This is a genomic window from Amycolatopsis sp. NPDC004747, from assembly GCF_053601335.1.
The window spans coordinates 1-114039 of the sequence record NZ_JBSGBQ010000025.1 but is presented as its reverse complement, the minus strand read 5'-3'; the positions used below and the strand labels follow the sequence as shown (position 1 = coordinate 114039).

Sequence of the window (114039 nt, the reverse complement as noted above, 5' to 3'; positions counted from 1 at the left end):
GCTGGCGGCCGGCCTGGTGATGGGCGCGGCGGTCACCGGCATGCACTACACGGGCATGGCGGCGGTGCGCCTGCACCTGGACCCCGGAGCACCCGACCCGTCCGGCACGGAGGTGTTCTCGTTCCTGTTCCCGGTGTTCGTCCTCGCCGCGCTGGCGATGGCGGTCCCGATCTGCGCGGTCCTGATGGCGACGTCGAGCTCGGAGGCGCCCCGGCACACGACGGTCGCGTCCTAGTCCGGCGCGGACGTCGTGGCCACCGGGAACCGGTCGGCGCTGAAGTGGACCAGGATCGCGGTCGCCGTGGCGCAGACGAGGTCGCCCGCCTTGAGCTCGCCGGTGGCGTGGAGCTTGCGGCCCTCGCGGCGGACGAGCCGCCCCTCGGCGGTGAGCGGCACCGCGTAGGGCGTCCCGTGGTGGTAGTCGACCGTCAGGGACGCTGTCATGCCGGGGTAGCCGGCCGCGGCGGTGGCGCGGCCGACCACGTGGTCCAGCAGCGCGGCCACCCAGCCGCCGTGCACGCGCCCGGGCGGGCCTTCGTGCGCGGCACCGAGGAGGACGTCGGCGCGCACCGACTCCGGTCCCACGCGCACCCACGACATGGGTGGCGCAAGCGGGTTCCCCGGCCCTTCCAGGGGGTTGTTGATGCTCAGGTGACCGCCCTCTTCGAGGGCGGCGAGCAGCAACGGCTTCGCGCCGCCGGCGGCGCGAAGCGCCTCGGTGATGGCTTCCACCCGGCGGGCCGCGGCGGTGAGGCCGGCTTCGTCGTCGCGGACGCAGACGGAGGCTTCGATCAGGTCGCGGATGCGGGAGCCGAGGAGTGCCCGGGCGGGGGGTACGCCGTCGACGATCGGAAACGGGTTTTCGGTCATCGTGCTCCCCGTGGGGCTGGAACTAGAACGTGTTTCAGTCTAGCAGGGGAGGCGGGTGGGGCGGTGGGATCGATTGGGGGTGTGGGGTGCCTCTCGGAGTGCGGTGGGCAGCCGTCCTCAGAGCTTGCCGCCTGCTACCGGGGGCATGTCCGGGGCGGTTCCCTCTTCCGTGTCCGCCTCGCGGAACAGGTGGTTCTCCACCTCGAACAGGTTGGCGCCCGCTCGCTCGACGACCGTCAGCAGCGTGGACATCCGGGCCACCTCCTCCACCTGCTCCTTGAGGAACCAGTGCACGAACTGCTCGCCGAGGTAGTCCTCTTCCAGGCGGGCGGCCTTCGCCATCGCCTCGATGTCGGCGGTTACCGCGCGTTCCTGGGCCAGGGCCAGCTCGATCGCCTCGTGCACGCTCGAAAAGTCGTTCCGGACGTCGCCCGTTCCGGGGATCGCCACCGGCTCGTCGCGGTCCAGCAGGTAGCGGACCATCGCCAGTGCGTGGTTGCGCTCCTCGATCGACTGCCGGTAGAAGCGCTTGGCCAGGCGTGGCAGGTCGCGGGCGTCGAACCAGACGGCCAGGGCGATGTACTGCTGGGCGGCGGTGAACTCGTGGCGGATCTGCGTCCGCAGCAGCTCGGCGAACTTCCGGGTCTTGGCCATGCCCACAACCTACGACGGTTCCGGGCCGCGCAGCTACGCTCGGTGCGGTGACCATCGACCTCTCCGGCACGACCGCCTGCGTCACCGGCGCCTCCGGCGGCATCGGCCGGGGGATCGCGCTGCGGTTCGCCGAAGCGGGCGCGGCCGTGGCGGTGCACCACCGCCGTCCCGGGGCCGCCGACGACGTCGTCGCGGCGATCGGAGCCGCGGGCGGGCGGGCCCGCGCGTTCGCCGCCGAACTCACCGACGACCGGGCCTGCCACGCCCTGCTCGACGCCGTCGCGGACTGGGGCGGGCGGCTCGATGCGCTGGTCAACAACGCCGGTGCGCAGCCGGTCGAAGCCCTCGGCGAGCTGACCGCCGACCGCTGGCGGGCCATGCTGGACAGCACCCTGACCAGCGCGTTCTCCTGCACCCAGGCCGCGGCCCGGCTGATGGGCGACGGCGGGAGCGTCACGCACATCGCCTCGATCGAGGCCCGGCAGCCCGCGGCCGGGCACGTCCACTACAGCGCGGCCAAGGCGGCGCTGGTGATGCACGCCCGCGGCGCGGCACTGGAATACGGGCCGCGCGGGATCCGCGTCAACACGGTGTCGCCGGGGCTGATCGCCCGCGAGGGCCTGGAGCGGGACTGGCCGGAGGGTGTCGAGCGGTGGCGCCGCGCGGCGCCGCTGGGCCGGCTGGGCACGCCCGCCGACGTCGGCAACGCGTGCGTGTTCCTCGCCTCCCCGCTGGCGTCCTGGATCACCGGCCACGACCTGGTCGTCGACGGCGGTGTCACGGCTCACCCGACTTGGTGATGCCGGGCCGCGTATTGCGCTGCGTATCCAACCGTTGTCAATGAGCGGCGTGCGGGTTTAAGCTGTCCGCAACAATCGAATGTTATCGCTAACAGGATAGCGAAAGTTTCGAGAATTCGTCGAATTTCGAAACCGATGGCGAAAGTTTCGGCCGCCGTCGGTGCACTTCTCCCTGTCCCCAGGAGGTTGCGTGAAATCCCGGATCCGGTCCGTGCTCGCCGTCGCCGTCGTGCTGCTGACCGCCCTGCTCCACGCCCCGGCCGCGGAGGCCGCCCTGCCGGGCAGCTTCCGGTGGAGTTCCAGTGGGGCGCTCATCGCGCCGAAATCCGATGCCACGCACAACATCGCCGGCATCAAGGACCCGACGGTGGTCTACTCGGGCGGCAAGTACCACGTGTTCGCCAGCACCGCGAACGCCGCGGGCTACAACCTGGTGTACCTCAATTTCCCCGACTGGTCGCAGGCCGGTTCCGCCACCCAGCACTACCTGGACAAAACCGCGATCGGCTCCGGTTACCGGGCGGCTCCACAGGTCTTCTACTTCGCGCCGCAGGGAAAGTGGTACCTCGTCTACCAGAACGGCAACGCCGCCTACTCCACGAACAGCGACATCTCGAATCCCAGCGGCTGGAGCGCGCCGAAGAACTTCTACGGTGCGATGCCGGACATCATCAAGCAGAACATCGGCAACGGCTACTGGGTCGACATGTGGGTCATCTGCGACGCGGCCGACTGCTACCTGTTCTCCTCCGACGACAACGGGCACCTCTACCGCTCGCAGACCACCGTGGCGAACTTCCCGAACGGCTTCGGCAACACGGTGATCGCGATGCGGGACTCGAACAAGAACAACCTGTTCGAGGCGAGCAACGTCTACAAGATCGCCGGCCAGAACCAGTACCTGCTGCTGGTGGAGGCCATCGGCAGCGACGGGCGCCGCTACTTCCGCTCCTGGACGTCGTCGAGCATCGCCGGCACCTGGAACCCGCTGGCCGCCAGTGAAAGCAACCCCTTCGCCCGGGCGAACAACGTCACCTTCCCGGCCGGGCAGTGGTCGAAGGACATCAGCCACGGCGAACTGATCCGCTCCGGCAACGACCAGACGCTGCCGGTCAACCCGTGCCGGCTCCAGTACCTCTACCAGGGCAAGAACCCGAACGCGGGCGGCGACTACAACAGCCTGCCCTGGCGGCTCGGCCTGCTGACCCAGACCAACTCGAACTGCTGACGAAAGGACGGCGATGAAGACCCGATTGCTGGCCGCGGCGGCGGCACTGGCGATCGCGTTCACCGGCTTGGCCGGGGTCGCGAACGCGGAGTCGAACGGCGGGGTGCGGATCATGCCGCTCGGCGACTCGATCACCCACGGCACCGGCGTGCCCGGCGGCTACCGGATCGGCCTGTGGCAGCGCCTCGCCGCCGGCCGCTACACCAACGACTTCGTCGGTTCCCAGTTCAACGGGCCCGCCAGCCTGTGGGACCACGACCACGAAGGGCACCCCGGCTGGCGCATCGACCAGATCGACGCGAACGTCACCGGCTGGATGCGCACGTACAACCCGCGCTCGGTGCTGCTGCACATCGGCACCAACGACGTGCTGCAGAACTACAACGTCGCGGGCGCGCCCGGCCGGCTCTCCACGCTGCTCGACCACCTCACCGCCGCCGCGCCGAACGCCGACGTGTTCGTCGCCCAGCTCATCCCGATCGGGTGGGCGAGCGGGGACGCCGCCGTGCGGACGTTCAACAGCGCGCTGCCCGGGATCGTGCAGAGCAAGGTGAACGCCGGCAAGCGCGTGCACCTGGTGGACATGCACAGCGCGGTGTCCACCGCCGACCTCACCGACGGCGTCCACCCGAACGCCACCGGCTACGACAAGATGGCGGCCGTCTGGTACAACGCCCTGCGGTCGGTCCCGGGCAGCATCGGCAACCCGCGCGCCGCGGTGGCCACCGAGGCGCTCGCGGCGGCAACCCTGGGCTCGGCGGCCGCGGCGAAGGGCAAGACGTTCGCCGCCGCCGTCGCCAACGGCCACCTCGGCGAAGCGGCGTACACGAGCACCCTGGACCGCGAGTTCACCGGCGTCACCCCGGAGAACGAAATGAAGTGGGACGCGACCGAGCCGTCGCGGGGCTCGTTCCGCTTCGGCGGCGGCGACGCCATCGTCAGCCACGCCCAGAGCCACGGCCAGAAGGTCCGCGGCCACACGCTGGTGTGGCACGCCCAGCTGCCGGGCTGGGTGAGCGGCATCGGTTCCGGCTCCGACCTGCTCGCGGCCATGCGTGCCCACATCAGCGGCGTGGCCGGGCACTACCGCGGGAAGATCGCCTACTGGGACGTCGTCAACGAGGCGTTCAACGAGGACGGCACCCGCCGCCCGTCGGTGTTCCAGCAGCGCATCGGCAACGGCTACATCGAGGAGGCGTTCCGCGCCGCCCGCGCGGCCGACGGTTCCGCGAAGCTCTGCTACAACGACTACAACACCGACAACCAGAACGCCAAGAGCAACGGCATCTACGACATGGTGCGCGACTTCAAGGCCCGTGGCGTGCCGATCGACTGCGTCGGGTTCCAGGCCCACCTCTCGGCCGGGCAGAACCTCTCGACGATGCAGGCCAACCTCCAGCGGTTCGCGGCGCTCGGCGTCGACGTGAACATCACCGAACTCGACGTCGGCGGGTCCGGCACCGCCCAGGCGAACACCTTCGGCCAGGTCGTCCGGGCCTGCCTGGCGGTTTCGCGCTGCACGAGCATCACCACGTGGGGCGTCACCGACAAGTACTCCTGGCGCAGCGGCAGTACCCCGCTGCTGTTCGACGGCAACTACGCCAAGAAGCAGGCCTACACCGCCGTGCTTCAGGCTTTCGGTGCGGCGTAAAGGAGATACGCGATGAAACGCATGCTCGGTGTCCTGCTGGCACTGGTGGTCATGGTCACCGGTCTGGCCGCGCCCGCCCAGGCGGCGGCGTTGACCAGGGTGACGAACTTCGGCAACAACCCGACGAACCTGAACATGTACGTCTACGTCCCCGACCGGGTCGCGGCCAAGCCGGCGCTGCTGGTGCTGGTGCACTACTGCGGCGGCTCGGCCAGCTCGATCTTCGGCTGGAACGGCAAGGACTACGTCACCGCGGCCGACCGCTACGGGTACGTCATGGTGCTCCCGGAAGCGACCCGCAGCGAGAAGTGCTTCGACGTCTCGACGCCGAACGCGTTGCGGCGGGGCGGCGGCGGCGACTCGACCGGGATCATGTCGATGGTCGCCTGGGCCAAGTCCCGCTACAACGTCGATCCCTCGCGGGTCGTCGTCAGCGGGTTCTCGTCCGGGGCGATGATGACGAACGTGCTGGCCGCCCAGTACCCCGACGTGTTCGCCGCGGCCTCGGCGTTCTCCGGCGTGCCCGCGGGCTGCTTCGCCACCACGAACGGCTCGCTGTGGAACAGCACCTGCTCCGGCGGGAAGTCGATCAAGACCGCGCAGCAGTGGGGCGACCTGGCCCGGGCGATGTACCCCGGCTACACCGGCCGCTACCCGCGGATGCAGCTGTGGCACGGCACGACCGACACGACGCTGTCGTACCCGAACTTCGGGGAAGAGATCAAGCAGTGGACCAACCTGAACGGGTTGAGCCAGACCCCGGCGTTCACCGACCACCCGCAGTCGTCGTGGACGCGTACCCGGTACGGCAACACGAGCACCCAGGCCACGGTGGAGGGCGTCAGCATCGCCGGCGTCGGGCACCAGCTGCCGATGACCGGCCAGCTGGCGTACGCGATCTCGTTCCTCGGCCTCGACCACTGACCCCGGAAACCGGGGAAGCGGCGCACCCCCAGTGCGCCGCTTCCCCGGTTGTTCAGTGGCAGAAGGAGACTTCCGGATACCCCGGCCGGTCGAGCACCGGCCGCGGCTCGCCCCGCAGGTGCCGGTCGAAGAACGCGTTCACGTACGTCCGCGTGATCTCCTGCGTCCGCAGCGCGGTCGTCGTCGCGCCGTAGTCGACGCCGAATTCGTCGCCGACCAGGCCCACGTCGGTGAAGGACGCGTGCTGCGCGCCCCGCACGTCCGCCCAGCGCTTCCAGCCGGTGAGCTGCGGCCAGTCCCGCTCCCACGTCGGGTCGCCCGGCACGCACGCGGTGGCCCCGAGCTGGTGGCCGAGGAACATGAACGGCCGGGACAGCCCGGTCAGCGGGACGTGGGTCGTGCCGTCGATGTTCATCCCGGCCTTGAGCCGGCTGTCGGCGACCATCGCCGGCAGGGTGCTCGCGCCGCCGATGGAGTGCCCGGCCACGCCGACCCGCTCCGGGTCGATCAGGCCGGGGCGGGAGCGGAGCAGCGAGTCCAGCACGAACGACACGTCGGTGGCCCGGCCCCGTTCCAGTTTCTCCCAGAAAGCGTCGTCGTGCGGGACTTCGCAGGAGGCGCACCCGGCGAAGCGGCCGTCCGGGAAGCTCTGGCCGGCGTTTTCGTAGGTGTGGCCGACCAGCGCGACGGCGTACCCGTGGCTGGCGAGGTCCTCGGCCAGCGCGCTCAGCGTGGCGCGGGGCTTGGTGTAGCCGGGCGAGAGCACGATCAGCGGCAGGCCGCGGCCCGCCGGGCGGGCGCCGTCGACGGAGTTGGTCACGGTCCCGGCGAGCGTGCCGGGTGGCACGTCGAGGCCGCTGCCCGCCAGCAACGCCGCCGACTCGGCCGGCGTCAGGTACTGCGACTTCGGTCCCTTCGCCGACGCGGCCGGGTAGAAGAGCGTGACCATCAGCTCCCGGTAGGGGACCGACGGCACCCACGGATCCGGGCGCGAAGTGTCCTTCAAGTACACCGCGGTGCTGCCCACCGGCCGGTCGCCGGTCGGGGCGGGCAGGTACGGCGTCGACGTCCGGGTCAAGGCCACCTCCGGGTACCGGGCGGACGGCTGGTCCAGCAGTGGCTGCGGCCGCCCGCGCAGGTGCTGGTCGAAGAACGCCCGGACGTACGCGGCGGTGATCGCCTGCCCGCGCACGGCCGGGGTGGTCGCGCCGAAGTCGATGCCGAGCTGTTCGCCGACCAGGCCGAGGTCGGTGAACGACGGGTGCTGCGTCCCGGCCACGGTGAACCGGCGCTGCCAGCCCGTGAGCTGCTTCCAGGTGTCGTCGCCTGGGGCGTTCGCCCGGCCCAGGAACAGGACCGGCCGGTCGAGCGCGGCGGGCAGCGGGTCGTCCGCCGGGCCGTCGATGGTCGCCCCGGCCTTGAGCCGCGGGTCGGCCGCCAGCGCGGCCGGCACACCGGCGGTCCCGGCCAGGCCGATCCGGGCCGGATCGATCAGCGCCGCCCACTTCGACCGGAGCAGCGAGTCCAGCACGGCCGGGACGGCCACGTCTTCGCCGGCCCGGGCGGCCACGGCGACGAGCGTGCCGTGGCTCGCCAGGTCCTGCGCCAGCGACGTGAGTTCGCCGCGTGGCCGCCGGGCCCCCGGGTCGAGGACGACCAGCGGCAGGTGGTGCCCGGCCGGCGGGGCGTCGAGCACCGAATCCGTGCGGATGCCGGCCAGGACCGAGGGCGCCACGCCGGTGATGCCCTCCTGGTCGAGGACGGCTTTCGCCTCGGCTTCGGTCATGAAGTGCGACTTCGGGCCGTTCGCGGAAACGGCGGGGTAGAACAGGGACACCGGGAGGTCCGGTGGCGATGTCGTGCCCACCGGCCGGTCGCCGGTCGGTTCGGCCAGGGTGAGCGCCGGGGCCGCCGACGCGGCCGGTGACGTCAGCGCGAGCGTGAGGGCAGTGGTGACCACGATGCTCTTGATTCTCATCCGATGAACGTCACTTCCGGGTAAGCGGGCGAGGGCGCGGCCAGCAGCGGCTGCGGGCGGCAGCGCAGGTGCTGGTCGAAGAAAGCGCTTACGTAGGTCCGGGTGACGGCCAGCGCGCGGTACGGGTCGATCGTGTCGCCGATGTCGACGCCCAGCTGGTCGGCGAGCACGCCGAGGTCGGTGAACGACGGGTGGACCGTGCCCGACACCATGATCCAGCGCTTCCAGCCGGTCAGGTGCGTCCAGTCGGTTTCCCAGTCGTCGTACGGCCCCGGTGCGCCCGGCGTGTAGTTGTCCATGCTGCCCACGAACATGAACGGGCGGGACAGCCCGGACGCCGGGATCGGGACGTGCACGCTGCCGTCGAGGTCGGCGCCCGCCCGGATCCGCGGGTCGGCCAGCATCGCCTGGGTGGTGATCGCGCCACCCGCGGAGTGCCCGGTCATGCCGATCCGCTGCGGGTCGATCAGCGCGCCCCACCGCGAGCGCAGCAGCTCGTCGAGCACGAACGAAGTGTCCTTGGTGCGGACCTGCGCGAACTTCTCCCAGAAGCCGGGCTGGTCGTCGACCTCGCAGGCGGCGCAGCCGGTGACGTGGCCGTCGGGGAAGGTGGTGGCGCGGTTTTCGTAGGTGTGGTCGATCGCCGCCACGGCGTACCCGCGGCTGGCGAGGTCCTCGGCCAGCGCGGTGAGCGTCGCCCGCGGCTGGGTCCAGCCCGGGGACAGCACGACCAGCGGCAGGCTGTGCCACCGCCCGGCCGGCTTCGCGTCGACGACGGCGTTCGTCCGGACCGTGCTGAAGACGTCCAGCGGCAGGCCCGGGATGTTCTGCCGCTCGAGGTTGCGCTGGGACTCGAGCGGGGTCATGTACTGCTTCTTCGGGCCTCCTCCCGAGGTCGCCGGGTAGAAGAGCGAGACCATCAGCTCCCGGTAGGGCACCGTGGGCACCCACGGGTCGGCGCGCGAAGTGTCCTTCAGGGACAGTGAGGTGACACCGACGGGCGAGTGCCCGGTCGGGCGGGGCAGGTACGGTGTCGTGGCCGCCGAAGCGGGTGCCGACAGAGCAACGGTGAGAGCGGTGGCTACCGCGAGTGTGCGCATGATTCCCCCAGTCGGAATCGTCAGGACAGGTGGCGGAGACGGCGGAAGCAGAACCAGGTGAGCAGGGCGGTCAGCGCGAGGTAGAGCGCGAGTTCGAGCCACTGCAGCGGCCAGAACCGCGAGCCCGGCTGGTAGGTCACGCGCTGGTGGTAGCCGTGCGCGCCCAGGCGGGCCACGCACGCCTGGATGTCACCGCGCTCCGGCGGGGCGGCCCCCGGCCGCGGCGAGCAGGCCTGCAGGAAGTCCGGCATCGAGGTGACCACGTTCCCGGACGGGTCGATGGTTTCGTTCGCCAGCTCCCACGCCCCGGCCGGCTTCCGCACGCCGATCTCGGTGATCCCCTGCTTGTCGTTGCCGGTGATGTTCGTGATGTTCTCGGGCGTGATCGCGACGGTCTCGGTCTGCGGCGGCACCAAGTACGGGCGCACCAGCAGCGGGACCGCGAGCAGCACCGCGGCGAGCGCGACGACGGTGACGGCCATCGCGGCCACCGTCCGCCGCAGCACCATGCCCACCGCGACGCCGAGGACGAGCGCGAAAGCGGCGTAGCCGATCGGGGCGATCCCACGCGCGGCGAACACCACCGGCGAGATGCGCGCGAGCATCCCGCGGTCGGTCTGGACCGCGGAGAGCGCGTCGATCGGGCTCGCCCACCAGGAGACCGCCGTGCTCAGCACCGCGGCGGCGAGCATCGCGGCGAGGAGGCCGAACCCGAGCTTGGTGGTGAGCCACCGCTTCCGCGTGACGGTCTGGTTCCACACCAGGCTGTGCGTGCCGCTCTCCAGCTCGCGGGTGATCATCGGGACGCCCCAGAACACGCCGATCACCGCGGGCAGCAGGTACAGCACCAGGATGGTGCCGCCGAAGAGGGCGTCCTGATCGGAGAAGTCCGTGCGACCGACCAGTTCCGGCCCGGTGATCGCGAGCACGACGGCGATCGCGGCCAGGCCGGCGAGCATCGACAACGCCGGGGTGCGGAACTGGCGCCAGGTCAGCCAGGTCATCGGAGGACCTCCAGGGCGGGGCGGGCGGCGGTGGGGTTGCTCATGTACTCGAGGACGAGGTCCTCCAGCCCGATCTGCCCGACCGTCCACGCGGGATCGAGGATCGGCGCTTCGGTGCGGACGAGCACGGTGGTCTGGCGGTCGGTGTGCTTGGCCGAGACGACGTGCTGGTCCGCCGGCAGCGTGTCGAGGTCGCGGCGCGGACCGGACAGCCGGTGGTGGGTGGCGAGCAGCGTCTCCACCTCGCCGATCACCCGGACCTGCGAAGCCACCAGGACGACGAGGTGGTCGCAGACCCGCTCCAGGTCGTTGACCAGGTGCGAGGACATCACGACCGACAGCCCGTGCTCGGCGACGGCCTCCATCAGGTCCTGCAGGAACTCCCGGCGGGCCAGCGGGTCCAGTGCCGCGACCGGCTCGTCGAGCAGCAGCAGTTCGGGGCGCTTGGCGATGCCGATCGTGAGCGCCAGCTGCGCGCGCTGGCCGCCCGACAGCTTGCCCGCGTGCTGCTTCGGGTCCAGCCCGAGCCGTTCGATGCGCTTTTCGGCGAGCGAGGCGTCCCAGCGCGGGTTGAGGTGGGCGCCGAGCCGCAGGTGGTCCTCGATGGACAGTCCACTGTAGACCGGCGTGTTCTGGGCGACGTAGCCGACCTTGGCCAGCTGTGCCGGGCCGCTGCCCGGTACCCCGCCGCACACCTCGATCGTGCCGGTCGTCGGCTCCAGCATGCCGGCCGCGATGTTCAGCAGCGTCGACTTGCCCGCCCCGTTGGGCCCGACGAGCCCGGTGACGTGGCCGGCTTCGATCTCCAGTGTGCAGCCGGTGAGCGCCTGCTTGCGCTTGTAGTTCTTGCCCAGTCCCTGGGCCTTCAGGACGGTCACGCTATTCCCTCTCTGGCGGAGTCGCGAAACGTGGACATCAGCAGGGCCTCGATGCTCTCTTCGTCGAGGCCGGCCTTGCGGGCCTTCCCCAGCCAGCGGCGCAGGTCCTGCCGCAACGGGCCCATCGCGGCGAACGAAGCACCGCCGTTGAGCGTCGCCGTCACGAAGGTGCCGACGCCGGGGCGGGCCGAGACCAGGCCGTCGTGCTCCAGTTCGCGGTAGGCCTTCAGCACGGTGTTCGGGTTGATCGCGAGGCTCGCGACCACGTCCTTGACCTTCGGGAGCTGGTCTCCCTCGGACAGCAACCCGAGGCGCAGCGCGTGCCGCACCTGCTGGACCAGCTGCTGGTACGGCGACAGGCCGGACCTCGTGTCCAGGTGGAATTCGATCATCGGCAACTCCATTTAACTAGGTTCCTAGTACTATAGCTATGTCGCGCCGCCGAGCGCCAGTGCCGTCCCGGGGCTTCGCCGCCCGGAACCCCCGGACAGCCGCGGTGATCTTTTTCGGCGACCGGAGCCAACCTCGCCACCCCCTCGGCCGTCTGTGGTGGTGATCGTTTCCCTTCTTCGAGAGGAACTTTTCGTGCCTCGATTTTCTGGGGGAGGCATCGTGCGCGGCGTGGTCGTCGCGCTCGGTGTCTCGATGGCCGTCGTGGCGGGACCGGCGGTCGCGTCGGCTTCCGTGGACAGCGTGCCGACGCCGCAGCTGAGCTGGGCCGACTGCGCCGACGGGTTCCAGTGCGCCAAGGCGTCCGTGCCGCTGGACTACGACCGGCCGTCCGGCGCGAAGATCGACCTCGCGCTCATCAAGCTGCCCGCCACCGACCCGAAGCACCGGATCGGTTCGCTGTTCGTCAACTTCGGCGGCCCCGGCGCGTCCGGCCTGCAGCGGTTGCGGGAGCGCGGCAAGTGGCCGTGGCTGTTCTCCGACGAGCTGCGCGCGCGGTTCGACCTGGTCTCGTGGGACCCGCGCGGGATCGCCAACAGCACGGCGGTCCGCTGCTTCGACACCGTGGCCGAGCAGCAGGACTTCTTCGGCTCGTTCCCGGAGATGCCGGGCGACCCGAGCGGCAACGCGGCCTTCTACGCCAAGTCGAAGGAACTCGCCGACCGCTGCTCGGCGAAGGCCGGCCCGATCCTGGAGCACGTCTCCACGGCCAACACCGCCCGTGACCTGGAACTGCTGCGCCGCGCGGTCGGCGACCCGAAGCTGAACTACCACGGCATTTCCTACGGGACGCAGCTCGGGGCGACCTACGCGAACCTGTTCCCCGACCGGATCCGGGCGATGGTGTTCGACGGCACCATGGACTTCGCCGGCAACTCGACCGGCCAGAACGGCAACGGCAAGAGCGTCCCGCTCGACACCCGCCAGGACGTCGCGACCGGCATCGCGCAGACCTTCGAGCAGTTCCTGCGGCTGTGCACGGAAGCCGGTCCGAAGTGCGCGTTCTCCTCGGGTGACCCGAAAGCGAAGTGGGCGGCGCTCACCGCCCGGGCCAAGCAGGCCCCGATCGTCAGCGACGGCGAGACGTGGACGTACTCGGGGATCATCAACGCGGCCGCCGACCTCTCCGACTCACGCGGCTGGGCCGACATCGCCGCGCTGCTGCAGCGGCTTTACGACGCTCCGGCCACGCCGGCCCTGCGCACCGCGGCTGTCAAGGGCGAGCAGTACGTTTCGAACCGGACCGAAGCGTTCAACGCCATCCAGTGCAGCGACAGCGACGTGCCGACCGACCCGGCGGTCTACAGCCGGTACGCCGAGTCGGAAGACCAGCGCGTGCCGTACTTCGGGCGGATCGCGGTGCTGGACATGATGAGCTGCGCGTTCTGGAAGGCGAAGGACACCGACCGCTACACCGGCCCGTGGAACCGCCCGACGTCGGCGGAGATCCTCGTGCTGAACAACCGCTACGACCCGTCCACCCCGGTGCACGGCGCCCGCGACGGCGCCGCGGAACTGGCGCGGGCGCGGGTGTTCGTGACCGAGGGCTACGGGCACTCGTCGATGTACGTGCCGAGCACGTGCACCGAGAAGGTCAAGCGGGACTACCTGGTCTCGGGCACCTTCCCGGCCGCGGGCCAGACCTGCACGATCGACGCCAGTCCCTTCGCGGGCTGATCCTCCTCGCGGCGGGCCGCACCGGCAGCGGTGCGGCTCGCCGCCACGAAGGCGTCTCGCGGGTGCTGCACCGACGCCAGGCTGAGGATGTCGCGGCCGAACAGCGCCTGCGTCAGCCACCCCGCCAGCACCCGCACCTTGCGTTTCCAGGTGGGCACGGCGAGCACGTGGTAGCCGCGGTGCATCAGCCACGCCGGGAGTCCTTTGAGGACGATGCGCCGGTACTGGAAGATCCCGCGGCCGAGGCCGAGCGTCGCGATGGCGCCCAGGCTGTGGTGCACGTACGGCTTCGGTTCCCAGCCGCGCAGCGTCGCGATGATGTTGCGGGCCAGCAGTTTTCCCTGCCGGTAGGCGTGCTGGGCGTTGGGGACCGTCCGCGCGCCCGGAACCGGCGAGGCGAGGTCGGGCACCGCGGCGTCGTCCCCGGCCGCCCAGGCGTCGGCCACGCCCGCGACCCGCAGGTCCGGGCGCACGACCAGGTAGCCGCGTTCGTCGACCGGGAGGTCGGTGTGCCGCCCGACGACGGGGTTGGCGCCGTTGCCCGCGGTCCAGACGATCAGCTCCGAGTCGAACCCCTCGCCGGTCGAAAGCGTTACGTGGCCGTCCTTCGCCGACGTCACCAGGGTGTTCAGGTGGACGCGGGCACCGCGGCGTTCCAGCTCCCGCACGACCCAGCGGCCCGGCCGGTCGGTGACCTCGGGCAGGATGCGGTCCGACGCCTCGACGAGGTGGAACCGCAGTTCGTCGCGGTGCAGCTCCGGGTAGCGCTTGAGCAACGCCGTTGCCAGCGACAGCAGCTCGCCGAAGCCTTCGACGCCCGAGAAGCCGCCGCCGACGAAGGTGACGGTGAGCAGCTTCCGCCGCCTGCGCCCGTCGGGCAGCGCGGCGGCGCGGTCGAAGGCGGTGAGCAGCCGGTCCCGGATCGCGACGGCCTCTTCGACGTGCTTGAGGCCGATGGCCTGCTCGGCGATGCCGGGCACGGGCAGGGTCCGGGTGACCGCGCCGGCGGTGACGGCGATCAGGTCGTAGCTTCGTTCGAAGGCTTCCCCGTCGGCGGTTTGCACGGTGACGACGCGGTGGGCGTGGTCGATGGCGGTCACCTTCCCGGCGATGACGTGCGTGCGGCGCAGGTGCCGCCGCAGCGACACGGCGGCGTGCCGCGCCTCGACCGAGCCGGCCACGACCTCGGGCAGGAACGGCTGGTAGGTGAGGTAGGGCCGCGGGTCGACGAGGGTGACCTCGGCCTCCCCGCGACGCAGCTTCTTCTCGAGCTTCCAGGCGGCGTAGAACCCGGCGTAACCGCCGCCGACGATCAGGATCCGGCGCATTTCGTCCTCTTTTCTCGCTTCACCCCCTGGACGAGGTGGCGGACGGTGGTGTGACCGCGATGTGCGTCACAGCCCGGTGCGGCAGAATCCCGGGAATGGCCTACACCGTCCGGCCCCTCGACACCTCGACGTGGGCGTCGTTCACGGAGCTCGCCGAGCGCAACAACGGCGTCTTCGGCGGCTGCTGGTGCCTCGGGTTCCACCCGGAACGCGCCCAGCGGGGGCCGGTCCGCCGCGAGCTCAAGGAGGAGCGCGTCCGGACCGGCGGGGCGCACGCCGCGCTCGTGTTCGGCGAGGACGGCCTCGCACAGGGGTGGTGCCAGTACGGCAGCCCCGAAGAGCTGCCCGGCATCAAGCACCGGCGTGCCTACGACAAGGACGCCCCGCCCCCGCCGGACTGGCGGATCACCTGCTTCTTCGTCGACAGGAAGCACCGGGGCCACGGCGTCGCGCGGGCGGCGCTGGCCGGGGCGCTCGACCTGATCGCGCTGGCCGGCGGCGGGCTCGTCGAGGCCGTCTCCGAGGTGACCGCCGGCCGGGACGCGCCGGCGAGGTTCCTGTTCACCGCCACCGTGGAGCTGTTCGAGGAGTTCGGGTTCGCCCGGGGGCGGCAGCTGGGCACGCACGCGTGGATCGTGAGCCGGGTGGTCGGTTCAAGGTGACTTCCAGGCAGGACGGCGACACGTGGGACCTGGCGTCGAGCGTCGGCGCGACCGCCACGATGGCCGCGGCGGCGCGGGCGATGGCGGGCCGCTCGGACCCCGCGCGCATCGACGACCGCTTCGCCGAGCCGCTCGTCCGCGCGGTCGGCGTCGACCTCCTCACCCGGCTGGCGAGCGGCGAAGCGGCGCCCGGCGAGCTGGTCGAGCAGGTGTGGATCGACGTGGCCAAGGTGCGGACGCGGTTCTACGACGGCTTCTTCCGCGAGTCGGCGCTCCCGCAGGCGGTGATCCTGGGCGCGGGGCTGGATTCGCGCGCGTACCGGCTGCCGTGGCCCGCCGGGACCGTCGTGTACGAGCTCGACCGGCCGGAGGTGCTCGGGTTCAAGACCCGCACCCTGGCCGGGCTGGGCGCCGAGCCCGCCGCCGACCGGCGGGTGGTGGCGGCCGACCTGCGCGAGGACTGGCCCACCGCGCTGTCCGCCGCCGGCTTCGACCCGCACCGGCCGACCGCGTGGAGCGCCGAGGGCCTGCTCGGCTACCTGCCACCGGAGGCGCAGGACCGGCTCCTCGACACGATCACCGGGCTCAGCGCGCCGGGCAGCCGCGTGGCCACCGAGAGCCGGCCCAACCCCCGGCCGGGTGACGAGGCCCGGACGAAGGCGGGCCTGGACCGGATCTCCGGGCGCTGGCGCGAGGAGAGCTTCGACACGGACATGGCGAAGCTGCGTTACTTCGGTGAACGCAACGAAGCGGAGCCCTACCTGGCCGCTCGTGGCTGGGTGCTGACCGGGAACACCGTCCGCGAGCTGCTCGCCGCCCACGGCCTCGCGTCGCTGGGGGACGACGAGCTGCGCACGGGCGACGTGCGGTACGTCAGCGGCGTCCTCCCCCGGATGTGGCCCTCCGCTTGACAGCGGGCCGCCGCGTCTCGCAGTATGCGAACAAGTGTTCGATAAGTGTTCTGGGTTCGCCCGGTGGGCGTCTCCGGTACGAGTACGTGGTGCTGGAGGTGAGCGGCGGTGGCGGTGCCGGAGGCGTTCACGGCCATCCCGGGGGTCCGCACGGCGGCGCAGCTGCGGGCGCCGGAAGACGGGCAGCTGCTGACGGTGCTGCCCGAGCTGGCCCGCCTGCTCCCCGGCGGCGGGTTGCGGCGGGGGAGCACGATCGCGGTGCGCGGCGCGACCTCGCTGGTACTGGCCCTCCTGGCGGCGGCGACCCGCGACGGTTCGTGGGCCGCGGTGACCGGCCTCCCGGGACTGGGCCTGGCCGCGGCGGCGGAGCTCGGCGTCGACCTGGAGCGCGTCGCGCTGGTCCCGGACCCGGGCGCGGAGCTGGTGGCGGTGCTGTCGGCCCTGGTGGACGGCTTCGACCTGGTGGTCCTCGGCCCGGCTTCGGTGCCGCCGCAGACGGCGCGCCGGCTGGCGGGCCGGGTCCGCAACCGGGGGACGGTGCTGCTGACGGCGGGCGCGTGGCCGGGAGCGGACCTGGAGCTGACGGTGTCGGGCCGCCGCTGGCACGGCCTGACCCAGGACGGCCACGGCCACCTGTGCACCCGCGACGTGGTGGCCACCAGCCACGGCCGGGGAGCGGCGGCGCGCCCGGCATCGGTGCGGCTGTCGTTGCCGGGCCCGGAGGGAGCGCTCGCCGGCGCCGGCGCCGGGCCGGCGGGGCAGCGGCTGGCCGAGGTGGCCGGGTGACCCCGGCGGCATGCCGAGGCAGCCGCGCGGCCGGCCGGGGCGCGGGATGATCCCGCGAGTTCCGCCCCCGATCACGCGAGTTCCGTCCCCGATCACGCGAGTTTCGTCTCCGCTCCCGCGGGTTTCGGGCTTGAGCACGCTCGTTCCGGTCTTGCTCGTGAGCGCGGCCTCGCAGCCGTCCGGGCGCACTTCTCCCGTGGGCACCACGCTTCCACTCCGGCGGCCGGAGCAGGCCGCCGGATGACCGATGCGCCACGGTTGCTCGTGCTGTGGTGCCCGGACTGGCCCGTCGTCGCCGCCGGGGCCGCTGCCGGGACGCCGCCCGCTGCGGCCGCCGCCGTTTTCGCCGCCAATCGGGTCGTCGCCTGCTCCGCTTCCGCGCGGCACCACGGTGTCGGCCGGGGGATGCGGCGGCGGGATGCCCAGTCGCGGTGTCCCGGGCTCGTCGTGCACCAGCACGATCCCGATCGCGATGCCCGGCTGTTCGAACCCGTGGCCGCCGCCGTCGAAGCGCAGGCCGTCGGGGTCGAGGTCGTGCGGCCCGGGCTGGTCGCCGTGCCCGTCGACGGGGCCGCCGGCTACTTCGGCGGGGAGGCCGCCCTCGCCGAACTGCTCATCGACGAGGTCGCCGCGCGCGCCGGGGTCGAATGCCAGGTGGGCGTCGCCGACGGGGTGTTCGCCGCCACCCTCGCCGCCCGCCGGTCGACGCTCGTGCCGCGCGGGCAGGCGGCCGCGTTCCTCGCGCCGCTCCCGATCACCGAGCTGAACCAGCCGGGTGACGACCGCGGGGAGCTCGTCGACCTGCTCAAACGGCTCGGGCTGCGCACCCTCGGCGCGTTCGCCGCGCTGGCCGAACGCGACGTCGCCGGCCGCTTCCCGAAGGACGCCGTCGCCGCGCACCGCCTCGCCCGCGGCCTCTCCGAACGCCCGCCGCTGCGCCGCGCCCTGCCGCCGGACCTCGCCGTCACCGAAACCTTCGACGAGCCGCTGAGAAGGATCGACGAAGCCGCCTTCGTCGCGAAGACCCTCGGCGAGCGCTTCTTCGCCGGGCTGGCGAACCACGGCCTCGCCTGCACGCGCCTGGCCATCGTCGCCGTCACCGAAGCCGGCGAAGAACGCGTGCGCGTCTGGCGCTGTGCCGAGCCCCTCACCGCCCGTTCGACGGCCGACCGCGTGCGGTGGCAGTGCGAAGGCTGGCTCACCGCGCGGGACCGGCCCACCGCCGGCATCGTCCGGCTGCGCCTCGACCCCGAAGAGGTCGTCGGCGGCCAGGCGCTGCAGCTGCAGCTCGGCTCGGTGGGCCGCGACGCCGACGCCGCCGAACGCGCCGCCCGCGCCCTGGTCCGCATCCAGGGCCTGCTGGGCCCGGACGCGGTGGTCACCCCGCTGCTGGACGGCGGCCGCGGCCCGGCCGAACGCGTCCGGCTCATCCCGTGGGGCGAGCCCCGCCGTCCGCTCGCCGCCGACCGGCCGTGGCCGGGCCGCCTGCCCGCACCCTCCCCGACGGTCGTGCCGCCCCACCCGGTGCCGGCCGAGGTGCTCGACGCGGTCGGCGACGTCGTGCGCTGCACGGAGCGCGGCGAACTCGGCTACCCGCCGTCGACGGTCGCCGTCGAAGGGGGACCGCCGCGCCGGGTCATCGGTTCGGCAGGCCCGTGGGTGGTGCACCCGGCCCTCGCCGGCCGCCGCGGCGAGCGTCCCCTCGCCCGCGTCCAGGTGGTGCTGGAGGGCGACACCGCGGACGACGGCGACATCGCGCTGCTGATCAGCGCCACCGTCGGAGACGATCCACAGTGGACGGTGGAGGGCTGTTACGACTAGCGCCCGCCGGGCAGCTCCCGGTCACTCCGAGACCGCGGGCCGGTCGAGCTCGCGGTCGATGCGGTCGAGCACCTTCCCGGAGATCCGGTGCAGCGTCCGCAGCTCGTTCGCGCCGAGAACGTCGACGAACAGCTCGAGTACCCGCGCCACGTGGGCGGGCGCCGCGCCGACGAGGTAGGCGTGCCCCGCTTCGGTCAGCACGGCTCGCGTGTAGCGCCCGTTCGCGGGGTCCGGCTCGCGAAACACCAGGCCGCGGTTCTCCAGCCGGCGGATCAGGTGGGAAAGGCGGGACAGTTCCGTGTTGGCCAGGAGGGCGAGCTCGCTCATCCGCAGGCGGCGCCCCGGCTGGTCAGACAGGTGCGCCAGGACGTAGTACTCGATCAAGCTGAGCTTCGAGTCCTGCTGGAGCTGCACTTCCAAAGCCGCGGGCAGCCGCTGGAGCAGTTTCATGAATCCGCGCCACGCTGCCAGCTGGTCGTCGGTGAGCCAGCGCGGCTCGGCCGCCTCGGGGTCCTTCGGAGCAGGCATGCGGGGAGTGTACTGGGGAGATCGTACTTGAATCTTCAAGTCAGAAGCGCTAGTTTGACTTGAAGATTCAAGTCCCGAAGAGTTGGAGGAGCCACCCGTGAGCGATCTGAAGCTCGCCGTCGTCCTCGGCAGCACCCGTCCCGGCCGCAACGGCGAAGCCGTGGCCGACTGGGTCATGACCAAGGCAAAGGAACGCACCGGCGCCGGCTACGAGCTGGTCGACCTGCTCGACCACCCGCTGCCGCACCTGGACGAGCCCATCCCCGCCAGCGCCGGCAAGTACGCCGGGGAACACACCAAAGCCTGGGCCGCCACCATCGCGAAGTTCGACGGCTTCGTCTTCGTCACCCCCGAGTACAACCACTCCACGTCCGCGGTGCTGAAGAACGCCATGGACTACCTCTACGCCGAGTGGAACAACAAGGCCGCCGCCTTCGTCTCCTACGGCTCGCTCGGCGGCGCCCGCGCCATCGAGCACCTGCGCGCGATCTGCAGCGAACTGCAGCTCGCCCACGTCCGGCAGCAGCTGTCCTTTTCCCTGCTCGACGACTTCCGGAACTTCGCCACCTTCACCCCCGCGGCCGCGCACGACCACGCCGCCACGATCCTGTTCGACCAGCTCGAAGCCTGGGCCGGCGCGCTCAAGACCGTCCGGAACTGATCCGCGATGCGGTTGTACGCACTGGAGGAGCACTTCGTCACCGCCGAGGTGGCCGCGGCCTGGAAGCGGCACGACCCGCAGCTGGCCGAGCCGATGATGAAGCGGGCTCTCGCGGGGGAAGCCACTCCCGCGCTGCTCGACGTCGGCGAGGGGCGGATCGCGGCCATGGACGACGCCGGGATCGACACGGCGGTGTTGTCCCTCACGACTCCCGGCCTGCAGAACCTGCCCGCCGCCGAGGCGGTCGCGCTGCAGGTGGCCGTGAACGACGGCCTCGCGGAAGCGGTCCGGCGCCATCCCGGGCGCCTGCAGGGGTTCGCGACGCTGGCGACCCCGGCGCCGGCCGCCGCGGCGGGCGAACTGCGGCGCGCGGTCACCGAACTCGGGTTCACCGGGACGCTGGTGAACGCGCACTCCGGCGGCCGGGCCCTGGACGCGCCCGAGTTCTGGGACATCTACGAAGCCGCCGAAGACCTGCGCGCTCCGGTGTACCTGCACCCGCGCGCGCCCGTCCCGGCCGTCGACGACGCGTACTACCGCGGTTTCGGCGAGCCGGTGGACAGCATGCTGGCCACCGGCACGTTCGGCTGGCACTACGACGCCGGCCTGACCGTCCTCCGGATGATCCTCGCGGGTGTCTTCGACCGGTTCCCCGGCCTGCAGGTCATCCTGGGGCACTGGGGCGAAGTCGTGTTGTTCTACCTCGACCGCGTCGCCGCCGTGGACGAGCTCGCCGGCCTCCGGTGGCCGGTCGCGGAGTACTTCCGCACCAACGTCTTCATCACCCCCGGCGGCATCTCCAGCCACAAGTACCTGCGGTGGAGCATCGAAACGGTGGGGGCGGAGCGGATCATGTACGCCTCCGACCACCCGTTCAACCGAGAGCGCGCCGGGTCCGCCCGGGCCTTTGTGGACAGTGCACCGATCGGCCGGGCCGACCAGGAGCTCATCGCGTTCCGGAACTGGGAAAAGCTCACCGCCGGTATCCGGCGGGGTTGAAAGGAGCCCTCACGTGAACGAGCCTGGGGCACGGCTGCGGGTCGTGTTCGCCGACCTGCGCCGCGCTGTCGACGACGTCATCCTCAAACACCAGGTCACGCTCGACGAACTGCTCGGCGCCATCGGCTGGCTGCAGCGGGTGGCCGACGCCGGTGAGCTGCCGTCGGCGAGCATCCTGTTCTACAAGACCGTCCTGAAGGCCACCGCGGGCGCGACCTACGCCCACCCGGAGAAGGACGGCGCGAGTCACTGGGAGATGGAAGGCCCCGCCCACCGGCCCGGAGCGCCCGTCCTGCACAGCCCCGCCGTGCTGCCCATGCGGCCCGACGAACCCGGCGAGCCGCTCATCGTGTCCGGGACGGTGCGCACCACCGCGGGGGACCCGCTGCCCGGCGCGGCGCTCGAGATCTGGCAGATCGACGCCCGCAACGTCTACTCCGGCATGGACACCGGCGATTTCGAACCCCTGCACATCCCCAACGACTCCACCGGCATCCCCGCCGACAACCTCCGGGCGAGGATCATCGCCGACGGCGACGGTCACTACGAGTTCCGCACGGTCATGCCCGGCCTCGAAACCTTCGGTCTCGCCACGGAGAGCCCGCTGGCGACGTTGACGCAAGCCCTGCGGCTGGAAGGCCTCCGCCCCCGGCACATCCACTCGATCGTCAGCGCCGAGGGGTGCCTGCCACTGACCACCCAGCTCTACTTCGACGGCGACCCGCTGGTCGAGAGCACCGTCGAAGGAGCCGTTCCGGCCGAGGCGGTGAAGACGACGACCCGCCACGAAGACCACCACGCCCGCGGCCTGGACCGGCCCTACCGCACGCTCACCTACGACTTCGTCCTGCGCCCTGACCGGGGACAGCGGTAGCCGGGCCGGCCGCCGACCAGACACGGACGGTCACCACCCGAGCCCTGCCGCCGTTGTTCGGGCGATGGTGTTCGGAGCCCGGGGACCGACACAGAACAACCGCGCCGGGCTAGAAATGGTTCCGGCGACACACCCGGCGTGAGCGGGCGAAGTTGCCGAGCGCGTCGCGAGGGGGGAGCGACGCGGCGGGGGGAGGACCGGCCGGGGCGAGCGTGGGGAGCGCCCCGGCCGGTCGATGACCGGTGACCGGCTGCGCGCTGCCACCCCCGGAGCGGCGGCAGCCGGTCACCACTTCCGGCCGGGTGGCGATCGCGGGGCGAGACACCGGCAGGCACCGGGAACTCCCAGCGGAACCTGACCAAGCAGGTAACTTCCGGCACCACCCGGCGGTGCGCGGGCCGCGTCGCTGTGACCGAGCCGACTTCGATCAGTCCACAGTTGACACCGGGCGTCTTCGCACCGCAGGATCGGACCACCTGATCGTTCAGGTGTTCGAACAGTGGTCGCTGGCTTCCCCACAGCGAAAGCGGTGGGAGCAGGCAGTGGCGTTCAACAACCCGAGCGTGCCGTGGTCCGAAGTGGAGCGGATCGCCTCCGGGCGGGCACCCGTTCCCGGGGACGGCAACGACGCCCCGGCGTGGTCGCGCAAGCGCGAAGGCTACGCCGGGGCGCCCGCAGACCTGCGGAACCGGCGTGGGCGGGATGACGGTGGCGACCGGATCCGGGCGCCCTACGCCGAGCTGCACGTCCACTCGAACTTCAGCTTCCTCGACGGCGCGAGCCACCCCGAGACCCTCGTCGAGGAGGCCGCGCGGCTCGAGCTCGACGCGCTCGTCCTCACCGACCACGACGGCGTGTACGGCGCCGTGCGGTTCAACGACGCCGCGCGGGAACTCGGGGTGCGGGTCGGGTTCGGGGCCGAGCTGTCGCTCGGGCTGCCCGCGCCGCAGGCCGGCGTGCCCGACCCCGCCGGCTCGCACCTGCTCGTGCTCGCCCGGCAGCAGACCGGCTACCACCGCCTGTGCCGCGTCATCTCCCGCGCCCAGCTCGCCGGCGGCGAGAAGGGGCGGCCCGTCTACGACTTCGACGAGCTCGCCGACGAGCTGGCCGGGCACGTCGTCGTGCTCACCGGCTGCCGGAAGGGCGCCGTCCGGCAGGCGCTCGCGCGGCACGGCCCGGCCGCCGCGCGTGCCGAGCTGGCGCGGCTGGTGGACCGGTTCGGGCGGTCGCACGTCGCCGTCGAGCTGATCGACCACCGGCTGCCGCGGGACGACGCCGCCAACGACCTCCTCGACGGGCTGGCCAAGGAGCTCCGGCTGCCGACTGTCGTGTCGAACAACGTGCACTACGCCCGCCCCGAAGACGCCGCCGTGGCGGACGTGCTCGCCGCCGTCCGGGCCCGGCGGTCGGCCGAGGACCTCGAAGGGTGGCGGCCGCCGTCGGGGCAGGCGTTCCTGCGCTCCGGGATGGAGCAGCGGCGCCGCTTCGAGCGCCGGTACCCCGGTGCCGTCGGCCGGGCGGCCGTCCTGGGCGTCGAAGTGGCGTTCGACCTGAACCTCGTCGCGCCGGACCTGCCGCCGTTCCCCGTCCCGGCCGGACACGACGAGATGTCGTTCCTGACCGAGCTGACCTGGCAGGGCGCGGCGAAGCGCTACGGCCGGCGCGAGGAGAGCCCGAAGGCCTACGCCCAGCTCGACCACGAACTCGCCGTCATCGACAAGCTGGGCTTCCCCGGCTACTTCCTCGTCGTCTGGGACATCGTCCGGTTCTGCCGGGACGCGGACATCCTCTGCCAGGGCCGTGGCTCGGCCGCGAACTCCGCGGTCTGCTACGCGCTGGAGATCTGCCACGCCGACCCGGTGAAGTGGAACCTGCTGTTCGAGCGGTTCCTCGCGCCGGAGCGCGACGGCCCGCCGGACATCGACGTCGACATCGAATCCGGCCGCCGCGAGGAGGCCATCCAGTACGTCTACGACAAGCACGGCCGGTTCCACGCCGCGCAGGTCGCCAACGTGATCACCTACCGGGCGCCCTCGGCCATCCGCGACGCCGCGAAGGCGCTCGGCCACAGCCCCGGGCAGCAGGACGCCTACGGCAAGCTCGTGGACCGCTGGGGCGGGGTCGCCGCGACGAAGCAGCAGGCGGCCGGGGCGATTCCGGACGACGTGCTCGACCTGGCCGCCCGGATCGAGGACTTCCCGCGCCACCTCGGCATCCACTCCGGCGGCATGGTGATCTCGAAGCAGCCGGTGTCGGAGATCGTCCCGGTCGAGTGGGCGACCATGGCCGGCCGCAGCGTCCTGCAGTGGGACAAGGACGACTGCGCCGCCGTCGGGCTGGTCAAGTTCGACCTGCTCGGCCTCGGCATGCTCTCGGCCCTGCACCACATGATCGACCTCGTCGCCGAACACCACGGCGCAGGAGTGGACATCGGAAAGCTCGACCTCGCCGATCCGGCGGTGTACGACATGCTCTGCGAAGCCGACGCGGTCGGCGTGTTCCAGGTGGAATCCCGCGCTCAGCTGGCCACCCTGCCGAGGCTGCGGCCACGGGAGTTCTACGACCTCGTCGTCGAGGTCGCGCTGATCCGGCCCGGCCCGATCCAGGGCGGCTCGGTGCACCCCTACATCCGCCGCCGCCGCGGTGACGAGGAGTGGCAGCACGCACACCCGCTGCTGGCCGCGTCGCTGGACCGAACGCTCGGCGTGCCGCTGTTCCAGGAACAGGTGATGCAGATGGCGGTCGACGTCGCTTCGTTCACCGCCGCCGAGGCCGACCAGCTGCGCCGCGCCATGGGCGCCAAGCGGTCCAGCGCGAAGATGAAGGCCCTGATGGCGCGGTTCTTCCGCGGCTGCGAAGCCAACGGCCTCGACCGCGAGCTCGCCACCCGGATCTTCGAGCAGATCCACGCCTTCTCCGGTTACGGCTTCCCCGAAGCGCACTCGATGTCCTTCGCTCTGCTCGTGTACGCGTCGGCGTGGTTCAAGCGCTACTACCCGGCCGCGTTCTGCGCCGGGCTGCTGCGCGCCCAGCCGATGGGTTTCTACAGCCCGCAGTCCCTGGTCGCCGACGCCCGGCGGCACGGCGTGCACGTCCGCGAACCCGACATCAACACCAGCCTCGCCGGCGCCACCCTCGAACCGGACGCCGGCAGCACCGGCGGCGTCGCGCTCCGGCTCGGCCTCGCCGCGGTCCGCCACCTCGGCGACGACCTCGCCGGGGAGATCGTCGCCGAACGCGAAGCCCACGGCCCGTACGCGAGCATCGGCGACCTGACCCGCCGGGTGCAGCTGAAGAAGAATGCCGCCGAAGCGCTGGCCACGGCGGGCGCGTTCAGCGGGTTCGGCGGCGACCGGCGCCAGGACCTGTGGGCCGCCGGCGCGGCCGCGGCGACCCGGCCCGGCCACCTGCCCGGCCTGGCCCCCGGCCTCGACGCCCCGGCGCTGCCCGGGATGACGCGGCTGGAGGTGACCGCCGCCGACCTGTGGGCCACCAGCGTCTCCCCGGACAGCCACCCGGTGGAGTACCTGCGCGAGCTGCTGGCCCAGCGCGGGGCGATCCCGGTCGCCGAGCTCATGCGAGCCGAGGACGGCACGCGCGTGTGGGTCGGCGGCGCGGTCACCCATCGGCAGCGGCCGGCGACCGCCGGCGGGGTCACCTTCCTCAACCTCGAAGACGAGACCGGCATGGCCAACGTCGTCGTCTCACAGGGCTTGTGGCACCGGCAGCGGCTGGTCGCCCGCACGAGTGCCGCGCTGCTGGTCCGCGGGCGGGTGCAGGCCGCCGAAGGGGTCGTCACGCTCGTCGCCGACCGCCTCGAAACGCTCGAGCTTTCCCTGCGGACCGGGCCCTCGCGCGACTTCCGGTGACCGGTCAGCGCCCGGCGAACCGGTGCAGGAACTCGATGTCGACGGCCGAATCGTCGAAATCCGCCACCGGTTCGAGGACGAGCAACGTCGGGCCGCCGTCGAGGGCGGCTACGGGATGAACTGCTCGGCGACGGCGTCGATGTGGCCTGCTCGCACCGTCAGCCAGAACGGGTCGTACCAGAGGTTCCGGTCCTCGACCAGGTCGTGGGCGAAGTAGTCCGGGAGCTGCTCGAAGGTGATCGTTTCGGGCTCGGGGTTGCCCTTCAGCCACAGGACCTCCACGGGGACGTCCCGACGAACCGGCAGCGTGCGCAGCCGTGGGTTCACGTTGAGGATGTAGTAGCCGTTCGGTGGTCCCTCGGCTCCTGGGTGGTCACGCTGGAACGCCTTGGTCGCCTCCTCTCCGGTCAGGAACTGGATGACGTCGAAGGTGAGAGTGCGGGCACCGGTGTCGATCGCGGTCAGGTAGGCCGGGTACCGGCCGTCGGCGAGCACCGGGGTGCCGGGCTCACCCGGCTCGGCCGGCCGGCTCGGCGTCGACGACGCGGAGCCCGTCGACGGCCCCACCGTCGGCGGCCGCACCGTCGACGGAACGGTGACGGTCGGCCCGGCGGAGGGCGGGTTACCCGGCGAGGATCGCGGCTCGCCGCCGGAGAGCACCGCTATCGCGACGGCGGTGACGGTCGCGATCACCACCAGCACGGCGAGAACGACCAAGGCGCGCCGGTTGGGTGGCGGTTTGGGTTCGGGCTGGTGAGCGGGGGCTGGTCAAGCGTCGTACTCATGCCCTCAGCGCAGCACGCGACCGGCACGCCGGCCACGGGCCTTGGCACTGCACCAGAAGGGCTTTCGTCACCTGTTGAGCCCGTGGGAGACCCCGGCGAACCGGTGCAGGGCTTCGAGCACGGCCGGGGCCAGTGTGTCCGGGTGATCGGCGTCGTGCAGCAGGTGGTCCGCTCCGGACAGTGACACCCGGCCCGGTCCGCCGGTGTGGGCGCGGCGCAGTGCGGCGGTCAGGGCATCCGTTGTGGCGCAGGGGACCTGGGCGTCGTTCGTGCCGCAGGTCAGCAGTACCCCGGTCCCCGGCCGCAGGGCCGCGGCGGCGTCCGGCGGGTAGACGGCGTCGTCGCTGTCCACGAACCGGGCGCTCGGGCCTTGCAAAGCCTGGAAGAGCTGAGCCAGGGCGGGCGGCAGGCCGGTGGTGTCGACCGGCCGGTGGGCGCGCAGGGCGGTGACGGCGGCGTCGATCGCCGTGTCGATCGCGCTTTGCCGCTCCGGGGCGAGCTGTCCCTGCCGGGCCGCTTCGGCGACCTGGGTGTGCAGTTGCAGCGCGACCAGGTCCAGCAGGCGGATCGCCTGCGGTTGCAGCAGTCCCACGCCGGCCGGGCGCGGCTGGACCGTGCCGCCGAGCAGCAGCGCGGTCATCCCGCCCTCACTGTGCCCGACGACCATCAGCGCGCCCGGGTCGGTCTCCGGCTGGTCCCGCAACGTCTCGTAGGCGGCCTCGGCCTGCCGGACGAACGCGGGGTAGTCGAGGGTTTCGGGGTGGTCGCGGTAGGCGCCGAGCCCGGTCCTGCCGGTGCCGTACTTGTCGAACCGCAGCGTGGCGACCCGGTCGGTGCCGAGCGCGCCGGCCACCAGCGCCAGGGTGTTCTGGGCCGCGGGCGGCTGGCTGCCGTTGCGGTCGGTGGGGCCGCTGCCCGGCAGCAGCAGCGCGGCGCGCAACCGTTGCCCGGCCCGGTGTGCGGGAACGTGGAGGGTGCCGTACGTCGCGGTCCCGTCGACGGTGAAGACGATCTCGCGGTCGGCGGCGGGCACGGGGCAGGGTGCCGCTTCGGCCGGGGTGGCGGTCACCAGGGCCAGCACCGCCACGATCGCGGCGGGGAGGGGGAGCAGCTCTTTCACCGCAGTGCTTTCTCGACCAGCGCGACGGTCGCGCGGGGGTCCTCGACCTGGACGACCACGCGGGTGTAACGCTCGTCGGCGAGTTCGATCACGACGGCCTTCGCCGGGTCCCGGACGTCCCAGAAGATCTTCTCGCCGTCTTGGTGGAACGTGCCCGCCGTGATCACGCCGGGCACGTGGGCGCCCGGCGCGCGGATCCCCTTGGGGTCGGCGGCGATGCCGGGGTCGGCGGTGGCGCCGCGGACGTTGGCCAGCGGGATGGTCAGGCTGCTCTTGAAGGCCCAGAGCTTGTCGAGGCCTTCCAGCACGACGACGAGCTCCTCGCCGTCGATGCGGACCACTGCCATGTCGGTTTTCCTTTCAGCCAAGGGGATCGAGGTGCCGGGCCAGCTCGGCGCCGGCACCGGCGGGGTTGCCGCGCAGGCGGATGCCCAGCGCGGCGGCGGTGAGGGCGGTGGCCAGCTCGGCGGGAACGCCGAGCGCGCCGGCGATCGCCCGGTCGACGGCGGCCAGCGCGGTGGCCACCTCGGCGGCGACCTCCTCGTCGGCCGGGGCCCGTTCGACCGCCGCGAGCAGCAGCAGGCCGAGGTCGGCCGCCGTGACCAGCCGCAGCGCGGCCGCGGCGTCCGCCGCCGCGGCGAGCGCGTCGCACAGGGGACGGACGTCGTCGGCGACGTGGCGGCGCAGGGCGGCCAGGTAGAGGCCGCGCTTGCTGCCGAACGTCTTGTACAGGCTGTTGCGGTGCACGCCGAGGTGGGTGACGAGGTCGTCGACGGACACCCCGTCGTACGCGCGGCCACCGAACAGCTCCACGGCGGCGTGCACCACCTCGTCTTCGTCGAACGCCCTTCGCCTGCCCATGCCACGACCGTAGCGTTTTGAGGAACGATCGGTCAAGAACAATCGTTCCTCAAAATTCGATGGCTTCCGTTGACTTCCGCGACACCCGGTGGTTCTCTCCTGAGAGCGCTCCCAGTCATCCGTTCGTGCCCGACGAGTGAGGATGGACCTTCATGACAGCTCGACGTCTGCGCTGGGCAGCGTGGCCGGTGATCGCCGTGCTCGCGGCGGCGATCCCGGCGGCCGGGACCGCCGGGGCGGCGACCACGCCCACGGCCACCGTCACCGTCAACGCCCGAGCCGGGCTGGCGACCATGCCGGACACCGGGATCGGCATCAACCACGCGGTCTGGGACAGCCAGCTGGGCACCGACGAGGTGGCCGACCTGTTCGGCGCCGCCGGCGTCCGCACCATGCGGTACCCCGGCGGGTCCTACGGCGACATCTACCACTGGAAGGACAACACCGCGCCGGGTGGCTACGTGGCGCCGAACACCGATTTCGACACTTTCATGGGCGGCGTGCGAAGAGCCGGTGCCCAGCCGATCATCATCGCCAACTACGGCACCGGCACACCGGAGGAAGCCGCGGACTGGGTGCGGTACGCCAACGTGACCAAGGGCTACGGCGTCAAGTACTGGGAAATCGGCAACGAGCTCTACGGCAACGGGCACTACGGGGCGAACTGGGAAGCCGACAACCACGCGGACAAGAGCCCGACCGGGTACGCCAACGGCGTCGTCGCCTACGCCGACGCGATGAAGGCCGCCGACCCCGGCGTCAAGATCGGCGCCGTGCTGACCACCCCGGCGAACTGGCCGGACGCCATCGTCGGCTCCGGCGACACCGCGAGCTGGAACCAGACGGTGCTCTCGATCGCGGGCCCGCACATCGACTTCGTCATCCTGCACTGGTACCCGACCGGCTCGACGGCGGCGGAAGCGCTGGCGAAGCCGGAGCAGATCGACGACATGATCTACCTGACGCGCGAGCAGATCGCCCGGTACGCGGGCCCGGACTCCGGCCGGATCGGCATCTCGATGACCGAAACCAACACGCCGGTCGGCGTGAACACCCAGCCGGGCGCCCTGTTCGCCGCCGACACCTACAGCTCGCTGCTGGCGAACGGCGTGTTCACGATCGACTGGTGGGACACGCACAACGGGCCCACGAAACTGTCCACTGTGGCCGGATACCCGGACTACGGCGACGGCGGCATCCTCTCCAGCGGCACCTGCCTGGACGACGGCGTCTGCGAACCGCCGCTCAACACCCCGTTCGCGCCCTACTACGGCCTGAAGATGCTGAGCACGTTCGCGCACCCCGGCGACCAGTTCGTCCGGGCCGCCGCGGACGACCCGCTCGTCGGCGCGCACGCCGTGCGGCGGCCGAACGGCGACCTCGCCGTGCTGCTGCTCAACAAGGACCCCGACCAGGCCAGGGCGGTGACGCTGGACTACGCGGGCTACGCGCCGGCCGCGGGTGCGCCGCGGGTGTACACCCTCACCAACGGGGCCACGGCGGTTTCGGATGCGGTGACCGGGACGAGCACTTCCCAGACGCTGCCGCCGTATTCGCTCACCACGGTGGTGCTGCACCCCGCGACCGCGCCCGCCGGCCCGGGGACCCCGGGGCAGCCGGCCGGCACGGCGACCGACCGCACGGCGACGATCAGCTGGCCGGCGGCCGCGCCCGGCGCCCACCCGATCGCGAAGTACGAGGTGTACCGGCAGCTGGGTGCGGTGAGCGAGCAGTGGGGTGAGACGACCGGAACGTCGTTCGACGTGGGGAACCTGGTGCCGGGCAGCCGGTACACGGTCAACGTGCTGGCGCGCGACACGGCCGGGAACGTGTCCGCGGCCTCCCCGCCGCTGACGCTGACCACCGGCGCGCCGTCGGCGAGCAGCTGCACGGTCCGGATGACCGACGTGACCGACTGGGCGAGCGGGTTCGTCGGCGGCATCCACGTCACGGCGACCGGCGTGACGGGGGACTGGACACTGACGTTCAACTGGCCGACCGCGCGGCAGAAGCTCACCGGCGGCTGGAGCGGGACGTGGGCGCAGAACGGGACGACGGTGACGGTCTCGTCGTCGGCCCCGCCGGCGGCCGGGGTGGACGTCGGGTTCACGGCCGACTACAGCGGGCCGAACATCTTCCCGGCGGCGTTCAGGTTGAACGGCGTCCTCTGCTCGGTGGGCTGACCTTCGGGGCCCTTCCTCCTCATCGGTGGCGTTCTCATCGGTGGCGTTGCGGGCCGGTGGGGAGGAAGGGCGGGCCGTCGCCGGGATCGCCGTTCGTGGCGGTTCGACCTCGTGTGGTGCTTGAATTTTTGGCAGGTCGGTCAGGCCCGGCTGCGCCGCGCGGACGGCGTCGTCGCGGACCCAGCGCCGGGGCGCAGACGGCCGAGCTGGTTGTCGAGCCGGGTCGCGTTGAGCCGGGTCGCGTTGGGCCGGGACGCCTCGGTGTCTCCCTGTCCACAACCTGCCGGGGCTGTGGACAAGGCGGCTCGAACGGCGGCTTCGGGCGGCTTTTTGTCAGCTGGTCCCGATACGCTGGAGCGGGGACGGACCCCCTGGGAGGGCGGGCGCTGTCCGGGCGTCCGCGTTGCCGCCGGGCTCGCAGGGTGCGGGCCCACAGCGGGCCGGGGCCGAGCGGTCGCCGAGGGAGCGGGTGGCCCGGTTCACCGGCCGCCCTCGACGTGCTCGCGGACGGCTCGCAGCTCCTCCCCGACGACCGCCATCTGGGCGGCCACCGCCGCCGGGTCGGTGTCGCCGGGGAAGAACAGGCTGAAGATCAGCTCGGTGCCGGTCAGGTTGGGCACCGCGCGGGTGAACAGGCCCAGGTTCGGGGCGTCCGCGCTGACGACGTCGACGACGCCGTGCTCGGCCGCGACCCGGACGGCGACCCGGCGCGGGCCGCTTTCGGTCTGGACGCGCCAGATGTCGTCGTGGTCGTGGTCGACCTCGGTGGCGAACCCCGGCGCCCACTCCGGGAAGCGGCGCGGATCGGCGAGGTATTCGACGACCCGCGCGGGCGGGGCGGCGACGGAGATGGTTCGGGTTTCGGCACGTCCCAGAGTCATGAGCAAAACGATACGCACCTGCGTATGATTTGTCGAAGCGTAAAATCCTGCCGGTGAACGAGGACGACGATCTGGCGGCCCTCTGCGCCGGCGCGGGCCGCAACCTGGCCGAAGCCGAGCGGCCGGTGCTGGACCGCCACGGCCTCTCGATGTGGCAGTACGTCGTGCTGTCGGCCCTGGCCCCCGGGGCGGCCCCGAGCCAGCTGGTGCTGGCCCAGCAGATCCGCTACGACAAGACCCGGTTGATCGCGCTGCTGGACGCGCTCGAGGCGGCGGGGCTGGTGGCCCGCGAGCCGGACCCGGCCGACCGCAGAGCCCGCGTGGTCCGGTTGACGCCGGAAGGAACCCGCCGGCATGCGGCGGTCCGGGCCGCGATCCGGGAGGTGGAGGAGCGCAAGCTGGCGGGCCTGCCCCCGGAGGCCCGGCGGCTGCTGCGGTCGGCCCTTGCTCGGCTGGCGAACGCGGACTGACCGGCGGGGCGTGGTGCCCCGAGCCCGGCGGTTGCTGCGTTCGGCCCTCGCCTGGCTGGCCAACGCAGATTGACCGGCGCAGCCCGGTGGCAACCGGGTTGCTCAGCGGCGGGTGGCCGCTCGGACCAGGTCCGCGAGTGCCCGGGAACGGCTGTGCGGTGGCCAGGCGATGACCGTCGTCACGGGCGGGGCGTCCAGTACCGGCACGGCGACCAGGCCTTCGGGCAGGCCGGCGCCGCTGGACTCGGGCATGACCACCGTGGTGCGGCCGAGCGCGATCAGCTGGAACAGCTGCGTCAGGTTGCGCACTTCCGCGCCGGGCCCCTCGGGGTAGCGGCCGCCGGGGCCGGGCCAGCGCGCCGGGGGGAGGTCCGGCAGGGAACCGACCTCCGCGAGCCGGACCCCGGACCGGGCCCCGAGCGGATGCCCGCTGGGCAGGATCGCGACCTGCCCCTCGGTGTGCAGCACTTCGGTGTCGAGCCCGGCCACCGGGTCGAAGGGCAGGTGCAGCAGCGCCACGTCGGCCCGGCCGTCGTGCAGCGCCTGCTGGGGCCGGCTTTCGCAGAGCAGCAGGTCGACGGCGGCCGCACCCGGCTCGGCGGCGTACGCGTCGAGCAGTTTCGCCAGCAGTTCGGGGGAGGCGCCGGCCTTCGTGGCCAGGACTAGCGAGGGCCGGCTCGCGGCCGCCCGCCGGGTTCGCCGTTCGGCCGTGGCCAGCGCGCCGAGCACGGCGCGGCCTTCGGCCAGCAGCACCGCCCCCGCGTCGGTGAGCGAGACCTTGCGGCTGGTGCGTTCCAGCAGGACGACGCCGAGCCGTCGCTCCAGCCGGGCGATCGTCCGCGACAACGGCGGCTGGGCGATGCCCAGCCGCTGGGCGGCCCGGCCGAAGTGCAGCTCCTCGGCGACCGCGACGAAGCACTGCAGCTCCCGCGTCTCCACCCGGCCAGGGTAACCCCCGATCGATGTCGTCCGGGTATCGATGCGCGGCTCGGGTGGTGTTGGTTCCCCAGCCGTGCGCCGCCACGATCGATGACGTGAGTGAACGAACGATCGCACTGGTCACCGGTGCGAACAAGGGAATCGGATTCGAGATCGCGGCCGGCCTCGGCGCGCTGGGCTGGAGCGTCGGCATCGGGTCCCGGCACCCGCAGCGCCGGGAGGACGCCGTGGCGAAGCTTCGCGCGGCCGGCGCCGACGCGTTCGGGGTCCCGCTCGACGTGACCGACGACGCGAGCGTCGCGGCGGCCGCCGCCGCGCTCGAGGAACGCGCGGGGCGGCTCGACGTGCTGGTCAACAACGCCGGCATCGCGGGGGCGTGGCCGGAGGAGCCCACCACCGTCACGCCGGACGGCCTGCGGGCCGTGGTGGAGACCAACGTGATCGGCGTGGTCCGGGTCACCAACGCGATGCTGCCGCTGCTGCGCCGCTCCGGCCGGCCGCGGATCGTCAACCAGTCCAGCCACGTCGCTTCGCTGACCCTGCAGACCACCCCGGGTGTCGATCTCGGCGGGGTGAGCGGCGCCTACTCGCCGTCGAAGACCTTCCTCAACGCGGTCACCGTCCAGTACGCCAAGGAACTGGCCGGCACCTCCGTCAAGATCAACTGCGCCTGCCCCGGCTACGTGGCGACCGACCTCAACGGCTTCCACGGAACCAGCACGCCCGCGGAAGGCGCCCGGACCGCCATCCGGCTCGCCACGCTGCCGGACGACGGCCCGACCGGAGGGCTGTTCGACGACGACGGGGAAGTGCCCTGGTGAGCCGCCACGAGGTCTCCGGTGCGCCGGAGACCTCGTGGGCCGCTCACGCCCGGCGGATCAGCTCCTCCGCCACCCACTCCGCAACCCCCTCCGGGTACGGGTTCGTCAGCCCGAGCACGAAGTGCCCGAACCCCGCGTCCGCCGCCTCGGCGATCTTGCCCCGCGTCACCCCCGGCCGCTCGTAGTCCACCGGCAGGAAGATCGACCGCTCGATCTCCGCCGGGTCGCGCCCGATCTCCGTGCAGTACTTGTCCAGCAACCGGCTTCGCCCGGCCAGGTCCGCGATGTCGCCGCCGCCCGGGATGTTCCACACGTCGGCGTGCTCGGCCACCACGCGCAGGGTCGCGCTCGCCCGGCCGCCGATCACGATCGGCGGGTGCGGCCGCTGGACCGGCTTCGGGTTCCCGAACGCTCCGGTCAGGGAAACGTGCTCACCCGCGAAGTCGAACGGCTCCGGATCGGTCCACAAGCGACGGATCACCGTGCAGGCCTCCGCCAGCGCCGCGACCGCGTCGGCCTGGTCGTGGTAGGGCAGGCCGTGCCCGTCGTACTCCCGCCGGGCCAGTGGGTGGCTGGGCCGGGATCCGGCGCCGATGCCGAAGTCGAGCCGTCCGCCGGAAACGATGTCGACGGTCGTGGCGATCTTCGCCAGCACCGCCGGCGGCCGGAACCGGTTGCTGGTGACCAGCAGCCCGATGCGCAGCCGCGAAGTCTGCGCCGCCAGCGCCGAAAGCAGCGTCCAGCCTTCGAGGATCGGCCCGCCCGGGTCGCCCGCGATCGGCATCAGGTGGTCGAACAGCCACGCGTGCTCGATCTCCGGCACGGTGTCGGCTTCCCGCCAGACGCGCCGGATCTCGTCGTAACCGACCTGCTGGGGCGGGGTGATGATGCCGAAGCTCATCGGCGCCGCCGCAGGGCCGGGTCGAGCAGCGACGGCGGGGTGTCGAACTTCTCGTCCGGCGCCAGGTCGGTACCGGGCGCGACGACGCTGTCGATCTCGTCGAGGACGTCGGCGGGCAGCACGGTTTCGGCGGCCGCGAGCTGGGAACGCAGGTGGTCGAGCGTCCGCGGGCCGATCAGCGCGCTGGTCACGCCGGGGTGCCCGGTGACGAAGCCGAGCGCGAGCTGGATCAGGGTGAGGCCGGCGGCGTCGGCGAGCTTGGCCAGCTGCTCGACGGCGTCGAGCCGGGCCCGGTTGCCGGGCAGGCCGAGGTCGAAGCGCTGCGGCAGGACCTTCACCCGGTTGGTGGCGATGTCCTGGCCCGCGCGGATCGCGCCCGACAGCCAGCCCGACGCCAGCGGGCTCCAGGCCAGCACGCCCATGCCGTACTCCTCGGTCACCGGCAGCACGTGGGCTTCGATGCCGCGCTGCAGGATCGAGTAACTCGGCTGCTCGGTGACGTACCGGCCGAGGTGGTGCTCGCGCGCGGCCCACTGCGCCTGCACGATGCGGTACGCCGGGAACGTCGACGACCCGAAGTACCGGATCTTGCCCGCCCGCTGCAGGTCGGTCAGCGCGGAAAGCGCTTCCTCGTCGCTCGTGGCGGGGTCCCAGCGGTGGATCTGGTAGAGGTCGACGTGGTCGACGTCGAGGCGGCGGAGGCTGTCTTCGAGCGCGCGGACCAGCCAGCGGCGCGAGTTGCCGCGGTGGTTGCGCTCTTCGCCCATCGGCATGGTCGCCTTCGTGGCCAGCACGAGGTCGTCGCGGCGGCCGGCGATCGCCTTGCCGACCATCACCTCCGACTCGCCTTGGCTGTACATGTCGGCCGTGTCGATCAGGTTGATCCCGGCCTCGATGGCGGCGTCGACGATGGCGGTGGCCTCGTCCTGGGTGGTGTTCCCGATGGCGCCGAAGTTCATCGCGCCGAGCGCGAGGGTGCTGACTTGGACGCCGGTGCGGCCCAAGGTGCGGTACTGCATGGAAGGGTGCCTCCGTGAGAGGATGGGCAAACGGAACGTTGCTCCGCTAACAATACGGAACATTGCTCCGCTTAGCAAGGAGGGCCGGTGGGCGAGCGCAAACCCAAGCGGGCGGATGCCCGGCGCAACGAGAAGGCGCTGCTCGACGCGGCGGCCGCGGTCTTCGTCGCGTCCGGCGTGGACGCGCCGGTGCGCGACATCGCGGCGAAGGCCGGGGTCGGGATGGGCACGATCTACCGCCACTTCCCGACGCGGGCGGACCTGATCATCGCCGTCTTCCGCCACCAGGTGGAGGCCTGCGCCGAGGCGGGGCCGGCCCTGCTGGCCGCGAGCGAATCGCCGTACGCCGCGCTGGCGCAGTGGATCGACCTGTTCGTCGACTTCCTGGTCACCAAGCATGGGCTCGCCGGGGTGCTCCAGTCCGACAACGCCGGCTTCGAGTCGCTGCACGCGTATTTCCTGGACCGGCTGGTGCCGGTGTGCGCCGAGCTGCTCGACGCGGCGGCCGCGGCCGGTGAAATCCGGGCCGAGGTGGCGCCCCTGAACCTCATGCGCGGGGTCGGCAACCTCTGCGTCGGCGCGGACGACCCCCGCTACGACGCGCGGGGGATGGTGAAGCTCCTCGTCGCGGGGCTGCGGTGCGGGACCATGGGCGCATGACGGCGTGGCGGGAGTTCGAGGCGGCCGAACCGGAGTTCGCGCGGCGGGTGCGGGCGTTGTTCGACGCGCACAAGCACAAGACGATCGCGACTCTGCGGGCGGACGGTTCGCCGCGGATCTCGGGGATCGAGACGGTCTTCGAGGACGGCGAGCTGGCCTTCGGGTCGATGCCGGGCGCGCGCAAGGGTGCGGACCTGCGGCGGGACCCGCGGTTCGCGCTGCACAGCGCGACGGTCGACCCGGTCCAGGGCGAGGAGGCGCGGTGGCCGGGCGAGGCGAAGATCGCCGGCCGCGTGCGCACCGAGGACGGCGAGCGGTTCGTCGCCGACGTCGCCGAGGTCGTGCACACCCACCTGAACGAGGCCGCGACCTTGCTGGTCGTCGAGTGGTGGACGCCTTCGGGCGGGCTGCGCAAGGTCGAGCGCGAATAAGCCCGGTTCGACCGGATCGGCACATGCTCGTCGTCGTTGATTAAGTCAACTGCTTGACTTAATCGGGGGCGGTGGCCATCCTCGGGACCGGGGACATCCACCGACGAGAGGCCCGTGATGACGCCAAGTGACACCGATTCGCTGCCGCGGTTCCCCTTCGAGGCCGCCACCGCGCTGGAGCCGCCTGCCGAGTGGGCCGAGTTCCGCGAGAAGTGCCCGGTCGCGCGGGTCGCGCTGGCCAGCGGGGACGAAGCCGCGCTGATCACCCGCTACGACGACGTCAAGACGGTCCTGTCCGACCCGCGGTTCACCCGGCCGACACCCGCGGACAACGCGGCCCGCGTCGCCGACACCGAGTCGGGCGGGGTGTTCAACAGCGAGATGGCGTCCGTGCTGCCGCAGCACGGCGAAGACCACCTGACGTGGCGACGCATGATCGGCAAGTGGTTCACCGCCAAGCGGATGACCGCGCTGCGGCCCGGCATGGCGGCGATGGCCGAGCGGCTCATCGACGAACTGGTGGCGAAGGGCGCGCCCGGCGACCTCAAGGCGGGGCTCGCGTTCCCGCTGCCGGTCTGGGTCATCTGCGACATGCTCGGCGTGCCGGACACCGACCGCGACCGGTTCGCCCACTGGTCGGACGTCATGCTCAGCATGACCCGCTACACGCAGGCCGAGTTCGACGCGGCGCAGGCCGAGTTCGGCCGGTACATGGGCGGGCACCTCGCGGCCAAGCGGGCCGAACCGGGTGAGGACATCCTCAGCGCGTTGATCGCCGACGGCGCGGACTGGTCCGACGCGAAGCTGGCCGCCACCGGCATCGGCCTGCTCATCGCCGGGCACGAGACCACCGCGAACATGATCGCCAAGATGGTGGCGATGCTGCTGGCCGACCGCGGCCGCTGGGAGCAGCTGCTGGCCGACCCGGCCCTGGTGCGCACGGCGGTCGAGGAGGCACTGCGGGCGGACGCCAACGCGGGCGTGGGCATGCAGCGCTACCTGACCGAGGACGTCGAGGTCGGCGGCACGGTGCTGCCCGCGGGCACCACGGCGATGTGCAGCATGGCCGCGGCCAACCGCGACGAGGACGCCTTCGGGAACGCCGCGGCGATGGACCTGAGCCGCAGCCCGAACCCGCACCTGGCCTTCGGTGCCGGCGCGCACGCGTGCCTCGGGCAGCCGCTGGCGCGCACCGAGCTGCAGGTGGTGCTGGAGGTGCTGCTGCGCAAGCTGCCGTCGCTGGAGCTCGCGGTCCCGGCGGACGAGCTGCGCCGGATCGAGGGCCTCGCGGTCGGCGGCCTGCGGGAACTGCCCGTCCGCTGGTGACGCGCGGTTCCCGTGGTGCCGGTCATCGAACAACTCCAGCGAAAGGAACCGCCATGAAGGTCACCGTGGACGAAGCCAAGTGCTGCGGCGCCGGCACCTGCGTCATGCTCGCCCCGGACGTGTTCGACCAGCGGGACGACGACGGCATCGTCGTCCTGCTCGACGAGCACCCCGCCGAAGCGCTGCACGGAGTTGTCCGCGAGGCGGCGAGCGTGTGCCCGGGCGTCGCGATCTCGGTCGGCGAGGAGGGGTGATCGGCGAGGTCCTGGTCGTCGGCGCCTCGGCCGCCGGGCTCGCGACCGTGGAAGCCCTGCGCCGCAAGGGGTACGCGGGCCGGGTCACCGTGCTGGGCGCCGAGCCGCACCTGCCGTACGACCGGCCACCGCTGTCCAAGCAGGTCCTCGGCGGCAGCTGGACGCCCGAGCGAACGCAGCTGCGCACGGCTGCCGCACTGTCCGCATTGGACATCCAGTTCGTGCTCGGCGACCCGGCGGTGCGGCTGGACGCTGCCGCGCGGACCGTCCACACCGCCGCCGGGCGGACCCTGACCGCGGACGCGGTCGTGCTCGCCACCGGGCTGCGGCCGCGCACCCTGCCCGGGCAGGACGGCCTCGACGGCGTCCACGTGCTCCGCACCCTCGACGACGCGCTAGCCCTGCGCGCGGACCTCGCGCCGGGCATGCGGGTCGTGGTCGTCGGGGACGGCGTGCTCGGCGCGGAGATCGCCGCCACCGTGTGCGCCGCCGGCGTTCCGGTCACCCTGGCCGGCCCCCAGCCCGCGCCACTGGCCTACCAGCTCGGCCCCTTGGCGGCCGGGCTGCTCGCCGAGCTGCACGCGAGCCGGGGCGTCGAGCTGCGGCTCGGCTCCGCGGTCACCGGCCTGGCCGCGGAGGACGGCCGGGTCGCCGGCGTACGGCTGGCGACCGGCGAGGTCCTGCCCGCCGACGTCGTCGTGGTCGCCTTCGGAGCGGCGCCGGCGACGGAGTGGCTGGCGGGCAGCGGCGTGCTTTGCGACAACGGCGTCGTGTGCGACTCCCGCTGCCGGGCGGCGGAGGCGATCTACGCGGCCGGCGACGTCGCCCGCTGGCACCACGAAGGCTTCGACGCGCTGCTGCGGCTGGAAAACCGGACCAACGCCACCGAGCAGGCGGCCGCCGTCGCCGGGAACATCCTCGGCGAAGACCGCCCGTACACCCCGGTGCCGTACTTCTGGACCAACCAGTTCGACGCGCGGATCCACGTGCACGGCACGTTGTCCGCGGACGCCGATGTGTCCGTTGTGGAGGGTGACTCGCGCGAAGGCCGGTTCGTGGCCGAATACCGCGAGAACGGCCGCGTGACCGGGGTGCTGGGCTGGAACATGCCCAAGCAGGCCCGGCTTCACTCCACGGTGACGGACTTGGCCAGGTTGCGCGGCTTGTCGATGTCGTAGCCCAGGGTCAGCGCCGCGTGGTAGGCGAGCAGCTGCAGCGGGATGGTCAGCAGGATCGGGTCGAGCTCCGGCTCGGTCCTGGGCACCACGATCCGCGGGACGTCGAGTTCGCCGAAGTCGACGTCCGCGTGGGTCACCGCCAGCACCGCGCCGCCGCGGGCCTTGATCTGCTGGACCGCGGCCAGGTTGCGCTCGGTCAGCTCGTCGGACGGCACGACGGCGACCGTCGGGAGCGACTCGTCGATCAGGGCGAGCGGGCCGTGCTTGAGCTCGGACGTCTGGTACGCCTCGGCGTGGCGGTAGGAGATCTCCTTGAACTTCTGTGCGCCTTCGCGGGCCACCGGGTAGCCGCGGACGCGGCCGACGAAGAACAGGCTCTTCGCGGCGGCGACGGTCTTCGCGTGCTCGGCGATCTCGGGCTCGAAGTCCAGGATGGACTTGATCTGGCCCGGCAGCGCGCGGATGGCGTCGATGATCCGCTGACCGTCCGCGTTGGACAGGTCGCGCACCCGGCCGAGCGCCAGCGCGATCAGCGCGAACCCGACGGCCATGTTGGTCAGCGCCTTGGTCGAGGCGACCGCGATCTCCGGGCCGGCGTGCAGGTAGACGCCGCCTTCGCAGGCGCGGGCGATCGTCGAGCCGACGACGTTGACCAGGCCGACCACCCGGCCGCCCTTGCGCTTGATCTCTTCGACGGCGAAGGCGGTGTCGATCGTCTCGCCGGACTGGCTCACCGCGATGTAGAGCGTGTCGGCCTCGATGATCGGGTTGCGGTAGCGGAACTCCGACGCGGCTTCGGCGTCGGCCGGGATCCGGGCGAGCTCTTCGATCATCGTCGCGCCGATCTGGCCGACGTAGTAGGCGGAGCCGCAGCCGAGGATCTTCACCCGGGCGAATCCCCGCAGCTCCCGCGGGGTCAGGTTGAGCCCGTCCAGGCGGGCGACGCCGAACCGGTCGTCGAGGCGGCCGCGGATGATCCGCTCGACGGACTCCGGCTGCTCCTGGATCTCCTTGGCCATGTAGTGCGGGTAGCCGCCCAGGTCGAGGTCCTCGGCGTCGATGTCGATCTCGGTGGCGGGCTTGGTGGTGTCGCTCTCGTCGACGGTGAAGGTGCGGTAGCCGGTGGCGAAGACGGTCGCGAACTCGCCGTCGTCGAGGTGCGCGACCTGTGAGGTGTGCCGCACCAGCGCGGCGAGGTCGCTGGCGACGAACATCTCCCGCTCGCCGACGCCGATGATCAGCGGAGAGCCGTTGCGCGCGATGACCAGCCGGTCCGGGTGCGCGCTGTCGGTGACGGCGATCGCGTACGTGCCGGTGACCCGCGAGACCGCCTCGACGACGGCGTCTTCGAGGGTTTCGGCGCCCGAGCGCGCGATCAGGTGGGCGAGGACCTCGGTGTCGGTCTCGGAGGTGAGGGTGACGCCGGCGTCGGCGAGCTGGGCGCGCAACGCGTCGGCGTTGTCGATGATGCCGTTGTGGACCACGGAGATCCGGCCGTCTTCCGACGTGTGCGGGTGGGCGTTGGCCTCCGACGCGGGTCCGTGCGTGGCCCAGCGCGTGTGCCCGATGCCCGCCTTGCCGGCGAGTCGTTTCGGCAGCGCGGCGGCGAGGTTGCGGACCCGGCCGACGACGCGGTGGACCTGCGGGGCGCCTTTCGCGCCGAGGACGGCGATGCCCGCGGAGTCGTAGCCGCGGTACTCGAGCCGGGTCAGGCCCTCGATCAGGATGGGGGCGGCGTTCTGGCCGCCGATGTAGCCGACGATCCCGCACATGGGGTGACCTCTTCCTAGCCGTAGACGATGCGGCGCAGCTGCCGCGCGGAAAGGACGGGCGGGGCCACCAGCCGCCCGCGGAGCTCGGCGGCGATCAGGGGGAAGATCTCGGGGTTCTTCCGGCCCTGTGCCTGCAGCTCGGCGTGCCGGCGGCGCACGTAGTCCTCGGTGGGAGTCCGGTAGAAGGCCAGGACGTCGTCGACCACCCGGGCGGCTACCCGGGGCGGCAGCCCGGTGGACGCGGCCACGCGCTCGACGATGTCGGTGTCCTCCACGCGGGCCATCATGCCCTGCGGGTACGCCGAGTCCCAAATTCTTGCCCGGAATCGGGCAAGTTCTACTTGGTTGGACAGTTTCCGCGCTCCGAACTCGCGTGATCGGACCCGGAACTCGCGTGATCGGACCCGGAACTCGCGTGATCGGGGCCGGAACTCGCGTGATCAGCGGCGGAACCCGGTCGGCCGGGCTTCGACCAGCGGAAGCCGCACCGTCGCGTGCGGGAGCACGCCCAGCTCGGCCAACGCGGCCTTGGCGTTCGCCGCGCCCGTGCCGGAGCCCGTGATCGAGTCCGTCACCGGGAGCAGGCCGTCGTTGATCGCCCGCGCCTGCGCGAGGTCGCCGTCGCGGACCGCGCGGATCAGGTCGGCCGTGCGGCGGGCCGCCACGTTCGCCACCACGCTGACCAGGCCCGCCGCGCCGCAGGCGAGGTACGGCAGGTTGAGCTCGTCGATGCCGCAGTAGTACGCCAGTGACGTCCGGGACATGACCGTCATCGCCTCGGCCAGGTCGCCCTTGGCGTCCTTCACCGCCCGGATCCGGGGATGCCCGGCCAGTTCGACCAGCGTCGACGGCGCCAGCGCGACGCCGGTGCGCGCGGGGACGTCGTAGAGCATCACCGGCAGCTCGGTGGCGTCCGCCACGGCCAGGCAGTGGGCGAGCACGCCGGCCTGCGTCGGCCGGGAGTAGTAGGGACAGACGAGCAGTAGGGCGTCGGCACCGGCCAGCTCGGCCGCACGGGCGCGGCGGAGGCTCGCGGCCGTGTCGTACGTGCCGACGCCGGCGATCACCCGCGCCCGGCCCGCCACCTGCGTCGCCACGGCGCGCACCAGGTCCGCGGCTTCGGCGTCGGACAGGGTCGGCGACTCGCCGGTGGTCCCGCCGACGACCAGGCCGTCGCAGCCCGTGGCCAGCAGGTGCTCGACGAGCCGGGTGCGGCCGGGTTCGCTGAGCGCGCCGCCGGGCGCCATGGGGGTCACCATCGCGACGAGGTTGGTGCCGAATTCGGTCATGCCCTGACCGTGCCGGGCGTGACTGCCCTGGTCCAGCGATGCTTTTTTGGCAGTATTGCGTAGCCTGGCTTGATGATCGAGGTGGGTGCGCTGCGGGCGTTGCGCTCGGTGGCGGCGCTCGGCACGCTGGCCCGGGCGGCCGAGGAGCTCGGGTTCACCGCGTCGGCGGTGTCGCAGCAGATCAAGCGGCTGGAACGGCAGGTCGGCGTCCCGGTGCTGGCGCCGGCCGGCCGCGGGGTGGTGCTGACCCCGGCCGGTCAGGCGATCGTCGACTCGGCGCCGGAGGTGTTCCAGGCGCTGGAGCGGTGCGCCGAAGCGGCCCAGTCGGTGTCGGCGGGCGCGCCGCGCGGCACGCTCCGGGTGGTGGCGTTCTCGACGGCGATCCGCGGCCTGCTCGCGCCGGTCGTTCCCCGGCTGGCGTACCCGGAGCTGCGGCTGGAGCTCACCGAGCAGGACCCCGGCGAGGCGCTGCGCAGCGTCGCCGCGGGAACGGCCGACTTCGCGCTCGTCCACGACGCCGACGGGCTGCTGCCCGCGCCCCTGCCGTCGTCGCTGGTGCGGCGGTGGGTGCACACGGACGTCGGCGACGTCGTGCTGAGCCGTACGCACCCGCTGGCCGGGCTCGGCACACCGCTGGACGAGGTGGCGCTGGCCGGGCACGCGTGGGTGACCAGCCCGCCGGGAACGGTGTGCCACCAGTGGTTCCGGCGGTTGTTCGCCGACGAGCCCGACGTGCGCCACCGGGTCGACGACTTCGCGACGCAGCTGTCGCTGGTGGCCTCGGGCCAGGTGGTGGCCCTGATCCCGCGCCTCGCCCGCCCGCCGCTGGGGGAGCACCTGATCGCGCGGCCGTTGCGGCGGCCGCCGAAGCGGGAGGTCCACGCGGTGTGGCGGCGCAGTGCCGAGGCGAGCCCGGCGATCCGGGCCGTGCTGGCCGAGCTGGGAGCAGCCGGCGTCAGCCTCTGAAGGCGTCTTCGGCGCTCGGGTAGGTCGGGAAGAAGCCCGCCAGCCCGATCAGCCCGAAGGTGCGGCTCAGCCGGGCCGGGACGGCCGCCAGCGCGATGCCCGCCCCGGCCGCCTCCGCGACGTTGCGGGCCGCGATCAGCGCGGAAATCCCGCTGGAGTCGCAGAACGTCACCGCGCCCAGGTCCACCACCAGCAGGTGCCCGTCCGCCAGGACGGCCTCGGCCACGCCGGCGCGGAGCTGCGGGGCGGAAGCCACGTCGAGCTCCCCGGCGACGGTCACCACCGCGCCGGTCCCGATGGTGCGGGTGGTGACGGAAAACGGGGTGCCGGTCAAGGTCGATCGCCTCCGGGAAGCGGGATGCTCAACGCCAGCAGGGCCGTGTCGTCGTCGACGCCGTCGCCGAAGCCGGCGAGCAGGCCGGTGACCGCCGCGACCACCGCGGGCGCCGTCGTCGGGGCCAGGCCGGTCAGGTGCGCCCGCAGCTGCTCTTCGCTGTAGCGGACGCGACCCTGCGTGCGGGCTTCGGTCAGCCCGTCGGTGTACAGCAGCAGGGTGTCGCCCGGGGCCAGGAAGACGTCCTCGGTGGCGAAGCGGGCGCGGGGCAGCGCCCCCACCAGCTGGCCACCCGGGACGGGCAGGAACGCGGACGTGCCGTCGGCGCGGATCAGCAGCGCGGGCGGGTGGCCGCCGGTGGCCAGGGTGACCGCCGCGCCGCCGTCGCCGGGCCGGATGCGGCCCAGGATGACCGTGCAGTAGCGCGGGTCCGCGCCGCGGTATTCGTGGTGCAGCACCGTGTTGAGGCGGCCCAGCACGGAGGCCGGGTCCGGGTCGTGCACGGCGGCGGCGCGCAGCGTGTAGCGCGCCAGTGACGTCACCACGGCCGCGGCGGCGCCCTTCCCCGAGACGTCACCGAGGAAGAACCCCCACGTGTCGCCGGTCAGCGGGAACAGGTCGTAGAAGTCGCCGCCGACCTCGTCGGCCGACGCGGGGTGGTAGTAGGCCGCGACCTGCACGCCGGGCACCTCGGCCAGCGCGGGCGGCAGCAGGGTCTGCTGCAGCGTCCGCGCGAGCCGCTGCACCCGGTCGCGTTCGCGCTCGGCTTCTTCCCGCGCCCGCAGCAGTTCCTGCTCGTAGGCGCGCCGGTCTCGCGCGTCGAAGATCGTGGTGCGGATCAGTTGCGGCTGCCCGTCGGTGCCGGTCTTGACCGTCGAGGTCACCAGCACCGGCAACCGGCTCCCGTCCGCGGCCTTCAGCTCGAAGGCGACGCCGCCGAGCTCGCCCTGCATGCGCAGGAGCGGCGCGAAGTGCGTCTCGTGGTAGATCCGGCCGCCGACGGTGAGCAGATCGGCGAACCGGCGCCGTCCGACGACGTCTTCGCGGGCGTGGCCGAGCCAGCCGAGCAGCGTCGTGTTGATCTTCGCGATCGTGCCGTCCAGCAGCGTCGAGAGGTATCCGCAGGGAGCGTGCTCGTAGAGGTCTTCGACGCTGTCCTCCAGCAGGGCCGAGAACTCCGGCGCGGCGCTCTCCTGACCACCCGGGCCGGGGTGGTCTTCGCACATCACGGCCCGCTCACGAACGCCGTGATCGCCGCGGCCGTCGCCTCCGGGGCGCTCAGCTGCGGGCAGTGCCCGGTCGCGGCCAGCGTGACCAGGGTGCTGCCGTCGATCTGCTCGTGGGTGAACCGCCCGACCTCGGGCGGCGCGATGGCGTCGTTCGCGCACTCGAGCACCAGCGTCGGCACGGTGACCTTCGCCAGATCGGCTCGGTTGTCGGAGAGGAACGTCACGCGCGCGAAGACGCGCGCGATCGCGGGATCGGTGCGGCAGAAGCTGTTCGTCAGCTCCTCGCCCAGCTCCGGGCGGTCCGGGTTGCCCATGATCACCGGCGCCATCGTCGCCGACCAGCCGAGGTAGTTGGCGTCGAGCGCGGCCAGCAGCTCGTCGATGTCGGCCCGGCTGAACCCGCCGCGGTAGCCGTCTTCGTCGAGGTAGCACGGCGACGGCGTGAGCAGCACGAGCTTGGCGAACCGGTCCGGTTCCCGGTTGGCGGCCAGCACCGCGATCATCGCGCTGACCGAGTGGCCGACCAGCACGACGTCCGCCAGGTCCAGTTCGCGGCAGAGGGCCAGGACGTCGTCGGCGTAGCCGTCGAGGCTGCCGTAGCGCTCGGGGGTCCAGGCGGACCGGTCCGAACGCCCGGCACCGGTGTGGTCGAACAGCACGACCCGGTAGCGGCCGGCGAGCTCCGGGACGAGCAGGCGCCACAGGTTCTGGTCGCAGCCGAAGCCGTGCGCGAGCAGGAGGGTGGGCCCGTCTTCCCGGCCGGTGACGGTCACGTTGTTCCTGGCGCGCATGCTCACCGCGCACATCCTGCCACCGACCCCGCGGCCACGCGGGCTGAGCGGGGCGGGCTCAGCGGCGCCGCTGGGCGAAGCCGTCGAGCAGGCAGTCGAGGCCGAGCTCGAAGCGGGAATCCGCGGTCAGCTCCGGCATGTCCGGGAGCCACGCGGCGAGCGAGTCGTCGGCCATTTCGGCCGCGTACGCCTGCAGGTCGTCCGCCGAGCCGATGGCGAACCGCTCGAGCATCACCAGTTCCCGGCTGACGCTCATCGCCGTGCCGGTGACGTAGTTGTCCAGAAGGGAGGCGTAGGTGACGGCGGGCGTCAGGCCCGCGCCGTCGAGGACGCTCAGCAGGAAGGCGGCCCGGCGGAGTGTCCGGGGGCCGAACGGCGGCCGGCCGTCGACGAGCTCGGCGTACCAGCGGTGCCTGCCGATCATCGCCCACAGGCTGGTCGCGAGCCCGCGCAGGTCGGCGCGCCAATCCGCGCCGGGGGCGGGGGGCACCGAGACCTCGGCCGACACCTCGTCGAGCATCAGGTCGACGAGGCCGTCCTTGTTCAGGACGTACCGGTACAGCGACATCGGCGTCGACACGCCCAGCGCGTCGGCCACCGCCCGCATGGTCAACGCGGCGACCCCGCCGGTGTCGGCGACCTCGATGGCCGTGCGCACGACCGCGGCGCGGGTGAGCGCGTTCTTCCGGCCCGGGGGCTCCGGGTGGTGCCAGATCAAGGGGGGTGGCATGCCCGGAGTGTACAGCGTACATTCAAGTGTACGTCGTACATTCCGAGGAGGGCGCATGCGGCTCAGGGGGATCAACTACGACACCGGCTTCGGCGGCGCCGTCGGGGACCGGTCGCGCCGGGGGTTCGAGCCCGCGGTCGTGCGGCGGGAACTGGAGATCATCGCCGCGGACCTGCACTGCGACGCGGTCCGCATCAGCGGCGACGACCCGGACCGCCTCGTCGTGGCCGCGCACGCCGCCGTCGACGCCGGGCTGCGGGTGTGGTTTTCGCCGTTCCCGATGGACCTCGCCCCGCCGCAGCTGACGCCCTACTTCGCGGACTGCGCCCGCCGGGCGGAGGAGATCCGGGCGCGCGACCCGGAAACCGTGCTCGTGCTCGGCTGCGAGATGTCGCTGTTCTGCACCGGCTTCGTGCCCGGCGCCTTCCTGTTCGACCGGCTGCGCAACGCGGCGGATCCCGAGGCCTGGGCCGGGTTCACCCACGAGTGGGACTTCGGCACCGTGCTGGGGGACCTCGCCGCGGCCGCGCGGCGGCACTTCGGCGGCAAGCTCACCTACGCGGCCGGGCACTGGGAAGAGATCGACTGGGCGGGCTTCGACTTCGCCTCCGTCAACCTGTACCGCTCGGCGGACAACGCGGCCGACTTCGCCCGGCACGTCCGGGACCACCTGGGCCACGGGAAGCCGCTGGTCGTCACGGAATTCGGCTGCTGCACCCACCGGGGCGCGGCCGACGCGGGCGGGACGGGGTGGACGATCGTCGACTTCGAGTCCGACCCGCGCGAGCTGAACGGCGACTACGTCCGCGACGAAGCCGGCCAGGCGGCGTACTTCACCGAGCTGATGGACGTCTTCGAGGCCGAAGGGGTGCACGGCGCGTTCTGGTTCACCTTCGCCGGCTACGAATGCCCCGCCCGTCCCGGGCCGCGGCGCGACCTCGACCTGGCGAGCTACGGCGTCGTCAAGGTCCTCGACGGACAGAGCGGGACGGCGTACCCGGGTTTGGCGTGGGAGCCGAAGGAGGTCTTCCGCACCCTCGCGGCCCGGTTCAGCCGTTGAGCGCTTCGTCCCGGGTGCCCGCGACGGCCAGCGCCTCGTGCAGGCCGGTCAGCCGGAGGGTGCGGTTGACCACGCCGGCTTCGGGGGCGACCACCCGGACCCGGGTGCCGGTGCCTGCCTCGCGGCGCGCCTCGAGCAGGGCCGTGATGCCGATGGAGGCGAGGAAGGACACTTCGGACAGATCGATCACCAGCAGGTCCGGCGCGCCGGCGAGGGCGCTGGTGATGCCTTCGCCGAGCAGGGAGGCACTGAGCAGGTCGACCTCGCCCGCCACCGCCAGCACGACCGCGCCGCCGGAGTGGTGGGCCATCACGCGCAGGAGGTCCTGAGGCCGGACCTGGTGGCCGTCAGCGGTCACGCTCACCCCTGGTCTGCATGCTGGGTTCCCTTCTCCGGTCCACGCCGGATGGGTGATACCCCGGCGCTCCGGCGGCGAAACATCCGGAAACGACCCGATCGGGTCACCGGGCGGTGGTGCCCCCGAGCGGCATCGCGGGCAGGCCGAGCTTGCGGTGGTCCCACGACCGCGTCCGGTCGACGTCGAGGCGGACGGCGACCCGCTTGGTGAGCATGAACTCGACCATCGGCCGGACCTCTTCGCTGTACGGGCCGTTGTACCGCTCCCAGAGGTTGACGCCGACGGCCCACAGCGCGTCCGGGTCGTCGACGATCGTGGCCCGGCCTTCGAGGGCGACCCCGCGCAGCGCGTCGTAGGTGTCGCCGGTTTCGACCATCACGGTGACGCGGGGGTCGCGGCGCAGGTTGGTGGCCTTCTGCGACTTGGCCTTGGTTTCGAACCACAGCACGCCGTCGAGCACGGCGTACCACATCGCGACCAGGTGCGGCTGGCCCGACGGGCCGAGGGTGGCGAGGGTCGCGACGCGTTGCTCGTCGAGGAACCGGCCGACCTCGTCCGCGGACATGACGACCTGCGCGCGCTGCTTCACCCGTGCTCCTCCGTGAGACAGTCCGAACTGCGGCTGTGCCTCGGAGTGAACCGGAAGCCCTGGCCGTCCGCAAGGACGCGGCGGAGAAAGGCTCCGCGCCGGTCAGGTCAGGGGCTTGGCCCGGTAGCGCCTGATCCGGTCGGCGAGCCGTCGCACCTCCGCGTCGCCCGGGTGCCGGGCGAGCAGGCGCTCCAGCGGGGCCAGCCGGTCCTTCGGGCGGACCGAGCTCACCTGACCCGCCAGGTCGACCGCTTCCCCGCCGACCCGGGTGGCCTCCTCGAAATCGCCGCGGAGCGCGTGGTTCTGGGCCAGCATGATCAGCGTCAACGACCGGCTGCGGGCCATGTCGGCGCCGTAGCGGTCCGCCGCTTCGGTCAGCCGGGTGACGGCTTCGCCGCTGTGCCGGGCCGCCACCGCGGTGGCCAGTTCGGTCAGGACGGTGCCGCGCATCGCCGCCATGTCCGTCTCGCGGAAGAACGCCTCCCACGGCCTCGGCTCCGGCCACGACCCCGCTTCCGTGAACGCCGCTTCGGCCTCCGCCAGCCGGGTCAGCGCGGCGCGTTCGTCGCCGCCCATCGCGAACGCCCACGCCTCGTTCGCCGCGAGGATCGCCAGTGCCCGGCGGGAATCCGAACGCCGCGCGGCCACCCGGCCGCGGGCGAACTCGGCCAGCGCGCCGTCGACGTCGTGGCGGTGCAGGTGCACGCGGCCGAGCCGGTAGCGGATGTTCGCCACCAGGCTGTCGTTGCCCGCTTCCGCCGCGATTTCGAGCGCGCGCTCGAACCGGCGGCGCGCCTGCTCGTCGCGGCCGGTGTCGAATTCGGTCCAGCCGAGCAGGTTGTGCACGTCGGCCACCACCGTGTGCAGCCTGCCCCGCAACGGATCCGGGACCGTGCCCCAGTGCAGCAGCAGGCTCGCCGTCTTGACCACCCGGACGGCGTCCCGGCAGAACCCGCCGCCCTGCCGGTAGTCCAGCGCCCGCAAGGTCCCGACGGCCGCTTCCAGCTGCGCGACGTCGGTGTCTTCGATGCTGATCGGAAGCGGAAAACCGTCACCCGTCGTCGTCACCATGACCTCACCTCGCGCAGCGTGCACGCACGTATGGTCCGTTGCCGGCGCAGGGGAGGTACCCAGGACGGCCCCGGTGGAAACCGGTGGCCCTGAGTAAGCGCTTTCTCCCTGATCGGTCGAACGGCTGCCCCCGTTCGACCGAGCCGAAAGTTTCGCGCGCTCCCGCGGCATCTCCGCTGGTTGACGGGCCGCCGCGCGCGGTTCTACCGTGCTTGGGCCGGTCCAAGACCGCGGGCTCGTCGAACGACCTCGACCACTCGATCGAAGGAGATCGGATGACCGTGTCCCGCACTGCCCGTCTCGCCACGGTGGCCCTGGCCCTGGTGACCATCGCCCGGCCCGTCCCGGCGGCGTCGGCCGCCGGCTCCCTCAGCGTGCTGGGCGCGGACGTCTCGACCGCCCAGCGGGCGCTCGACCTCGGCGCGAAGTACACCGACGCCGCCGGGGTGGCGCGCGACCCCCTCGACATCCTCAAGGCGGCCGGGGTCAACTACGTGCGCCTGCGCGTGTGGACCAACCCGCGCAGCGGCTACAACAACAAGGCCAAGGTGCTGCAGTACGCCCGCGCGGTGAAGGCCAGGGGGCTCCGGCTCCTGGTCGACTTCCACTACTCCGACACGTGGGCCGATCCCGGCACGCAGACCAAGCCCGCCGCCTGGGCGTCACACCCCATCGGCCGGCTGCAGACCGACGTGTACGACCACACCTACGACGTCTGCTCGGGGCTCAAAGCCCAGGGCACGACGCCGGACAGCGTGCAGATCGGCAACGAGATCAACGTCGGCATGCTGTGGAACGACGGGAAAGTCGTCGGCAACGACTTCACGAACCTCGGCCTGCTGCTCAAGGCCGGCTACAACGCGACCAAGGCCTGCAACAGCGGCACCCAGGTGGTCGTCCACACCGCCGACGCCGACAGCGACGCCCACGCCCGCTGGTTCTACGACGGCATCCGTGCGCAAGGCGTCCCGTGGGACATCACCGGCCTGTCCTACTACTGCTACTGGCACGGCACGACGGCGAACCTGGCCGGCGTGGTGTCCGACGTGCGGTCGCGGTACGGCAAGCCGGTGGTCCTCGCCGAAACGGCGTACCCGTACACGACGGCCGACGACGACAGCACGCCGAACGTCATCTCGGCCGCGCAGCCGTGCGCCGGGTACCCGGCCACCCCGGCCGGGCAGGCGGCGAACTTCACCGCGGTCCAGGACACCGCCCGCGCGGCCGGCGCGATCGGCGTCTTCTACTGGGAACCCACCTGGTACGCGGTGAACGGCAACGGCTGGGACCCGGCCGACATCGCCGGCTCGGGCAACGGCTGGGAGAACCAGGCCGTCTTCGACCGCTCCGGCCGGGTCAACCCGCAGGTTCGCTGGCGCGCCTGAGCGAATCGGAGAAACCGCTTTCCCAACCAGAGGTGCGCCAACCCGTGGCCGACGGCGTTCACGCTCGACGGCACCGGCGCGGCAGGCCGGCCCACCATCCACTGAGGACGATCCAGGAGCGGAGCAACCATGCGTGACTTCGGCAGGCGGCTCGTGGTGGCCGCGGCGGGTGTGCTGGCGGCGGGACTGGTGCCCGCCCCGGCCACCGGCGCGGTCACCCCGGTCGCGGCGCAGGTCGACAAGCTGAACCGCGGGGTGGTCAGCGTCCACACGGCACAGGGCAACACGGTGGGCTGGCGGCTGCTGGCCGACGACCCGGCCGGGGTGGCGTTCAACGTCTACCGCGACGGCACCCGGGTGACCGCGAGCCCGGTCAGCGGGCCGACGAGCTTCGTGGACGCGGGCGCGCCCGCGGGGGCCCGGTACACCGTGCGGGCGGTGTCCGGCGGCGTCGAGCGGATGCCGGTTTTCACCGAGGCGGACTCGATGACCTTGACCAGCGGTGCCGCCGCGAACACCCGGGACGTGCCGATCCAGCCGCCCGCCGGGGGCACCACCCCGGCGGGCGAGAGCTACACCTACACCGCGAACGACGCCAGCGCCGGTGACCTGGACGGCGACGGCCAGTACGAGCTGGTGCTGAAGTGGGATCCGACCAACGCCAAGGACAACTCGCAGTCCGGGTACACCGGGAACGTCTACGTCGACGCCTACCGGCTCGACGGCACCCGCCTTTGGCGGATCGACCTCGGCCGCAACATCCGGGCCGGCGCGCACTACACGCAGTTCCAGGTCTTCGACTACGACGGCGACGGCAAGGCCGAGGTCGCGATGAAGACCGCGGACGGCACCCGGTCGGGCACCGGCCAGGTGATCGGCAACGCGAGCGCCGACTACCGCAACTCGAGCGGGTACGTCCTGTCCGGGCCCGAGTTCCTCACCGTGTTCGGCGGGGCGACCGGTGCCGCGGTGTCCACGGTGAACTACGACCCGCCGCGCGGCACGGTGTCCTCGTGGGGTGACAGCTACGGCAACCGGGTGGACCGCTTCCTGGCCGGCACGGCCTACCTCGACGGCTCCCACCCGAGCCTGATCATGAGCCGCGGCTACTACACGCGCACGGTGATCGCGGCCTGGGACTTCCGCGGCGGCGCGCTGACCGAGCGCTGGAAGTTCGACTCGAACTCGGCCGGCGCCCAGTACACCGGCCAGGGCAACCACCAGCTGGCCATCGCGGACGCCGACGGCGACGGCCGCGACGAGATCGTCTTCGGGGCCATGGCGATCGACGACACCGGCCGTCCACTGTGGAACAGCGGGACCGGCCACGGCGACGCCATGCACGTCGGCGACCTGATCCCGGGCCGGCCCGGGCTGGAGGAGTTCAAGGTGGACGAGGACAAGACCAAACCGGCCGCCTGGATGGCCGACGCGAGAACCGGGCAGATCATCTGGCAGAACGCCTCCTGCAACTGCGACAACGGGCGCGGGGTCTCGGACGACGTCTACGCCGGCAGTCCCGGCGCCGAGTCGTGGTCGTCCGCGGTGTCCGGGCTGCTGAACACCGGCGGCCAGAACATCGGGCGCAAGCCGTCGTCGACGAACTTCGTCATCTGGTGGGACGGCGACGCCCAGCGCGAGCTGCTGGACGGCACGCACATCGACAAGTACGGCACCGGCGGCGACACCCGGCTGCTGACCGCCGCCGGTGTGCACGCGAACAACGGCACCAAGAGCACGCCGTCGCTGCAGGCCGACCTGTTCGGCGACTGGCGCGAGGAGGTCGTCTGGCCGACGTCGGACGACCGGGCGCTGCGGATCTTCTCCACCACGGACCCGACGAGCATTTCGCACGTGTCGCTGATGCAGGACCGGCAGTACCGCGAGGCGGTGGCCTGGCAGAACACCGCCTACAACCAGCCGCCGCACCCGAGTTTCGCGCTGGCGGGGTGACGGGTAACCGGCCGGCACCACGAGACGGGAGGCGGCCATGGCGATCAGGCTCGGCAGCACGGTGATCAACTGCACCGACCTCGACGCCATGACCCGCTTCTGGAGCGCGGCACTGGGCCTGGAGCCGACGACGTCCGAGGAGGACGGCTTCCGCCTGCTGCGCGGCCGGTACGTCAACCTGTCGCTGCAGCGGTCCTCGACGCCGGTGTCCACGCGCGACCAGATGCACCTGGACCTCTACGCCGACGACCAGCGGCAGGAGGTCGACCGGCTGATCGGCCTCGGCGCGCGGTTCGTGCGACACGTCGACGACGACCCGGTCGACGACTGGGTCGTCCTGGCCGACCCGGAGGACAACCTGTTCTGCGTCTGCGTGAAACCGGCGGACGAGGTCCGCGACCCCGGAGCGGGCCCGGCGGCGTAGTCTCGATCCGTGCTGAAGCCGACCTCGCGGTACCGCCGACCGCCTTCGCCGGCCCGCGACCACGTCTGCCGGGGCTACCGGGGACGCGGGAACTTCGTCGCCCACGCCCAGGAGTTCCTGGCCGAGGGCCTGGCGGCCGGCGAGCGGGTGCTCTACGTCGCCCCGGGTGACGAGGCCGTGCTGACCGGGCAGCTGCGGGCGGACGAGCGGTGCGACGAGGGCCTGGCCCGCGGGGCGGTCCAGGTCGCCTCGGTCGAAGCGGCCTACGCCACCGGCGCCGTCGTCGACCCCGCCGGCCAGGTCGAGCGCTACGCCGCGGCGACGTCCGACGCGCTGGCGGCCGGGTTCACCGGGTTGCGCGTCGCGGCCGACGCGACGTCGCTGGTGCGCACGCCGGCCCAGGTGGACGCCTTCGCCCGCTACGAGCACCTGGTGGACCACTACATGGCCGGCCACCCGATGTCGGCGATGTGCGGCTACGACGTGGCCGAGCTCGGCGGGGACGTCGTCGCGCAGCTCGCGTGCATGCACCCCAGCGCCCACGAGGGCGGATCACCGTTCCACCTGCACGGGCACGCCCGGGACGACAGCGCCGCGGCGCTCGACGGGGAGCTGGACCTGGAGTCCCGCGGGCTCTGGCCGCTGGCGCTGGAGCGCGCCGGTCTGCGGTCCGGGACGGGCACGGTCGCGATCGACGCCGTCGGCCTGGACTTCGTCGACCACCGCAGCATGGTCGCGCTGGCCGGTTACGCCGAGCGGCACGCCACCACGGTGGTCCTGCGGACGAAGCTGGCCACCCCCGCCCGGCTCGTCGAGCTGCTGGACCTGACCGGTGTGCGCGTGGAGCGTGCCGCGTGAGCGCCCGGGGCTACGACCACGCCGCCGTCCACTACGACGGCGACGAAGAACTGCTCGCCGTCGCCGTGCCGTTCCTGGAAGGCGGGCTGGCGGCCGGCGAGCCGACGCTGGTTTCGCTGGAGCCGGAGCGCGCCGAGCTGGTGCGCGGCGCCCTGCCGCCGTCGGCGCCGGTGGACTACCTGTCCACCGGCGACCTGTACGCGCGGCCCGCGGTCGCGATCAAGTCCTACCGCGAGCTGCTGGCCGGGTTCGTCGCCGGCGGCGCGGCCGGGATCCGCATCTTCGGCGAGATCCCGCAGGCGGCGATCGACACGTCCTGGGACTGGTGGGCCCGCTACGAGTCGGCGGTCAACCACGCCTACGGCGAGTTCCCGCTGCGCAGCATCTGCGCCTACGACACCCGGACGACGCCGCGGCACGTCCTCGACGACGTGGCCCGGACCCACCCGTTCGTCGCCACCCCGGGCGGGCACCACACGAACGCCGGCTACGTCGACCCGCTGTCGTTCCTGACCGGCCCGCGGCCGATGACCCCGCTGCCGATCGAGAGCACGGCACCGCGAGTGGAGCTGGCGGACCCCCGGCCCGCGGACGCGCGCCGGGCGGTGCTGGCGACCGCGCCGGTGGACCTGCCGCCGGCCGAGGTGGACGACCTGGTGCTGGCGGTGAGCGAGATCGTGGACAACGCGTTCCGCCACGGCCGCCCCCCGGTCCGGATGCGCATCTGGGCGGACGCGGGCCAGATGGTGGTCTCGGTGCACGACGCGGGCGACGGCCCGGCTGACCCGTTCGTCGGCCTGCTGCCGGCGGACCGCACGATCGGCGGCCGGGGGTTGTGGATCGCGCACCAGATCTGCAGCGAGGTGACCCTGCACCGTGACGAGACCGGCTTCACCGCCCGCCTGACCGCGGGCCGCCCCTGGTAGGGCGGGGCTCGCCGGGCTGGTCGCCGGCGATCGGCCACCCGCCTCGCCGGTGGCCTGCCTCTGCGGTCGCGGGGTGTGGGCCCGCCGACCTGACCGGTCGGCTGCTTCGCCGGTGGCTTGTTTCTGCGGCCGCGTGTTGGGGGCTGCTGACCTCGCCGGGGCCGCCGACCTCGCCGGTCGCCTGACCTCGCCGGCCGCCGGCCGGCGAGTTGCGGGCCGCAGGCATCCCCGGCCCCCGGGCCTTGCCCGTCGCCTGCGAGCAGCCCCGGCCCGGCCCGCTGCTCCCTGGCCGGCCGGGCCTGCTCAAGCGCAGCGGGGCTGGCCCGGGCAGCTCCGCAGCAGCTTCACGATCGGCGCCGCCGGGATCGTCCCGTCCGGGTCCGGCATCCCCTGCGGCCACGCGATGGACAGGGCCACCGCCGAAGAGTTGTTGTCGTAGTTCGTCTCCAGCAGCGTCCGGTCGCCGTTGACCGTGTTCACCAGGTCGTAGGTGCCCGCCGGGACGTGCGTGATGTCCAGCCACTGGAAGTCCACGCCGTACTTGTAGTCGTCGCCGGCGCCGACCGAGATGCCCTCGACCACGTCGAGTGCCGTCGGCTCGTGGTGGCGGCACATGTTGTCGCGCAACGTCTCGGCGAGGGCGGCGTCCGCGCCCGTTTCGCCCGGTGTGTTCCGCAGCCGGCCGGCGTCGTGGACGCGGAAGCGGTCGCCGAGGCAGAAGCCGTTCTTGCGGTCGGTGACCACCGTCTTGCCCTGGCGGGAAACCAGCGCGAAGTGCTCGAAGTTCATCAGGTGCCAGTGCTGGTGGGCGAGGGCGGGCTCGTAGTACGTGAACGCCTCGGTGGCGCGCTGCGCCGCCGCGTAACTGCCCGGGATCGAGCCGTCCGTGCCGTCGCGCAGCGCCTGCCGGACCGTCATGGTCTCCTGGTTCGTGCTGTCGCGGTGGCCGTACAGCAGCAGCGGCCCGTCACCGACGTTCTCCTCCGCGCTGGTGAACCGCAGCCGGACGGCCTTCGCCACCGAAGGCGTGATGCAGCGGCCGTTGGGCGCGGCCGGGTCGATCACCAGGCACACGTCCCACGCCGTGCACAGCGGGAGTTCGCCGGAACTGCCGCCGGCGCACCCCGGCGGGGCCTGGCGGAGGTCGGGGAACAGCAGGTTCGGCGCCGCGTCGGCACGGGGAGCGGAAGCGGAAACGGTGGCCGCGAGCGCGGCGAGCGCCAGAACCGCGAATTTCTTGAGCAAGAGCGGGCCGTCCTGTCCGGTATTCCGATCGGGCCCATTCTAGGGTGTGCGCAATTCCCCGGTGCGACACCGCGTCGTCACACGATCGACTGAGTCTCCTCCGTTTCCGCGGTTCCGGTCAGTAGCGTGCGGCGAACTCATCGCCCGAAAGGACCGCACCGCATGTCGACGACCACCGCAGATTTCCGTGACGCCACCGGGAGTTCCCCGGCGGTGCGGGCCGCCGGAGCCGGCGGGGTCACGCTGGTCTGCGGCACGCGGCCGGAGCTGATCAAGCTCGCCCCGCTGATGCGGGCGTTCGGCGACGGGTGCGCCGTCGTCTACACGGGACAGCACTACGACCGGTCGCTGTACGCGCGCATCCGCGCGGACCTGCCGCCGTCCGACCGGTTCCACGAGCTCGGCGTGCCCGCCGGCCGCCGCGGTGGCCAGCTCGGCCGGACGGTCAGCGCGGTCGACGAAGTGCTGGCGGAGCGGCCCGGCCGGGTGGTGGTCGTCCAGGGCGACACGACGTCCGCGCTGGCCGGCGCGCTCGCGGCCAACGCGCACGAGCTGCCGCTGGTGCACGTCGAAGCCGGGCTGCGCAGCCACGACCGGGCGATGCCCGAGGAGCACAACCGCGTGCTGATCGACCACCTCGCCGACCTGTGCTGCGCGCCGACCGAGCTCAACCGCGCCAACCTGCTGGCGGAAAACGTGCCGTCCGAACGGATCGCCGTCACCGGCAACACCGTGGTCGAAGCGCTGCAGGCCGCGCTCCCGGCCGCCGAAGACCGGCGGCCGGTGCTGGCGGCCCGCGGCCTGGAACGCGACCGGTTCGCGCTCGCGACCATCCACCGCCCGGAGAACGTCGACGACCCCGGGCGGCTGGCGGTGATCCTGCGCGAGCTCGGCCGCCTGCCGCTGCCGGTGGTGTTCCCGCTGCACCCCCGCACGGCGAAGAGCATCGAGCGGTTCGGCCTGCGGCAGCTGCTCGACCCGCTGGTCGAGCTGGAGCCGCAGGCCTACCCGGCCTTCCTGGCGCTGGCCGCGGAGGCGGCGGTGCTCGTGTCGGATTCCGGTGGCATCCAAGAGGAAGCGAGTGTCCTCAAGCGACCGGTGGTGGTGGTCCGGCGCAGCACCGAGCGCCCCGAGATCGCGGGCACCTTCGGGACCAGGGTGCTGCCGGGCCCGTCGATCGGCACGGAGGTCGCCCGCTGGCTCGACGACGTGGCCGCCCACCGCGAGCGCCTCCGCACCCTCCCGTCACCGTACGGCGACGGATCCACCACCGCCCGGATCGTGACGGCGCTGGCCGCGCTGCTCGGTCAGCGGGCGGCCCCGGTGACCGCCGGCTGACCCTTCAACGCCGTCACCACCGCGTTCGCGAGGGCGACGCTCGAGTTCCAGCTCGTGACGTCCGGGTAGACGTGGGCGGTGGTGGCCAGCAGCAGGCCGGTTCCCTCCACGGCCACCGCCGGCCGCGTGGCGAGGTACCCGAGCGGGTACACCGGTTCCACGAACGGCGCCTTGAACACCCGCACCTCTTCGATGTCACCGGCCTGGAGCTCGGGGTACAGGCCGCGCAGCTGCGCCGACCACCGGGCCGCGATCGCGGTGTCGTCGTCGAGGTAGAGCCGCGAGCCGCGGTCGGTGTAGCGCATGACGTACACGAGGTCGCGGCCGTCGCACCGGCCGGCGAGCGCGGACATCGCGACGACCCCGTCGAACTCGGTGCCCGAACGCAGCACCGGCGTCCAGTAGTGCTCGGTGACCGGCCGCCGGAGGAAGAACACGCCGGTGACCACGCCCTGGTAGGGCAGGTCCACCCGGGGCAGCCGGGTGGCGAGCGCGTCGTCGGCGATGCGCCGCAGCAGGGGCAGCGGCACGGTGGAGACGACCTGGTCGGCGTCCAGCACCTCGCCGTCGGTCAGGGTGAGCACCGAACGGCGGCCCGTGCTCTGCAACCGCCGCACCGGCGTCGAAGTCCGCACGACGCCGCCGGCCTGCTCGATCGACGTCCGCAGGGCGTCGATGATCGTCTTGTAACCGCCGTCCGGGTAGCCGCGGGTGGCGACGTTGCGCTCGCGGCCCAGCCGCTGCCACAGGTAGAGCGCCGGGACGTCCCCGAAGGCCTCCCCGAACTTCGAGCCGAACATCGGCGCGAAGAGCGTTTCCCAGACGACGTCGCCGTAGAGCCCGCGCAGCCAGTCCTCGGTGCGGAGGGTGTCGAGGTCGCGGCCCTTCCCCGACCGGCGCAGCAGCAGCGAAACCACGCCGAAGCGCACGCGGTCGGGCAGCCGCAGCGGCGAAAAGCGGAGCAGGTCGACGGCGGAGTTGAACGGGTGGTGCCGGCCGTCGACGACCATGCCCATCGTCGTTTCGCGCCACTGCACCGCGTCCCGCAGGCCCAGCTCGCCCAGCAGCGCCAGCAGGCTCGCGTCGGAGGGCATGATGCAGTGGTAGAAGCGTTCGATCCACCGGTCGCCGTGCGCGAAGAACGTGCCGAGGCCGCCGAGCTGGTCGCTGCTTTCCAGCAGGGTCACGCGGGTGCCGCGGCGGGCGAGGCGGTGGGCGGCGGCGAGGCCGCAGATGCCGCCGCCGATGACGGCGATGTGCGCGGGGTCGGAAGGGGTCACCGGGTCACAGCTTCCGGTAGGGCGCCGGGCTCAGCCGGTCGCGGACGAGCAGTTTCAGGTATTGCACGACGGTCCGTCGCAGCTTCAGCTTGCTGGGCCCCTGCTTGCGGTCGTACCGCAGGGCCAGCGGGACCTCGGTGATCACCGGGCGGCAGTGGCGGAGCTTGAGCAGCAGCTCCACCATGCAGGCGAAGCCCTGCTCCTCGATGAGCCGCTCGCCCCAGTGCGCGGAGGCGCGCGCCAGCAGCGACGCCCGGTAGGCGCGGTAGCCGCTGGTGAAGTCCCGGACGCCGTCGACGTCGAGGGCGCGGTGGAACAGCTGCGCGGCACCGCGGGAAAGCAGCCGCCGCCCGAACGGCGCGGTCCGGTCGTCGCCGCCCGGGACGAACCGGGAGCAGATGGCGACGTCGGCGCCGGCGGTGATCTCCGCCTGCAGCGCGCGGATCAGCGCGGGGTCGTGCGTGTCGTCGGCGTCCATCACGACGACGACGTCGTCGGGGGCGGCCTGCTCCAGCGCCGCCCGGAGCCCGGACTGCACCGCGCGCCCGAGCCCGAGGTTCACCAGGTGCCGCACGACGCGGACGTCGAGCCCGCCGTAGCCCGACTCGGCCACCGCGATGGTGGCGTCGGCGGAGCCGTCGTCGACGACCCAGACGGTGACCTGCTCGGTGCGGGCCAGCTCGGCGAGCCGGCGCAGCAGCGGCGGCAGGGACGCTTCTTCGTTGAACGCGGGCAGCACGACGTGCGCCCGTCCGCCGGTCCGTCCCCCGGTGGGCTCCGGGCTGGCACCGTCCGGTTCGGGTTGTTCGGGTTCGCACGGTTTGGGTTCGCACAGTGTGGCCAGGGTGGTCTCTTCGCGCGCCACGGTTCCCCTCGTCTGGTTGTCCTCGTCCTTTGCCCGTCACCCGTCCGGAATCGGGTTTGGTGGGGCCGTCGAGTCCTATTCGGCTATGTTGTGTGGTTTCTTTAGTGGCCCCGGAAGTCCCTCGGAAGGATGCGCGTCATCAGAACTACTTGGTGTTTCCTGAAATCACCGGATCGGGTCTGCTGGACGCCCCGATCGAGTGCATTTCTGGGAGTTCTTGGAAAAATTCACCCGATCGTGCCGGTGTTGCCTCGAATGGCTGAGTCGTGAAGAAAGCGAGAATGGAATCCTCATGTCAAGTAGAGGTCGAGACCGGTGACTGAACTCAGAGACACGGTCGTCACCGAAGCGGTGCCGGCCCAGCGCCGCGTCCGGCCGGGCGACCGGCCGTCCGGCGCCGTCCGCGGCCGCCCGCTGCTCGCCCGCGTCAACGCCGTGGCCGTGCTGCTCGTCGCCGTCGACGGTGCCGCCTGGCTGGCGGCGGTGCTGCGGACCGGGCCCGGCCCGGCGTGCGCGGCGGTGACCGCCGCGGCTCTCGCGGGGGCCCGCGTGGCCGGCCGCGTCCACCGCCGCCGCCTCTGGCTTTCCTGGCTGCAGGACCTCCCGCGCTCGGTCACCGCCACCGCGCTGGCGTTCGCGCTCGTCACCGGCTTCGGGCTGGTGGCCGGGATGGACGGCGAAGACACGGCGACGATGCAGGAAGTCGTGCTGTGCTTCGCCGTGCTCGGCGAAGCCGCCCGCCCGGCGGTGTTCGCGTTCGGCCGCTGGGGGCGGCGCCGGCTGCGCCGCTGCGACCGGGCCGTCGTCGTCGGGTCCGGCCGGATCGGCGGCGAACTGGTCCGCACCATGCTGGAGCACCCCGAGTTCGGGCTGCTGCCCGTCGGCTTCGCGGCGGCGGGCCCGGAGCCGGTGCCGTCCGGCCTGCCGGTCGAGCGGATCGACGGCGACCTCGCCGGCGCCATCGCCCGGCTGCGCGCGGGCACTGTGGTCCTCGCCCCCGCCGACGACCCGGGCGGCGCGATCGTCGACGCCGCCATCTCCGCGCACCGCCTCGGGTGCGTCACCCTGGTGCTGCCGCACCTGTTCGAACTCTGCCCGGACGGGCCCGGCGTCGACCGGCTCCGCAGCTACCCGCTGGTGTGGCTGGGCGGCGCGCCGACCCGGCGGCCGAGCTGGTGGGTCAAGCGCGCGGTCGAGACGGCGCTGGCCGCGGCCGCGCTCGTCGTCCTCTCCCCGGTGATCGCGGTCTGCGCGCTGGCCGTCGCGGTGGAGAGCGGGTTCCCGGTCTTCTTCCGGCAGGTGCGGGTCGGGATGGACGGCGGGACGTTCGTGCTCTTCAAGCTGCGCAGCGTCCGGCAGGCCGCCGTCGACGACTCGCAGACGCGCTGGTCGGTCGCCGGCGACCGCCGGGTCGGCCCGGTCGGCCGCTTCCTCCGGCGGTCCTCTTTGGACGAACTGCCGCAGCTGTGGAACGTCGTGCGCGGCGACATGTCGCTGGTCGGCCCGCGCCCGGAGCGGCCGGTGTTCGTGCACGAGTTCTCCGCCGTCCACGACCTCTACTGGGCGCGGCACCGGGTGCCCACCGGGCTGACCGGGCTGGCGCAGGTGCACGGCCTGCGCGGCGACACCTCGATCGCGGACCGCGCCCGCTACGACAACTACTACATCGCGAACTGGTCGTTGTGGCTCGACGTCAAGATCATCATCCTCACGGTGGGAGAACTGCTGTGCCGAAGGCAACGCTGATGCGACGGCGCCCGGCGCTGTGCCGGGCGGCCGCGGCCGCACTGCTGGCGAGCTGCCTGGCCGGCTGCGTCACCAGCTCGGCGCAGGAGATCGCGGCCCCGCCGCCGAAGCCGCTCGCGCCCTGCGCGTGGTGGTACGGGATCGGCCGGCCGCCGACGTCGCAGGAGATCGAGCTGGCGGCCAAGCGCTACCAGGTCGTCGTGCTCAACGCCGACCAAGGCGCGGCGATGCGGCGCCTGCACCAGCTGAACCCGCGGGTGAAGGTGCTGGTGTACAAGGACCTGTCGAGCACGCGCAACTACCCGGGCGCGGTCGACGGCGGCCAGGACGCGGTGTTCCTGCCGAGCGGGATCGGTTACGTCGCGGCCCAGGACCACCACCCGGACTGGTTCGCCTTGGACGTCCAGGGGCGGCGGATCGAGTGGCAGGGGTACCCGCGGCACTGGCAGATGACGGTGTGGAACCCGGACTACCAGCAGACCTGGACCGAAGCCGTCGTCGCCGAAGTCAAGCGCGAGGGCTGGGACGGTGTGCTCGCGGACAACGACTTCAACTCGCTGAGCCACTATTCGCCCGCGGTGCTCGCGGGCACGGCGAACGTCGCGGAGACCGACCGCAAGCTCCGCGACGGCCTGGACGCGTTCCTGGCCAAGGCCGGCGACGCCCTGGCGAACGCGAACAAGCTGCTGGTGCCCAACGTGTCCGAGACGCACCTGGTGCCGGGCCGCTGGACCGCGCACTCCCGCTTCGGCGGCGCGATGGAGGAGAACTTCGGCTTCCGCGAGAACGGCGGCACCGGTGGCCTGCTGACCTTCCGCGGCAACGAGTTCCAGGAGCTGCGCGCGCAGGCGGCCCTCGGCGAGTCGCTGCTGCTGCTGGTGACGCGGACGCACAACGCGCGTGAAGAGCGTTCCGGCTACGCGAGCGCGGCGCTGCTGGCGGGCCCCCGCACCTGCTGGACCCGCGCGACGACGGACGACTACCGCGACCCGGAGTGGTCGGCACTGCAGGATTCCGGCCTGGGCGAGGCGACCGACGCGGCGAGCCGGCTGGCCAACGGCGTCTGGACCCGCACGTTCAGCCACGGCTGGGTCGCGGTCAACCCGACGGCGGCGACCCAGACGGTGGTGCCCCCGGAAGGCCTCGTCAAGCCCGGCGCACCCCCGTCACCCACCCCGACCCCAACCCCGACCTCGGCTTCCCCCACGGCGACAACCACCCCGCCCCCACCCCAGCTCACCCTCGAAGCCGCGGACGCGATCGTCCTGGTCGACCCGAAGCAACTGGTGAAGCGGGGCATCTGGCGAATCACCCGCGACGAGTTCCGCATCGGCCGGCTCTGGGCCCGCTGACCACCCGCGTGTCGCCCCTCCAATCACGAGCGATGCCCCTCCAATCACGCGAGATCCCCCTCCAATCACGCGAGATACCCCTCCAATCACGCGAGTTCCGCGTTCGATCACGCGAGTCCCGGCCCGGATCACGCGAAGCCCGGTGATCGGAGGGGCCTCACACGTGATCAGCGGGGCATCACTCGTGATTGAGGGGGCATCACGGGTGATTGGCGGGACGACACGGGGTGGTCAGCCGGTCGTAGAGGTCCAGGTGACGGCGGGCGCAGGCCTCCGGGCGGTAGCGGGCGTGGGCGCGTTCGGCGAGGAGCCGGCCCAGCCGGGCCGGGTCCGGTTCCGCGAACAGCGCTCGTAGCCGTGCGGCCAGTGCCGGGACGTCGCCCGGTGGGGCCAGGTACACCGGGCCGTCCGGGACGTCGAGCATGGCCGGGACGCCGCCGGTCGCCGTCGCCAGGACCGGCTTGCCCGCCGCCATCGCCTCGGCCACCACCAGCGGCTGCTGCTCCATTGTGGACGGCAGGACCAGCGCGTCCGCCGCGGCGAGCAGCGCCGGGACGTCCGGCCGGAAGCCGAGGAACGTCACCCGCCCCGCCAGCGGCGGCTGTTGTGCGGCCCGCTCCGCCGCCGCGCGCTGCGGGCCGTCGCCGACCACCGTCAGCCGGGCGTCGGCGGGCAGCACACCCGGCACGGACAACGCGGCCAGCAGGTCGAGCACCCCTTTGCGCTCCACCAGCAGCCCGGCGAAGACGAGGTGCCGCACCGGACCCCGCGGCGGGGACGGCGAGGCGTCCGCGACGCAGTTGTCGATGTGCACCAGCCGCCCGGCCGGCACCCGCAGGCGGCGGCGCAGGAAGGCACCCATCGCCGACGCCGGCACGACCGTCCGGTCCAGGAGGCGGGCGACGACGGCGTCCGCGGCCAGCACCGTCCGCGTGTACGCCGAGGGCCCGGCGGCCCCGCGCGAACCCCGGAACCACGGCTCCGCGACGTCGTCGGGCACGCCGTGGTAGGTCTGGACCAGCACCGGCCGCGGACCGAACCGCAGGCCCGCGAGCACCAGGCCCGCGCGCCGGTCCTGCGCGTGCACGACGTCGGGGCGCCACGCCCGGATCGCCGCCCGCGCCCGGCCCGCCGCCGCGAGGTCTTCCTTGTCCGACACCGCGATTTCCTCGTGCCGGCCCTCGATCAGCGCGGCGCCCCGCGCGGGCACCGGCCCGAAGACGCGGACGTCGTGGCCGGCGGCGGCCAGCGTCGCCGCCAGCCGGACGGTGACGTCCACCGGGCCGCCGCGGTCCTGGGTGAGCAGATAGGCGATGCGGGTCACGGCAGACGCTCCGACGGGGTGAGTTTGTCGACGAGGGCGGCGATCTGGTCGGTCATCCGCCCCCGGTCGAAGGACAGTTCCACGCGGCGGCGGCCACGCTCGCCTTCGCGCCGGGCGAGCCCGGGGTCGGCGAGCCGGACCGCGACGGCCCGGGCCAGCAGCCCGACGTCTCCGGGCGGCAGCACCGCGCCCGCGTCCGCGACGCTCTGGCGCATCCCGCCGACGTCGAACGCGACGACCGGCCGCGCGCACGCCATCGCCTCCAGCGGCACCAGCGCCATGCCTTCGGCGCGCGAGGGCAGGACGACGACGTCCGCGGCGGTGTACCAGGCCGCCGGCTCGTCGGTGTGCCCCGCCCAGCGCACGGACGCGTGTCCCGCCACCGGGTGCCGTTCGCGCCAGACCGGTCCCATCGGCCCGTCGCCGGCGAACACGAGCTGCGCCTCGGGCAGCTGCCGCAGCACCGCCGGCCAGGCCGAGAGCAGCTGGTCCTGCCCCTTGAGCTCGGCGAGCCTGCCGAGGCAGACGGCGATGGGAGCACCTTCCGGCAGCCCGAGCCGGCGGCGCGCCGCGGCCCGGTCGCCGGGGACGAAGCCGGTGGTGTCGACGCCGTTGCAGACGACGTCCGCTTCGGCGGTCACCCCGGCGGCCCGGCCGGTCGCCAGTTCGTCGTCGCTCACGCAGACGACGAGGTCGGTCCACCGCGACGCGAAGCGCTCCCACGCGGCGGACGCGCGGCGCAGCGGGCCGCTCGCGGTCTCGAAGGACCAGAGGTGCGGTTGGAACACCGTGGGGCGGGTGCCGCGGACGGCGAGCCGCCCGGCCAGGCCGGCCTTGGAGCTGTGGAGGTGGACGACGTCCGGTTCGAGGTCGGCCAGGATCCGCCGCAGCCGCAGGGCCTCGGTGAGCGAGCCGGGGCCGGGCGCCCGGCGCGCGGCCCAGCCGCGGACTTCGATGCCGGATTCCCGGGCGCGTTCGGCGAGCCAGCCCGACGGCGGGCAGGCGATCGTGACGGACCACCCCCGGTCCCGCTGGGCCACGGCGAGCTCCAGCACGACCACGGCAACACCGGCGGCCACGGGCTGGGTGACGTGGACGAGCTTCACCGGAGGCCTCCTGGGCGCGGTGGCTTGAGGGTTGGCGGCGAGGGGTGTGGGGGCGGGTTCACTGGAGGTTTCCTGGGCGAGCTGCTTTGAGGGTTGGCGGCGAGGGGTGTGGGGGCGGGTTCACTGGAGGTTTCCTGGGCGAGCTGCTTTGAGGGTTGGCGGCGAGGGGTGTGGGGCCGGGTTCACTGGAGGTTTCCTGGGCGCGGTGGGGTGAGGGTTGTCGGCGGGGGGTGTGGGGCCTGCTTCACCGGAGGCCTCCCCGGCGCAGCTCGGCGAGCGCACTCCGCTGCAGCAGCAGCGTCGCCCCGGCGTAGCCGGCGACGAGGACCGCGGCCTCGGCCACCGCCCCCGGCAGCGAACCTCCGGACCACCGCTCCAGCACCACCGCGGGCACCGCGCCCGCCGCGCCGGCGAGGGCGACGCGGGCTAACATCCCGCCCAGCTCGGCCACCGGTGGTGCCACCCCGAGGCCGGCCAGCACCCGCCAGGCGACCGGCACCACGAGCCACGCCGCGCCGCACTGGGCCAGTGCGACCGCTCCGATCCCCGTGCGGGTCAGCAGCGCCAGCCCGGCCGCGAGCAGCGCCAGGTGCGTCGCCTCGAGCGCCAGGTACCGCCGGACGTGCCCGGTCGCCTTCACCGCCTGGTACCAGATCTGCAGCAGGCAGATGCCCAGGCCGTAGCCGGACAGCAGCACCAGCGGCCCGGCCGCGCCCGCCCACCGTTCGCCCAGCAGCACGACGTGGCCGGCGAGGACGGCGAGCGCCAGGTACAGACCGCCGGTCACCACGAGGACCGCGCGGGTGAACCGGGTGACCGCCCCGCCGAGCGGCGTCCCCTCGCGCCGCAGCCGCGTGAACACCGGGAAGGCCACCGCGCCGAGCACGACCGCGACCATGATGTAGGGCACCCAGGCGAGCCGGTACGCCACCGAGTAGACGCCGACCGCGTCCGGCCCGAGCACGTGCCCCACCGCGAAGTAGTCCAGGTTGACCAGCAGCGCGCCGACGACCGCGGCCGGCCCGACCACGGCCACCCAGCCGAGCACCTCCCGCGCCGCGGCGGTGTCCCAGCACGGCCGGACCCCGCCGCGGGCCAGCGCGCCGAGCAGCGGCTGCGCCACCGCCGTGGCCAGGAGCCCGAGCACCAGCGACAGCGGCCCGGCGCCGCACGCGGCGAGCACGACCGTCAGCGCCGCGCCCAGCACCGCGCTCCCGCCGTCGGGCAGCAGCCGCCGCCGGAAGTCGAGCTCGCGGTGCATCAGGCCCATCTGCACCCCGCCCGCGGCCGAGAACGGCAGGCCGAGCGCGGCCAGCCGGACCAGCCCGGCGGCGTCCGGCGTGCCGAGCAACGCCGTGAGCGGGCCGGCCGCGGCCATCAGCGCGACGGCCAGGACGGTCCCCGCGCCGACGCTCAGCGTCAGCACCGTGCCCGCCGTCCGGCGCGGGTCGCGTTCGGTGCGGCCGATGACGTCGTAGACCCCGATCGACTGGACGACCTGGCCGAGGTTCACCAGCGCCACCGCGAGCGCGACCGCGCCGAGCTGCCCCTCGGTGAGCAGGGCGGCCAGCACCAGCGTGACCAGCATCTGGCTGCTTTTGCTGACGAGGTTGACCACGCCCAGCCACAGCGAGCCGCGGACGGCACGGGTCCCGAGCGCGGCCGTCACGCGGCCCTCCTCGCGGCGGCCACCGCAAGGACCCACGCGGCGACCACGGCGACCCCGTCCACGGTGACCGCCGTCCGCGACCCGAACAGCGAAACCAGCGCGGAGTCCACAATGTACAGATGCGCGAAGGGGACGGCGAGCGCGAGGACGGCGAGCCCGGCCGCGCCCCGATCCCGGCGGCGCCACCAGAGCGCGGCCACCACGGCCATCGCGGGCACGGCGATCAAGACGTCGCCGGGCTGGTGCACCACGCAGACCACGACCGCGAGCACGGTCAGCAGATCGGCGACGGGCTCGCTCGTCCGCCGGACGAGCAGCGCGCTCGCGACGAGCACACCGGCCAGCACCACCAGCTCGGAGGGCGTCCAGCCGGTGACGCGGAAGAGCACCGCGGCCACGTCGATGCGTTGGGCGGTAACGGAATCCACCGCGCCGTAGGAGGTGCCACGGGCGTGGGTGAGGTTCGCGGCGATCACGTCGAGGAACGGCCCGACGCCGCCACCGCGCACGACGAGGAGCACGACGACCGGCAGGCTGGCGGCCGCGGCGATGGCGGTGCCCGCCACGGCGACCCGCCGCGAGCCGCGGGCGAACAGCAGGACGGCCAGCGGGAAGCCGTACTGGGGCTTGAGCCAGGCGAGCGCGAGGGCTGCGGCCGCCCAGCCCGGCCGGTCGCGCCGGGCGAGCAGGGCACCCGCCGCGCCGACGGCGATCAGCGGGTTGATCTGGCCGACGTAGAGCTGCGCCTTCCCGACCTGGCTGGTCACGAGCAGCGCCGCGACGACGGCGGTGGTGACGGCGAACGGGACCGGGACGTACCGCCGGACGGCGTGCGCGGCCAACGCGGCGAGCGCGACGAGCAGCAGCAGCGAAAAGAGGATGAACGCGACGGCGCCGGCGCGGTAGCCGGGCAGCGCGAACGGTGCGTGCAGCAGCAGGTGGTAGGGCTGGTAGAGGTTGAAGTCCTGGCGCACCGGCCAGTGCGCGAACATCGCGGCGGGGTCGTACGGGTTGCCGCCGTCGAAGAATTCGCGGATGGGGAAGTAGAGGGCGTCGCGGAAGTCCTGCAGCCGTTCTTCCCCGGCGACGGCGGGGGTGGGGAGCGGGACCCGCCACGACGGCGAGATGGCGTGCCAGGCGCTCACGGCCCCGGCAACCGTCGCGAGGAGCAGGACGAGCCGCTGCTTCGGCGACAGGTGCGCACCGCCGGACACCGGTGCGGCGGTGGGGTTCTGCGTGGTCGTGCCGGGACCACCGCCACACCGGGAGTCGTGCGCCCGCCTTCGCCGCGGCCGCGGGGCGAGGTAGCCGGTTCGGCGCGGAGCCGCGGGCTGTCTGGAGCTCATGCCAGCACCACCGCCACCAGCACCGCGTCCGACGGGAGCACCCCCACCGTCGCGGTCAGCTCGGCCTGGTTTCGCCCACCCGCCGTCACTGCGACCACGGAGGCGCCTTCGCCGCTCTCCTCCGGCAACCCCGCCGCCAGCTTGGCCGCCGCTTCGGTCAACGACGGGGTCACCGGCAGCACCCGCACCGGGCGCCCGGCCGCGCGGCAGAGCACCGCCAGCCGGTCCGCCGCCGACGGGTCCTCTTCCCGCAGGACCGCCACCGGGCGGTGCACCCCCGCCGCGGCCAGCGCCCGGCGCACCGGGCCCGGGCCCGCACCGAGTGGCGTCAACCGGCGCAGGGCCGCCGTCGCCAGCCCGGCCGCGACCGCCGCGACCAGGGCCAGCCCGGCCACCAGGGGGACGTCCGGGGCCACGGTGAGCACTTCCGGCCGCGAGTCCAGCGTCCGCAGCTTCCCGGCCGGGGCGAGGAGGTCCGCGTCGATCATCGCCTTGCCCAGCGCCATCGCCGTCGCCCCCGCCCGCTCCGCCGACGGTGCGCGCACGGACAGCCGGGCCAGGCCGGAAGCCGGGACCAGCTCGACCGAGACGTGCCCGGCCAGCTCGTCGGGGGTGTACCCCGAGACCGGCGCCGCCGCCTGCAGCACCGACGGGCTGCGGGCCAGCTCGACCAGCGCGGGCAACGCCAGCGACACGACCTCGCCGTAGGGGGCACCGTCCGCCGCGGCCGGACCGGCGAGCAGGCTCACCCGGCCCTGGTACTCCTCGGCGCGCGTCAGGCCGACGAGCAGCACGAGCGCCCCCACCACCAGCGCCACCGTGATGCTCTGGACGCTCCGGACAAGAGACTTCATCGGGCACCTCGAAGCAGTTCGTCGTAGGACTTCATGAGCGCGTGCGGGTCGTAGCCGCGTTCGACGGCCCGGATCCCTTCGGCGGCCGCGGTTTCCCGGGCCGCCGGGTCGAACAGCAGCGTGGTCAGCGCCGCGGCCGTCGCGGCCGGGTTCGCGGGTGGCACCACGATCCCGCCGCCGCCGGAGAGGACCCCGCCGATCCCGCCGACGTCCGTCGCGACCACCGGCCTGCCGGCCGCCATCGACTCCAGCACCGCCAGCGGCAGGCCTTCCCAGTCGCTGGTCAGCACCGTGACGTCGGCCGCGGCGAGCAGGTCCGGGACGTCGGTGCGGGTGCCGAGGAACTCCACCCGGCGGCCCAGTGCCGCCGCCCGCCGCGCCAGCTCCGGACGCAGGCTGCCGTCGCCGGCCAGCCACAGCACGGCGTCGCCGTCGACCGCGGCCCAGGCGTCCAGCAGCACGTCGTGGCGCTTCTGCGGTTCGAGCCGGGCCAGGCAGAGCGCGACCGGCGTCCGCTCCGGGACCCCCAGGGACGCGCGGATCTCCGCGCGGCCGAACACCGGTTCCCGCGGGAACACGGCGTTCGGGATCACCGCCGGCCGCTCGAGCCCGGCCGCCGTCAGCCGGTCCGCGGTGGCGGTGGAGACGGCGACGACCCGGCCGGACGTGCGGCGCAGGATCCGGGCCGCGGCGGGGTAGTCCTCGTCGGCGACGCCGTGGAAGACGGTGATCGGACGGCGCCCGGCCAGCCGCGTCACCAGGCTCGCGCCGACGTTGTGGGCCAGCACGACGTCGGGCCGGAACCGGGAGATCGCCCGGCGGGTGGCCCAGGCCGCCTTCAGCACGCCCGCCTTGCTGCGGCGGGCGAGCGGCACGGGGAACGCCGGCGTGCCGGCCGCGGCCAGCGCGTCGGCGCGGAAGCCCCCGCCGCTGGCGACGGCGGACACCCAGCCGTGCTCCTCGCCGCGGGCCGCCATGCCGGCCACGAGCGTCTCCGCCCCGCCCGCCCCCATTTCACTGATCACGTGCAGCACCCGCATCGGCGCTTCCCTCTCCTTCTCGGCTGTGCCGGTCGTTCCCGATCCGGTCACAGCCACGGCCGGATGGCTTCGTCGCAACGGTTACCTGCCGCTTCGAGGGGGCGGCCTGCTTTTGGCCGGCTCAGGAACCCGGGCTTCGGCCGCGACGGCGAGCGCGGCCAGCGACCACAACGGCAGGTAGTACTGCTCGGACAGGAACGTCGAGGTGACCAGCACGGCGAGCAGCGACGCCTGGATCGCGACCGCTTCCGTGCGCAGCGGCCCGCCGCCGGCCCGGCGGACCGTGCGCTCGCTCGCCACCGCGGCGGTGCCGATCACCCCGGCGAACAGCGCGAAACCGGGCAGGCCGAGTTCCGCGGCGACCTCGAGGTACATGTTGTGCGCCACCGGGGTCTGCTCGTCGACCTCGGCGTTGTGCGACTCGGCGGCGTAGTGCTCGCGAAACCCGCCGGGGCCGACGCCGAGCACCGGGTGCGCGGTCAGCATCCGGGCCGCCGCCTGCCAGCGCAGCTCCCGGGTGTCCACATTGGTCGAGGCGATGAAGCTCTTCTCCTGCAGGGCCCGGTCCAGCTGCGGCCCGGCGAACAGGAGGGCGCCGAGCCCCAGCGCGGCGACCGCCGCGGCCGCCGCGGCGAGCACCCGCCACGGCAGCACCCGGCGCAGCAGCAGCCAGCCGACCGCGGCGGCCAGACCGAGCCCGCCGCCGCGCGAGAACGTCGCCGTCGCGCCGGCCACCAGGACGACGCCCGCGATGGTCAGGACGAGTCCCCGGCCCCGGCGGTGCAGCGCCGCGAGCAGCGGGACGGCGGCGACGAGGAAGTAGGCCAGGTCGTTCGGGTCCGGCTGCGGGCCCCTCGCCCGGGCTTCGCCCCCGGCGACCAGGCTGACGAGGGCACCCGCGCCGGCGACGGTGGCGCCCGCGGCCGCGGCGAGCAGCAGCCACCGGACCGGCACCTCCCGGCTCGCGACGTCCGCGAGCACCGCGGTGACCACCAGGAACGGCAGCCAGCGCACCGCGTATTCGGCGGTGAACCCGCCTGCCGCGTGCACGGACGCGGTCATCGCCAGCACGACGGCCAGCAGCGCGAGGACGGCGTGCAGCGGAGCCGGGCTGGGCGGCTGCCGCCGCCGGATCCGCACGGCGAGCCACACCACGGTGAGCAGGGCGGCCGGGACCTTGCCGAGCTGGCTCTGCACGGCCGTCAGGTAGCCCGCGACCGGCGCGCACGCGACGGTCGCGCAGGCGAGGACCCGCAGCAGCGTTGCCTCGCGGGTTTCGCGCGCTGCCGGCCGGACGACCGCGACCGGTGTCATCTCCCGGCGTCCAATCTGGTCACCGGCCGGGTGCGCCGCACGGTCGCCCGGCCGACGTACTCCCCGGTGCCGACGACGTCGAAGTGCTCGCGCAGCGCGGAAAGCACCCAGCCGAGCCAGGCCACCTTCCGCGCGCCGGGCGTGGCCATCCCGGGGAAGAACTCCATCCCGGGCGCGTCGGCGGCGCCGAGGACGTCGGTCGGGTGCAACAGCAGCGAAGGGGACACCCCGCGGGCGCGGCAGAGCCGCAACGCCGTCCGGAAGTACGCCCGCGCCAGCCGGGGCGAGACCTCGTGCAGCTGCAGCAGGTACGAACCGTGGATCGGCGTGCGCAGCAGCGGCATCGTCGTCACCGGGAGCTCGACCAGCGTGCGGCCCACGCACGTCTGCCAGCGGTAGGCGTGCACCGGCGCCAGCACCCGCGAGACACCGCCGAACAGCTCGCCGAGCCCGTCTTCGGAGGCCTTCGCCGTGCGGTTGTGGTAGGCGCGGGCCAGCGGGCCGATCCACGTCGGCAGCGTGCTGGCGTCGTAGGCGTAGCCGCGCTCGGCGAGCAGCTCGACCAGGTCGCGCGTGACGCTGTAGCCGGGGCCGCGGAACCCGCTCGGCCGGGGTGCGCCCGCGGCGGTGATCGCGTCCTCGGTCCGGCTCAGCTCCTCTTCGAGCCGCTCGCGGGAGTAGCGGTGCAGCCAGGGTTCGTGGCCGAAGGAGTGGTTGCCCACCTCGTGCCCGGCCGCGGCGATCTCGGCGACCGCCTTGGCGCCGTCCTCGCGGACGACGTCGGCGCCCACGACGAAGACCGTCGTCGTCAGGCCCTGCTCGCCGAGGATCTCCAGCAGCCGCGGCACCGCGGACGGCAGGAAGCTGGGCCGGTCGCGCCAGCCCGGATCGCCGTGGGTCTTGAGGTAGGCCCACAGGTTGTCGAGGTCGACCGAGACGCTCGCGAGCGGCCGCGGGGTCACGCCGCTTCCCCCGCGAGGGCGGGCGCTCCGGCGCGTGCCTGCACGCCGAGCAGCAGGACGCCGCACACGACCACGGCGAGCCCGGTGGCGACCCAGGCCCCCTGCCCGGCGACGACGTGGTCGCCGAGCGCGGCGATACCGGTGACCGAGGCCAGCACGATGGTGGTCGCGTCGGCGGTGGCCACCACCGCGGCCGCGGGCCCGCGCTGCAGGGCGGCCGCCATCGAAGCCTGGCCGAGCACCGCCGCCGTCAGCATCAGCCAGGTCAGCGGCTTTCCCGGCAGGGCAACGAGATCGAGGTGGGCAAGGGTCCGGCTCGCGACCGCGACGACGGCGAACGCGACCCCGGACAGTACCGCGGCAGGCAGGAACGTCCCCGCCCGGCCCGCGGGGACCATGGCCAGCCCGGTGGCGAGCACGACGAGCGCCAGCGCGGCGACCCCGGCCGGCGGCAGGTCCGTGGCGACCGAGGCCGACGAGGACCCGGCCAGCACGACCAGCCCGGAAGCCAGCAGTACCAGGGTCATCGCCTCCCCGGTGCGGATCCGCCAGCCGAGGACGAACACGCCGAAGGCGGTTGCCAGCCCGATGGCCGACGACGACGCGGCCTGCACCAGGTACAGCGGCAGGGACGCGCGCGCGAAGAACGCGAGCGCGAAGCCGCCCACCTGGCCGGCGAACCCCAGCAGGTACAGGCGATCGGCGGCGAGCCGGGCCAGCAGGCCCAGCCCTGCGCCCGGCCGGTTGCCCGCCCTCCGCGCGGCGACGCTCTGCGCGACGATCCCCACCGCGTAGAGCACCGCGGACGCCACGAGCACCGCGTAATCCACCACGAACCACTCCTCACGTCCCGCACCGCGTACCGGGTGACTCGGCAAAGCGTAGGAACGCGGAGGTGTCTTCACTTTCGAAGGATGGGGTTCCGGAATTCGTCACGCTCCGAAACGGATCCGCGGGTCGCAGGCAACCCCAAAGCGTGACGCACCGCAGTGTTCCGGCCGACGGAACACGTTGCGTAGTAAAGGTTCGGTGCCCACCCGCGCCGGCTCCCGGCCGGCACCAGGGGCGCTCCCGGCCGGCCACCCGTTCGAGCTATACGAACCCCGGTCAGGGGTTCGCGCACCCCACACGATCGGTGAACCGGCTGGAACGCCCGGCGGCCCGTCAGTACGTTTTTCCCACCGAGGCGCCAGAAATGCATTGGGTGCCGCTTTCGGCAATTGTCTTATCGAGGAGAATCCATGCTGAAGAAAATCGGCTTCGTTGCTGCCGCCATGGCCGCCGGGGCATTCGTCACCGGTGGGATCGCGGCCGCCGGCACGCCGGAGGGCGACCACGGTTACGACCACGGTTACGACCACACCGGCCAGGTCGGCCTGGTGAACCTGAACGACACCGACGCGCTGCACAACGTCCAGGGCACGCTCGGGCTGTGCCACAACAACATCAACGTGCTCGGTGTCCAGGTGCCGGTCCAGGAATCGCTCAACGGCATCGGCGTGCCGATCCTCTCGCCGGGTGCGAGCGAGGCCGAAGGCGAGTCGCCGTACAACTGCGCCGCCAGCGGGCTCGCCGACGGCGGCACCAGCCAGGGCGACTGAGGGTTCCCGCTCCTGCCGGGCCGGCCGCGTCCGGCGACTCGGCCGCCACGACCGTCACCGTCGAAGGTCACGGCCCGAGGCCGCCGGCCGGTCCCCGCAAGCCGCCGCACGGAAACGTTTCCGTGCGGCGGCTTTCTGCTGTGCGGCGGCTGGAACCGGCGAGGCCGTGCGTCGCCCGGCTGCGGGCTCGGCTGTGGGGTTCACGCCTCGCCGGTTCACCAGCCGGATACCTGCTCCCGGGGTCGAGGGGAACGGGCTTCCGTGTATCCGAGCCTACGGTGCCGACCGCGTTTCCGCCGCGATTATTCGGGTGGTTGCCGCCGGAACGAGTGTGCGAATCGGGTGCGATTTACGTGAAACGGTTTTTCCGCGGTGAACCCCGCTGACCCGATCGGGTCAACCGTCGCGCGGTCAGCGGCTTTCCGGGCGCACTCGATGGTGGCACGAAGTGGAATCGTTTCCATTGTTTCAGTACGTTTTCCTCACGCGGGACGGAGAAACACACACCTCGCCGCCGTCCTGTCCGATGCACCGAACAATCGAGGAGAACAAATGCTGAAGAAGATCGGCTTCGTCACGGCCGCCATGGCGGCCGGCGCCTTCCTGGCGGGTGGCGTCGCGGCCGCCGGCACGCCGGACGGCCACGACCACCACCACGGTGGCCACACCGGCCAGCTCGGCCTGCTCAACCTGAACAACACCGACGTGCTGCACAACGTCAACGCCGTCCTCGGCGTGTGCGACAACAACATCAACGTGCTCGGCGTCCAGGTGCCGATCCAGAACTCGCTCAACGGCATCGGCGTGCCGATCCTGTCGCCGGGCGAGCACGAGGCCAGCGGCGAGAACCCGGAGAACTGCGCCTCGGGCGGTATCGCCGACGGTGGCACGAGCCAGGGCCACTGAGTCCCCGCGCCACGGCCGCCCGTTGTGTGTGCGGATGCCGGCCGGGGTGCGGAAACCGGCGCCGCGCCTGATGTCGTGCGGCGTGCCCGGAACAGGGAGCGAGCTGCACACTCCGGTTCCCCGTTCCGGGCACGCACCGACCCGGCGCCGACGCCGGCACGGGTGGGACCGGCCACCGGGCGAAGCCGGTGCGCCGGCCCCACCCGGCGCAGACGACGGACTCGCTTTTCGGGTCCGGGTGGCGCAGCCCCCGGCCCGGGCGAAGCCCCGCGGAGCACAGCCGCGACCGGATCCCGGTCGCGGCTTTCGCCGTCGCTACCGGCGGCCGAGCAGTCTCCCGACGACCCCGAGCCGGCGTCTCGGCTCCGGAACGGGCGTGGTGCCCACCCGCAGCACGATGTCCAGCAACGCCTCCCGGTGTTCGGTGGCGGCGCGCGTGTAGCCGGGTGACGCCGCGACGGCGCGGCGGAGGTCGTCGGGGTCGGCGGTGCCGGTGTCGAACCCGGTGACCCGGGTGACGTCGATGGGGCCTCGGCACGGTGTTTCCACGAGAAGGTTCTCCTGCTGTCGGGCGGTCCGTACCTCGTTATCGCTCCGTTACCGCCCGCGCGTTACCGCAACCGTGTCCCTCGGTCAGGTGAGAAGGCTCCTCGGCCGGGACGGTCCCGGTCCGCACGATCGAGGAACGCCTGCACGCGGCCGTCAGACGCGGCTCCACTTCTGGTTCGCCTGGCCGTTGCAGGACCACAGGATCGCCCGGGTCCCGTTGGCCGTCGCCGCGCCTTCGGCGTCGAGGCACAGTCCTGATTGGACGTTCTTGAGCGTGCCGTCCGAGCCGAGCGTCCACTTCTGGTTGTTCTGCCCGGTGCACGAGCGGCTCAGCACCTGGGCGCCGCTCGAGCCGCCGTCGAGGCACTTGTCGCCGAAGACCCGGATTTCGCCGTTCTCCCAGGTGGTCCAGAGCTGGTTGGCGGCGGTCTGGCAGTCCCAGATCAGCGTGCCCGCGCCCGAGGCGGTCGAGGCGTTGTCGACGTCGAGGCAACGGTTCGAGCCGGAGCCGCGCAGCCGTGACGTCGTGGCGGCGAGGGGCGTACCACCGGAAACGCGGTACGCCGCGACACCGTGGGCGGGCACGCTCGCGCTGATCGAGCCGCTCGTGGCGGACGTGCCGCCGGTCCACAGGTCGGTCAGGGTGAACGACGTCCCGTTGAGCCCGACCTGCGCCGCGGTGGTGCTGACGGTCGTCGTGCCGCTGCCGCGGTTGAGCAGCCCGACGGCGACGGACCCGTCGGACAGCGGCTTGGCGAACACCTCGACATTGCCGTCGTCGCGGACCCGGCGGCCGCCGGCGCCGAGGCTGTCCTGGTCGACCGCCAGCAGGCGGGGGTTGCGCAGGACCGCGCTGATGTCCGAGGACATGCTGCGGATGTCGTTGCCCGCCATCAGCGGCGCGGCCAGCAAAGCCCAGAGCGCGAAGTGGGCGCGGGACTCGGTCAGCGACAGCCCGGGGCGGCCGACCACGAGCATGTCCGGGTCGTTCCAGTGCCCGGGCCCGGCCTGCGCGGCCAGCGGGGCGGTGACGTCGAGGACGTTGCCGACGCCCATCGGGTAGCTGTTGGTGTTGCCGTTCTGCCAGATGTCGAGCAGGTCTTCGGTGGTGCGCCACAGGTCGGCGACCTGGCCCCAGTCGTACTTGTCGCCGGTGATGGCGTGGTAGCTGTTGGGGTTGATGCTGTAGACGATCGGCCGCCCGGTGCCGCGCAGCGCGTCGCGCATCAGGCCGAAGCGGCTGACCTGCTCGTCGCGGGTGCCGGCGGGGGAGCACCAGTCGTACTTGAGGTAGTCGACGCCCCAAGAGGCGAACGTGCGGGCGTCCTGGGCTTCGTGGCCCTGGCTGCCGGTCGAGCCGGGGTAGGTGCCGCCGCGCTGGGCGCACGTGCGGTCGGTGGGGACCTGGTAGATGCCGAACTTCAGGCCGCGGGCGTGGATGTAGTCGCCGAGGGCCTTCATGCCGCTGGGGAACTTCGAGGCGTTGCCGCGCAGGTTGCCCTGGGCGTCGCGCTGCGGGTCGAACCAGCAGTCGTCGACGACGACGTACTGGTAGCCCGCGTCGCGCATGCCGGAGGAGACCATCGCGTCGGCCGCTTGGTGGATGGTGGACTCGGAGACGTTGCAGCCGAAGCTGTTCCAGCTGTTCCAGCCCAGTGGCGGGGTCACCGCCGGGCTGCCGGGGGCGGCGACGGCGGCCGGCGGCACGGCCGTGGACAACGACAGCGCGGCGGCCGTCGCGGCGAGCAGGTGCAGGACCCGTGAACGGGTTCGAGCGGGCATCGTTGCCCCTTTCCGGACGGGGGACCGAGAGTTAGCGTTAACATTTTCTGGTTTCGCTGACGGCCCTGAAACTTTCCGAAAGTTTCGCTTTGGCTGACCCGGTGGCCCACGTATGTATAGACGAAGGCCGGTACCGCGTCCACCCTCCTCCCGCGATCATTGCCAAAGCCGCACACGCGTGATTACAGTCCCCTGTCTGGGAGCGCTCCCATGTACGCCTGGCTCGACGACGAGGAGATGGCGAATGCGGGCAAGGAAATTCCGGGCTGGACTGGTGTTACTGGCGGTGACGACGCTCGGGCTGACGGCGGGTTCGGTGCCCGCGTCGGCCGCGGACTACGAGCGGCTGCTCAACGGCACCTTCGCCAGTGGCACCCTCGACCCCTGGTGGGCCGGGGCCGGGACCACCGGCCGCGTCACCGGCGGGGAGTTCTGCACCGACGTCACCGGCGGCACGGCCAACGGCTACGACGCCCTCGTCGGCCAGAACGGCGTCCCGTTCGAGGCGGGGCAGCAGTACACGCTGAAGTTCGACGCGCACGCGACGACCACCCAGCAGATCTCCGCTGTCGCGGGCGAGTCCGTCTCGCCCTACCGGCAGATCTCCCGCACCGACCTGACGGTCACGCCCTCGACCCAGCACTTCACCGTCACCTTCACGTCCACTTTGGACTTCCCGGCCGCGGGCAACGGCCAGCTGGCCTTCTGGTTCGGGGGCCAGGCCGCGAACAACACCGTCTGCCTGGACAACATCTCGCTGATCGGCGGGGTGATCCCGCCCGGCGGCCTGCCGCCGACGAGCGGCATCCGGGTGAACCAGGAGAGCTACACCCCCGGCCTGCCCAAGCACGCCACGGTGATCAACAGCTCGACGAGCCCGGTGACCTGGACGTTGCGCAACGCCGCCGGCACCGCGGTGGCCACCGGGCAGACCCGGCCCCGCGGGGCGGACGCCGCCTCCGGCGAGAACGTCCACGACATCGACTTCTCCGCCTACGACACCGCGGGCACCGGGTACACCCTCGCCGTCGGCTCCGAAACCAGCTTCCCGTTCGACATCGCCGCCGACGGGCTGAAGAAGCTGCGCTACGACTCGCTGGCGTTCTTCTACCACCAGCGCAGCGGGATCGCGATCGACGCCCAGTACGTCGGGGCCACCTACGCGCGCCCCGCCGGCCACGTGAACGTCGCGCCGAACCAGGGCGACAACAACGTCCCCTGCCGGTCGGACCTGAACTGCGGCTACACCCTCGACGTGCGCGGCGGCTGGTACGACGCCGGTGACCACGGCAAGTACGTCGTCAACGGCGGCATCGCGACCTGGGAGCTGCTCGACGAGTACGAGCGCGCGCTGAAGCTGGGCGACGCGAGCGCGCTGGGCGACGGGAAGCTGGCCATCCCGGAGCGGGCCAACGGCGTCCCCGACATCCTCGACGAAGCCCGCTGGGAGCTCGACTTCCTGCTCTCCATGCAGGTGCCCGACGGCAAGCCGAACGCGGGCATGGTGCACCACAAGATCCACGACGCGGCCTGGACCAGCCTGCCCACCCGGCCCGACCAGGACAGCCAGCCGCGCCGGCTCTCCGCGCCGAGCACGGCGGCCACGCTGAACACGGCCGCGGTGGCGGCGCAGGCGTCCCGGCTGTGGCGGACCATCGATCCCACGTACTCGGCGAAGCTGCTCGCGGCGGCCGAGAAGGCGTACGCCGCGGCGAAGGCCAACCCGAACGTGCTCGCCGACCCGAACGACGGCACCGGCGGCGGGACCTACAGCGACAACACCGTGACCGACGAGTTCTACTGGGCGGCCGCGGAGCTGTTCGCGACGACGGCGAAGAGCGCGTACCGCACCGACGTCACCGGATCCTCGCTCTACCGCGGCGTCAGCTTCAACACCCACGGCTTCGACTGGGGCTCGACGGGCGCGCTCGGCGACATCACGCTCGCCCTGGTGCCCACCGACCTGCCCGCGGCGGACGTCGCGGCGATCAAGGCGGCGATCACCACGACGGCCGACAGCCACCTCGCCCAGATGGCGGGCATGGGCTACCCCGCGCCCTACCGGACCGCCGACGGCACCTACGAATGGGGCTCCAACGGCCTGGTGGCCAACAACGGCGTCGTGCTCGCGCTGGCGTACGACTTCACCAAGCTGGACAAGTACCGCGACGGCGCCTTCCAGGCCATGGACTACCTGCTGGGCCGCAACCCGGCGAACTACTCCTACGTCTCCGGCCACGGCGACCAGGCGGTGCAGAACGTGCACCACCGGTTCTGGGCGCACGAGCTGGACCCGTCGCTGCCGACCGCGCCGCCCGGCGCGCTGTCCGGCGGGCCGAACAGCGGCCTGCAGGACCCGACGGCGGCCCGGCTGCTCGCCGGCTGCGCACCCCAGCGCTGCTTCGTCGACGACATCCAGGCCTACTCGGTGAACGAGGTCGCCATCAACTGGAACTCGGCGCTGGCCTGGCTGGCGAACTGGACGGCGGAGAAGTCGCCGTCCGCGGTGGACACGACCGCCCCGGCCGCGGCGGGCAAGCCCGCTGTCTCGGCGGTGTCCGCCACCGGCGCGACGGTGACCTGGACGGCGTCCTCGGACGCGGAGAGCGGGATCAAGAACTACGACGTCGTCAGCGTGACCGGCACGGCCCGCAAGGTCCTCGCCACCGTCACCGGGACCGGCGCGACCCTGACCGGGCTCTCGCCGTCGACCGCGTACACCCTGGTCGTGGTCGCCCGCAACGGCGCGGGCCTGACCGGCCCGGATTCGGCGTCGACGCAGTTCACGACCCTGCCGGACGCCTCGGGCGGCGGCTGCTCGGTGACCTACACGGCGAACAGCTGGTCCGGCGGCTTCACGGCCTACGTCACGGTGACCAACAGCGGGACGGCGGCGTGGTCGAACTGGGTCCTGAAGTTCGCCTTCCCGGGGAACCAGAAGGTGACCCAGGGCTGGTCGGCGACCTGGGCGCAGTCCGGCGCGAACGTCACCGCCACGGCGCTGCCCTGGAACGCGTCGGTGGCGCCGGGCAAGTCGGTCTCGATCGGCTTCAACGGCAGCTACACGGGCAGCAACGCGAGTCCCACGGCGTTCGCGGTGAACGGCAGGACGTGCGGCTGACACCCGTTCCGGTCGCTCGATCGGCGAACTGACGAAGAGTCCGCTAACGTCACATCCGCGGGCAGGTGCGCCTCCTCCCCCCTCGGCGCACCTGCCCGCACTTTTCTCCCTCTTGTCTCCGCCCGGACCGGCGCTCACCATGAGTGGTCCGGGGCGGAAGGAGCGGACGCCGTGGACGAGCCGGCGATCGTCGTCGCGGACCTGCGCGTCCGCCGCGGCGGCGAAGAGGTGCTGCGCGACATCGGGTTCACCGTGCGGCGCGGGACGGTGACCGGCCTGCTGGGGCCGAACGGCTGCGGCAAGAGCACGCTGATGCGTTCGATCGTCGGCGTCCAGATCGTCGAGTCCGGGCGGGTGGACGTGCTCGGCAGGCCCGCGGGCCACCCCGAGCTGCGCCGCCGGATCGGCTACGCGACCCAGGACCCGGCGATCTACGCGGACCTGACGGTCACCGAGGCCCTGCGCTACTTCGCCGCGGTGCTCGGCACGCCGCCATCGGACGTCGACCGGGTGATCACCCAGACGGGGCTCACCGAATCGGCCCGGGTCCTGGTCGGCCGCCTCTCCGGCGGCCAGCGCGGCCGGGCGAACCTGGCGGCGGCGCTGCTGGGCACCCCCGAGCTGCTGGTGCTGGACGAGCCGACGGTCGGGTCCGACCCCGAGCTGCGCGACGAGCTCTGGAAGCTGTTCCACGACCTGGCCGCCACCGGCGTCACGCTGCTGATCTCCAGCCACGTGATGGACGAAGCCGCGCGCTGCGACGACCTCCTGCTGCTGCACCGCGGGAAGGTCCTCGCCCGCGGCACCCCGGAGGCCCTGCGGACGCGGACCGGCGCGCCCGATCTCGAGCAGGCGTTCCTGCGCCTGATCAGGGGACGCGCGGAGGCGGCGCGATGAGCGCGCCGGCCACCACCCGCCGGATCCTCACCCAGCTGCGGCACGACCCGCGCACGGTGGTGCTGCTGGTCGCGGTGCCCAGCGTGCTGATGATCCTGCTGCGGTACGTGCTCAACTCGGAGCAGCGGTTCAGCGCGGTCGCGCCGGCCCTGCTGGGCATCTTCCCGTTCACCATCATGTTCCTGCTGACCTCGGTGACGACGTTGCGCGAGCGCACGACGGGGACGTTGACCCGCCTGATGACGCTGCCGATCGGCAAGCTCGACCTGCTGCTCGGCTACGCGATGGCGTTCGGCCTGCTGGCGACCCTGCAGGTGGTCGTGGCGGCCGGGATCTCCCTGACCTGGCTCGGCCTGGACATCGCGGGCTCGGTCTGGGTCCTGCTGCTCATCGTGGTGCTGGACGCGCTGCTCGGCACCGCGCTCGGCCTGTTCGTCAGCGCGTTCGCCCGCACCGAGTTCCAGGCGATCCAGTTCCTGCCGGTGTTCGTGCTGCCGCAGTTCCTGCTGTGCGGCCTGTTCGTCCCGCGCGGGGAAATGGGCTGGGTGCTGAGTGCGGTGTCGGACGTCCTGCCGCTGTCCTACGCGGTGGACGCGCTCACCCAGGTGACCCGCTCGGCCGAGATCGACGGCACGCTGGTCCGCAACATCGGGATCATCGCCGGCTGCGTCGTCCTGGCGCTGCTGCTGGGTGCGGCGACGCTGCGCCGCCGCACCCCGTGAAGCGGGGTCACCGGCCGCCTGTGGCCGGGCCGCCGTCGCGCTTAAAGTGGGCGGAGTCCGGTGCCGGACCGAGCAGAGGAGTGCGCATGCAAGGAGTGGATCCGTCGGTGCCGCCCAGTGGCACGGGTTGCGCGGACTGCGATGCCGCCGATCCGCAGGGCTGGTGGTTCCACCTCCGGCGCTGTGCGGAATGCGGGCACATCGGGTGCTGCGACTCCTCGCCCGGCCGGCACGCCAGCGGCCACGCCGCCGCGAGCGGGCACCGGCTGGCGCGCAGCTTCGAGCCCGGCGAAGAGTGGTTCTGGGACTACCGCGACGAGGTGCTGTACGAGTCCGGGCCCGCGCTCGCCGCTCCCGAACACCGGCCGCTCGAGCAGGCCGCGCCCGGGCCTGCCGGTCGGGTGCCCGAAGACTGGGCCCGGCGCCTGCACCGCTGACCGTTCCTGTCTCGTGGACAACCTAGGCGGTACCTCTATCGAGTGATATTCTGGCTTGAAACGTTTCAACAATGTCGTGGAGCGTTCATGTCCGGATATCGCGTGCTGCTCGCCGTCCTGTCCGCCCTCCTCCTGATCGCCCCGCAAAGTGCCGCCGCGCCCGGTGCGGCGATCCAGGTCGGCGACCTGCGCGTCGACAACGTTGTCAACCCCCTGGCCGCCGGCCCCGCCCCGACGCTGAGCTGGAAGCTCCGCTCCGAGAAGCCCGGAGAGCGGCAGACGGCGTACCGGATCCTCGTCGCGAGCGACCCGCGGCTGCTCGACCAGGACCGCGCCGACGTCTGGGACAGCGGCCGGGTCACCAGCGGCGATTCCGTGGCCGTTCCTTACCGAGGACCAGCGGTGGGGAAGCGCAACTACTGGACCGTCGAAGTCTGGGGCACGCGCGGCGGGCCACCGGCCAAGGCCGCGCCCGCGTGGTGGGAGACCGGGGCCGGCTGGTCCGGCGCCCGGTGGATCACGCCCGACACCGGGGACGCCTACGCCTGGCAGGACTTCGTCCTCGACGTCGACTTCACGATCAAGGCCGCGGCCGCGGGCGTGGTCTTCCGGGCCGCCGGCCCCGACGACTTCCTGATGTGGCAGGTGAACGCGGCCGAGACGCCGGGCAAGGTGCTGCTGCGCCCGCACGCCAAGAGCCACGGGTCGTTCTCGCTCCTCGGGGAAACCGACCTGAGCCCGGTCATCACCCCGCAGACCGCGAACGCCCCGCACCACCTGCGGATCGAAGCGCGGGGGAGCACCGTCGTCACGACGGTCGACGGCACCGAAGCCGACGCGCGGACCGTCGACGCGGTGCGCGCCGGCACCATCGGGTTCCGCACCTCGGTCAGCCAGGGCACGCCCGAAGCCGCCGCCTACGACAACCTGGCCGTGCACGGCCTCGACGGCACCCCGCTGTTCTCCGACGACTTCTCGTCCGCTCCGGACGCCCGGTTCCCCGGAGCCGCGGTCGCCGACGGCAGGCTCGAACCCCAGGGCGATCCGCTCCTGCTCGCCCAGTCGCCGGACGCGCCGCTGCTGCGCACCGAATTCGTCCTGGACAAGCCGGTCGCGAGCGCCCGCGCGTACGCCTACGGCCTCGGCTTCTACGAACTGCACCTCAACGGCGGAAAAGCCGGCGACCAGGTGCTGACGCCGGGGAACACCCCCTACGACCGGCGCCTGCTCCACGACTCCTACGACGTCACGCCGTTGGTCCACAAAGGACGGAATGCGGCCGGCCTGTGGCTGGGCAACGGGTACGGGCCGCGCTTCAGCCAGTACGGCTTCCGCTGGACCGGCCCGAAGCAGGCCATCCTCGCGCTGGCCGTCACCTTCACCGACGGAACCAGCCGGACGATCACGACCGACGGCTCGTGGCGCTGGTCGGACGGCCCGGTGACGGCCAACGACCTCTACGCCGGGGAAAGCTACGACGCCCGCGCCGAGAAACCCGGCTGGGACCGGCCGGGCTTCGACGACTCCGCCTGGCACCCGGTGCGGACCGCGGACGCCCCGGCCGGGGAGCTCACCGGCTCGACCGCGCCGCCGGTCCGGGTCGTCCGCACCGTCCGGCCCGTCGCCGTGACGCAGCCGCGGAACGGCGTGTACGTCTACGACTTCGGCGAGAACTTCGCGGGCTGGGCGCGGTTGCGGGTCGCCGGGCCGTCCGGCACGACCGTGCGGATGCGCACCGCGGAAGAGCTGGCCGGCGACGGGACGCTCGACACCGCGACCAACCGCAACGCCGCCTCCACCGACTCCTACACCCTCGGCGCCGCACGGGGCGTCCAGGTCTACGAGCCCCGGTTCACCTACCACGGCTTCCGCTACCTCGAGCTCACCGGTTTCCCGGGGACGCCGGACCTCGACAGCGTCGCCGGCCGCGTCGTGCACGCCGACGTCGCCGCCACCGGGCACGTCGAGACGTCGGATCCGCTGCTGAACGCGATCTGGGCGAACAACCGGCGCGCGGTGCTGAACAACTCGATGAGCCTGCCCACCGACAACCCCGTCCGCGACGAGCGGACGCCGCCGGGCATGGACGTGCAGGCCTACCACGGCGCGTCGGTCCTCGACTTCGGCATGGAAGCCTTCTACGGCAAGTACCTGCTCGACCTCCCGCCCGGGACGGCGTTGCCCAGCGACGACGGGAACGCCCAGCTGCCGGACATGGGCGGCGGCTCGGTCGACCTGGCCTGGTCGCTCTACGAGCAGTACGGCAACCTGTCGCGGCTGGCCGCCGCGTACCCGGCGATGAAGACGTTCGTGGACACCAACGCGGCCGCCTACCCCGGCCACATCCGGCCGGACGACCGCGGCTTCGGCGACTGGTGCCCACCCGACCGGAGCCCGAACGCCAACGGCGGCCAGGGAAACCCTTCGGCGGGAGCGTGCTTCAGCGAGCGTTCGCTGGTGAACACCGCGCTGTCCTACCGGCAGGCCGACGACGTCGCGAAAGCCGCGCAGGCACTGGGAAAGACCGCCGACGCGGCGCACTTCGCGGAACTGACCAAGGCGATCGCCGCCGCGTTCAACGCGCACTTCCTCGTCGGCGCCACCTACGGCGACGGCCGGCAGACGGCCGGCATCCTCCCGCTCGCCTTCGGGATCGTGCCACCGGACAAGGTGGCCGCGGTCGGCGCGAAGCTCGCCGACACGATCCTGACCAAGGACGGCGGTCACCTCGACACCGGCATCTTCGGCACCCGGTACCTGCCCGAGGCGCTCGCCAAGGCCGGCCGCATCGACGTCGCGCTGACCGTGCTGCGCCAGCAGACCTATCCCGGCTTCGGGTACGAAATCGGCCGCGGCGCGACGACGCCGTGGGAGCAGTGGACGTACGAGTCCGGCATGGAAACCCACGACCACGCGATGTTCGCCGGGATCAACGCCGCCTTCTACACCCAGTTCGCCGGCATCACGCCCGCGTCGCCGGGCTACGCCTCGATCGCCATCGCCCCGCGGGTACCGGCCGGGCTCGGGCACGTCGCGGCGTCGATCGACACCGTCCGCGGGCTCGTCGCGTCCGAGTGGACGCAGACCGGCTGCCGCTTCGACCTCACGGTCACCGTGCCGGTCAACGCGACGGCCACGGTCACCCTGCCCACGGGGCAACGGATCCCCGTCGGCTCCGGCACGTCGAAGTTCACCGCCCGCCACTGCCCCTGACCCGAGGAGAACCCGTGAAACGGATCTTGCCGACCGCACTGCTGGCCGCCGGTCTCCTCGCCCCGGCCGGGCCGGCGGACGCGGCTGTCACCTACCCCGACCTCGCCGCCGCCTTCGACAACGCCGGTACCAGCCCGGCGGCGTCGCCGGGAAGCGCGGACCTCGACGGCTTCGGGCACAGCTTGGTCGCCGAGGACTTCACCGCCGCCGGCTGGTCCCGCGGCGGGGTCGTCACCGTCGGCGGCGCGCCGCTGCGGCTGCCCGCCGCCGCGCCGGGCACGCCGGACAACGTCGTCGCCGACGGCCAGCGCATCCGCGGCCGGTTCGCCGGCGCGGCGCTGTCGTTCCTGGTGACCAGCACCGGAGCGGCGGCCGAGGGCACCGGGACGCTCGAATACGCCGACGGGCACGTCCGGGACTTCCGGCTGGGCGCGCCCGACTGGATCGTCGGGCCGGGCAGCAGGCTGACCGTGGCGTTCCCGCGGTGGAACACCCCGGACGGCCCGGGTGCGGTCCCGGCCAAGCTCTACACCGTCTCCGTCCCGCTCGACCCCGGAGCCGCGGTCACCGCCGTCACCCTGCCGAAGACCGGCTCGGGCGGCCGCCTGCACGTCTTCGCGATCGGTACCCGGCCCACCGCAGGCCCGTGGACGGCGACCTGGGCCACGGCGACGGACGACGGCCTCGCGCCCTGGCCGTGGACCGAACGCACGCTGCGCATGGTGGCGCACACCAGCCGCGGCGGCAGCCAGGTGCGGGTCCGGCTGGACAACGCCTACGACCCCGGGCCACTGGTCGTCGGCCACGCGACCGTCGCGGTCCGGAGCGTCGGGGCGGTCCCGGCGCGCACGCCGGTGACGCTCACCTTCGGCGGGCGCCGCGAAGCCGCGCTGCCCGCGGGCGGTCAGGCGACGAGCGACCCCCTGCCGTTCACCGTCCCCGCGGGCGCGGACCTGCTGGTCAGCCTGTACCTGAAGGGAACGGTGACCAACGCGCCCATGCACAGCGTCGCGCTGCAGGAGATGTACACCACGGCCGACGGCACCGGGGACCACACGGGCGACGGTGTCACGTTCCCCTCCGCGGGCACGTTCGGCTTCTGGACCGTCCTGGCCGGGATCGACGTGGCCGGGCCGGGCGGCACCGGCACGGTCGTCGCGTTCGGCGACTCGATCACCGACGGCTGGTCGTCCACGCCGAACACGAACAGCCACTGGCCGGACTTCCTGGCCCGGCGGCTGCCGGGCCGGGCCGTGGTGAACCAGGGCATCTCGGGCAACCGGATCCTGCAGGACGCCTTCAGCGGCTACCCCGACGGCCGCACGGCGGGGGTGAACGCACTGGCCCGGCTGAACCACGACCTGACGAGCCAGCCCGGCGCGCGGACCGCGATCGTCCTCGAAGGCATCAACGACATCAACACCGGGGCGAGCGCCGAGGACGTCGTCGCCGGGCTGAAGCAGCTCGCCGCCGAGCTGCACGCCGCCCGCATCCGGGTGCTCGCCGGCACGCTCACCCCGATCAAGGGCTGCGGCTGCAGCAGCGACGCGCACCTGGCCGCGCGGAACCGGGTGAACGCCTTCATCCGGGACAACGGCGGCGTGTTCGACGACGTCGTGGACTTCGACGCGGCCGTCCGCGACCCGGCCGACCCCGAGGCGATGCGGGCGGTGTACGACTCCGGCGACCACCTCCACCCGGGCGACGCGGGGTACCACGCCATGGCCGCCGCGGTCCCGCTCGACCGGCTGTGACCGTCCACCCGGGAGCCGGCGGGTGGTACCGCGGTACCACCCGCCGGCGCAAGTTCCTCCGGCGGTACCACGGATCACCTCCGTCCCGCTCCTAGCGTGGCAGTGGACGGGCCGGGAACGGCTCGCGCGACCACAGGGGAACGACGATGATCGAGGCACTGCAGCTCACCAAGCGCTACGGGGAGAAAACGGCGGTCGACCACCTGGACTTCACCGTCCGGCCCGGTGCCGTCACCGGCTTCCTCGGCCCGAACGGCGCCGGCAAGTCCACCACCATGCGGCTGATCCTCGGGCTGGACGCCCCGACCGGCGGATCGGTGCGCGTCAACGGCCGCCCCTACGCCCGGCACCGCGCCCCGCTGCAGGAGGTCGGGGCGCTGCTGGAGGCCAAGTCGATTCATCCCGGCCGGTCCGCGTTCGACCACCTGCTCGCGCAGGCCCACACGCACGGCATCCCGCGCCGGCGGGTCTCCGAGGTGATCGAGCTGGCCGGGCTGCAGTCCGTGGCGAAGAAGCGGGCCGGCGGCTTCTCCCTCGGCATGGGGCAGCGGCTGGGCATCGCCGCGGCCCTGCTCGGCGACCCGGCGACGGTGCTGCTGGACGAGCCGGTCAACGGGCTGGACCCCGAGGGCGTTCTCTGGATCCGCACCCTGCTCAGCGGGCTCGCCGCGGAGGGGCGCACGGTCTTCGTGTCCTCGCACCTGATGTCCGAGATGGCGCTGGTCGCGGAGCACCTCGTCATCGTCGGCCGCGGCCGGCTGCTCGCCGACACCACCGTGGCCGACCTGGTGCGCGAAGCGGGCGGCGACACGGTCAAGGTGGCCACCGCCGACCCGGCGCGGCTGCGCGAGGTCCTGTCCGGCCCGGGCGTCGAGATCACCGGCCGCGCGGGCTCCGAAGAACTGCAGGTGACCGGCCTGTCCGCGCGGGTCATCGGGCTCAAGGCCGCCGAGCACGGCGTGGCGCTGTTCGAGCTCACGGCCAGGACGGTCTCCCTGGAGCAGGCCTTCATGGATCTGACGCGGGACGCCGTCGAGTACCACGGGACCGGCGTCGAAACCCTCGGGAGGGCGGCATGAGCGCGGTGGCCGTCGAACGGCCCGCCTACCGGGTGACCGGGCCGCGGGTGCTGCGCTCGGAGTGGGCGAAGCTGTGGTCGCTGCGCTCCACCTGGATCACCCTCGGCCTCGGGTGCGCGTTCCTGGTGGCCTTCGGCCTGATCGCCGCGGCGCAGTACACGCCCCAGCCCACCGGCGGGAACCTGGACGACGACTTCGCCAACGCCACCGCGGTCAGCCTGACCCTGTTCGGCCTGGTGTTCGCGCAGCTTGCGCTGGGCGTCCTCGGGGTGCTGGTGACCGCGGGCGAGTACTCCACCGGCATGATCCGTTCGACGCTGGCCGCGGTCCCGCGCCGCCTGCCGGTGCTGTGGGCGAAGTCGGCGGTGTTCGGCGTGGTCGTCCTGGTTCTCGGCCTCGTCTGCGTCTTCGGCACCTTCGTGATCACCTCCGGCGTGGTGGCCGGGACGCCGGCGGCGCGCACGCTGTCGTCGCCGGGCGTGGTGCGCAGCCTGGTGGGCGCGGGCCTCTACCTCGGCCTGGTCGGCGTGCTCGGAGCCGCGCTGGGTGCCCTGCTCCGGTCGGTCGCCGGCGGCATCTCGGTGCTGGTCGCGGTCCTGACGCTGATCCCCGGCCTGATGCAGCTGCTGCCCGCGAGCTGGCAGAGCAAGATCGGCCCGTACCTGCCCGGCAACGCCGGCCAGGCCATGTACGCCCTGACCCACGACAGCACCTCGTTGTCGCCGGCCGCGGGGTTGTTCGTGTTCCTGGGCTGGACGGCACTCGCGCTGGCCGGCGCGGCCTACCGGCTCGTGCGGACCGACGTCTGAGCCGCGTTTTCGCCACTATGGGCAGGTGACCGATGTGAGCGGCGACGCGCTGGGGCACCCGTTGCTCACCCAGGCGCTCCGGATCCGGCGCCGGCTGCGGGGCACGGACCGGGCCCGCCCGTGGCTTCTCGACGCGGCGGTGGTGGCCGTGGTCGTCGTGCTGTTCTGCGTGCCGGAGTTCGTGCGGTGGGACGACGACGGCGACCCGTGGTCGATCGCGTTCACGCAGCTGCCGGTGCCGGCGACACTGGCGCTGCAGGCGGGCCTGGTGCTGCCCCTGCTGGGGCGGCGCCGGGCGCCGTCGGCGGCGTTCGCCGCGGTCGCGGCGGTGTTCGTGGTGCAGTGGTCGCTGGGGGTGTTCCTGCGCGCCGACGTGGCCCTCCTCGTCGCGCTGTATAGCGTGGCGCGGCACGGACGCGTCCGGCACGTGCCTTGGGTCGGCTTGGCCACGGCCGGGCTGATCGTGCCGGTGGTGGTGCGCGTCGCCACCGTGGTGTCCGTCGGGGGCGCGCTGTTCTTCCTGGTCAGCACCGTGACCGCGGCCGCCGCGCTGGGGATCGCGGTGCGGATCCGGCGGGCCCAGCTGGTGAACCTGCGTGAGCGCGCGGCCCGGCTGGAGGTCGAACGCGACCAGCGCAGCAGGCTGGCCACCGCCACCGAACGCACGCGGGTGGCCCGGGAGATGCACGACATCGTCGGCCACAACCTGTCGGTCATCATCAGCCTGGCCGACGGGGGCGCGTACGCGGCCGAAGCTTCGCCGGAGCGGAGCCGGGAGGCGCTCCGCCTCGTCGGGGAGTCCGGCCGTCAGGCATTGGGCGAGCTCCGGCGGATGCTGGGGGTCCTGCGCGAACAGCCGGAGGCACCGGAGCTGCACCCCCAGCCCCGCATCGCCGACATCGAGGCGTTGTGCGGCCGGCTGCGCGCGGCCGGACCGGAGGTGGGCTACCGGTCCGGCGGCGAACTGGAGGCACTGGACCGCGGGGTGCAGCTGATGGCCTACCGCATCGTCCAGGAAGCGCTCACGAACGCGCTGAAGCACGCCGGCCCCGGCACGCGCGTCGACGTCACGCTCGCCGTCGAAGGCGCGCAGCTGCGGATCCGCGTCCAGGACACCGGCAGGCCGGACGGCCGCCGGCCCGCACCCGGCGAAGGGCACGGACTGACCGGCATGAGAGAACGCGCGGCGCTCTACGGCGGCACGCTCACCGCGGGCCCCGCGCCCGGCGGCGGCTGGACGGTCCGGGCGGTCCTCGACGTCACCCCGCTCCCGGGGAGCCCGTCGTGACCAGCGTGCTCATCGTGGACGACCAGGCCCTGCAGCGCTTCGGCTTCCGCATGCTCCTGGAGGCGACGCCCGACACGGCGGTGGTGGGGGAGGCGGAACACGGGGCCGAGGCGGTGCGCCGGACGGCCGAGCTGCGCCCGGACGTGGTCCTGATGGACATCCGCATGCCGGGCATGGACGGCATCGAAGCCACCCGCCGCATCATCGCCGCCGGCAGCCGCTCGAGGGTCCTGGTGCTGACGACGTTCGACCTGGACGAGTACGCGCACGCGGCGCTGCGGGCGGGCGCGAGCGGCTTCCTGCTCAAGGACGCGCACCCGGAGGAGCTGCTGGCCGGAATCCGCGCGGTGGCCAGGGGAGACGCCGTCGTCGCCCCGGCACTGACCCGCCGGCTCCTCGACGCCTACGCCCATCACCTGCCGTCGGCGTCCGGCGGCGCCTCGGACGACCCGCGCTGGGCGGCGTTGACCGAGCGCGAGCGCGAGATCCTGGTGGCGATCGGCCAGGGCCGGACGAACGGCGAGATCGCGTCGCGGCTGGTGCTGTCGGAGTCGACGGTCAAGACCCACGTCGGCCGGGTACTGGCGAAGATCGGTGCCCGCGACCGCATCCAGGCGGTGATCATCGCCTACGACCTCGGCCTGACCCGGCCCAGCTGAGCTCTCACAGCCGGCGGAACCGGGCTTCCAGCAGCGCGAACACCCCGAACACGGCGATGCCTGCCGCCAGGGTCAGCAGCAGCGCCTGGCCGTACGGCTGCACGGCCAGCGTCTTCAACGCCGGATCGAGGCCCCCGGCTTTGGCCGGGTCGTAGCGGACGGCCGCCAGGACGAACATCGCCCCCACCGTCGCGTACAGCACGCCCACGGCGCACCAGCCGATCTGGCCGAGGCGCGTGGTCGACTGCCGCAGGGTGCGGGACGCGCCACCGAAGTCGAGGTCGCGGAGGAACTTCTTCCGCGCCCCGCGGTAGGCCAGCCACGCCGCGACCGCGATGACGAGGGCGCCCGCCGCGATCACCGCGGCCGCGCCCCACGGGCGGCCCAGCACCGCCGCGACCACCGAGCCCGCCTTGCCGGACGCGCCCACCGCCGTCTTGCCGGCGCTGTAGGCGACGAGGCCGTACAGCACCACTTCGACGCCGCTGACCGACCGGCGCACCCACCGGCGCCGGGGTTCGGCGTGCCGGTGGCCGGTGATCGCCTCGGCGAGCTGCCACAGCGCCAGCACGCCCGTGCCGCCCGCGACCAGCCAGAGCAGCCACGCGCCACCCTCGGCGGCGACGATCTGCAGGGCGCCCGCCTTGTCGGCGCGCTCGTTGTCGCCGAGCGCCACCTGGACCGCCAGCCACGCGACGATCAGGTGCACCGCCGCGTAGCAGGTCAGCCCGATCCGGGCAAGCAGGCGGAAAACTCTCAGTTCGGGCATGAAGGTGAGTTTTGCTCACCTTGCCGGGTTTGACCAGACGCGAGCGTGACCCTGTCGTGCCCGCGAAGCGCGCGTGTATCTGCCCTGGCCGTTCGCGCTCTTGAGAGCTGGCCGAATGCCGCAGATCGACGGAGGGCACCATGCCGGAGCAGACCGAGTCCCGACCCGCCCTCGCCGGGGGCGTCGTCGTCGACCGTGATCGCGGGGAACCCGTTGCCGGCGTGCTGCTCGCCGTCCACGTGAGACTGGACGACTGCACCCACGACGTCGCCACCGGTGTCTCCGACGCCGACGGCCGGTTCTCCCTGCTTCGAGCCGACAACGCGGCCGACTGGCTCGTCCGGGTCGTCACCTGTGGTGACGGGGAACCCGTGACGATCACCGGCGCGTTCGGGGACCGGGCGCCGCAGGACCTCGGCACCACCCTGCTGGGTGATTTCCTGCACCTGACCGTCGAAGTCCCGGCGGCCCAAGTCGACTGGGCCGTCTTCAACCGGTCCGGGGAGGGCCGCATCGACGAACTGCTCGCCCTGGTCCGCGACCCCGCCGAAGTGCCCGACCAGGCCGTCCGGGTCCAAGCCGTCGCCGAACTCGAGGCGGCCTTCCTCGACCCCTCCGGTGTCCTGAGCCGGTTCGGCCCGCTCCCGCCGTGGGCCACGCTCGCCCACGACTTCGACGCCTACGCGGCTGCCCTCGGTGACCAAGCGGAGGCCGAACAGCCGCTGCGAGAGCTGCGGACCCGGCTCGACAGCTTCGCCGATCTGTCCCAAGTGGACTGGCCGATCGACTTCGGTGCGCTGGGCCGGACCGGTCTTTCCGGCATCCTCAACAAGTACGCCGACCGCTTCACCACCGGCGGCCTCCTCGACGGGCCGCTGATCGGCGCGCTCAACCCGGCCGTCGGCTACCGCGACTACCTCCTCGGCGTCTGGGGCAAGCTCTGCGCCTACGACGACCACTGGCTCCAGCAAGCCGGTGAGAAGCCGCTCACCGGCGCCGAGGCCCGCGCCCAGCTGACCGCCCGCTTCCACCAGGACTTCACCACCCGCGACACCACCCCGCAGCCGGCCTGCGAACTCGCCGTCGGCACGGTCACGCGCATCCTCACCGAACCCGCGCCGACCGGGTACGGCCTGCCCGCGGCCGACCTCCCCGGACGCGGCGACGCCGACGCGCGGTCCTACCTGGACAGCCTGATCGTCCTTTCCGGAGTGACGGCGAGGGAACTCGGCCTGCGGTTCCGGATCGACCTGACCCGCCCCGGGCAGGCGATGAGCACCCCGGTCGCCGAGAACACCTCGACGCTGCTGGGGTTCTTCCGCGACAGCTTCCAGTCGGCGCCGGACCCGTTCCACACCCCGCCGGACGTCCGCAACCGCACCATCATCCCGGACGTCCAGCGCGGCCGGGCGCCGTTCTTCCTGGAGTACGAGGAATGGCTGGCCGCCACCGCGCCGTTCTACCCGGAGAACGTCCTGTCCATCGCCCGTTCCCTGCGCGCCGGCGAGCTCGCCGCCCTGAAGCCGGGGCCACCCTGGCAGGCGAAGGCCGTCGCGGTGTTCGCCGACATCGCGAAGATCGACAAGCTGCTACTGCAGGGCGAGTACCCGCAGGCACTGGCCCTGATCGACACGACGACGTCCGCCGCGCTCGCCCTGATCAAGGACCAGCAGCAGGCCGGCTACCCGCTGGACCCGCCCATGCTGGCCCGCAAGCGCCTGCCTGTCACCACGAAGCCGCAGCTGGCGGCGTTCGAACGGTTCCTCGGGTTCGGCTCGGCTTACTTCAGCGAGCCGACGTACGACTTCCCGTTCCCGGGCGACTGGGACGGCAAGCGCCTGACCGCCGCCTTGGTGCTGTACGCGACCTACTTCGCCTGGGTGTGGCGGTCGGACGCCCTGCTCGCCACCGGCCGCTTCACCGAGGCCGCGAAGTGTCTCCAGGGCCTGATCGGGGTCGCCGTCGGGGCGGCGGCGCAGGACGATCCGGCCGGGTACAAGACCCTCCAGAACGCCGGCGTGCCCGAGCTGTACACCGACGGCCCGCTGCCGTCCACACTGGACCGATCGGAGCCGCCCCAGGTGGTGCAGCCGGATCTCAGTGCGCCCAATGCCATCCCGTACGGCAGCACGTTCGACGACTACAGCCAGCTGCGGCCGCCGAAGGTGGCGGGCAAGCTGCACCGCGTCGACCGCCGGTTCCTGGTGCTGCGCCTCGGCACGGTGCTGCTCGAGTGGGCGGACGCGCTGTTCCGCGCCGACGAGCCGGCGAGCGCGGCACGAGCGCGTGAGCTCTACAAAGCGGTCTTGTGGCTGCACGGCGACGACCCGCGGGTCGGGCCGTCCTGGCAGGGGCCGGTCCTCGGCGGTTACGTCGGCGCGTCGGCGAACCCGGCCGTCGTTGCCCAGGTCGCCCGGGCCCGGCTCGGGTTCACGCAGCTCGAAGCCGGGCTGAACTACTTCGGCGGCACCGAGTCGACCGTGCCGGTGCAGCGCTACCGCACCCTCAAGGACGCCGCCGACCGGTTCGCCGCGCTGGCGAAGGCCGCCGAACGCGACTTCCTCGCCGCCACCGGGCACCTGGAGGACCTCGCGATCGAACGGCTGCGCACCTCCAACCTGCTCGCCAAGGCCACCGCGCAGAAGGCGATCGCCGGCGAGCAGGCGCAGATCGCCGCCTACCAGGTCGCCCTCGCCCAGCAGCAGGTCACCGACGTCGAGGCGCAGATCGCGGCGAAGAAGGCCGAGATCGCCGACCACGACAGCTTCTTCGGGCAGCTGTCGGACTTCGCTTCGGGCATGGTCAAGACGTTCACCGGGCTGCCCGGTTTCGCCACCAAGGGCATCGGCGAAGGCTTCGCCGCCGAACTCGGCCTCGGCGACGCCTCCGCCACCGGCCTGCTCGGGCTCGGCGCGGGCGCGTCCGTGCTCGCGGGTTTCGGCGCGTTCTACTACGCCGGGTACACCAGCATGTCCGGCATGGCCGCCGCCTACAGCGGCCGGGCCGGCGAACTGAAGCGCCTCCAGGACGTCGCCCTGCCGCTGGCGAAGGGCAACGTCGACGCCAAGCAGCGCGAGGTGACCATCGCCAAGCTGCAGGCCACCGTCGCCGACGCCGACATCCGCCTGGCGAACGACCTGCTCGCCTTCACCACCCTGCGCCTGCTCAACGCCGAGTTCTGGACCGCGGTCACCCAGGTGCTGCGGCGCGTCCTGCGCCGCTACCTCGACCTCGGCGCGTGGGCGGGCTGGCTCGCCGAACGCGCCCTCGCCTTCGAACAGGACCGGCGCCTGCGCGTCGTCCGCATGGACTACCTGGCTCGCGACCTCTCCGGCGTGACCGGCGCCGACCAGCTGCAAGGCGATCTCGCCGAGCTCGAAGCCGCGCGCATCGCTGGCGAACGCGCGCTGGTCCCGTACCGGTACGTGCTTTCGCTGGCCGAAGAGTTCCCCCTCGCGTTCGGGGCGCTGAAAGCCCACGGCCGGTGTTCGTTCGCCACCTCGGAAGGGGCCGCCCGCGCGTTCTTCCCCGGCACGTTCGGCCATCGCGTCCGCGGTCTCGCGGTCGAGGTCCGGATGCTCACGGCGGGCCGTCGCGTCCGCGGCACCCTGGTCAACCACGGCGTGTCGCAGGCCAGTGCGGACGAAACCCTGGCGACGCGCCCGCTGCTCCGGTTCGCCGACGCCGTCGCCGTCTCCGAGAGCGGCACACCGGCCCCCGAAGGCCACGACGTTCTCGGGCCGTTCGAAGGCATCGGGCTCGACACGGGCTGGACCCTGCACCTCGACCGCGACGCGGGCGCGTGGGACACGATCACCGACGTCGTCCTCCGGATCGACGGGCTCGCCCGCTTCTCCGACACCCTCCGCCAGTCCCCGGTGCCGCCCGCGCCCAGCCGGCTGCTGCTGGTCTCGGCGGCCCGGTTCGCGCCGGACGCGCTGGCCGCGGTCAAGGCCGCCGGCGGCGGTGCGGTGGAGCTCGACTTCGGCAAGGTGCCCTACCCGGCGGCCGAGCAGAACCGCCGCGTCGCCAACGTGTTCGTCGCCCTCCCCGGTAGTACCGGGAAGACGATCTCGGCCACCCTCGACCTCGCCGGCGCGGCCGCCGCGTTCACGTGCGAAGCGGGCATCGCGCTGTCCAACGGCGCACCGCTCCGCTCGCCCGGCAGCCCGTCGCCCGACCAGCCGCTCAACGCGGCCATCGGCGAGCCGGTCGAACAGCCCTGGCGGTTCACCCTGTCGGCTGACCCCGGCGCCGACCTGACCGGCCTCCAGGACGTCGTCGTCGGGATCGAATACACCGCCGATCCGCTGTAGCCGCCGTGGCGCATCGAAACTGAATCGGAGCCGGGCGCAGTCCTGCCAGCGTTTTCGGGCGGGTTATCGGGTCGCTGAACGGGTACCGTGATGCAAAACGCGTTCAGCCGGTGCCCGGGAGACCCAGTGAGCAGCACACCCGAGGGGCGGTCGCTCGGTTCGAGCGAGGTCGCCCGCGCTCTCGGCGTCTCGCAGGTGACGCTGCGGACGTGGGAGCAGCGCTACGGCATCGGCGCCTCGGAACGCGAGGAGAACGGCCGCCGCCGGTACACGCCCGAGGACGTCGAGCGGCTGCGGCGGATGCGGGCTTTGCAGGCGCAGGGCACCCGGGCGCGTGAAGCCGCCGAGCTGGTCCTGTCCCGGTCGGCGGCCGGCACGACCGCCAAGGTGCGGCGGCAGCGGATCGCCGAGGCCGCCGAACTGCTCGACGTGGCCACCATGGGCAGCCTGGTCGACGACGCGCTGGCGACGCTGGGCGTCGCGACGACGTGGACCGACGTCGTCGCGCCCGTCCTGCGGGCCATCGGGGAGCGCTGGGCGAAAGCGGGCGACCGCAACGCGATGGCCGCGGAGTGGGCGCTGGCCGCCGCGGCTTCGGCGGCGCTGGACCGGCTGCGGACGCCCTCGCCGACCCGGGCCGGCCGGGGCCCCGCGCTGTTCGTCTGCGGGCCGGCGGAGCGGCACGAGCTGCCGATCAAGATGCTCAGCTCGGCACTCGGCGACGACGGCGCCCCGGCGATGTTCCTCAGCGGGCTGGTGTCGATCGACGTCCTGCGGGTGGTGTCCGGGCGGTACGCGCCGAGCGCCGTGGTCGTGTGGTCCATGACGTCGCCGTCCGCGGACGTGCGCACCCTGCGCACCCTGCACGCCGAGGGCATCCCGGTCCGCCCGGCCGGCCCGGGCTGGCGGGGCATGCCGACGGTCGGTGAGCCGCTGCCGCCGTCGTTCCGCGACGCCCTGGCGCAGCTGGGTGGCTGATTTGCATCGCAGATGAATCGTTCTCGGCCTGCTTCGGCGAGCGCGATGACGATCATTCTTCTACGCTTCGCTACGACATTGCATCGGCTGTGCATCGAGAGGTGATCGTGCCCGAAGCGTTCTCGCGCTCGATGGCCGCCTACCGGGACCACCGGCTGGCGGCCGACCTCGCCGCGCACCGGCGGTACCGGCACGAGCCGCTGACGGTCGCCGTGACCGGGGCGAGCGGTCTCGTCGGGACCGCGCTGACCGCCCTGCTGACCACCGGCGGGCACCGGGTCGTCCGGCTGGTGCGGCGGCCCGCCGAGACGCCCGACGAGCGGACGTGGCACCCGGGCGCCCCCGCGGCGGACCTGCTCACCGGCGTCGACGCGGTCGTGCACCTGGCGGGCGCCCCGATCGCCGGCCGGTTCGACGACGGCCACCGGCGAGCCGTGCGCGACAGCCGGATCGCGCCCACGCGGGCGCTCGCGGAGCTGGCCGCGCGCACCGCGGACGGGCCGGAGGTGTTCGTCTCGGCGTCCGCCGTCGGCTACTACGGGCCGGGCCGCGGCGACGTCATCCTGACCGAGGAAAGCGAGCCGGGGCAAGGATTTCTCGCCGACGTCGTGGCCGGCTGGGAGGCGGCGACCGAACCGGCGTCGGCGGCGGGGCTGCGCGTGGTCCGGGTGCGCACCGGCCTGGTGCTGAGCCCGCGCGGCGGCCTGCTGCGGGCGCAGTACCCGTTGTTCGCCGCCGGGCTGGGCGGCCCGCTCGGCAGCGGACGGCAGTGGATGCCGTGGCTCGGCCTCGACGACCTGGCCGACGTCTACCTGCACGCACTGACCGGCTCCGTCCTCAGTGGACCGGTCAACGCGGTGAGCCCGGAGCCGGTGCGCAACGCCGAATACGTGCGCACGCTCGGGACCGTGCTCGGGCGGCCGGTGCTGCCCGAGGTGCCGTCGTCCGGCCCGCACCTGCTCCTGGGGGAGGACGGCGGACGCGAACTCGCGGTCGCCGACCAGCGCGTGACGCCGCGCCGGCTGCTCGAGGCCGGCCACGAGTTCCGCCACCCCCGCCTGGCCGACGCGCTCGGGCACCTGCTCGGCACCGCGACCGAACCGGCGGGCGCCACCGCGGGTGAACCGGCGTGAAGCGGTGGACGGCGGGGAAACGCCTGCGGCAGCTGCTGGTGTTCGTGCACGTGGTGGTGTCGGTGGGCTGGATGGGAGCCGGTGCGGCCAACGTCGTGCTGGCCATGACGGCCCGGTACACGGACCGGCCGGACGTGCGGAGCGTGTGCTACCTGATGGTCGACCGGATCGACGTGTTCGTGGTGATCCCCGCGGCGTTCTCCAGCCTCGTCGGCGGTGTCGTGCTGTGCGTGGTCACGAAGTGGGGGATCGCGCGCCACTGGTGGGTGCTGGTGAAGCTGGTGCTGACCGCCGCGGTGATCCTCTACAGCACGTACGGGCTGGGTGTCTGGGTCGAGCAGAGCATGGCCGCCGGCGGCGGGCCGAGCCCGGTCGGCGGGCGGCTGGCCTACGGTGCCGCGCTGAACCTGGTGGCGTTCCTGTTCCTGACGTGGGTGTCGATCGCCAAGCCGTGGGGGCGGACGCCGTGGCACCGTCCGCACGCGACTGTCCGATCTCGGCAAGACAGCCGCGTCCGGCGGCCATCGGTCACCGCTTCGGTTTAGCCCCCGGGTCAGCCGGCGCCTGGCTCAGGCCGTGAAGGCCACCGTCTCGGCACCCACGAACGGCAGCAGGCGCCGGGCCTCGGCTTCGACGTCGGCCCGGTCGTCGCCGGACAGCGGGCGGAACGGCGTCAGCCGCAGCTGCGGGCCGGCGAGTGCCCAGCTGCCGTGCACCCGCCCGTCGACCAGGAACGCCGGCCGGACCAGTGCGCGGCCGGGCATGATCCGCTTCCGGTCCTCGTCGGCGATGATCCGCGTCCGGTCGGCGTGCCCGAGCAGGGCGTTGTCGAAGCCGGGCAGCAACCGCGCGGGGGCCGGGGCGTCGGGGTCGGGCAGCGGGGCGCCGGGCAGGTCGACCAGCTCCCGGCCGTCCGGGGCCCGGTAGCGGCGCAGCTCGGCGCGCATGCTCCCGACGACCTCGCCCAGCCGGGTCAGCCCGCTCCACGCCTGCACGTCCTTGACGTCGGCCGGGCCGAACGCCGCGAGGTAGCGGCGCACCAGCTCCCGGGCGCTCGCCGGCTCCCCGACCTCGACGGCGGTGACCGAAACCGACGACCGCGTGCCCCAGGAACCCCAGCCCGCGGTGGCCGGGTCGTGGACCATCGCGGACCGCATTTCCACCTCGCCGGCCAGGATCCGGCCGTCACGTCCCGGGTGGCGCTCCGCCAGCCGCCGGGCGAGCTCCTTGCGGGGCATCGCCCGATCGCCGAGGAGCCGCCGGCCGGCCGCCACGAGCTCGCCGGGGTCCAGCCCCGTGTTGTTGCGGCGGAAGTAGGGCGCGCCCGCGGTCCGGTCGAGCACCGGTTGCAGCAGCGGCCGGAACCGCCGGAAGTCGTCGGCGGCCGCGAGGTGCTGGGTGCTGCGCACCAGGCCCGAGCGCACCACCTGCCCGCCCTCCAGCAACGTCGTGAGCCCGGCGTGGTCGAAGTCCCGGACCCGGCTCCACAGGCCGACGAACGGCCAGTTCGGCTCCTGCGCCTGCATCGCGACCAGCCGCTTGACCACGGCCAGCGGGGTGTCGCCGGTTCGCGACAGCAGGAACTGCCGCTGCAACAGGGCCCGGTTCAGGGCCCGGAGGGACAGCGCGGTCACCGCGGCCGGTCCGGAACGCTGTCGCGGCAGGCGATCATCGGGGGTCTCCCTCGGTCGGTTTCGGCCTTCGAGGGGGACCGTAGTGACGATTTAGGCCGGTTCCTGTCCGGAACGCCGTCAGACCACGGTGAAGCTCGCCGAGAGCGTCGCGGCCGAGCTGGTGCCGACGTAGACCTGGATCTCGCCCGGCTCGACGCGGAACCGGGCGGTGTTGTCGTAGAAGCCGACGTCGTCCGGCGTGAGGGTGAACGAGACCGCCGTCGACGCGCCCGCGGCCAGGCTCACCCGCTGGAAGCCGCGCAGCCGCCGCACCGGCTGGACGATGCTCGCGACCGGGTCGCGCAGGTACAGCTGGACGACCTCGTCGCCCGCGCGGCCGCCGGTGTTGGTGACGGTGGCGCGCACCTCGATCCGGCCGCCGCGGGCGGGCAGGCGGGTGCCCGAAAGCCGCAGGTCGTCGACGCGGAACGTCGTGTAGGACAGACCGTGGCCGAACTCGTAGAGCGGCCCGCTCGCCAGGTCGAGGTACTTGGACGTGTACTTGTTGGCCGGGTCGGCGGGGCGCCCGGTGTTCTCGTGGTTGTAGTAGACCGGGATCTGGCCGACTGCGCGCGGGAAGCTCACCGGCAGCTTGCCGCCCGGGTTGACCACGCCGAACAGGACGTCGGCGATCGCGTGGCCGCCCTGCACACCCGGCGCCCACGCCTCGAGGATGGCGGGGGCGTTCTCGTGCAGGTACGGGATGGTCAGCGGGCGGCCGTTGACGAGCACGACGACGAACGGCTTCCCGGTCTCCTTGATCGCGCCCACCAGCTGCTGCTGCACGCCGGGCAGGTCGATGGTGCTGCGCGCCGCCGCTTCGCCGCTCATCGCGGCGGTTTCGCCGACCACCACGACCGTGACGTCGGCGGCGCGCGCGGCCTGCTGCGCGGCGGCGAACCCGCCGGTGTCGGTCCCCTCGACGGTGCAGCCGGGGGTGTAGCTCACGGCGGCACCGGGCACCGCGGCCTTGATCCCGTCGACGACGGTCACCGGCGGCGTCGTCCAGGCACCGGTGCCCAGGCCCGCCCAGGTGCCGTTGAGGTCGTAGGTCGCCGCGCCGAGCGGCCCGACGACGGCGACCGAGCCGGCGGTCTTCGCCAGCGGCAACACGGGCCCGTCGTTCTTGAGCAGCACCATGCACCGCGCGGCGGCCTGCCGCGAGGCGGCCAGCGCGGCCGGTGAAGGCGCTTTCACTTCGCCGGCTTCGTCGACGTACGGGCGCTCGAACAGGCCGAGCCGGAACTTGACGAGCAGGATCCGGCGGACGGCGTCGTCGAGCTGGTCGCGGGTGATCCGGCGTTCGGCCAGCAACCGCTCGGCGAAGCGGGCGTAGTCGGTGCTGACCATCTCCATGTCGACACCCGCCGGGAGCGCGGCCGCCGCGGCGTCCGCGCCGTCGCCCGCCAACCCGTGCCGGATCAGTTCCTCGATGCCGGTGTAGTCGCTGACGACGAACCCGCGGAAGCCGTAGGCGCCCTTGAGGACGTCGTGCAGGACGTAACCGTTGCCGTGGGCCGGAACGCCGCTGATGGTGTTGAAGCTCGCCATGACGGTCGCGACGCCCGCTTCGACGCTCGCTTTGAACGGCGGCAGGTAGAGGTTGTGCAGCCGCTGCAGCGAGACGTCCACGGTGTTGTAGTCCCGGCCGCCTTCGGCGCCACCGTAGGCGACGAAGTGCTTGGCACAGGCGGCAACCCGGTCCGGCGCGGAGTAGTCGCCGCCCTGGTAGCCCCGGACCTTGGCGACGGCGAACCGCGTCGCGAGGTAAGGGTCTTCGCCGTACCCTTCGGCGATCCGGCCCCACCGCGGTTCGTGGGTGACGTCCATCATCGGCGCGTAGGTCCAGTGGATCCCGCTGCGGCGCGCTTCCCCGGCCGACACTTCGGCGTCGGTGCCCGCGACGGCGGGGTCGAAGCTCGCGCCCTGGGCGAGCGGGATCGGGAAGTTGGTGGTGTACCCGTGGATGACGTCGAGACCGAAGACGAGCGGGATCTTCAGCCGCGTCTGCTCGACGGCGATGCGTTGCAGCGCATTGAGCTTCGCGGCACCGACGACGGAGAAGACACCCCCGAGCCGTCCCCCGGCCAGCGCGGCGCGGGCGGCGGTTTCGTCGCCGACGAGCTGGAGCTGCCCGATCTTCTCGGCCAGGGTCATCCTGCCGAGCAACGCCTCGACACGCGGATCCCGTTCAGGCCGCGCGCTTTGCGCTTCCGCGGCCGAGGGGGCAAGCAGCCCGGCGGAGGCAACCCCACCGGCGAGGCCGGCGAGCACACTGCGCCGGTTCACCCCGCCGGCGGCCGAAGTTCCGTGACGTTCCTGCTGCGACATGGCGGGGACCCTTCCACGAGACAAGGAAACCGGTGGCGAACTCCTCTGATCGGTCAGGCCCGCCCAGCCTAGCCCGGCACGGCGGAAGCCACCGTCCGGACGCGGGCGACGGGCAGGTCAGTGCTCGGCGCCGACCGGGAGGACCGGACCCGGCCGAGCGATCTCCGAGACGTGCGGCTCAAACGGCCGTTGCGTCAACGGCCGGGAGGTGGACCCAAGCGCGCGCCGTGGTTTCTTTGACGGCCGCGAACACCGAAACGTAGCTCTCGGGGGCGCCGAACTGGATGTGGCGGATGACCTCTTCGTAGAACCAGTTCGAAGCGATCACCGCGACATCACCGTCGGAAACCGACAAGGCGTCCTTGACCGCGCGGGAATCGAGGAGCCGGAACGCGTGGATGATCGCCGCGCCGGTGAAGCCGTGCGCATCGCGGGTGATCTCGCCTGCGTGCAACGCCACCCGCAGGCGGATCTGCTCTTCGGCGGCGTGCGCCCGGTTGTGCGCGATGAGGTTCTTCGCCAGTTCCTGCGGTACCCGTTCGCCGAAGACGGCCTTCGGGTAGGCGCCCGGCGCCAGCACGAGCACCCCGTCGCCGAGGTCGATCCGGTGGCAGGCGCGCCACCGGACGCCCGAGGTGGCCAGTGCGTCCTCGACCGCACCGTACAGTCCCGATCGGACGATGAGCCGGTGGAGGTTGGTCCGGCCGGGCGCGTTGAAGCCTTCCACGTCGACGGCGAAGATCGTGTAGTGCATGGCGTCCGCGACGGGACCGAGGCGCGGCAGCTTCTGTCCGATGTTCCACCGAGGGGCCGGGGTCTCTCGATTCGGCATCAGGTTCCTCCTGGTCAAGTAGTTGGTAGCCGGTCAAGATCCCGGCAGGAGCATGGTGGCGGCGTTGAACGGCGCCGACAGCATTTTCTGTTCCAGCATCAGGTCGGCGACGCGTTGGAGGTCGCCGAGGTCCAGGTGCGCGGGAAAGCTGCCGACCCGGATCTCCCGGGCCGTCTGGGCGTCGACCCCCAGGTACTGCTGGAACACCTGCTCGCGGACGTCGCGGTTCTGGACGTCGCCGACACCGTTCCTGAGGGCGCGTTGGAAGGCGTCGATCACGTCAGGCCGGTTCGCGGCGGACCGCGCCGGGACCACCCAGCCGGACATGGCGATCTCGAAGTTCAGATCGAGTCCCAGGTCGAGCAGCTTGACCGCGCCGGCTTCGTCGGCCGTGGTGACGAACGGTTCGGCGACGACCGCGCCGTCGAGCTCGCCGCGCTGCATTGCCGGCACCATCGCCCGCATGTCCATGGTTACCCAGGTGACACTGGCCGGATCACCGCCGGCCTGCCGCATCTCCGAGATCGCGAGCAGATCCGAGATCGATCCTCGGCTGGTGACCCCGATCCGCTTGTGCGCGGCCTGGTCGGGCCGGACGAAGGAACGGTTCGGTGCGCCGACGAGCATGAGGTGACCGGGCTTCGCGGTGTAGGCCGGTGCGATGATCTTCAGGTCGGCGGCGTGGTTCGCCTGCGCCATGAACATCCCCGGATAGCTGCTGAACGCGAGGTCGAGCTTGCCCGTCTCGAGCCCCCGGACCGCTTCCGGGCCGCTGGCCACGGTGACCACCTGGACGTTGAGGCCGACCTTGCGGAAGTACCCCTGGTCGACGGACCGGTAGAACGCCGCGACGTCGACGAACGGCAGCACGCCCACCCGGACCGATACCGGCGGCGCGAGCGGCAGCGGTTCCGCCGGCTGCGCGGACCCGCGGTACCAGTAGAAGCCCACGACCGCCGACAACGCCAGCAGGACCACCAGCACGACCGCGGCAGCTTGCAGCCGGCGCGTGCGGCGTGCCCGTCCATGGCCGCTCAAAGCGAAGTCCTGCACTGGTTCGCCGCGGCGTCCGCCGTTTTGCCGCGACCGCACCAGCTGCAGTGCCGCCGGGATCGCGCGGGGAACCGGCCCGTCCGCGCTGTCGTCGGTGACGGCCAGCAGCGGCCGGCCGGGCCTGCGGCGCCGCCCGGCGTGGTCGGGCCCAGCACCGCCCTGGCCCGGCGGCGCGCCGCTCAGCGCGCGACGAAGATCTGCCAGGCGCCGGTCGAGCTCGACCTCGTCGATCTCGACGGGCCGCCGGCCGAACCATCCGACAACCATGCTCCCCGCTCCCTTGTTCGTTTCTTTCATTGCTCCCCCTCGATCTCAGCCGTGGGTCCCGAGGGCACGCCGGAGCTTTTCCCGGCCTTTCTGGTAGCGGCGCTGGGCCATCCGGAGACTGATTCCCAAGATCTGCGCGGCTTCCGGTAACGGGCGTTCGTTCAGGCACACCAGTGTCACGACCTCCCGCAGGTCGCCGGGCAGCGCGTGGAGCGCGTCAAGGGCGGCGACGATCTCGGCGCGCCGGTCCGCGAAGTCCTCCTCCTGGAGGGCTTCGACGGTGATCAGGTCCTCCGCCGGCAGCAGTACCTCGCGACGGCTGGTTCGCGAGTGGTCGATCAGGAGGTTGCGGGCGATCGTCAACGCCAGCGGGACCAGGGCCGCCGGCTCGGTGCCGGGATTGCGGTTCAGGTGTATCCCGAGCCGCAGGACCGTTTCGCCGACGACGTCGGCGGCATCCATCCGCCGGGTGCGGGCGCGTGCGTACCGCTCGACCTGCGGACCGACGAGACGGAGAAGTTCGGTGAGATTCGGCCTCCCTTGTCCGGCGGGCACGGTTTCCGATTCGCTCGTCACACTCACTCGCCTTCGATGGCGTCGACGCTCATGCCTGAGAAGACGGACCGATCATGTTTCTGCGACAGATATCACCCGGTTGAGTGAGGTTATTTCAACAATGGACAATCAATCCATTGACAGTTTGACGCTCAATAACCGGACGCGTAATCGGCGATGAGCACTTTTGCCGTGGCGAGGTCTTCGGCGCCGGGATCGCGTTCGTCCAGTCGGCGAGCAGCGCTTCGGCGGTGAGCCGCCGCGCGGTCGCGGCGTGGTCGTGCTCGACGGTGGTGGCGGCGAACGCCTCGGCCCGGACGGGGGCATGAGTGATGGTGAGCGCGATCCGCTCGGCCTCTTCGAACTGGCGCGTGGTCACCGGTGGCGCGCTCGGTGTTACACCGAAGCGGGCCCCGCCGGGCAGGTCGGTTCTACGATGGGGAAATGGACCTCCGGCGCGACGAGTATGCGGCTGGGCTGCCGTGCTTTCTCGTGTACCAGCAGGCCACGAGGCAGATCGAGCACTTCGTCGAACTGACCAGGTTGGCGTACCTGGTGACCGATGAGCAGTTGGTGCTGACCCCGAAGGGCAGTTTGGTCGACGGCCCGGACATTCCCCTCGACCCCGAAGGGTTTCTTTCCCATGCGGACGCGGACGACACCGTCGAACAGGCCGGTCTCTTCGGGTGGGTGGGCTTCGCCCAGTATTCCGCGCTGAGCGGGCTCCCGGTCGAAGATGTCGAACGGCAAGCGGGAGAAGGACGCTTGGGCCGGGTGCGCCCGTGCCCGAAGACGGAGCGGAGCCTCGTGATCTGGCCGCCGTCGGAACAACTCCGGTCCGACGAAGACCTGCCCGCGCCGGGCGATGAACCTCGGATCGTGATCACCGTGAACCGGCGCGGTACCGCTCTGGTGGACGTGGCCTCTCTCGGGGACGGCGAAGAGGGCGCCCGCAACCGGATGAACCTGCTGCTCAGGCTGGTCCACCAGCTCGGTGATCCGGACGAAGTCATGGAGCAGGCGCACAACGAATTGGAGGTGGGCGGCTTCCTGCAGCATTGGACGGCGTTCGAGGTCTTCCTCAAGTCGACGGTGATCCACCTGCTGCGCAAGCACCCGGAAAAACTCAAGAGAAGACGGGGTGGCGCCAAAATCGACCTGGAAGAAATCCTGGCGTGGACGGACAACTTCTCGTCGTCGATGAAGAAGTTCCAAGACAGCCTGATCGAGCACGAGCTCGCGACGATCCAAGCCGAGCAGGGGTCGATCCACGGGGCCATCAGGTACCTGAAGGACAATTTTTCGTTTGTCGCCGACCCGTACGAGGCACCGTACACGCACGACAACGAGGAGCGGCGGACGTCCTACGGAAAACTCAAGCGCCTCAAGGACCTGCGCAACACCCTCGTCCACGAAGGCGACCAGGTGGCGGCCGAGGACGGTGTGGCGTATTTCGACTACCGCGAAGCGGTGATCGTGCTCAAGACGATCGCCCAGCACATCGCGGACATGATCGTCTCCGGCGAATACCAGCTCCGGTAGCGGTGCGGCGTTCGCCGCCCAGTGCAGCCGTCCGCGCACCGCCGTCCGATGGGGCGGTTGTGGCGGTAGGGTGCGCGGCGGTACTTGGAGACGAGGGAGCGAGATGACCAAGGCGCTGATCATCGGCGGGGGCATCGCGGGACCCGTCACGGCCATGGCCCTGCAGAAAGCGGGCATCGACTCCGTCGTCTACGAGGCCCGCGAGGCGGCCGTGGACGACGTCGGCGCCTTCATGACGATCATGAACAACGGCTTCGACGCCCTGCACGCGATCGACGCCGACAAGCCGGTGCTGCAGGCGTCCTTCCCCGCCGATCGCGCGTTGTTCTGGAGCGGTTCGGGCAAGAAGCTCGGCGAAGCACCCATCGGGGGCGGTACCGCCGGCGCGTACGGGCCGCACAACATCAAGCGGTCCGAGCTGTACCGGGTCCTGCACGAGGAAGCCACCCGCCGCGGGATCACGATCGAGCACGGCGAACGGCTCGGCGACGTGGACATCTACGCCGAGCGCGGCGTCGCGGCGTTCTTCGAGGACGGCACCCGCCGCGAAGGCGACCTGCTGATCGGCGCCGACGGCGTCAACTCGGCCACCCGGGAAGTCATCGACCCGCACGCGCCTCCGCCGCGCTACACCGGGACGGTGGTGTTGTGCGGCTACGCCCGGCAGGCGCCGGTCGAGCCGTTGCCCGGGGTGTACCGGATGATCTACGGCAAGCGCGTGTTCTTCGCCTACACGACCGCGCCGGACGGCGAGACGTGGTGGTTCGTGAACCTGCCGCGTCCGGAGCTGTCGAGGGCGGAGCTGGCGTCGACGTCGCTGGAGGAGTGGAAGCGGCAGGCGATCGCCTTGCTGCGCCGGGACCGGTCGCCGGCGGCGGCGATCGTCGAGGCGTCGGAGCAGATCCGCGCGAACAACGGCTACGACATCGCCTCGACGCCGAGGTGGCACGCCGGCCGGATGATCATCATCGGCGACGCCGCCCACGCCGCGGCGCCGAACGCCGGGCACGGTGCGTCGATGGCCATGGAGGACGCCGTCGTCCTGGCCAAGTGCCTGCGCGACCTGCGGGAACCGGCGGCGGCGTTCCGGGCGTATGAAGAGCTGCGCCGGGAGCGGGTCGAGCGGCTGGTGGCGACCAGCGCGAAGATGGGCGGCAGGGCCACGCCGGGCCCGGTCAAGCGCCTCATCCGGGACATCGCGATTTCCAAGCAGCTCAAGAGCGGCCCCCGCAACACGGCGGCGTGGCTGACCCAGCACCACATCGACTGGGACACGGCGGTGTCGCAGCCTTCGCCGTGACACCGAGGCGGACTCCGTGCCGGCCGATGGTCAAGAGCCGGGCGGTTGCCGCCGCAGGCGGCCGCGGAGCCACCACAGCAGCCGTCCCGCCAGGTAGACGAGCAACGCCACGGCACCCACCGACACGACCGCGCTGTACCACCCGGCCGGCCGGCCGGTGCCCGGGCCGACCAGCAAGACGATGGCGATGACGACGGCGAGGACGGCCAGCGCCACGGCGTACCGCGCGGGGGCGGGCAGCCGGCGCAGGTCGACGCGACGTCGCATGCGGCCGAGTGTGGCACAGCCGCCCGCTGCCCGCGGCGTCCACGCGGCTGTCCATCCGGGCGGGAAGTCTTCCCGTATGGGCACACGTCCGGCTCTGTGCCGGCGGAGGTCCGGCTGCGATCGTGCGAGCATGGCAGCTGGGGCGAGCGGGATCGGCCATGCCGAGACACCGGACGGTCCCGATCGTGCCCGCACCCCCGCCACCGGCACTCCGGTGGACCACCGTGAACCGGCCTCGGACCGCGCACCCGGAGACCACGGCCCGCTGCGGACGCCGGTGCCGGGGAACGCCCGTCCCGGATGGCTGCTCGGTGTGCAACGAGCGGCAGGCAACCGGGCGGTCGCCGGTTTGCTCGCCAGGTCACCCGCCACCGGCCGGGGTGACGGCGACGGGCCGGCGGTCCAGCGGGCGGGCGAGGACATGTCCGCCGAGCTGCAGGGGCGCGCCGAGCAGCAGATCGCCGCGGCCAAGGCCGCGCGGGGGCAGGCACCCGAAGGCGGAGAGCCGGGTGCGCAGCAGGAACCGCCGTCGCCGGAGCGGATCGCGGCGGAGAAGGCGAAGCAGAAGCGCGCCGTCTCGGGTGCCGTGGCGCCGGCCGACACCAGCGGTGCCCGGTCGGCAGCCGGTGCGGCAGCCGATGACGCGAAGGCCGAAGCCACCAAGCCGCCCGACGCGGTGGTGCCGGCCGGCAGCGCGCCGGCCGTCAAGCAGGACACGGGCGGCGAAGCCGCCGGCGCGGAGGAGGCCGCCGCGGCGAGCCAGCTGGCCACGCAGGCCGCACAGCTGGCCGAAGCGCAGCCGCCCCCCGAGCCGCCGGCTCCGGTCGTCGCGCCGCCGCCGGTGACCACGGTCAACGGCGGCGGGCGGGAGATCCCGGCGAACCCGGTGCTGGAGAGCGGGGTGGCCGACGTGGCGGCCCGGCTGCAGGCGCTGCGGGCCGGAGCGCACCAGGTGCGGGCGGCCGCGGCGAGCGAACGGGCACAAGGCCACCAGCTGGAGGCGATGCTCCACGCCGGCCGGGCCGCGGTCGCCGACAGCGACGCCGGGGTGGCCGCGCTCCAGCAGCACAGCGCGTACCGGCGTGGCACCGTCGAGCAGGCGAAGAGCGCGCTGAACGTGTCGAAGCAGAAGGCCGCGACGGTCGCCGCCGGTGCGCCCGGTGTCGCGGCGAAGAGCGACGAAGGCGCGCAGAAGTCCGGGCCGATGGCGGCGGAGTCCAAGCAGCTGGCGGCCCAGAACGCGGGGCACACGCCGGAGGACGGCGAAGCCGCGGGCAAGTCCGCGGAGCAGGGCCGCAAACTCACCCAGGTCGGCACCGACATGGGCACCATCGACACGACGATCGGCCAGACCAAGGCCCGCGCGCAGCAGCTGTCCGAGGAGGCGGCCGCGGCGGCGTCGTCCAACACCGCCACCGAGGGCCGGATCGGCGAGACCGAGGCGGCGATCGCCAAGTCCGAGGCGAAGGCGGCCGAGATGGCGGGCCAGAACGCCGCGGCCAAGTCCCGGCTGGCCGGTTTCGCCGCCGAACCCGCCGCCCACCGGGCCTCGGCCGACGCGTTGGACGCGCAGGGGACCGCGCTCCACACGGCGTCGCAGGCGCTGGAGGCCCGGCTCGCGGCCGCTCAGGAGGCCTACACGAGCGGCATGGCCGCCATGCCGCCCCCGGTCCCGGCCCCGCGCCCGGAGACGGCGGTGCAGCGGGCCGGGTACGAGGGCCGGACCCGGTACGACCCGGCCGGTGCCGTCACCCGCGCCCTGCCGTCCTGGCTGAGCGGCGAGGACCCGCCCAACGCGGTCGCGGCCGCCCAGCACCACGCCCGGGAGGAACAGCGCAGAGCGGCCGAGATCGCCGAGATCGAGCGGGAATGCGGCGGCCACTTCGAGCGGCTCTCGGCGTCCCAGCGCGCCGGCATCGCGCTGCGCCTGACCGGGCGGAACCTGCTCAGCGGCATCGGGAACACGAACTTCGCCAAGTTCGGCCTCGGCATCCTGCGCGGCTTCGTCGACCCGCGGGCCTCGCTGATGGGCATCGTCAACGGCTTCGGGCAGATCGTGTCCGGCTTCGCCAACCTGTTCAGCGCCCAGCAGTGGGCGAAGGACCCGCTGGGCAACCTCCTCAAGTCGTCGGCCGACATCGCCACCGGCGTCACCATCGTGCTCGGGTCGATCGCCGGGCTGGCGGTGGCGATCGGCATCATCCTCACCGCGGTGGCGATCATCGGTTCGATCTTCTCCTTCGGCGCGGTCGGCGCCGCGCTCGCGCCGATCATCCTGTTCTGCGGCACGGTGGCCTCCACGGTCGGCCCGTGGGCGCTGTGGGCGGCCGGGATCGCGCTGGTCCTGCACGGGCTGGTGTTCATCAAGAACCTGATCGACGCGGCGACCGCGTCGACGGCCGGCCAGCTCCAGCAGTCGTCCGACCAGATGACGGAGGACGCCCAGAACGCGGGGGCGATGGCCCTCCAGATCGGGATGGCCAAGGCCATGCAGTTCGGCGGCAAGCTCCTGGCCGGCCGAGGCGCCCGCGCGGCCGTCGGCGAGGGTGGGGCGCCGCCGGGGGAGAGCGCGCTGCCGCAGGGCGGAGAGACGACTCCGGGAACGACCGCGGAGAGCCCACCGGTGGCGGCCGAATCGGGCACGCCGGCCCCGGCGGTGGAGGGCGCCCCGGCGGCGGCCGAGGGGGGTGCTCCGGCGCCCGTGGCGGATGCTCCCGCGCCGGTGGCGGAGAGTGCTCCGGTGTCTGCGCCGGAGAGCGCTCCGGTGGCGGAGTCGGGTGTTTCCGCGCCCGTGGCGGATGCTCCGGCGCCGGTGGCGGAGAGCGCCCCGGTTGCCGTGCCGGAGGGTGCGCCGGTCGGGGCGGAGGCGAGTGCTCCCGCGCCGGTGGCGGAGAGTGCTCCGGTGTCCGCGCCGGAGAGCGCCCCAGTGGCGGAGTCGGGTGTTTCCGCGCCTGTGGCGGATGCTCCGGCGCCGGTGGCGGAGAGCGCCCCGGTTGCCGTGCCGGAGGGTGCGCCGGTCGCTGCGGAGGCGAATGCTCCCGCGCCGGTGGCGGAGAGTGCCCCGGTTGCCGCGCCGGAGAATGCCCCGGTCGCGGCGGAGGCGAATGCGCCGGCGGCCGAGAACGCCCCGGCACCCGCGGTCGAGGACGGGCCGGCCCCGGCTGCCGACCCGGCGCCGCCGGAGCTGGCCGAGGTGCCGTCCGAGATCGCGGACGGTGCCGCCGCCAACGACAACGCCACGGCCGCCACCGAAACCGCCGGCCCCGAACCGCAGCCGAACCAAGGCGGGCCGCAGCAGGCGTCCGGGTGGCCGCCGGCGCCGCCGAGCGGGCCGAAGCCGGCCGCCGGTGCGCCGGGGGCCGCGGAGTGGCGCTACGCCAGGTACCTGAGCGTTCAGGCCGGCAAGGGCAAGGGCCCGTCGGAGGTGCTGCCGTTCGCCGAGTGGAAACGCCTGAACTACGACCCGATGGTGGCCGGCGGGCGGCCGGGCCGGACCGGCGGGACCGAACAGGCCGCGATGAAGAAAGAACTCACCCAGCACGAAGGCGTTCAACAGGTCGAAAACGTCAAACTCGGCGAAAATTTCCCCGATGGGGTGAAGCCGAACGCCGCCGGCGGCCGCGATTTCTTCGAGGTGGGCAAGATGCTGAAGAACGGCAAACCCGAGGCGCGCGAGCGGTTCAAACTCCAGAAAGAGATCGACGCTCTCGGGCCCGACGATACGATAACGTTCGTCGACAAGACCAACCGCGCCAACCGGATCACCTACCGCCCCGGCGACCGGGTCGACTAGGGAGGCTTGATGTCCCAGTACCTCCACGTGTTCGCCGCGTCGGCGGAGGAGATCCCGGTCGAAGAGGTGGCCGACATCGCCGAGTCGGCCTGGTACGGCGACGGGCAGGTGAACGTCCACGCCGACGAAAGCCACTGGCTCCTGATCGACCTGCCCGGCAGCGGCCGCCCCGTCGTCGTCCTCCGCAGCACCGACGCCCCCACGGTGGACGCCCTGGTCGCGGAGGAACTCGGAGAACGCACCGGAATCACCCCCGAACTGGCCGCCACCCTCCACCGGACGCGCCAGGTCATCAGCTTCGAAATCGCGCCGGACCAGCTGGACTCCGACGCCTGGGAACTCCTCGACACGGTGGAGTCCCGGCTCGCTCGCCGGCTGGACGGCCTGGTGCTCGCCGAAGACGGCATCTACGACGCCGGTTTGCAGAAGCTCGCCTAGCGCGCCCAAGCCGGTCAAGGAGAACCGCGGACCGCGGAGAAAGCCCTTTCGAGCAGTTGAACAGGACCGCGGTAGGTCGCGCCGACGGCGGGGCACGTGGTATAGATCATGACCGGGCGAGGTCTTTGTGGCCTCAAGGGGAGGAATCCGGTCGTGCAAAGCTTTCGGCTTGTTTCGGTTTTGTCTTGTCTGGTCGGTGTTTCGCTGCTTGTGAGCGCTTGCACTGATGGTGATCCAGGCACCGCCCCGAACGGATCGACGGCCGACGTCAAGGCGTTGGCCGTCGGCAAGGCCGAGACCGGTGACCTGTTCAAGCTCGCGTCCACGCCGGGCTACGACGGCACGGTCACGATCGGTGTCGACGACGGGTACTCGGGGTACAACAACCAGACCGCCGACACCAGTACCCTCGCGAACAGCTACACGCTCGCCCCGGTGCTTTCGGGTCCGTTGAAGCTCGACGGCAACGACAAGATCCTGCTGAACAACGACGTCTTCGAGTCGTGGGACGTCACGCAGAAGGACCCGCAGCAGGTCACGTACAAGATCAAGCCGAACATCAAGTGGTCGGACGGGCAGCCGTACGACTGCAAGGACATGTACCTGGCGTGGCTGTCGCAGAGCGGCCTGGCCAAGGGTCCGGACGGCAAGAACCCGTTCAACTCGGCTTCGACCACCGGCTATTCGCTGATCAAGACGGCGACCTGCAAGGACAGCCTGACCTTCGAGACGGACTACAGCGCTCCGTATGTGGACTACAAGGGGCTGTTCACCGGTGCGGGAATCCTTCCTGCGCACGTCTTGGAAGCCCGGACCGGTATCGCCGACATCTCCAAGCTGGCCCCGACCGGTGATCCGGCCCAGATCAAGGCGGCCGGTGACTTCTGGTCGAACGAGTGGAAGGGCTTCAAGGCGGACATCATGCCGTCGTCGGGCCCGTACAAGATCACTGCGTTCGACGCCAACCAGAAGGCCGTCACCCTGGAGAAGAACCCGCAGTGGGCGGGTGGCAAGGGTGGCCCGTCGAAGATCATCGTCCGTGCCATGGAGGACACCAAGGCGATGGCGACGGCGCTGCAGAACGGTGAGATCGACGTGGCCGCGTCGACCCAGCCGGACGCGACCGCGGCCCAGACGTTGAGGGGACTGGCGGCGCAGGGTGTGACCTACGGTTCGGCTTCGCAGCGCGGTTTCGAGCACCTCGACCTGAACTTCAAGCGCGTGTTCGCCGACAAGGACCTCCGCAAGGCGTTCCTGGAGTCGGTCAACCGCAAGGAGATCACGGACAAGCTGCTCAAGGAGGTCCAGGCGGACGCG

102 protein-coding genes (1 of these 102 only partly in view) are annotated in these 114039 nt (G+C 72.7%); 53 read left to right on the top strand and 49 right to left on the bottom strand.

Going from position 1 to position 114039, the window contains the following annotated elements:
* Positions 1-235: the end of an MHYT domain-containing protein gene (locus tag ACWEGE_RS33450; protein WP_449664493.1), read on the top strand. Its footprint begins 524 nt before the window's first position; only the last 235 of its 759 coding nucleotides appear in the window; its start codon lies beyond the left edge, outside the window; it ends in the stop codon at positions 233-235.
* Here ACWEGE_RS33450 and ACWEGE_RS33445 read toward each other — a convergent pair.
* On the bottom strand, positions 232-870 hold the full coding sequence (locus ACWEGE_RS33445) for a PaaI family thioesterase (RefSeq protein WP_449664458.1): 639 nt from the start codon (positions 868-870) through the stop codon (positions 232-234). The genes ACWEGE_RS33450 and ACWEGE_RS33445 overlap by 4 nt on opposite strands.
* Before the next feature lie 117 nt (positions 871-987).
* Positions 988-1524 carry a ferritin gene (locus tag ACWEGE_RS33440; RefSeq protein ID WP_449664457.1) on the bottom strand — a complete coding sequence of 179 codons (537 nt, stop codon included), beginning with the start codon at positions 1522-1524 and terminating at the stop codon, positions 988-990.
* A 53-nt stretch (positions 1525-1577) separates the two neighbouring features.
* Here ACWEGE_RS33440 and ACWEGE_RS33435 point away from each other — a divergent pair, with 53 nt between their 5' ends.
* From ACWEGE_RS33435 to ACWEGE_RS33420, 4 genes are all read left to right on the top strand, one after another.
* Complete coding sequence (locus tag ACWEGE_RS33435; protein WP_449664492.1) at positions 1578-2324, top strand: SDR family NAD(P)-dependent oxidoreductase; 747 nt, start codon at positions 1578-1580, stop codon at positions 2322-2324.
* 190 nt (positions 2325-2514) lie between these two features.
* A complete protein-coding gene (locus ACWEGE_RS33430) occupies positions 2515-3552 on the top strand; it encodes a non-reducing end alpha-L-arabinofuranosidase family hydrolase (RefSeq protein ID WP_449664456.1) in 1038 nt (345 codons plus the stop codon).
* 13 nt (positions 3553-3565) lie between these two features.
* Positions 3566-5203, top strand: coding sequence for an endo-1,4-beta-xylanase (locus tag ACWEGE_RS33425; RefSeq protein WP_449664455.1), 1638 nt, complete (start codon positions 3566-3568; stop codon positions 5201-5203).
* A 12-nt stretch (positions 5204-5215) separates the two neighbouring features.
* Positions 5216-6127 carry an extracellular catalytic domain type 1 short-chain-length polyhydroxyalkanoate depolymerase gene (locus tag ACWEGE_RS33420; protein WP_449664454.1) on the top strand — a complete coding sequence of 304 codons (912 nt, stop codon included), beginning with the start codon at positions 5216-5218 and terminating at the stop codon, positions 6125-6127.
* 52 nt (positions 6128-6179) lie between these two features.
* On the opposite strand, the gene ACWEGE_RS33415 is transcribed toward ACWEGE_RS33420, so the two are convergent.
* The 5 genes from ACWEGE_RS33415 to ACWEGE_RS33395 are packed head-to-tail and all read right to left on the bottom strand — an operon-like array spanning position 6180 to position 11479.
* Entirely contained in the window at positions 6180-8105 is a 1926-nt protein-coding gene (locus ACWEGE_RS33415; RefSeq protein WP_449664453.1) for an alpha/beta hydrolase, read from the bottom strand.
* On the bottom strand, positions 8102-9205 hold the full coding sequence (locus ACWEGE_RS33410; protein WP_449664452.1) for an alpha/beta hydrolase family protein: 1104 nt from the start codon (positions 9203-9205) through the stop codon (positions 8102-8104). The genes ACWEGE_RS33415 and ACWEGE_RS33410 overlap by 4 nt, the downstream gene beginning before the upstream one ends.
* Before the next feature lie 20 nt (positions 9206-9225).
* Complete coding sequence (locus tag ACWEGE_RS33405) at positions 9226-10209, bottom strand: transporter (RefSeq protein WP_449664451.1); 984 nt, start codon at positions 10207-10209, stop codon at positions 9226-9228.
* Entirely contained in the window at positions 10206-11087 is an 882-nt protein-coding gene (locus ACWEGE_RS33400) for an ABC transporter ATP-binding protein (RefSeq protein ID WP_449664450.1), read from the bottom strand. Before ACWEGE_RS33400 ends, ACWEGE_RS33405 begins: the two co-directional genes overlap by 4 nt.
* Positions 11084-11479, bottom strand: coding sequence for a GntR family transcriptional regulator (locus ACWEGE_RS33395; protein ID WP_217709672.1), 396 nt, complete (start codon positions 11477-11479; stop codon positions 11084-11086). The genes ACWEGE_RS33400 and ACWEGE_RS33395 overlap by 4 nt, the downstream gene beginning before the upstream one ends.
* A gap of 220 nt (positions 11480-11699) precedes the next feature.
* Between ACWEGE_RS33395 and ACWEGE_RS33390 the strand changes: the two genes are divergently transcribed.
* Complete coding sequence (locus ACWEGE_RS33390; RefSeq protein ID WP_449664449.1) at positions 11700-13214, top strand: alpha/beta hydrolase; 1515 nt, start codon at positions 11700-11702, stop codon at positions 13212-13214.
* Here the strand turns inward: ACWEGE_RS33390 and ACWEGE_RS33385 are convergent.
* The gene (locus tag ACWEGE_RS33385; RefSeq protein ID WP_449664448.1) at positions 13142-14542 is read right to left on the bottom strand and encodes an NAD(P)/FAD-dependent oxidoreductase; all 1401 of its coding nucleotides are present in this window, start codon (positions 14540-14542) and stop codon (positions 13142-13144) included. The two genes, ACWEGE_RS33390 and ACWEGE_RS33385, sit on opposite strands and share 73 nt — an antisense overlap.
* A gap of 95 nt (positions 14543-14637) precedes the next feature.
* Here ACWEGE_RS33385 and ACWEGE_RS33380 point away from each other — a divergent pair, with 95 nt between their 5' ends.
* The 4 genes from ACWEGE_RS33380 (at position 14638) to ACWEGE_RS33365 (ending at position 18722) form a co-directional block, all read left to right on the top strand.
* Positions 14638-15204: a GNAT family N-acetyltransferase gene (locus ACWEGE_RS33380; RefSeq protein WP_449664447.1), complete on the top strand. Its 567-nt coding sequence runs from the start codon at positions 14638-14640 to the stop codon at positions 15202-15204.
* A complete protein-coding gene (locus tag ACWEGE_RS33375) occupies positions 15201-16115 on the top strand; it encodes an SAM-dependent methyltransferase (RefSeq protein ID WP_449664446.1) in 915 nt (304 codons plus the stop codon). The genes ACWEGE_RS33380 and ACWEGE_RS33375 overlap by 4 nt, the downstream gene beginning before the upstream one ends.
* A 108-nt stretch (positions 16116-16223) precedes the next feature.
* On the top strand, positions 16224-16901 hold the full coding sequence (locus ACWEGE_RS33370) for a hypothetical protein (protein ID WP_449664445.1): 678 nt from the start codon (positions 16224-16226) through the stop codon (positions 16899-16901).
* A 240-nt stretch (positions 16902-17141) separates the two neighbouring features.
* A complete protein-coding gene (locus tag ACWEGE_RS33365; protein ID WP_449664444.1) occupies positions 17142-18722 on the top strand; it encodes a DNA polymerase Y family protein in 1581 nt (526 codons plus the stop codon).
* A gap of 21 nt (positions 18723-18743) precedes the next feature.
* Here the strand turns inward: ACWEGE_RS33365 and ACWEGE_RS33360 are convergent, their stop codons facing one another.
* On the bottom strand, positions 18744-19250 hold the full coding sequence (locus ACWEGE_RS33360) for a MarR family winged helix-turn-helix transcriptional regulator (protein WP_449664443.1): 507 nt from the start codon (positions 19248-19250) through the stop codon (positions 18744-18746).
* 97 nt (positions 19251-19347) lie between these two features.
* On the opposite strand from ACWEGE_RS33360, the gene ACWEGE_RS33355 reads away from it, so the two are divergent.
* From ACWEGE_RS33355 to ACWEGE_RS33340, 4 genes are all read left to right on the top strand, one after another.
* The gene (locus ACWEGE_RS33355) at positions 19348-19911 is read left to right on the top strand and encodes an NADPH-dependent FMN reductase (RefSeq protein ID WP_449664442.1); all 564 of its coding nucleotides are present in this window, start codon (positions 19348-19350) and stop codon (positions 19909-19911) included.
* Between the two features lie 6 nt (positions 19912-19917).
* Positions 19918-20910, top strand: coding sequence for an amidohydrolase family protein (locus tag ACWEGE_RS33350; RefSeq protein ID WP_449664441.1), 993 nt, complete (start codon positions 19918-19920; stop codon positions 20908-20910).
* A gap of 13 nt (positions 20911-20923) precedes the next feature.
* Positions 20924-21784 carry a dioxygenase family protein gene (locus ACWEGE_RS33345; RefSeq protein WP_449664440.1) on the top strand — a complete coding sequence of 287 codons (861 nt, stop codon included), beginning with the start codon at positions 20924-20926 and terminating at the stop codon, positions 21782-21784.
* 542 nt (positions 21785-22326) lie between these two features.
* On the top strand, positions 22327-25653 hold the full coding sequence (locus ACWEGE_RS33340) for an error-prone DNA polymerase (RefSeq protein WP_449664439.1): 3327 nt from the start codon (positions 22327-22329) through the stop codon (positions 25651-25653).
* A gap of 108 nt (positions 25654-25761) precedes the next feature.
* On the opposite strand, the gene ACWEGE_RS33335 is transcribed toward ACWEGE_RS33340, so the two are convergent.
* The 4 genes from ACWEGE_RS33335 to ACWEGE_RS33320 all read right to left on the bottom strand — a co-directional run bounded on the left by ACWEGE_RS33335 (position 25762) and on the right by ACWEGE_RS33320 (position 28419).
* Complete coding sequence (locus ACWEGE_RS33335) at positions 25762-26370, bottom strand: hypothetical protein (protein ID WP_449664438.1); 609 nt, start codon at positions 26368-26370, stop codon at positions 25762-25764.
* A gap of 135 nt (positions 26371-26505) precedes the next feature.
* Positions 26506-27558, bottom strand: coding sequence for an alpha/beta hydrolase family protein (locus ACWEGE_RS33330; protein WP_449664437.1), 1053 nt, complete (start codon positions 27556-27558; stop codon positions 26506-26508).
* A complete protein-coding gene (locus ACWEGE_RS33325) occupies positions 27555-27905 on the bottom strand; it encodes a hypothetical protein (RefSeq protein WP_449664436.1) in 351 nt (116 codons plus the stop codon). The genes ACWEGE_RS33330 and ACWEGE_RS33325 overlap by 4 nt, the downstream gene beginning before the upstream one ends.
* A gap of 13 nt (positions 27906-27918) precedes the next feature.
* Positions 27919-28419, bottom strand: coding sequence for a TetR/AcrR family transcriptional regulator (locus ACWEGE_RS33320; RefSeq protein WP_449664435.1), 501 nt, complete (start codon positions 28417-28419; stop codon positions 27919-27921).
* A 152-nt stretch (positions 28420-28571) separates the two neighbouring features.
* Here ACWEGE_RS33320 and ACWEGE_RS33315 point away from each other — a divergent pair, with 152 nt between their 5' ends.
* On the top strand, positions 28572-30602 hold the full coding sequence (locus ACWEGE_RS33315; RefSeq protein WP_449664434.1) for a cellulose binding domain-containing protein: 2031 nt from the start codon (positions 28572-28574) through the stop codon (positions 30600-30602).
* Positions 30603-31081: 479 nt separating this feature from the next.
* Here the strand turns inward: ACWEGE_RS33315 and ACWEGE_RS33310 are convergent, their stop codons facing one another.
* Positions 31082-31483, bottom strand: coding sequence for an SRPBCC family protein (locus ACWEGE_RS33310; RefSeq protein WP_449664433.1), 402 nt, complete (start codon positions 31481-31483; stop codon positions 31082-31084).
* A gap of 53 nt (positions 31484-31536) precedes the next feature.
* On the opposite strand from ACWEGE_RS33310, the gene ACWEGE_RS33305 reads away from it, so the two are divergent.
* Entirely contained in the window at positions 31537-31953 is a 417-nt protein-coding gene (locus ACWEGE_RS33305; RefSeq protein WP_449664432.1) for a MarR family winged helix-turn-helix transcriptional regulator, read from the top strand.
* Positions 31954-32055: 102 nt separating this feature from the next.
* On the opposite strand, the gene ACWEGE_RS33300 is transcribed toward ACWEGE_RS33305, so the two are convergent.
* Complete coding sequence (locus tag ACWEGE_RS33300; RefSeq protein WP_449664431.1) at positions 32056-32892, bottom strand: LysR family transcriptional regulator; 837 nt, start codon at positions 32890-32892, stop codon at positions 32056-32058.
* A gap of 95 nt (positions 32893-32987) precedes the next feature.
* On the opposite strand from ACWEGE_RS33300, the gene ACWEGE_RS33295 reads away from it, so the two are divergent.
* On the top strand, positions 32988-33713 hold the full coding sequence (locus ACWEGE_RS33295; RefSeq protein WP_449664430.1) for an SDR family oxidoreductase: 726 nt from the start codon (positions 32988-32990) through the stop codon (positions 33711-33713).
* 43 nt (positions 33714-33756) lie between these two features.
* Here the strand turns inward: ACWEGE_RS33295 and ACWEGE_RS33290 are convergent, their stop codons facing one another.
* Positions 33757-34614: an LLM class flavin-dependent oxidoreductase gene (locus tag ACWEGE_RS33290; protein WP_449664429.1), complete on the bottom strand. Its 858-nt coding sequence runs from the start codon at positions 34612-34614 to the stop codon at positions 33757-33759.
* A complete protein-coding gene (locus tag ACWEGE_RS33285) occupies positions 34611-35633 on the bottom strand; it encodes an aldo/keto reductase (protein WP_449664428.1) in 1023 nt (340 codons plus the stop codon). The genes ACWEGE_RS33290 and ACWEGE_RS33285 overlap by 4 nt, the downstream gene beginning before the upstream one ends.
* Before the next feature lie 87 nt (positions 35634-35720).
* Between ACWEGE_RS33285 and ACWEGE_RS33280 the strand changes: the two genes are divergently transcribed.
* The 5 genes from ACWEGE_RS33280 (at position 35721) to ACWEGE_RS33260 (ending at position 39482) form a co-directional block, all read left to right on the top strand.
* Positions 35721-36293, top strand: a complete 573-nt coding sequence (locus tag ACWEGE_RS33280; RefSeq protein ID WP_449664427.1) for a TetR/AcrR family transcriptional regulator — start codon at positions 35721-35723, stop codon at positions 36291-36293.
* Positions 36290-36724 (top strand): pyridoxamine 5'-phosphate oxidase family protein, encoded by a 435-nt coding sequence (locus ACWEGE_RS33275; protein WP_449664426.1) that lies wholly within the window; start codon positions 36290-36292, stop codon positions 36722-36724. Before ACWEGE_RS33280 ends, ACWEGE_RS33275 begins: the two co-directional genes overlap by 4 nt.
* Before the next feature lie 117 nt (positions 36725-36841).
* Positions 36842-38050 carry a cytochrome P450 gene (locus ACWEGE_RS33270; RefSeq protein ID WP_449664425.1) on the top strand — a complete coding sequence of 403 codons (1209 nt, stop codon included), beginning with the start codon at positions 36842-36844 and terminating at the stop codon, positions 38048-38050.
* Positions 38051-38103: 53 nt separating this feature from the next.
* A complete protein-coding gene (locus tag ACWEGE_RS33265) occupies positions 38104-38304 on the top strand; it encodes a ferredoxin (protein ID WP_449664424.1) in 201 nt (66 codons plus the stop codon).
* Positions 38301-39482, top strand: coding sequence for an NAD(P)/FAD-dependent oxidoreductase (locus ACWEGE_RS33260; protein WP_449664423.1), 1182 nt, complete (start codon positions 38301-38303; stop codon positions 39480-39482). Before ACWEGE_RS33265 ends, ACWEGE_RS33260 begins: the two co-directional genes overlap by 4 nt.
* On the opposite strand, the gene glmS is transcribed toward ACWEGE_RS33260, so the two are convergent.
* From glmS to dapA, 3 genes are all read right to left on the bottom strand, one after another.
* Positions 39431-41254: a glutamine--fructose-6-phosphate transaminase (isomerizing) gene (glmS, locus tag ACWEGE_RS33255; RefSeq protein WP_449664422.1), complete on the bottom strand. Its 1824-nt coding sequence runs from the start codon at positions 41252-41254 to the stop codon at positions 39431-39433. The two genes, ACWEGE_RS33260 and glmS, sit on opposite strands and share 52 nt — an antisense overlap.
* Before the next feature lie 14 nt (positions 41255-41268).
* Positions 41269-41541 carry a hypothetical protein gene (locus ACWEGE_RS33250; RefSeq protein WP_449664421.1) on the bottom strand — a complete coding sequence of 91 codons (273 nt, stop codon included), beginning with the start codon at positions 41539-41541 and terminating at the stop codon, positions 41269-41271.
* A gap of 153 nt (positions 41542-41694) precedes the next feature.
* Positions 41695-42543: a 4-hydroxy-tetrahydrodipicolinate synthase gene (gene dapA, locus ACWEGE_RS33245; protein WP_449664420.1), complete on the bottom strand. Its 849-nt coding sequence runs from the start codon at positions 42541-42543 to the stop codon at positions 41695-41697.
* 72 nt (positions 42544-42615) lie between these two features.
* Here dapA and ACWEGE_RS33240 point away from each other — a divergent pair, with 72 nt between their 5' ends.
* On the top strand, positions 42616-43509 hold the full coding sequence (locus ACWEGE_RS33240) for a LysR family transcriptional regulator (protein WP_449664419.1): 894 nt from the start codon (positions 42616-42618) through the stop codon (positions 43507-43509).
* Here ACWEGE_RS33240 and ACWEGE_RS33235 read toward each other — a convergent pair.
* From ACWEGE_RS33235 to ACWEGE_RS33220, 4 genes are read right to left on the bottom strand one after another with little or no spacing between them, the layout of a single operon-like run.
* Entirely contained in the window at positions 43499-43843 is a 345-nt protein-coding gene (locus ACWEGE_RS33235; RefSeq protein WP_449664418.1) for an STAS domain-containing protein, read from the bottom strand. The two genes, ACWEGE_RS33240 and ACWEGE_RS33235, sit on opposite strands and share 11 nt — an antisense overlap.
* Positions 43840-45069 carry a SpoIIE family protein phosphatase gene (locus ACWEGE_RS33230; RefSeq protein ID WP_449664417.1) on the bottom strand — a complete coding sequence of 410 codons (1230 nt, stop codon included), beginning with the start codon at positions 45067-45069 and terminating at the stop codon, positions 43840-43842. Before ACWEGE_RS33230 ends, ACWEGE_RS33235 begins: the two co-directional genes overlap by 4 nt.
* Complete coding sequence (locus ACWEGE_RS33225; RefSeq protein ID WP_449664416.1) at positions 45069-45869, bottom strand: alpha/beta fold hydrolase; 801 nt, start codon at positions 45867-45869, stop codon at positions 45069-45071. Before ACWEGE_RS33225 ends, ACWEGE_RS33230 begins: the two co-directional genes overlap by 1 nt.
* Before the next feature lie 52 nt (positions 45870-45921).
* Positions 45922-46593, bottom strand: coding sequence for a TetR/AcrR family transcriptional regulator (locus ACWEGE_RS33220; RefSeq protein WP_449664415.1), 672 nt, complete (start codon positions 46591-46593; stop codon positions 45922-45924).
* A 55-nt stretch (positions 46594-46648) separates the two neighbouring features.
* Here ACWEGE_RS33220 and ACWEGE_RS33215 point away from each other — a divergent pair, with 55 nt between their 5' ends.
* Positions 46649-47653 carry a hypothetical protein gene (locus tag ACWEGE_RS33215; RefSeq protein ID WP_449664414.1) on the top strand — a complete coding sequence of 335 codons (1005 nt, stop codon included), beginning with the start codon at positions 46649-46651 and terminating at the stop codon, positions 47651-47653.
* On the opposite strand, the gene ACWEGE_RS33210 is transcribed toward ACWEGE_RS33215, so the two are convergent.
* From ACWEGE_RS33210 to ACWEGE_RS33200, 3 genes are all read right to left on the bottom strand, one after another.
* Positions 47643-48017 (bottom strand): STAS domain-containing protein, encoded by a 375-nt coding sequence (locus ACWEGE_RS33210; protein WP_449664413.1) that lies wholly within the window; start codon positions 48015-48017, stop codon positions 47643-47645. The two genes, ACWEGE_RS33215 and ACWEGE_RS33210, sit on opposite strands and share 11 nt — an antisense overlap.
* 97 nt (positions 48018-48114) lie before the next feature.
* Positions 48115-48600: a pyridoxamine 5'-phosphate oxidase family protein gene (locus tag ACWEGE_RS33205; protein ID WP_449664412.1), complete on the bottom strand. Its 486-nt coding sequence runs from the start codon at positions 48598-48600 to the stop codon at positions 48115-48117.
* A gap of 102 nt (positions 48601-48702) precedes the next feature.
* The gene (locus ACWEGE_RS33200; RefSeq protein WP_449664411.1) at positions 48703-49671 is read right to left on the bottom strand and encodes a tetratricopeptide repeat protein; all 969 of its coding nucleotides are present in this window, start codon (positions 49669-49671) and stop codon (positions 48703-48705) included.
* 275 nt (positions 49672-49946) lie between these two features.
* Here ACWEGE_RS33200 and ACWEGE_RS33195 point away from each other — a divergent pair, with 275 nt between their 5' ends.
* From ACWEGE_RS33195 to ACWEGE_RS33175, 5 genes are all read left to right on the top strand, one after another.
* On the top strand, positions 49947-51056 hold the full coding sequence (locus tag ACWEGE_RS33195; RefSeq protein ID WP_449664410.1) for a glycoside hydrolase family 53 protein: 1110 nt from the start codon (positions 49947-49949) through the stop codon (positions 51054-51056).
* A 129-nt stretch (positions 51057-51185) separates the two neighbouring features.
* Positions 51186-53009: a rhamnogalacturonan lyase gene (locus tag ACWEGE_RS33190; protein ID WP_449664409.1), complete on the top strand. Its 1824-nt coding sequence runs from the start codon at positions 51186-51188 to the stop codon at positions 53007-53009.
* A 37-nt stretch (positions 53010-53046) separates the two neighbouring features.
* Entirely contained in the window at positions 53047-53433 is a 387-nt protein-coding gene (locus ACWEGE_RS33185) for a VOC family protein (RefSeq protein WP_449664408.1), read from the top strand.
* Between the two features lie 9 nt (positions 53434-53442).
* Positions 53443-54291: an MEDS domain-containing protein gene (locus tag ACWEGE_RS33180; protein WP_449664407.1), complete on the top strand. Its 849-nt coding sequence runs from the start codon at positions 53443-53445 to the stop codon at positions 54289-54291.
* Entirely contained in the window at positions 54288-55217 is a 930-nt protein-coding gene (locus ACWEGE_RS33175) for an anti-sigma factor RsbA family regulatory protein (protein WP_449664406.1), read from the top strand. The genes ACWEGE_RS33180 and ACWEGE_RS33175 overlap by 4 nt, the downstream gene beginning before the upstream one ends.
* 303 nt (positions 55218-55520) lie before the next feature.
* On the opposite strand, the gene ACWEGE_RS33170 is transcribed toward ACWEGE_RS33175, so the two are convergent.
* Complete coding sequence (locus ACWEGE_RS33170) at positions 55521-56462, bottom strand: lysyl oxidase family protein (RefSeq protein WP_449664405.1); 942 nt, start codon at positions 56460-56462, stop codon at positions 55521-55523.
* 162 nt (positions 56463-56624) lie between these two features.
* Between ACWEGE_RS33170 and wecB the strand changes: the two genes are divergently transcribed.
* Positions 56625-57800, top strand: a complete 1176-nt coding sequence (wecB, locus tag ACWEGE_RS33165; RefSeq protein ID WP_449664404.1) for a non-hydrolyzing UDP-N-acetylglucosamine 2-epimerase — start codon at positions 56625-56627, stop codon at positions 57798-57800.
* On the opposite strand, the gene ACWEGE_RS33160 is transcribed toward wecB, so the two are convergent.
* Together ACWEGE_RS33160 and ACWEGE_RS33155 are read right to left on the bottom strand one after the other, a co-directional pair.
* Complete coding sequence (locus tag ACWEGE_RS33160) at positions 57770-59080, bottom strand: NAD(P)/FAD-dependent oxidoreductase (protein WP_449664403.1); 1311 nt, start codon at positions 59078-59080, stop codon at positions 57770-57772. The genes wecB and ACWEGE_RS33160 overlap by 31 nt on opposite strands.
* 4 nt (positions 59081-59084) lie before the next feature.
* Positions 59085-59945: a glycosyltransferase gene (locus tag ACWEGE_RS33155; RefSeq protein WP_449664402.1), complete on the bottom strand. Its 861-nt coding sequence runs from the start codon at positions 59943-59945 to the stop codon at positions 59085-59087.
* A 315-nt stretch (positions 59946-60260) separates the two neighbouring features.
* Here ACWEGE_RS33155 and ACWEGE_RS33150 point away from each other — a divergent pair, with 315 nt between their 5' ends.
* Complete coding sequence (locus ACWEGE_RS33150; protein WP_449664401.1) at positions 60261-61691, top strand: exopolysaccharide biosynthesis polyprenyl glycosylphosphotransferase; 1431 nt, start codon at positions 60261-60263, stop codon at positions 61689-61691.
* Entirely contained in the window at positions 61691-63043 is a 1353-nt protein-coding gene (locus ACWEGE_RS33145) for a putative glycoside hydrolase family 15 protein (protein ID WP_449664400.1), read from the top strand. The genes ACWEGE_RS33150 and ACWEGE_RS33145 overlap by 1 nt, the downstream gene beginning before the upstream one ends.
* A 199-nt stretch (positions 63044-63242) precedes the next feature.
* Here ACWEGE_RS33145 and ACWEGE_RS33140 read toward each other — a convergent pair whose 3' ends face one another.
* From ACWEGE_RS33140 to ACWEGE_RS33100, 9 genes are all read right to left on the bottom strand, one after another.
* A complete protein-coding gene (locus ACWEGE_RS33140) occupies positions 63243-64367 on the bottom strand; it encodes a glycosyltransferase family 4 protein (RefSeq protein ID WP_449664399.1) in 1125 nt (374 codons plus the stop codon).
* The gene (locus tag ACWEGE_RS33135) at positions 64364-65473 is read right to left on the bottom strand and encodes a glycosyltransferase (RefSeq protein ID WP_449664398.1); all 1110 of its coding nucleotides are present in this window, start codon (positions 65471-65473) and stop codon (positions 64364-64366) included. The genes ACWEGE_RS33140 and ACWEGE_RS33135 overlap by 4 nt, the downstream gene beginning before the upstream one ends.
* 244 nt (positions 65474-65717) lie before the next feature.
* A complete protein-coding gene (locus ACWEGE_RS33130) occupies positions 65718-67142 on the bottom strand; it encodes an oligosaccharide flippase family protein (protein ID WP_449664397.1) in 1425 nt (474 codons plus the stop codon).
* A complete protein-coding gene (locus ACWEGE_RS33125; RefSeq protein WP_449664396.1) occupies positions 67139-68488 on the bottom strand; it encodes a glycosyltransferase 87 family protein in 1350 nt (449 codons plus the stop codon). The genes ACWEGE_RS33130 and ACWEGE_RS33125 overlap by 4 nt, the downstream gene beginning before the upstream one ends.
* Positions 68485-69342, bottom strand: coding sequence for a hypothetical protein (locus ACWEGE_RS33120; RefSeq protein WP_449664395.1), 858 nt, complete (start codon positions 69340-69342; stop codon positions 68485-68487). Before ACWEGE_RS33120 ends, ACWEGE_RS33125 begins: the two co-directional genes overlap by 4 nt.
* Positions 69339-70382 (bottom strand): glycosyltransferase, encoded by a 1044-nt coding sequence (locus ACWEGE_RS33115; RefSeq protein WP_449664394.1) that lies wholly within the window; start codon positions 70380-70382, stop codon positions 69339-69341. Before ACWEGE_RS33115 ends, ACWEGE_RS33120 begins: the two co-directional genes overlap by 4 nt.
* An 81-nt stretch (positions 70383-70463) precedes the next feature.
* The gene (locus ACWEGE_RS33110) at positions 70464-71696 is read right to left on the bottom strand and encodes an O-antigen ligase family protein (protein ID WP_449664393.1); all 1233 of its coding nucleotides are present in this window, start codon (positions 71694-71696) and stop codon (positions 70464-70466) included.
* Positions 71693-72658 (bottom strand): polysaccharide deacetylase family protein, encoded by a 966-nt coding sequence (locus ACWEGE_RS33105; protein WP_449664392.1) that lies wholly within the window; start codon positions 72656-72658, stop codon positions 71693-71695. The genes ACWEGE_RS33110 and ACWEGE_RS33105 overlap by 4 nt, the downstream gene beginning before the upstream one ends.
* Positions 72655-73491, bottom strand: coding sequence for a hypothetical protein (locus ACWEGE_RS33100; RefSeq protein WP_449664391.1), 837 nt, complete (start codon positions 73489-73491; stop codon positions 72655-72657). The genes ACWEGE_RS33105 and ACWEGE_RS33100 overlap by 4 nt, the downstream gene beginning before the upstream one ends.
* Positions 73492-73899: 408 nt before the next feature.
* On the opposite strand from ACWEGE_RS33100, the gene ACWEGE_RS33095 reads away from it, so the two are divergent.
* Together ACWEGE_RS33095 and ACWEGE_RS33090 are read left to right on the top strand one after the other, a co-directional pair.
* A complete protein-coding gene (locus tag ACWEGE_RS33095; RefSeq protein WP_449664390.1) occupies positions 73900-74259 on the top strand; it encodes a hypothetical protein in 360 nt (119 codons plus the stop codon).
* A gap of 552 nt (positions 74260-74811) precedes the next feature.
* The gene (locus ACWEGE_RS33090; RefSeq protein WP_449664389.1) at positions 74812-75165 is read left to right on the top strand and encodes a hypothetical protein; all 354 of its coding nucleotides are present in this window, start codon (positions 74812-74814) and stop codon (positions 75163-75165) included.
* A gap of 315 nt (positions 75166-75480) precedes the next feature.
* Here the strand turns inward: ACWEGE_RS33090 and ACWEGE_RS33085 are convergent, their stop codons facing one another.
* Both ACWEGE_RS33085 and ACWEGE_RS33080 read right to left on the bottom strand, forming a co-directional pair.
* Complete coding sequence (locus ACWEGE_RS33085; RefSeq protein ID WP_449664388.1) at positions 75481-75714, bottom strand: hypothetical protein; 234 nt, start codon at positions 75712-75714, stop codon at positions 75481-75483.
* 153 nt (positions 75715-75867) lie between these two features.
* Positions 75868-77496 (bottom strand): glycoside hydrolase family 27 protein, encoded by a 1629-nt coding sequence (locus ACWEGE_RS33080; RefSeq protein ID WP_449664387.1) that lies wholly within the window; start codon positions 77494-77496, stop codon positions 75868-75870.
* Positions 77497-77740: 244 nt separating this feature from the next.
* Between ACWEGE_RS33080 and ACWEGE_RS33075 the strand changes: the two genes are divergently transcribed.
* The 10 genes from ACWEGE_RS33075 to ACWEGE_RS33030 all read left to right on the top strand — a co-directional run bounded on the left by ACWEGE_RS33075 (position 77741) and on the right by ACWEGE_RS33030 (position 91475).
* A complete protein-coding gene (locus tag ACWEGE_RS33075) occupies positions 77741-80617 on the top strand; it encodes a glycoside hydrolase family 9 protein (RefSeq protein WP_449664386.1) in 2877 nt (958 codons plus the stop codon).
* Between the two features lie 171 nt (positions 80618-80788).
* On the top strand, positions 80789-81514 hold the full coding sequence (locus tag ACWEGE_RS33070; RefSeq protein ID WP_449664385.1) for an ABC transporter ATP-binding protein: 726 nt from the start codon (positions 80789-80791) through the stop codon (positions 81512-81514).
* On the top strand, positions 81511-82236 hold the full coding sequence (locus tag ACWEGE_RS33065; RefSeq protein ID WP_449664384.1) for an ABC transporter permease: 726 nt from the start codon (positions 81511-81513) through the stop codon (positions 82234-82236). Before ACWEGE_RS33070 ends, ACWEGE_RS33065 begins: the two co-directional genes overlap by 4 nt.
* 86 nt (positions 82237-82322) lie before the next feature.
* Entirely contained in the window at positions 82323-82673 is a 351-nt protein-coding gene (locus ACWEGE_RS33060; protein ID WP_449664383.1) for a UBP-type zinc finger domain-containing protein, read from the top strand.
* A gap of 87 nt (positions 82674-82760) precedes the next feature.
* A complete protein-coding gene (locus ACWEGE_RS33055; RefSeq protein ID WP_449664382.1) occupies positions 82761-85886 on the top strand; it encodes a family 78 glycoside hydrolase catalytic domain in 3126 nt (1041 codons plus the stop codon).
* Between the two features lie 14 nt (positions 85887-85900).
* The gene (locus tag ACWEGE_RS33050) at positions 85901-87640 is read left to right on the top strand and encodes an SGNH/GDSL hydrolase family protein (RefSeq protein ID WP_449664381.1); all 1740 of its coding nucleotides are present in this window, start codon (positions 85901-85903) and stop codon (positions 87638-87640) included.
* A 146-nt stretch (positions 87641-87786) separates the two neighbouring features.
* On the top strand, positions 87787-88719 hold the full coding sequence (locus ACWEGE_RS33045) for an ABC transporter ATP-binding protein (RefSeq protein ID WP_449664380.1): 933 nt from the start codon (positions 87787-87789) through the stop codon (positions 88717-88719).
* Positions 88716-89528: an ABC transporter permease gene (locus tag ACWEGE_RS33040; protein ID WP_449664379.1), complete on the top strand. Its 813-nt coding sequence runs from the start codon at positions 88716-88718 to the stop codon at positions 89526-89528. The genes ACWEGE_RS33045 and ACWEGE_RS33040 overlap by 4 nt, the downstream gene beginning before the upstream one ends.
* 25 nt (positions 89529-89553) lie before the next feature.
* Positions 89554-90816 (top strand): sensor histidine kinase, encoded by a 1263-nt coding sequence (locus tag ACWEGE_RS33035; protein ID WP_449664378.1) that lies wholly within the window; start codon positions 89554-89556, stop codon positions 90814-90816.
* Positions 90813-91475 (top strand): response regulator, encoded by a 663-nt coding sequence (locus ACWEGE_RS33030; protein WP_449664377.1) that lies wholly within the window; start codon positions 90813-90815, stop codon positions 91473-91475. Before ACWEGE_RS33035 ends, ACWEGE_RS33030 begins: the two co-directional genes overlap by 4 nt.
* Positions 91476-91479: 4 nt before the next feature.
* Here the strand turns inward: ACWEGE_RS33030 and ACWEGE_RS33025 are convergent, their stop codons facing one another.
* Entirely contained in the window at positions 91480-92244 is a 765-nt protein-coding gene (locus ACWEGE_RS33025) for a DUF1206 domain-containing protein (protein ID WP_449664376.1), read from the bottom strand.
* A 140-nt stretch (positions 92245-92384) separates the two neighbouring features.
* On the opposite strand from ACWEGE_RS33025, the gene ACWEGE_RS33020 reads away from it, so the two are divergent.
* The 4 genes from ACWEGE_RS33020 to ACWEGE_RS33005 all read left to right on the top strand — a co-directional run bounded on the left by ACWEGE_RS33020 (position 92385) and on the right by ACWEGE_RS33005 (position 99216).
* Positions 92385-96560, top strand: a complete 4176-nt coding sequence (locus ACWEGE_RS33020; protein WP_449664375.1) for a Tc toxin subunit A-related protein — start codon at positions 92385-92387, stop codon at positions 96558-96560.
* Between the two features lie 126 nt (positions 96561-96686).
* Complete coding sequence (locus tag ACWEGE_RS33015; protein ID WP_449664374.1) at positions 96687-97538, top strand: MerR family transcriptional regulator; 852 nt, start codon at positions 96687-96689, stop codon at positions 97536-97538.
* Positions 97539-97639: 101 nt separating this feature from the next.
* Positions 97640-98671, top strand: coding sequence for a TIGR01777 family oxidoreductase (locus ACWEGE_RS33010; protein WP_449664373.1), 1032 nt, complete (start codon positions 97640-97642; stop codon positions 98669-98671).
* On the top strand, positions 98668-99216 hold the full coding sequence (locus ACWEGE_RS33005) for a hypothetical protein (RefSeq protein ID WP_449664372.1): 549 nt from the start codon (positions 98668-98670) through the stop codon (positions 99214-99216). Before ACWEGE_RS33010 ends, ACWEGE_RS33005 begins: the two co-directional genes overlap by 4 nt.
* 24 nt (positions 99217-99240) lie before the next feature.
* On the opposite strand, the gene ACWEGE_RS33000 is transcribed toward ACWEGE_RS33005, so the two are convergent.
* The 6 genes from ACWEGE_RS33000 to ACWEGE_RS32975 all read right to left on the bottom strand — a co-directional run bounded on the left by ACWEGE_RS33000 (position 99241) and on the right by ACWEGE_RS32975 (position 105761).
* Complete coding sequence (locus tag ACWEGE_RS33000) at positions 99241-100305, bottom strand: winged helix DNA-binding domain-containing protein (RefSeq protein WP_449664371.1); 1065 nt, start codon at positions 100303-100305, stop codon at positions 99241-99243.
* Between the two features lie 117 nt (positions 100306-100422).
* The gene (gene bglX / locus ACWEGE_RS32995) at positions 100423-102501 is read right to left on the bottom strand and encodes a beta-glucosidase BglX (RefSeq protein ID WP_449664370.1); all 2079 of its coding nucleotides are present in this window, start codon (positions 102499-102501) and stop codon (positions 100423-100425) included.
* Positions 102502-102853: 352 nt separating this feature from the next.
* Positions 102854-103507 (bottom strand): hypothetical protein, encoded by a 654-nt coding sequence (locus tag ACWEGE_RS32990; protein WP_449664369.1) that lies wholly within the window; start codon positions 103505-103507, stop codon positions 102854-102856.
* Between the two features lie 33 nt (positions 103508-103540).
* Positions 103541-104827 (bottom strand): ABC transporter substrate-binding protein, encoded by a 1287-nt coding sequence (locus ACWEGE_RS32985; RefSeq protein WP_449664368.1) that lies wholly within the window; start codon positions 104825-104827, stop codon positions 103541-103543.
* A gap of 45 nt (positions 104828-104872) precedes the next feature.
* Entirely contained in the window at positions 104873-105382 is a 510-nt protein-coding gene (locus ACWEGE_RS32980) for an RNA polymerase sigma factor (protein WP_449664491.1), read from the bottom strand.
* A 115-nt stretch (positions 105383-105497) separates the two neighbouring features.
* A complete protein-coding gene (locus tag ACWEGE_RS32975; RefSeq protein ID WP_449664367.1) occupies positions 105498-105761 on the bottom strand; it encodes a hypothetical protein in 264 nt (87 codons plus the stop codon).
* Between the two features lie 65 nt (positions 105762-105826).
* Here ACWEGE_RS32975 and ACWEGE_RS32970 point away from each other — a divergent pair, with 65 nt between their 5' ends.
* Positions 105827-106924, top strand: coding sequence for a hypothetical protein (locus ACWEGE_RS32970; protein WP_449664366.1), 1098 nt, complete (start codon positions 105827-105829; stop codon positions 106922-106924).
* A 103-nt stretch (positions 106925-107027) separates the two neighbouring features.
* Entirely contained in the window at positions 107028-108224 is a 1197-nt protein-coding gene (locus ACWEGE_RS32965) for an FAD-dependent monooxygenase (RefSeq protein ID WP_449664365.1), read from the top strand.
* Between the two features lie 30 nt (positions 108225-108254).
* On the opposite strand, the gene ACWEGE_RS32960 is transcribed toward ACWEGE_RS32965, so the two are convergent.
* Entirely contained in the window at positions 108255-108491 is a 237-nt protein-coding gene (locus ACWEGE_RS32960) for a hypothetical protein (protein WP_449664364.1), read from the bottom strand.
* A 130-nt stretch (positions 108492-108621) separates the two neighbouring features.
* Here ACWEGE_RS32960 and ACWEGE_RS32955 point away from each other — a divergent pair, with 130 nt between their 5' ends.
* From ACWEGE_RS32955 to ACWEGE_RS32945, 3 genes are all read left to right on the top strand, one after another.
* Positions 108622-112284, top strand: coding sequence for a hypothetical protein (locus ACWEGE_RS32955; RefSeq protein WP_449664363.1), 3663 nt, complete (start codon positions 108622-108624; stop codon positions 112282-112284).
* 9 nt (positions 112285-112293) lie between these two features.
* Complete coding sequence (locus tag ACWEGE_RS32950; RefSeq protein ID WP_449664362.1) at positions 112294-112722, top strand: hypothetical protein; 429 nt, start codon at positions 112294-112296, stop codon at positions 112720-112722.
* Between the two features lie 276 nt (positions 112723-112998).
* A partial coding sequence (locus ACWEGE_RS32945; protein WP_449664361.1) for an ABC transporter substrate-binding protein occupies positions 112999-114039 on the top strand: 1041 nt, incomplete at its 3' end.

Excerpts from the sequence above, each read along its gene's own strand:
- ACWEGE_RS32955 (WP_449664363.1), top strand. The coding sequence starts at position 108,622 with ATGGCAGCTGGGGCGAGCGGGATCGGCCATGCCGAGACACCGGACGGT.
- ACWEGE_RS33360 (WP_449664443.1), bottom strand. The coding sequence starts at position 19,250 with ATGCCTGCTCCGAAGGACCCCGAGGCGGCCGAGCCGCGCTGGCTCACC.
- ACWEGE_RS33365 (WP_449664444.1), top strand. The coding sequence starts at position 17,142 with ATGACCGATGCGCCACGGTTGCTCGTGCTGTGGTGCCCGGACTGGCCC.
- ACWEGE_RS33415 (WP_449664453.1), bottom strand. The coding sequence starts at position 8,105 with ATGAGAATCAAGAGCATCGTGGTCACCACTGCCCTCACGCTCGCGCTG.
- ACWEGE_RS33055 (WP_449664382.1), top strand. The coding sequence starts at position 82,761 with ATGTCCGGATATCGCGTGCTGCTCGCCGTCCTGTCCGCCCTCCTCCTG.
- ACWEGE_RS33075 (WP_449664386.1), top strand. The coding sequence starts at position 77,741 with ATGCGGGCAAGGAAATTCCGGGCTGGACTGGTGTTACTGGCGGTGACG.
- wecB (WP_449664404.1), top strand. The coding sequence starts at position 56,625 with ATGTCGACGACCACCGCAGATTTCCGTGACGCCACCGGGAGTTCCCCG.
- ACWEGE_RS33040 (WP_449664379.1), top strand. The coding sequence starts at position 88,716 with ATGAGCGCGGTGGCCGTCGAACGGCCCGCCTACCGGGTGACCGGGCCG.
- ACWEGE_RS33425 (WP_449664455.1), top strand. The coding sequence starts at position 3,566 with ATGAAGACCCGATTGCTGGCCGCGGCGGCGGCACTGGCGATCGCGTTC.
- ACWEGE_RS32950 (WP_449664362.1), top strand. The coding sequence starts at position 112,294 with ATGTCCCAGTACCTCCACGTGTTCGCCGCGTCGGCGGAGGAGATCCCG.
- glmS (WP_449664422.1), bottom strand. The coding sequence starts at position 41,254 with ATGTGCGGGATCGTCGGCTACATCGGCGGCCAGAACGCCGCCCCCATC.
- ACWEGE_RS33230 (WP_449664417.1), bottom strand. The coding sequence starts at position 45,069 with ATGTGCGAAGACCACCCCGGCCCGGGTGGTCAGGAGAGCGCCGCGCCG.
- ACWEGE_RS33440 (WP_449664457.1), bottom strand. The coding sequence starts at position 1,524 with ATGGCCAAGACCCGGAAGTTCGCCGAGCTGCTGCGGACGCAGATCCGC.
- ACWEGE_RS33380 (WP_449664447.1), top strand. The coding sequence starts at position 14,638 with ATGGCCTACACCGTCCGGCCCCTCGACACCTCGACGTGGGCGTCGTTC.
- dapA (WP_449664420.1), bottom strand. The coding sequence starts at position 42,543 with ATGACCGAATTCGGCACCAACCTCGTCGCGATGGTGACCCCCATGGCG.
- ACWEGE_RS33350 (WP_449664441.1), top strand. The coding sequence starts at position 19,918 with ATGCGGTTGTACGCACTGGAGGAGCACTTCGTCACCGCCGAGGTGGCC.
- ACWEGE_RS33290 (WP_449664429.1), bottom strand. The coding sequence starts at position 34,614 with ATGAGCTTCGGCATCATCACCCCGCCCCAGCAGGTCGGTTACGACGAG.
- ACWEGE_RS33285 (WP_449664428.1), bottom strand. The coding sequence starts at position 35,633 with ATGCAGTACCGCACCTTGGGCCGCACCGGCGTCCAAGTCAGCACCCTC.
- ACWEGE_RS33240 (WP_449664419.1), top strand. The coding sequence starts at position 42,616 with ATGATCGAGGTGGGTGCGCTGCGGGCGTTGCGCTCGGTGGCGGCGCTC.
- ACWEGE_RS33445 (WP_449664458.1), bottom strand. The coding sequence starts at position 870 with ATGACCGAAAACCCGTTTCCGATCGTCGACGGCGTACCCCCCGCCCGG.
- ACWEGE_RS33025 (WP_449664376.1), bottom strand. The coding sequence starts at position 92,244 with ATGCCCGAACTGAGAGTTTTCCGCCTGCTTGCCCGGATCGGGCTGACC.
- ACWEGE_RS32990 (WP_449664369.1), bottom strand. The coding sequence starts at position 103,507 with ATGCCGAATCGAGAGACCCCGGCCCCTCGGTGGAACATCGGACAGAAG.
- ACWEGE_RS33200 (WP_449664411.1), bottom strand. The coding sequence starts at position 49,671 with ATGGTGACGACGACGGGTGACGGTTTTCCGCTTCCGATCAGCATCGAA.
- ACWEGE_RS32960 (WP_449664364.1), bottom strand. The coding sequence starts at position 108,491 with ATGCGACGTCGCGTCGACCTGCGCCGGCTGCCCGCCCCCGCGCGGTAC.
- ACWEGE_RS33325 (WP_449664436.1), bottom strand. The coding sequence starts at position 27,905 with ATGGCAGTGGTCCGCATCGACGGCGAGGAGCTCGTCGTCGTGCTGGAA.
- ACWEGE_RS33115 (WP_449664394.1), bottom strand. The coding sequence starts at position 70,382 with ATGCGGGTGCTGCACGTGATCAGTGAAATGGGGGCGGGCGGGGCGGAG.
- ACWEGE_RS33195 (WP_449664410.1), top strand. The coding sequence starts at position 49,947 with ATGACCGTGTCCCGCACTGCCCGTCTCGCCACGGTGGCCCTGGCCCTG.
- ACWEGE_RS33060 (WP_449664383.1), top strand. The coding sequence starts at position 82,323 with ATGCAAGGAGTGGATCCGTCGGTGCCGCCCAGTGGCACGGGTTGCGCG.
- ACWEGE_RS33080 (WP_449664387.1), bottom strand. The coding sequence starts at position 77,496 with ATGCCCGCTCGAACCCGTTCACGGGTCCTGCACCTGCTCGCCGCGACG.
- ACWEGE_RS32985 (WP_449664368.1), bottom strand. The coding sequence starts at position 104,827 with ATGGTTGTCGGATGGTTCGGCCGGCGGCCCGTCGAGATCGACGAGGTC.
- ACWEGE_RS33310 (WP_449664433.1), bottom strand. The coding sequence starts at position 31,483 with ATGACTCTGGGACGTGCCGAAACCCGAACCATCTCCGTCGCCGCCCCG.
- ACWEGE_RS32965 (WP_449664365.1), top strand. The coding sequence starts at position 107,028 with ATGACCAAGGCGCTGATCATCGGCGGGGGCATCGCGGGACCCGTCACG.
- ACWEGE_RS33220 (WP_449664415.1), bottom strand. The coding sequence starts at position 46,593 with ATGCCACCCCCCTTGATCTGGCACCACCCGGAGCCCCCGGGCCGGAAG.
- bglX (WP_449664370.1), bottom strand. The coding sequence starts at position 102,501 with ATGACCCTGGCCGAGAAGATCGGGCAGCTCCAGCTCGTCGGCGACGAA.
- ACWEGE_RS33405 (WP_449664451.1), bottom strand. The coding sequence starts at position 10,209 with ATGACCTGGCTGACCTGGCGCCAGTTCCGCACCCCGGCGTTGTCGATG.
- ACWEGE_RS33270 (WP_449664425.1), top strand. The coding sequence starts at position 36,842 with ATGACGCCAAGTGACACCGATTCGCTGCCGCGGTTCCCCTTCGAGGCC.
- ACWEGE_RS33215 (WP_449664414.1), top strand. The coding sequence starts at position 46,649 with ATGCGGCTCAGGGGGATCAACTACGACACCGGCTTCGGCGGCGCCGTC.
- ACWEGE_RS33190 (WP_449664409.1), top strand. The coding sequence starts at position 51,186 with ATGCGTGACTTCGGCAGGCGGCTCGTGGTGGCCGCGGCGGGTGTGCTG.
- ACWEGE_RS33410 (WP_449664452.1), bottom strand. The coding sequence starts at position 9,205 with ATGCGCACACTCGCGGTAGCCACCGCTCTCACCGTTGCTCTGTCGGCA.
- ACWEGE_RS33020 (WP_449664375.1), top strand. The coding sequence starts at position 92,385 with ATGCCGGAGCAGACCGAGTCCCGACCCGCCCTCGCCGGGGGCGTCGTC.
- ACWEGE_RS33110 (WP_449664393.1), bottom strand. The coding sequence starts at position 71,696 with ATGACACCGGTCGCGGTCGTCCGGCCGGCAGCGCGCGAAACCCGCGAG.
- ACWEGE_RS33095 (WP_449664390.1), top strand. The coding sequence starts at position 73,900 with ATGCTGAAGAAAATCGGCTTCGTTGCTGCCGCCATGGCCGCCGGGGCA.
- ACWEGE_RS33395 (WP_217709672.1), bottom strand. The coding sequence starts at position 11,479 with ATGATCGAATTCCACCTGGACACGAGGTCCGGCCTGTCGCCGTACCAG.
- ACWEGE_RS33185 (WP_449664408.1), top strand. The coding sequence starts at position 53,047 with ATGGCGATCAGGCTCGGCAGCACGGTGATCAACTGCACCGACCTCGAC.
- ACWEGE_RS33250 (WP_449664421.1), bottom strand. The coding sequence starts at position 41,541 with ATGATGGCCCGCGTGGAGGACACCGACATCGTCGAGCGCGTGGCCGCG.
- ACWEGE_RS33090 (WP_449664389.1), top strand. The coding sequence starts at position 74,812 with ATGCTGAAGAAGATCGGCTTCGTCACGGCCGCCATGGCGGCCGGCGCC.
- ACWEGE_RS33065 (WP_449664384.1), top strand. The coding sequence starts at position 81,511 with ATGAGCGCGCCGGCCACCACCCGCCGGATCCTCACCCAGCTGCGGCAC.
- ACWEGE_RS33045 (WP_449664380.1), top strand. The coding sequence starts at position 87,787 with ATGATCGAGGCACTGCAGCTCACCAAGCGCTACGGGGAGAAAACGGCG.
- ACWEGE_RS33265 (WP_449664424.1), top strand. The coding sequence starts at position 38,104 with ATGAAGGTCACCGTGGACGAAGCCAAGTGCTGCGGCGCCGGCACCTGC.
- ACWEGE_RS32970 (WP_449664366.1), top strand. The coding sequence starts at position 105,827 with ATGGACCTCCGGCGCGACGAGTATGCGGCTGGGCTGCCGTGCTTTCTC.
- ACWEGE_RS33315 (WP_449664434.1), top strand. The coding sequence starts at position 28,572 with ATGACAGCTCGACGTCTGCGCTGGGCAGCGTGGCCGGTGATCGCCGTG.
- ACWEGE_RS33420 (WP_449664454.1), top strand. The coding sequence starts at position 5,216 with ATGAAACGCATGCTCGGTGTCCTGCTGGCACTGGTGGTCATGGTCACC.
- ACWEGE_RS33275 (WP_449664426.1), top strand. The coding sequence starts at position 36,290 with ATGACGGCGTGGCGGGAGTTCGAGGCGGCCGAACCGGAGTTCGCGCGG.
- ACWEGE_RS33145 (WP_449664400.1), top strand. The coding sequence starts at position 61,691 with ATGCGACGGCGCCCGGCGCTGTGCCGGGCGGCCGCGGCCGCACTGCTG.
- ACWEGE_RS33120 (WP_449664395.1), bottom strand. The coding sequence starts at position 69,342 with ATGAAGTCTCTTGTCCGGAGCGTCCAGAGCATCACGGTGGCGCTGGTG.
- ACWEGE_RS33385 (WP_449664448.1), bottom strand. The coding sequence starts at position 14,542 with ATGCGCCGGATCCTGATCGTCGGCGGCGGTTACGCCGGGTTCTACGCC.
- ACWEGE_RS33125 (WP_449664396.1), bottom strand. The coding sequence starts at position 68,488 with ATGAGCTCCAGACAGCCCGCGGCTCCGCGCCGAACCGGCTACCTCGCC.
- ACWEGE_RS33320 (WP_449664435.1), bottom strand. The coding sequence starts at position 28,419 with ATGGGCAGGCGAAGGGCGTTCGACGAAGACGAGGTGGTGCACGCCGCC.